At 71.2% G+C, this 111,704-nt stretch carries 116 protein-coding genes and 3 pseudogenes (2 of these 119 running past the window's edge); 65 read left to right on the forward strand and 54 right to left on the reverse strand.

What is annotated here, in order from left to right:
- The 6 genes from O7610_RS25810 to O7610_RS25835 form a co-directional block, all read right to left on the reverse strand.
- A protein-coding gene (locus tag O7610_RS25810) for a helix-turn-helix domain-containing protein (RefSeq protein WP_289212085.1) crosses the window boundary here: on the reverse strand, positions 1-654 show its 5' portion. It extends 561 nt beyond the left edge of the window; 654 of the gene's 1,215 nt are visible here — the first part of the coding sequence; it begins with the start codon at positions 652-654; its stop codon lies beyond the left edge, outside the window.
- Positions 624-890, reverse strand: coding sequence for a hypothetical protein (locus O7610_RS25815; protein WP_289212086.1), 267 nt, complete (start codon positions 888-890; stop codon positions 624-626). Before O7610_RS25815 ends, O7610_RS25810 begins: the two co-directional genes overlap by 31 nt.
- Complete coding sequence (locus O7610_RS25820) at positions 887-1,018, reverse strand: hypothetical protein (RefSeq protein ID WP_289212087.1); 132 nt, start codon at positions 1,016-1,018, stop codon at positions 887-889. The genes O7610_RS25815 and O7610_RS25820 overlap by 4 nt, the downstream gene beginning before the upstream one ends.
- A 272-nt stretch (positions 1,019-1,290) precedes the next feature.
- Complete coding sequence (locus tag O7610_RS25825) at positions 1,291-2,406, reverse strand: helix-turn-helix domain-containing protein (RefSeq protein ID WP_289212088.1); 1,116 nt, start codon at positions 2,404-2,406, stop codon at positions 1,291-1,293.
- A 309-nt stretch (positions 2,407-2,715) separates the two neighbouring features.
- Entirely contained in the window at positions 2,716-3,216 is a 501-nt protein-coding gene (locus O7610_RS25830) for a hypothetical protein (protein WP_289212089.1), read from the reverse strand.
- A 321-nt stretch (positions 3,217-3,537) separates the two neighbouring features.
- Positions 3,538-3,876 carry a GroES family chaperonin gene (locus O7610_RS25835; protein ID WP_123605868.1) on the reverse strand — a complete coding sequence of 113 codons (339 nt, stop codon included), beginning with the start codon at positions 3,874-3,876 and terminating at the stop codon, positions 3,538-3,540.
- A 237-nt stretch (positions 3,877-4,113) separates the two neighbouring features.
- Here O7610_RS25835 and O7610_RS25840 point away from each other — a divergent pair, with 237 nt between their 5' ends.
- Positions 4,114-5,391, forward strand: a complete 1,278-nt coding sequence (locus O7610_RS25840) for an AI-2E family transporter (RefSeq protein WP_281552983.1) — start codon at positions 4,114-4,116, stop codon at positions 5,389-5,391.
- 46 nt (positions 5,392-5,437) lie between these two features.
- Here the strand turns inward: O7610_RS25840 and O7610_RS25845 are convergent, their stop codons facing one another.
- The gene (locus tag O7610_RS25845) at positions 5,438-7,567 is read right to left on the reverse strand and encodes an ATP-dependent DNA helicase (RefSeq protein ID WP_353850299.1); all 2,130 of its coding nucleotides are present in this window, start codon (positions 7,565-7,567) and stop codon (positions 5,438-5,440) included.
- Positions 7,568-7,688: 121 nt separating this feature from the next.
- On the opposite strand from O7610_RS25845, the gene O7610_RS25850 reads away from it, so the two are divergent.
- The 4 genes from O7610_RS25850 (at position 7,689) to O7610_RS25865 (ending at position 10,968) form a co-directional block, all read left to right on the forward strand.
- Positions 7,689-8,195, forward strand: coding sequence for a DUF402 domain-containing protein (locus O7610_RS25850; RefSeq protein WP_281552984.1), 507 nt, complete (start codon positions 7,689-7,691; stop codon positions 8,193-8,195).
- 89 nt (positions 8,196-8,284) lie between these two features.
- The gene (locus O7610_RS25855) at positions 8,285-9,193 is read left to right on the forward strand and encodes a PPK2 family polyphosphate kinase (RefSeq protein WP_289212090.1); all 909 of its coding nucleotides are present in this window, start codon (positions 8,285-8,287) and stop codon (positions 9,191-9,193) included.
- A 138-nt stretch (positions 9,194-9,331) separates the two neighbouring features.
- Positions 9,332-9,958 (forward strand): DUF47 domain-containing protein, encoded by a 627-nt coding sequence (locus O7610_RS25860; protein WP_281552986.1) that lies wholly within the window; start codon positions 9,332-9,334, stop codon positions 9,956-9,958.
- Between the two features lie 5 nt (positions 9,959-9,963).
- Positions 9,964-10,968, forward strand: a complete 1,005-nt coding sequence (locus tag O7610_RS25865; protein WP_281552987.1) for an inorganic phosphate transporter — start codon at positions 9,964-9,966, stop codon at positions 10,966-10,968.
- On the opposite strand, the gene O7610_RS25870 is transcribed toward O7610_RS25865, so the two are convergent.
- The 5 genes from O7610_RS25870 to O7610_RS25890 form a co-directional block, all read right to left on the reverse strand.
- On the reverse strand, positions 10,961-11,320 hold the full coding sequence (locus O7610_RS25870) for an arsenate reductase ArsC (protein ID WP_289213693.1): 360 nt from the start codon (positions 11,318-11,320) through the stop codon (positions 10,961-10,963). The two genes, O7610_RS25865 and O7610_RS25870, sit on opposite strands and share 8 nt — an antisense overlap.
- Positions 11,321-11,406: 86 nt before the next feature.
- Positions 11,407-12,168 (reverse strand): aquaporin, encoded by a 762-nt coding sequence (locus O7610_RS25875; protein WP_281552988.1) that lies wholly within the window; start codon positions 12,166-12,168, stop codon positions 11,407-11,409.
- The gene (locus tag O7610_RS25880) at positions 12,165-12,827 is read right to left on the reverse strand and encodes an arsenate reductase ArsC (protein WP_289212091.1); all 663 of its coding nucleotides are present in this window, start codon (positions 12,825-12,827) and stop codon (positions 12,165-12,167) included. Before O7610_RS25880 ends, O7610_RS25875 begins: the two co-directional genes overlap by 4 nt.
- Positions 12,820-13,599, reverse strand: a complete 780-nt coding sequence (locus tag O7610_RS25885; protein WP_281552989.1) for an arsenate reductase/protein-tyrosine-phosphatase family protein — start codon at positions 13,597-13,599, stop codon at positions 12,820-12,822. The genes O7610_RS25880 and O7610_RS25885 overlap by 8 nt, the downstream gene beginning before the upstream one ends.
- A 93-nt stretch (positions 13,600-13,692) precedes the next feature.
- Positions 13,693-14,664 carry a Gfo/Idh/MocA family protein gene (locus O7610_RS25890; RefSeq protein WP_289212092.1) on the reverse strand — a complete coding sequence of 324 codons (972 nt, stop codon included), beginning with the start codon at positions 14,662-14,664 and terminating at the stop codon, positions 13,693-13,695.
- Positions 14,665-14,797: 133 nt separating this feature from the next.
- Between O7610_RS25890 and O7610_RS25895 the strand changes: the two genes are divergently transcribed.
- From O7610_RS25895 to pstB, 6 genes are all read left to right on the forward strand, one after another.
- Positions 14,798-15,652 carry an NUDIX hydrolase gene (locus tag O7610_RS25895; protein WP_475049848.1) on the forward strand — a complete coding sequence of 285 codons (855 nt, stop codon included), beginning with the start codon at positions 14,798-14,800 and terminating at the stop codon, positions 15,650-15,652.
- Positions 15,653-15,756: 104 nt separating this feature from the next.
- Complete coding sequence (locus tag O7610_RS25900) at positions 15,757-16,281, forward strand: hypothetical protein (RefSeq protein ID WP_281552991.1); 525 nt, start codon at positions 15,757-15,759, stop codon at positions 16,279-16,281.
- Between the two features lie 230 nt (positions 16,282-16,511).
- Positions 16,512-17,615 (forward strand): phosphate ABC transporter substrate-binding protein PstS, encoded by a 1,104-nt coding sequence (gene pstS / locus O7610_RS25905; RefSeq protein WP_281552992.1) that lies wholly within the window; start codon positions 16,512-16,514, stop codon positions 17,613-17,615.
- A gap of 116 nt (positions 17,616-17,731) precedes the next feature.
- The gene (gene pstC, locus O7610_RS25910; RefSeq protein WP_281552993.1) at positions 17,732-18,766 is read left to right on the forward strand and encodes a phosphate ABC transporter permease subunit PstC; all 1,035 of its coding nucleotides are present in this window, start codon (positions 17,732-17,734) and stop codon (positions 18,764-18,766) included.
- Positions 18,763-19,827 (forward strand): phosphate ABC transporter permease PstA, encoded by a 1,065-nt coding sequence (gene pstA / locus O7610_RS25915; protein WP_289212093.1) that lies wholly within the window; start codon positions 18,763-18,765, stop codon positions 19,825-19,827. The genes pstC and pstA overlap by 4 nt, the downstream gene beginning before the upstream one ends.
- A gap of 20 nt (positions 19,828-19,847) precedes the next feature.
- Positions 19,848-20,627, forward strand: a complete 780-nt coding sequence (gene pstB / locus O7610_RS25920; protein ID WP_281552995.1) for a phosphate ABC transporter ATP-binding protein PstB — start codon at positions 19,848-19,850, stop codon at positions 20,625-20,627.
- 58 nt (positions 20,628-20,685) lie between these two features.
- Here the strand turns inward: pstB and mshD are convergent, their stop codons facing one another.
- The 3 genes from mshD to O7610_RS25935 form a co-directional block, all read right to left on the reverse strand.
- A complete protein-coding gene (gene mshD, locus O7610_RS25925) occupies positions 20,686-21,585 on the reverse strand; it encodes a mycothiol synthase (RefSeq protein WP_281552996.1) in 900 nt (299 codons plus the stop codon).
- Positions 21,586-21,664: 79 nt separating this feature from the next.
- Positions 21,665-22,603 carry a polysaccharide deacetylase family protein gene (locus O7610_RS25930; protein WP_289212094.1) on the reverse strand — a complete coding sequence of 313 codons (939 nt, stop codon included), beginning with the start codon at positions 22,601-22,603 and terminating at the stop codon, positions 21,665-21,667.
- Between the two features lie 192 nt (positions 22,604-22,795).
- The gene (locus O7610_RS25935) at positions 22,796-23,512 is read right to left on the reverse strand and encodes a winged helix-turn-helix transcriptional regulator (protein WP_278171736.1); all 717 of its coding nucleotides are present in this window, start codon (positions 23,510-23,512) and stop codon (positions 22,796-22,798) included.
- A gap of 463 nt (positions 23,513-23,975) precedes the next feature.
- On the opposite strand from O7610_RS25935, the gene O7610_RS25940 reads away from it, so the two are divergent.
- From O7610_RS25940 to O7610_RS25955, 5 genes are all read left to right on the forward strand, one after another.
- The gene (locus O7610_RS25940; RefSeq protein ID WP_502959057.1) at positions 23,976-25,028 is read left to right on the forward strand and encodes a hypothetical protein; all 1,053 of its coding nucleotides are present in this window, start codon (positions 23,976-23,978) and stop codon (positions 25,026-25,028) included.
- A 129-nt stretch (positions 25,029-25,157) separates the two neighbouring features.
- On the forward strand, positions 25,158-25,970 hold the full coding sequence (locus O7610_RS25945) for an LmeA family phospholipid-binding protein (RefSeq protein WP_281553000.1): 813 nt from the start codon (positions 25,158-25,160) through the stop codon (positions 25,968-25,970).
- A 118-nt stretch (positions 25,971-26,088) separates the two neighbouring features.
- Entirely contained in the window at positions 26,089-26,184 is a 96-nt protein-coding gene (locus tag O7610_RS30785; RefSeq protein ID WP_416552081.1) for an Ms5788A family Cys-rich leader peptide, read from the forward strand.
- Between the two features lie 222 nt (positions 26,185-26,406).
- Positions 26,407-27,255, forward strand: coding sequence for a sulfurtransferase (locus O7610_RS25950; RefSeq protein ID WP_281553001.1), 849 nt, complete (start codon positions 26,407-26,409; stop codon positions 27,253-27,255).
- 2 nt (positions 27,256-27,257) lie between these two features.
- The gene (locus O7610_RS25955) at positions 27,258-27,599 is read left to right on the forward strand and encodes a DUF1416 domain-containing protein (protein WP_281553002.1); all 342 of its coding nucleotides are present in this window, start codon (positions 27,258-27,260) and stop codon (positions 27,597-27,599) included.
- 420 nt (positions 27,600-28,019) lie between these two features.
- Here the strand turns inward: O7610_RS25955 and O7610_RS25960 are convergent.
- Positions 28,020-29,203 (reverse strand): IS3 family transposase gene (locus O7610_RS25960; protein WP_289211211.1). Its coding sequence is split into 2 segments (ribosomal slippage): positions 28,020-28,936 and positions 28,936-29,203, totalling 1,185 coding nucleotides; the frame shifts between segments, so codons are not numbered across the junction.
- A gap of 90 nt (positions 29,204-29,293) precedes the next feature.
- On the opposite strand from O7610_RS25960, the gene O7610_RS25965 reads away from it, so the two are divergent.
- Positions 29,294-29,728, forward strand: coding sequence for a lamin tail domain-containing protein (locus O7610_RS25965; protein WP_289212096.1), 435 nt, complete (start codon positions 29,294-29,296; stop codon positions 29,726-29,728).
- A 105-nt stretch (positions 29,729-29,833) separates the two neighbouring features.
- On the opposite strand, the gene O7610_RS25970 is transcribed toward O7610_RS25965, so the two are convergent.
- Positions 29,834-34,276, reverse strand: a complete 4,443-nt coding sequence (locus O7610_RS25970) for a S8 family serine peptidase (protein WP_502959120.1) — start codon at positions 34,274-34,276, stop codon at positions 29,834-29,836.
- A 407-nt stretch (positions 34,277-34,683) separates the two neighbouring features.
- Between O7610_RS25970 and O7610_RS25975 the strand changes: the two are divergent.
- Positions 34,684-35,169, forward strand: a pseudogene (locus O7610_RS25975) (winged helix-turn-helix domain-containing protein); the annotation flags it as partial.
- Between the two features lie 267 nt (positions 35,170-35,436).
- Positions 35,437-36,417, forward strand: coding sequence for a hypothetical protein (locus tag O7610_RS25980; protein WP_281567138.1), 981 nt, complete (start codon positions 35,437-35,439; stop codon positions 36,415-36,417).
- A 58-nt stretch (positions 36,418-36,475) separates the two neighbouring features.
- Here the strand turns inward: O7610_RS25980 and O7610_RS25985 are convergent, their stop codons facing one another.
- Entirely contained in the window at positions 36,476-36,841 is a 366-nt protein-coding gene (locus O7610_RS25985) for a DsrE family protein (protein ID WP_281553005.1), read from the reverse strand.
- Between the two features lie 25 nt (positions 36,842-36,866).
- Here O7610_RS25985 and mtfM point away from each other — a divergent pair, with 25 nt between their 5' ends.
- The 5 genes from mtfM (at position 36,867) to O7610_RS26010 (ending at position 40,229) form a co-directional block, all read left to right on the forward strand.
- Complete coding sequence (gene mtfM / locus O7610_RS25990; protein ID WP_278171721.1) at positions 36,867-36,971, forward strand: small membrane protein MtfM; 105 nt, start codon at positions 36,867-36,869, stop codon at positions 36,969-36,971.
- 15 nt (positions 36,972-36,986) lie between these two features.
- Entirely contained in the window at positions 36,987-37,616 is a 630-nt protein-coding gene (locus O7610_RS25995; protein WP_281553006.1) for a heme-binding beta-barrel domain-containing protein, read from the forward strand.
- 92 nt (positions 37,617-37,708) lie between these two features.
- On the forward strand, positions 37,709-38,131 hold the full coding sequence (locus O7610_RS26000; RefSeq protein ID WP_281553007.1) for a Fur family transcriptional regulator: 423 nt from the start codon (positions 37,709-37,711) through the stop codon (positions 38,129-38,131).
- On the forward strand, positions 38,128-39,219 hold the full coding sequence (gene ygfZ / locus O7610_RS26005) for a CAF17-like 4Fe-4S cluster assembly/insertion protein YgfZ (protein ID WP_475051985.1): 1,092 nt from the start codon (positions 38,128-38,130) through the stop codon (positions 39,217-39,219). The genes O7610_RS26000 and ygfZ overlap by 4 nt, the downstream gene beginning before the upstream one ends.
- Before the next feature lie 53 nt (positions 39,220-39,272).
- Positions 39,273-40,229 carry an asparaginase gene (locus tag O7610_RS26010; RefSeq protein WP_281555400.1) on the forward strand — a complete coding sequence of 319 codons (957 nt, stop codon included), beginning with the start codon at positions 39,273-39,275 and terminating at the stop codon, positions 40,227-40,229.
- 61 nt (positions 40,230-40,290) lie between these two features.
- Here the strand turns inward: O7610_RS26010 and O7610_RS26015 are convergent, their stop codons facing one another.
- Positions 40,291-41,100, reverse strand: coding sequence for an alpha/beta fold hydrolase (locus tag O7610_RS26015; RefSeq protein ID WP_289212097.1), 810 nt, complete (start codon positions 41,098-41,100; stop codon positions 40,291-40,293).
- A 142-nt stretch (positions 41,101-41,242) separates the two neighbouring features.
- Here O7610_RS26015 and O7610_RS26020 point away from each other — a divergent pair, with 142 nt between their 5' ends.
- The 4 genes from O7610_RS26020 to O7610_RS26035 all read left to right on the forward strand — a co-directional run bounded on the left by O7610_RS26020 (position 41,243) and on the right by O7610_RS26035 (position 43,570).
- Entirely contained in the window at positions 41,243-41,836 is a 594-nt protein-coding gene (locus O7610_RS26020) for a helix-turn-helix domain-containing protein (protein ID WP_281553009.1), read from the forward strand.
- Entirely contained in the window at positions 41,833-42,294 is a 462-nt protein-coding gene (locus O7610_RS26025; protein WP_281553010.1) for a hypothetical protein, read from the forward strand. The genes O7610_RS26020 and O7610_RS26025 overlap by 4 nt, the downstream gene beginning before the upstream one ends.
- Before the next feature lie 77 nt (positions 42,295-42,371).
- Positions 42,372-42,680: a DUF2516 family protein gene (locus O7610_RS26030; protein WP_123605844.1), complete on the forward strand. Its 309-nt coding sequence runs from the start codon at positions 42,372-42,374 to the stop codon at positions 42,678-42,680.
- Positions 42,677-43,570 (forward strand): alpha/beta fold hydrolase, encoded by an 894-nt coding sequence (locus tag O7610_RS26035; RefSeq protein WP_289212098.1) that lies wholly within the window; start codon positions 42,677-42,679, stop codon positions 43,568-43,570. The genes O7610_RS26030 and O7610_RS26035 overlap by 4 nt, the downstream gene beginning before the upstream one ends.
- 47 nt (positions 43,571-43,617) lie before the next feature.
- Here the strand turns inward: O7610_RS26035 and O7610_RS26040 are convergent, their stop codons facing one another.
- Positions 43,618-44,904 carry an NAD(P)-binding domain-containing protein gene (locus O7610_RS26040; RefSeq protein WP_289212099.1) on the reverse strand — a complete coding sequence of 429 codons (1,287 nt, stop codon included), beginning with the start codon at positions 44,902-44,904 and terminating at the stop codon, positions 43,618-43,620.
- A gap of 265 nt (positions 44,905-45,169) precedes the next feature.
- Here O7610_RS26040 and O7610_RS26045 point away from each other — a divergent pair, with 265 nt between their 5' ends.
- Positions 45,170-45,946, forward strand: coding sequence for an EI24 domain-containing protein (locus O7610_RS26045; RefSeq protein WP_281553014.1), 777 nt, complete (start codon positions 45,170-45,172; stop codon positions 45,944-45,946).
- Positions 45,947-45,968: 22 nt separating this feature from the next.
- Here O7610_RS26045 and O7610_RS26050 read toward each other — a convergent pair whose 3' ends face one another.
- Both O7610_RS26050 and O7610_RS26055 read right to left on the reverse strand, forming a co-directional pair.
- The gene (locus O7610_RS26050) at positions 45,969-47,015 is read right to left on the reverse strand and encodes a hemolysin family protein (protein WP_281553015.1); all 1,047 of its coding nucleotides are present in this window, start codon (positions 47,013-47,015) and stop codon (positions 45,969-45,971) included.
- On the reverse strand, positions 47,012-48,427 hold the full coding sequence (locus O7610_RS26055) for a hemolysin family protein (RefSeq protein ID WP_289213695.1): 1,416 nt from the start codon (positions 48,425-48,427) through the stop codon (positions 47,012-47,014). Before O7610_RS26055 ends, O7610_RS26050 begins: the two co-directional genes overlap by 4 nt.
- A gap of 308 nt (positions 48,428-48,735) precedes the next feature.
- On the opposite strand from O7610_RS26055, the gene O7610_RS26060 reads away from it, so the two are divergent.
- The 5 genes from O7610_RS26060 (at position 48,736) to O7610_RS26080 (ending at position 53,050) form a co-directional block, all read left to right on the forward strand.
- The gene (locus O7610_RS26060; protein WP_281553016.1) at positions 48,736-49,722 is read left to right on the forward strand and encodes a sporulation protein; all 987 of its coding nucleotides are present in this window, start codon (positions 48,736-48,738) and stop codon (positions 49,720-49,722) included.
- 106 nt (positions 49,723-49,828) lie between these two features.
- The gene (locus tag O7610_RS26065) at positions 49,829-50,047 is read left to right on the forward strand and encodes a hypothetical protein (protein ID WP_278119086.1); all 219 of its coding nucleotides are present in this window, start codon (positions 49,829-49,831) and stop codon (positions 50,045-50,047) included.
- A gap of 200 nt (positions 50,048-50,247) precedes the next feature.
- Positions 50,248-51,711, forward strand: coding sequence for a family 43 glycosylhydrolase (locus O7610_RS26070; RefSeq protein ID WP_281553017.1), 1,464 nt, complete (start codon positions 50,248-50,250; stop codon positions 51,709-51,711).
- A gap of 62 nt (positions 51,712-51,773) precedes the next feature.
- A complete protein-coding gene (locus O7610_RS26075; RefSeq protein ID WP_281553018.1) occupies positions 51,774-52,337 on the forward strand; it encodes a 3'-5' exonuclease family protein in 564 nt (187 codons plus the stop codon).
- Positions 52,338-52,465: 128 nt separating this feature from the next.
- Positions 52,466-53,050 (forward strand): HAD domain-containing protein, encoded by a 585-nt coding sequence (locus O7610_RS26080; protein WP_281553019.1) that lies wholly within the window; start codon positions 52,466-52,468, stop codon positions 53,048-53,050.
- A gap of 7 nt (positions 53,051-53,057) precedes the next feature.
- Here O7610_RS26080 and O7610_RS26085 read toward each other — a convergent pair whose 3' ends face one another.
- Both O7610_RS26085 and O7610_RS26090 read right to left on the reverse strand, forming a co-directional pair.
- The gene (locus O7610_RS26085) at positions 53,058-53,660 is read right to left on the reverse strand and encodes a hypothetical protein (protein WP_281553020.1); all 603 of its coding nucleotides are present in this window, start codon (positions 53,658-53,660) and stop codon (positions 53,058-53,060) included.
- Positions 53,657-54,034, reverse strand: coding sequence for a DivIVA domain-containing protein (locus O7610_RS26090; protein ID WP_289212100.1), 378 nt, complete (start codon positions 54,032-54,034; stop codon positions 53,657-53,659). The genes O7610_RS26085 and O7610_RS26090 overlap by 4 nt, the downstream gene beginning before the upstream one ends.
- 454 nt (positions 54,035-54,488) lie before the next feature.
- Here O7610_RS26090 and O7610_RS26095 point away from each other — a divergent pair, with 454 nt between their 5' ends.
- From O7610_RS26095 to O7610_RS26105, 3 genes are read left to right on the forward strand one after another with little or no spacing between them, the layout of a single operon-like run.
- Positions 54,489-55,265: a helix-turn-helix domain-containing protein gene (locus tag O7610_RS26095; RefSeq protein ID WP_281553022.1), complete on the forward strand. Its 777-nt coding sequence runs from the start codon at positions 54,489-54,491 to the stop codon at positions 55,263-55,265.
- A complete protein-coding gene (locus tag O7610_RS26100; RefSeq protein WP_281553023.1) occupies positions 55,256-55,450 on the forward strand; it encodes a DUF397 domain-containing protein in 195 nt (64 codons plus the stop codon). Before O7610_RS26095 ends, O7610_RS26100 begins: the two co-directional genes overlap by 10 nt.
- 60 nt (positions 55,451-55,510) lie before the next feature.
- Positions 55,511-55,750, forward strand: coding sequence for a hypothetical protein (locus O7610_RS26105; RefSeq protein WP_281553024.1), 240 nt, complete (start codon positions 55,511-55,513; stop codon positions 55,748-55,750).
- A gap of 256 nt (positions 55,751-56,006) precedes the next feature.
- On the opposite strand, the gene O7610_RS26110 is transcribed toward O7610_RS26105, so the two are convergent.
- Genes O7610_RS26110 through O7610_RS26125 form a run of 4 tightly spaced genes read right to left on the reverse strand, consistent with a single transcriptional unit; the run spans position 56,007 to position 57,534 of the window.
- Entirely contained in the window at positions 56,007-56,336 is a 330-nt protein-coding gene (locus tag O7610_RS26110) for a helix-turn-helix domain-containing protein (RefSeq protein ID WP_281553025.1), read from the reverse strand.
- Positions 56,333-56,704 carry a type II toxin-antitoxin system RelE/ParE family toxin gene (locus O7610_RS26115; RefSeq protein ID WP_289212101.1) on the reverse strand — a complete coding sequence of 124 codons (372 nt, stop codon included), beginning with the start codon at positions 56,702-56,704 and terminating at the stop codon, positions 56,333-56,335. The genes O7610_RS26110 and O7610_RS26115 overlap by 4 nt, the downstream gene beginning before the upstream one ends.
- Before the next feature lie 21 nt (positions 56,705-56,725).
- Positions 56,726-56,941 carry a hypothetical protein gene (locus O7610_RS26120; protein ID WP_289212102.1) on the reverse strand — a complete coding sequence of 72 codons (216 nt, stop codon included), beginning with the start codon at positions 56,939-56,941 and terminating at the stop codon, positions 56,726-56,728.
- Positions 56,938-57,534 carry a saccharopine dehydrogenase family protein gene (locus O7610_RS26125; RefSeq protein ID WP_281553028.1) on the reverse strand — a complete coding sequence of 199 codons (597 nt, stop codon included), beginning with the start codon at positions 57,532-57,534 and terminating at the stop codon, positions 56,938-56,940. The genes O7610_RS26120 and O7610_RS26125 overlap by 4 nt, the downstream gene beginning before the upstream one ends.
- A gap of 9 nt (positions 57,535-57,543) precedes the next feature.
- Between O7610_RS26125 and O7610_RS26130 the strand changes: the two genes are divergently transcribed.
- Positions 57,544-57,879, forward strand: coding sequence for a hypothetical protein (locus O7610_RS26130; protein ID WP_289212103.1), 336 nt, complete (start codon positions 57,544-57,546; stop codon positions 57,877-57,879).
- A 365-nt stretch (positions 57,880-58,244) separates the two neighbouring features.
- Here the strand turns inward: O7610_RS26130 and O7610_RS26135 are convergent, their stop codons facing one another.
- The 7 genes from O7610_RS26135 to O7610_RS26165 form a co-directional block, all read right to left on the reverse strand.
- On the reverse strand, positions 58,245-58,571 hold the full coding sequence (locus tag O7610_RS26135) for a hypothetical protein (protein WP_281553030.1): 327 nt from the start codon (positions 58,569-58,571) through the stop codon (positions 58,245-58,247).
- Positions 58,572-58,850: 279 nt separating this feature from the next.
- Complete coding sequence (locus O7610_RS26140; protein ID WP_281553031.1) at positions 58,851-59,861, reverse strand: LacI family DNA-binding transcriptional regulator; 1,011 nt, start codon at positions 59,859-59,861, stop codon at positions 58,851-58,853.
- 61 nt (positions 59,862-59,922) lie between these two features.
- A complete protein-coding gene (locus tag O7610_RS26145) occupies positions 59,923-61,305 on the reverse strand; it encodes a GH1 family beta-glucosidase (RefSeq protein WP_289212104.1) in 1,383 nt (460 codons plus the stop codon).
- On the reverse strand, positions 61,302-62,075 hold the full coding sequence (locus O7610_RS26150; RefSeq protein ID WP_282234816.1) for a carbohydrate ABC transporter permease: 774 nt from the start codon (positions 62,073-62,075) through the stop codon (positions 61,302-61,304). The genes O7610_RS26145 and O7610_RS26150 overlap by 4 nt, the downstream gene beginning before the upstream one ends.
- Positions 62,076-62,149: 74 nt before the next feature.
- Positions 62,150-63,151: a carbohydrate ABC transporter permease gene (locus O7610_RS26155; RefSeq protein ID WP_502959058.1), complete on the reverse strand. Its 1,002-nt coding sequence runs from the start codon at positions 63,149-63,151 to the stop codon at positions 62,150-62,152.
- Between the two features lie 11 nt (positions 63,152-63,162).
- The gene (locus O7610_RS26160) at positions 63,163-64,467 is read right to left on the reverse strand and encodes an ABC transporter substrate-binding protein (protein ID WP_281553033.1); all 1,305 of its coding nucleotides are present in this window, start codon (positions 64,465-64,467) and stop codon (positions 63,163-63,165) included.
- A 224-nt stretch (positions 64,468-64,691) separates the two neighbouring features.
- Positions 64,692-65,453: a maleylpyruvate isomerase family mycothiol-dependent enzyme gene (locus tag O7610_RS26165; RefSeq protein WP_289213696.1), complete on the reverse strand. Its 762-nt coding sequence runs from the start codon at positions 65,451-65,453 to the stop codon at positions 64,692-64,694.
- Positions 65,454-65,522: 69 nt separating this feature from the next.
- Here O7610_RS26165 and O7610_RS26170 point away from each other — a divergent pair, with 69 nt between their 5' ends.
- Positions 65,523-66,644, forward strand: a complete 1,122-nt coding sequence (locus O7610_RS26170; protein WP_281553034.1) for a UDP-N-acetylmuramate dehydrogenase — start codon at positions 65,523-65,525, stop codon at positions 66,642-66,644.
- On the opposite strand, the gene O7610_RS26175 is transcribed toward O7610_RS26170, so the two are convergent.
- A complete protein-coding gene (locus O7610_RS26175; protein WP_289212105.1) occupies positions 66,641-67,522 on the reverse strand; it encodes a class I SAM-dependent methyltransferase in 882 nt (293 codons plus the stop codon). The genes O7610_RS26170 and O7610_RS26175 overlap by 4 nt on opposite strands.
- Entirely contained in the window at positions 67,519-68,307 is a 789-nt protein-coding gene (locus tag O7610_RS26180) for an SDR family oxidoreductase (RefSeq protein ID WP_281553037.1), read from the reverse strand. Before O7610_RS26180 ends, O7610_RS26175 begins: the two co-directional genes overlap by 4 nt.
- 189 nt (positions 68,308-68,496) lie before the next feature.
- Here O7610_RS26180 and mshA point away from each other — a divergent pair, with 189 nt between their 5' ends.
- The 3 genes from mshA to O7610_RS26195 all read left to right on the forward strand — a co-directional run bounded on the left by mshA (position 68,497) and on the right by O7610_RS26195 (position 71,402).
- Positions 68,497-69,861: a D-inositol-3-phosphate glycosyltransferase gene (gene mshA / locus O7610_RS26185; RefSeq protein WP_281567136.1), complete on the forward strand. Its 1,365-nt coding sequence runs from the start codon at positions 68,497-68,499 to the stop codon at positions 69,859-69,861.
- 11 nt (positions 69,862-69,872) lie between these two features.
- On the forward strand, positions 69,873-70,388 hold the full coding sequence (locus tag O7610_RS26190; protein ID WP_281553039.1) for a type III secretion system chaperone family protein: 516 nt from the start codon (positions 69,873-69,875) through the stop codon (positions 70,386-70,388).
- Between the two features lie 87 nt (positions 70,389-70,475).
- Entirely contained in the window at positions 70,476-71,402 is a 927-nt protein-coding gene (locus O7610_RS26195) for a hypothetical protein (protein ID WP_289212106.1), read from the forward strand.
- 320 nt (positions 71,403-71,722) lie between these two features.
- Here O7610_RS26195 and O7610_RS26200 read toward each other — a convergent pair whose 3' ends face one another.
- Complete coding sequence (locus O7610_RS26200) at positions 71,723-73,042, reverse strand: MDR family MFS transporter (RefSeq protein ID WP_281553041.1); 1,320 nt, start codon at positions 73,040-73,042, stop codon at positions 71,723-71,725.
- A 136-nt stretch (positions 73,043-73,178) separates the two neighbouring features.
- A complete protein-coding gene (gene valS / locus O7610_RS26205; RefSeq protein WP_281553042.1) occupies positions 73,179-75,737 on the reverse strand; it encodes a valine--tRNA ligase in 2,559 nt (852 codons plus the stop codon).
- Between the two features lie 249 nt (positions 75,738-75,986).
- On the opposite strand from valS, the gene O7610_RS26210 reads away from it, so the two are divergent.
- The 4 genes from O7610_RS26210 (at position 75,987) to O7610_RS26225 (ending at position 78,264) form a co-directional block, all read left to right on the forward strand.
- On the forward strand, positions 75,987-76,505 hold the full coding sequence (locus O7610_RS26210) for a transposase family protein (protein WP_289211540.1): 519 nt from the start codon (positions 75,987-75,989) through the stop codon (positions 76,503-76,505).
- Positions 76,424-76,759 (forward strand): transposase family protein, encoded by a 336-nt coding sequence (locus tag O7610_RS26215; RefSeq protein WP_289211539.1) that lies wholly within the window; start codon positions 76,424-76,426, stop codon positions 76,757-76,759. The genes O7610_RS26210 and O7610_RS26215 overlap by 82 nt, the downstream gene beginning before the upstream one ends.
- Before the next feature lie 91 nt (positions 76,760-76,850).
- Positions 76,851-77,390, forward strand: coding sequence for a hypothetical protein (locus tag O7610_RS26220; RefSeq protein ID WP_281553045.1), 540 nt, complete (start codon positions 76,851-76,853; stop codon positions 77,388-77,390).
- A 124-nt stretch (positions 77,391-77,514) separates the two neighbouring features.
- Positions 77,515-78,264 carry a phosphoglyceromutase gene (locus tag O7610_RS26225; RefSeq protein ID WP_233606528.1) on the forward strand — a complete coding sequence of 250 codons (750 nt, stop codon included), beginning with the start codon at positions 77,515-77,517 and terminating at the stop codon, positions 78,262-78,264.
- A gap of 63 nt (positions 78,265-78,327) precedes the next feature.
- On the opposite strand, the gene phoU is transcribed toward O7610_RS26225, so the two are convergent.
- Entirely contained in the window at positions 78,328-78,975 is a 648-nt protein-coding gene (phoU, locus tag O7610_RS26230) for a phosphate signaling complex protein PhoU (RefSeq protein ID WP_123605756.1), read from the reverse strand.
- A gap of 198 nt (positions 78,976-79,173) precedes the next feature.
- Here phoU and O7610_RS26235 point away from each other — a divergent pair, with 198 nt between their 5' ends.
- Together O7610_RS26235 and O7610_RS26240 are read left to right on the forward strand one after the other, a co-directional pair.
- The gene (locus O7610_RS26235; protein WP_289212107.1) at positions 79,174-80,496 is read left to right on the forward strand and encodes a sensor histidine kinase; all 1,323 of its coding nucleotides are present in this window, start codon (positions 79,174-79,176) and stop codon (positions 80,494-80,496) included.
- Positions 80,497-80,530: 34 nt separating this feature from the next.
- Complete coding sequence (locus O7610_RS26240) at positions 80,531-81,214, forward strand: response regulator (RefSeq protein WP_281553047.1); 684 nt, start codon at positions 80,531-80,533, stop codon at positions 81,212-81,214.
- 43 nt (positions 81,215-81,257) lie between these two features.
- On the opposite strand, the gene O7610_RS26245 is transcribed toward O7610_RS26240, so the two are convergent.
- Positions 81,258-82,073 carry a DUF3109 family protein gene (locus O7610_RS26245; RefSeq protein ID WP_475053850.1) on the reverse strand — a complete coding sequence of 272 codons (816 nt, stop codon included), beginning with the start codon at positions 82,071-82,073 and terminating at the stop codon, positions 81,258-81,260.
- A gap of 100 nt (positions 82,074-82,173) precedes the next feature.
- Here O7610_RS26245 and O7610_RS26250 point away from each other — a divergent pair, with 100 nt between their 5' ends.
- Positions 82,174-83,172, forward strand: a complete 999-nt coding sequence (locus tag O7610_RS26250) for a Ppx/GppA phosphatase family protein (protein ID WP_281553049.1) — start codon at positions 82,174-82,176, stop codon at positions 83,170-83,172.
- Between the two features lie 10 nt (positions 83,173-83,182).
- Positions 83,183-84,022: a sugar phosphate isomerase/epimerase family protein gene (locus O7610_RS26255; protein ID WP_281553050.1), complete on the forward strand. Its 840-nt coding sequence runs from the start codon at positions 83,183-83,185 to the stop codon at positions 84,020-84,022.
- Positions 84,023-84,083: 61 nt separating this feature from the next.
- Here the strand turns inward: O7610_RS26255 and O7610_RS26260 are convergent, their stop codons facing one another.
- From O7610_RS26260 to O7610_RS26270, 3 genes are read right to left on the reverse strand one after another with little or no spacing between them, the layout of a single operon-like run.
- Positions 84,084-84,635, reverse strand: coding sequence for a CGNR zinc finger domain-containing protein (locus O7610_RS26260; RefSeq protein ID WP_281553051.1), 552 nt, complete (start codon positions 84,633-84,635; stop codon positions 84,084-84,086).
- A gap of 18 nt (positions 84,636-84,653) precedes the next feature.
- Entirely contained in the window at positions 84,654-85,820 is a 1,167-nt protein-coding gene (locus O7610_RS26265) for a glutathionylspermidine synthase family protein (RefSeq protein WP_289212108.1), read from the reverse strand.
- A 2-nt stretch (positions 85,821-85,822) separates the two neighbouring features.
- The gene (locus tag O7610_RS26270; protein ID WP_281553053.1) at positions 85,823-86,128 is read right to left on the reverse strand and encodes a hypothetical protein; all 306 of its coding nucleotides are present in this window, start codon (positions 86,126-86,128) and stop codon (positions 85,823-85,825) included.
- Between the two features lie 74 nt (positions 86,129-86,202).
- Here O7610_RS26270 and O7610_RS26275 point away from each other — a divergent pair, with 74 nt between their 5' ends.
- From O7610_RS26275 to O7610_RS26300, 6 genes are all read left to right on the forward strand, one after another.
- Positions 86,203-87,123 (forward strand): proline dehydrogenase family protein, encoded by a 921-nt coding sequence (locus tag O7610_RS26275; RefSeq protein ID WP_281553054.1) that lies wholly within the window; start codon positions 86,203-86,205, stop codon positions 87,121-87,123.
- A gap of 71 nt (positions 87,124-87,194) precedes the next feature.
- Positions 87,195-88,889, forward strand: coding sequence for a hypothetical protein (locus tag O7610_RS26280; RefSeq protein WP_289212109.1), 1,695 nt, complete (start codon positions 87,195-87,197; stop codon positions 88,887-88,889).
- 194 nt (positions 88,890-89,083) lie between these two features.
- Positions 89,084-89,296 (forward strand): helix-turn-helix domain-containing protein, encoded by a 213-nt coding sequence (locus tag O7610_RS26285; RefSeq protein ID WP_123605749.1) that lies wholly within the window; start codon positions 89,084-89,086, stop codon positions 89,294-89,296.
- Positions 89,297-89,517: 221 nt separating this feature from the next.
- Positions 89,518-89,619 carry a 30S ribosomal protein bS22 gene (locus tag O7610_RS26290; RefSeq protein ID WP_007465623.1) on the forward strand — a complete coding sequence of 34 codons (102 nt, stop codon included), beginning with the start codon at positions 89,518-89,520 and terminating at the stop codon, positions 89,617-89,619.
- A 64-nt stretch (positions 89,620-89,683) separates the two neighbouring features.
- Entirely contained in the window at positions 89,684-90,751 is a 1,068-nt protein-coding gene (locus O7610_RS26295) for an NAD-dependent epimerase/dehydratase family protein (protein WP_289212110.1), read from the forward strand.
- A complete protein-coding gene (locus tag O7610_RS26300; protein WP_281553057.1) occupies positions 90,748-91,611 on the forward strand; it encodes a lysophospholipid acyltransferase family protein in 864 nt (287 codons plus the stop codon). Before O7610_RS26295 ends, O7610_RS26300 begins: the two co-directional genes overlap by 4 nt.
- Before the next feature lie 5 nt (positions 91,612-91,616).
- Here the strand turns inward: O7610_RS26300 and O7610_RS26305 are convergent, their stop codons facing one another.
- The 5 genes and pseudogenes from O7610_RS26305 to O7610_RS26325 form a co-directional block, all read right to left on the reverse strand.
- Entirely contained in the window at positions 91,617-92,786 is a 1,170-nt protein-coding gene (locus O7610_RS26305) for a hypothetical protein (protein WP_281553058.1), read from the reverse strand.
- A gap of 109 nt (positions 92,787-92,895) precedes the next feature.
- Complete coding sequence (locus tag O7610_RS26310) at positions 92,896-93,771, reverse strand: HAD family hydrolase (protein WP_281553059.1); 876 nt, start codon at positions 93,769-93,771, stop codon at positions 92,896-92,898.
- Positions 93,772-94,083: 312 nt separating this feature from the next.
- A pseudogene (locus O7610_RS26315) lies at positions 94,084-94,968 on the reverse strand (DUF5667 domain-containing protein); the annotation flags it as partial.
- Positions 94,969-95,211: 243 nt separating this feature from the next.
- On the reverse strand, positions 95,212-96,048 hold the full coding sequence (locus O7610_RS26320; protein WP_281555404.1) for an ECF subfamily RNA polymerase sigma factor, BldN family: 837 nt from the start codon (positions 96,046-96,048) through the stop codon (positions 95,212-95,214).
- 98 nt (positions 96,049-96,146) lie between these two features.
- Entirely contained in the window at positions 96,147-96,278 is a 132-nt protein-coding gene (locus O7610_RS26325) for a hypothetical protein (RefSeq protein WP_281567135.1), read from the reverse strand.
- 255 nt (positions 96,279-96,533) lie between these two features.
- Here O7610_RS26325 and O7610_RS26330 point away from each other — a divergent pair, with 255 nt between their 5' ends.
- Positions 96,534-96,791: a glutaredoxin family protein gene (locus O7610_RS26330; RefSeq protein WP_281553062.1), complete on the forward strand. Its 258-nt coding sequence runs from the start codon at positions 96,534-96,536 to the stop codon at positions 96,789-96,791.
- Positions 96,792-96,875: 84 nt separating this feature from the next.
- On the forward strand, positions 96,876-97,523 hold the full coding sequence (locus O7610_RS26335; protein ID WP_281553063.1) for an HAD family hydrolase: 648 nt from the start codon (positions 96,876-96,878) through the stop codon (positions 97,521-97,523).
- A gap of 52 nt (positions 97,524-97,575) precedes the next feature.
- Here O7610_RS26335 and O7610_RS26340 read toward each other — a convergent pair whose 3' ends face one another.
- Positions 97,576-98,220: a response regulator transcription factor gene (locus O7610_RS26340; RefSeq protein WP_281555405.1), complete on the reverse strand. Its 645-nt coding sequence runs from the start codon at positions 98,218-98,220 to the stop codon at positions 97,576-97,578.
- 24 nt (positions 98,221-98,244) lie between these two features.
- Entirely contained in the window at positions 98,245-99,543 is a 1,299-nt protein-coding gene (locus tag O7610_RS26345; protein ID WP_281553064.1) for a sensor histidine kinase, read from the reverse strand.
- Between the two features lie 338 nt (positions 99,544-99,881).
- On the opposite strand from O7610_RS26345, the gene O7610_RS26350 reads away from it, so the two are divergent.
- The 5 genes and pseudogenes from O7610_RS26350 to hemB all read left to right on the forward strand — a co-directional run bounded on the left by O7610_RS26350 (position 99,882) and on the right by hemB (position 105,665).
- Positions 99,882-100,697: a redox-sensing transcriptional repressor Rex gene (locus O7610_RS26350; RefSeq protein ID WP_281553065.1), complete on the forward strand. Its 816-nt coding sequence runs from the start codon at positions 99,882-99,884 to the stop codon at positions 100,695-100,697.
- Positions 100,694-102,013, forward strand: a complete 1,320-nt coding sequence (locus tag O7610_RS26355; protein WP_281553066.1) for a glutamyl-tRNA reductase — start codon at positions 100,694-100,696, stop codon at positions 102,011-102,013. Before O7610_RS26350 ends, O7610_RS26355 begins: the two co-directional genes overlap by 4 nt.
- Positions 102,010-102,972, forward strand: a pseudogene (gene hemC / locus O7610_RS26360) (hydroxymethylbilane synthase); the annotation flags it as partial. The gene O7610_RS26355 and the pseudogene hemC, both read left to right, overlap by 4 nt.
- A 64-nt stretch (positions 102,973-103,036) precedes the next feature.
- A complete protein-coding gene (locus O7610_RS26365; protein ID WP_281553067.1) occupies positions 103,037-104,617 on the forward strand; it encodes a bifunctional uroporphyrinogen-III C-methyltransferase/uroporphyrinogen-III synthase in 1,581 nt (526 codons plus the stop codon).
- A 76-nt stretch (positions 104,618-104,693) separates the two neighbouring features.
- The gene (gene hemB, locus O7610_RS26370) at positions 104,694-105,665 is read left to right on the forward strand and encodes a porphobilinogen synthase (RefSeq protein ID WP_289212111.1); all 972 of its coding nucleotides are present in this window, start codon (positions 104,694-104,696) and stop codon (positions 105,663-105,665) included.
- 60 nt (positions 105,666-105,725) lie between these two features.
- On the opposite strand, the gene O7610_RS26375 is transcribed toward hemB, so the two are convergent.
- Both O7610_RS26375 and O7610_RS26380 read right to left on the reverse strand, forming a co-directional pair.
- Complete coding sequence (locus O7610_RS26375; protein ID WP_281555406.1) at positions 105,726-106,745, reverse strand: GNAT family N-acetyltransferase; 1,020 nt, start codon at positions 106,743-106,745, stop codon at positions 105,726-105,728.
- A gap of 73 nt (positions 106,746-106,818) precedes the next feature.
- On the reverse strand, positions 106,819-108,165 hold the full coding sequence (locus O7610_RS26380) for a lytic transglycosylase domain-containing protein (protein WP_281553069.1): 1,347 nt from the start codon (positions 108,163-108,165) through the stop codon (positions 106,819-106,821).
- Between the two features lie 57 nt (positions 108,166-108,222).
- On the opposite strand from O7610_RS26380, the gene O7610_RS26385 reads away from it, so the two are divergent.
- Entirely contained in the window at positions 108,223-108,459 is a 237-nt protein-coding gene (locus O7610_RS26385; RefSeq protein WP_281553070.1) for an FmdB family zinc ribbon protein, read from the forward strand.
- Between the two features lie 92 nt (positions 108,460-108,551).
- On the forward strand, positions 108,552-111,335 hold the full coding sequence (locus tag O7610_RS26390; protein WP_281553071.1) for an ATP-binding protein: 2,784 nt from the start codon (positions 108,552-108,554) through the stop codon (positions 111,333-111,335).
- An 82-nt stretch (positions 111,336-111,417) separates the two neighbouring features.
- Here the strand turns inward: O7610_RS26390 and O7610_RS26395 are convergent, their stop codons facing one another.
- Positions 111,418-111,704: the 3' portion of a phospholipase gene (locus O7610_RS26395; protein WP_281553072.1), read on the reverse strand. It continues 244 nt past the right edge of the window; only the last 287 of its 531 coding nucleotides appear in the window; the start codon falls outside the window, past its right edge; it ends in the stop codon at positions 111,418-111,420.

Consider the following 111,704-nt stretch of genomic DNA (forward strand, 5'->3'; position numbering starts at 1 on the left):
CAGCCGGCCCTGGCCCAGCCCGCGCAGCGCCTGCGCGAGCGGCGCCGCCGCCGACCCGGCCAGTAGCGGATCGCTGCCCGCCGTGGCGAGTGCCCGGTCGGCGGTCAGCCAGGCCAGCTCCGCCTCGCCGACTTTGACCAGCACGAGCGCGGTGACCCGGTACGCCCGCACCAGCGGCTCCGTCCCGTGTCCCGGCCGTGCGGTGTGCAGCCGCCGTGCGGCGTCCAGCAGCTCCGGCACCGTCCGCAGCAGCCGGGGATGGTCCCCGTGCCGGTACGTCGACCAGGCATGCTCCACCCGCTGCGACACCTCCCCGGCATCGGGTGCCGGCCCGGCCGGGCCGGCAGCGAACACCTCATATCGCGCCAGGGCCGCCCGGACCGCGTCGACACCGGCCACCGGGCCGCCGGACTGCGGCTGGCCGGTGTCGCCCAGCAACTCCGTCGGGTCGACCCGCAGCACGTCGGCGACCTGCTGGATCAGCGAGAACCGGTCCAGGGTGCGGACCCCGCGCTCGACCTTCTCCACCCAGCTCTTCGACCGGCCGATCCGGTCGGCGAGCACCTGCTGGGTCATCCGCCGCCGTACCCGCCACAGGGCAACCCGCCGCCCGACCGCCACAGTCACCGAGGGCTGCCGTCGATCCACGTCCACGACACGAAGCGTTCGTACAACTCGGCCGGGTCGGTGATCCCGGCCTCCTCGGCGGCGACCGTCAGCAGGTCGCCTACGTCGATCGACAGCGCCAGCGGCTCACCGACGTACGCCTCCGCCAACTGCGTCCGGCCGGGTGGGCACGGCCACGGCGTCCCCTCCGGGCACACCGCGCAGCACCACGACGGACGCACCGGCTCGTGCACCGGCTCACCGCCGGCCCGGTGCTTCTTCACCGCAGGTAGTGCCGGCCGGCGTTACCGCCCCGCCGCTCGGCGCGGTCGGTCCGGGTCGCCGGCCGCCGGTCCGGCGGCGGCACCGTACGGTCGGCGTACCGCCGCCGACCCGGCACCGGATAAACCACATCGACCGGTATGTCCGCACGCTGAAACCACTTCCCGAACACAGGCGTCCCCCTCGACGAGTGTGGAGGGCGGCGACCCGAGGTGGCTCTCCGTGTCGACCCCGGGCCGCCGCCGTAGACGGGCCCGACGCGCGAAAGGGCGATCACGGGAAGACATCGGGCCCAGCTAAGCGAGGTCTCGCAGTCCTGCACATGCCGTTGGAAACTCGTGTATCAGGCGCCACTCAACCTCTACGAGTAGCCTGGCGGCAACGTGCGGTGAGGTCTACTGTTCAGCCGTTCGCTGGCCGCTTGCGAACAGCTCGCCGCAGCCGGGCCGATCCGGTGGCATCGGCAACCGTCTGGACCTCTTCGAGCGTCTGAGTGCTCGCGTTCTGATCCCCGACCGCCGCATGCACGTCGGCAAGCGCGAGAAGGTAGTCGCCGGCCCATTCGGCGTGCCGCTGCACATCGGGAAGGGCGGCAAGGCCAGCGGTCAGGTCGCTGATCGCGGCATCGGCTGCCCGGCGATCGGTGCTGGCGTGGATGGCGTGTACGAGTCCACGCTCCATCGTCAGGAAGGCGGCGGACCGGTAGTAGTGCCAGGGTGGAGGATTGCTGCCGATGGCATCGAACTCTGCGGCCAGTTGGTCAGCCTCGCGGATTGTTTCGGTCGCCGCCCGGCGATCATCCACATGGGCTACCGCGCGCGCTAACTGCAACGTGTCGTATACCCGCTCGCCGATGTAGACCTTGGAACCGCCGGCGAGCGCCGCTCGGGACAACTCCGCGGCCTCCGTCGGTCGCCCGCACAGCTCTGCAAGGTGCCCTCGGAAGCTGACCACGAGAGCAATCAGGTCCACATCGCCGGCCGCTCTAGCAGCCGCCTCCGCTCGGGCGAGGGTGCGGCGAGCAGCCCCGTACTGGCCGAGGGTCATCTGCAGCCACCCCACGAGCTGCGCCGACTGCCCGTAGAGGTGCTGCAGCTGAGCTTGCCCGGCCCCTGCGGCGGTAGCCACCAACCGCTCCATGGTGGCCAACTGCGCGGCAGCCGCATCGACTACCGCAGCTGATCCTACTGCGTCCTCGAGCCGGCGGTGCTGAGCCAGAATCACCGCGAGGGCGTCAACAGCAGCGCTGCTCGTGTCGCCGGTAGCGAGGCGAGAACGCTGATCACCATCAAGGCCGGCGGCATCATCGACAACGAGACCAGCGAGTTTGCCAGCTGCCCCCAACGCCGCGTCCAGATGCTCGGCTACCGAGACGGTCGGCGTCTTGCGACCCGCCTCAAGCTCACACAGATAGCTCGCCGAGTACGCGACCTGGCGGCCCAGCCCTCGGTAGGACAGCCCAGCGGCTTGCCGCAGCGACCGCAGAGTGGTCGGCCAACAGGGATCGACAATGATCATGATCACGGCTCCCATGCGGTGGATCTGGAGACGGCAGTCGGCTCGATGGCACCGCCTCCAACCGCACATAAGACGATACCCGCTCAGCGGGCTCAGGTCGTGCGCCTGGCTTGCGCTCGCCGATGATGTCCGTGAGATAGCACTTTCCTGTTGGCGGTCCGGGCGGCGCTGCGCCAGTGCGCCAATCCTGGTGTAGCGTAAAGCGGGCCGAGCTAGCCGGTAAGCGATTCCTCGGTCTGGAAAAGAATAGCTTGGCTGCGGTAAGGGTCAGTGATTCCGGCCGCGATTCTAGCGTTGGGGAAACAGTGATCAATGGATGTTGAGCTGCTCGCGCATCTTGGAGCGCAGTCGATCTCTTGGCTCCCTGGACTCTTCCTTTGTCTGCTCATATTCGGTGCGGTCGCCGGTGGATGCCGTCCTGCCAAGTGTCCATATGCTGCCCAAGCAATCTCTTGCGGCCTGCCGTACATCTGAATTTCCCGTGATGCATACAGCTAAGTATGAATGCTGAAGCTTTCGCATCTCCTCACCTGCATATTCCCACCAGAAAATGTCGGGGTCCTGCGTGGCACTTCTGCTTGCCGTCAGGGCGTATGTGGTCTTCATGAATGCTGCATCGTAAGATTCCAGGTACTTGATGAACTCCGCGCGCAGCTCCTCTCGGTGCTGACGTAGATCATTTCGGGCCAACTGTTCGCGCATTACGTCCCTTTGATTTCGTTGCAGCAGAAGTGCTGAGGCCAACGATGTCAAAGATGTAGCTATCACGCCTGCAAGAGTGCCTGCGACTGCGATAACTGCGGGGTCCATATTTTATATTCTAGCCCAAGGTTGCAACAGCTCGGCGCGTCGTCGGAATTCGTAGTGTGTCGCGGCGTAGATGATGTCGATGAATGCATGCAGTGGAGTAAGCCCCGATCAAGATCTCCTAGCGAACATCACAGGCGACGGTGACCGCGTACCATTCGGTGTTGACCATGCCGCTGGGCGTGCCTATATGTCGGACATATAGATCCCGTCGGCCCATTCGGTCAGCAAGTTTTTCGACCGTCGTGCTACAGGAACACGAGCACGTCGACCGGGAAGCGATGCGGGACCGGTTCGGTCATCGGTCCCGTCACATGACCTCAGCTAGAGGTACAGGCCGGTGGAGTCTTCCTCGACCCGCTGGGCGGCCACCGCGTGCACGTCGCGTTCGCGGAGCAGGACGTAGCCCCGGCCGTGCAGCTCGACCTCGGAGCGGTCCTCCGGGTCGAACAGCACCCGGTCGCCGGTGACGATCGAGCGTACGTTCGGTCCGACCCCGACCGTGGTCGCCCAGGACAGTCGCCGGCCCACCGACGCGGTGGCCGGGATCACGATGCCGGCGGTGGAGCGGCGCTCGCCCTCGCCGCCTTCGAGTTTGACCAGTACCCGGTCGTGCAGCAGGCGGATCGGCAAACCGTTGTCGTGCGGTGGGTCGGCGGTCACGACCGAACCGTACCGCGTGCGTGTGCCGGCTGGTCGCGGGTGGGTCGTCCGGCACCCGACACCGGCGGCAACCGGCCCACCCGGACGGCTGCCCCACCCGGATGGTTGCCCGATGCCCGTACGGGGCACTTCGGGGAGAGTTCAGGGAGGTAGCGGCAGCAACGACGCACATGTGCCCGATACCGTGTACGGACCGATTACTCGACTCCGGGGGTTCGCTTGAGCCGGCTGCAACAGATGAGAGGGCGGCTACGCCAGGCGTACGAGGCCGGGCGGGAGTCGGTGCGGGCCGCCCGGGAGCGGGAACGGTCCCGCCGGGCCGCCGCGGCCGGTGCCGCCGACGAGCTGGCCGGCGCGGGTGCCGACCCGGGCGCGGAGACCCCGCCGCCGGGCGACGGACATCTGTCGACCACGAGCCGCGACGACGCGGACGTGCCGCACGCGCTCCGGATCGCCGCCGCCTGGTCGTGGCGGCTGATCGTGATCGGCATCGTCGGTTGGGCGTTGCTGCGGGTCATCGGCAACGTCCGGATCGTCATCATCCCGGTGCTGGTGGCGTTGTTGCTCGCCGCGCTGCTCGCCCCGGCGGTCGGCTGGCTGCTGCGGGCCCATGTGCCCCGCACCCTGGCCACGGCGGTGGTGCTGATCACCGGGCTGGCCGGGGTGGTCGGCACGCTGACCCTGGTGGTCAACGAGTTCATCACCGGACTACCGGACCTGAGCGAGAAGGCGTCCAGCGGCATCGGGGAGATCCAGCAGTGGCTGCGCACCGGGCCGCTGAAGCTCGACGACGGCCAGCTCGACCAGTACGTCGAGGCCGGTCAGAACTGGATTACCGAGAACACCCAGACGTTGACCAGCGGCGCGGTCTCCACCGCCGGTACGGTCGTGGAGCTGTTCACCGGTGCGCTGCTGGTGCTGTTCTCGACGTTCTTCTTTCTCCGGGACGGGCAGCGGATCTGGCGGTTCATCGTCGGCATGTTCCCGGTCGCCGCGCGCTGGCGGGTGGACGACGCCGGTAGCGCGGCCTGGACGACCCTGGTCGCCTATGTCCGGGCGACCGTGCTGGTGGCGTTCATTGATGCCGTGGGCATCGGGATCTTCCTGGTGCTGTTCGACATCCCGTTCGCGTTCGCGTTGGCCGCGCTGGTGTTCCTGGGGGCGTTCATCCCGATCGTCGGCGCGACCCTCTCCGGCGCGGTGGCCATCCTGGTGGCCCTGGTGGACAGCGGCTGGGTCACCGCGTTGATCATCCTGGGTGCGGTGATCGCGGTTCAGCAGCTGGAGGGCAACGTCCTGCAGCCGTTGATCATGGGGCGGGCGGTGGCGATCCACCCGCTGGCCGTGGTGCTCGCGGTGACCTCCGGTGTGGTGCTGGCCGGCATCGTCGGCGCGCTGGTCGCCGTACCGCTGATCGCGGTGCTGAACACGGCGGTACGCCGGCTGGCCCGCCGCCGCCACGTCCCGCCGCCGCCACCGCCGGAGTCCGTGGTGATCGGCACCAGCCCACCGTGACCCGACCACAGCCGCCCGGCTGCTGACCCGCCCACCTCGCGGCGGGTCAGCTGGCGGCGAGTCGGCGCAGCGCGCCCTGCACCACCTCGGGCCGGGTGGTGTACCAGAACGGCGGCAGCGAGCGGCGCAGGAACGCACCGTAGCCACGGGCGGTCTCCAGCCGGGAGTCCAGTACCGCCACGACGCCCCGGTCACCGGTGGACCGGATCAGCCGCCCGGCGCCCTGCGCCAGGCGTACCGCCGCGATCGGCACGCTGACCGCCGAGAACCCGGAGCCGCCGGCGGCGTCCACAGCGGCGGCGCGGGCGGCGGCCAGCGGCTCGTCCGGCCGAGGGAACGGCAGCCGGTCGATCACCACCAGCTGGCAGGCGTCGCCGGGCACGTCCACCCCCTGCCACAGCGACATCACGCCGAACAGGCAACTCGCCTGGTCCTCCCGGAACCGGCGGACCAGCAGCGGCAACGCCTGCTCGCCCTGCACGTGCACGGTCAGCCCGGTCCGCGCCCGGACCAGCTCCGCGGCCTGCTGCGCGGCCCGTCGGGAGGAAAACAATCCGAGGGTACGGCCGCCGAGTGTGCCGATCAGCGACAGCAGCTCCTCGCCGGCCTGGGCGGGCAGCCCGGAGACGGTCGGCCGGGGCAGGTGCGCGGCGACGTACAGGATGCCCTGCTTGGGGTAGTCGAACGGGGAACCGACGTCGAGTGACCGCCAGCTGAGATCGTCGGCCGTGACCGCCTCGGTCTGCTCGGTGGCCGGGGTAGCGGTCTCCAGACCCAGCGACCGGGCCACCGTGTCGAACCGCCCGCCGAGGGTCAGGGTGGCGGAGGTGGCCACCACGGTCCGCTCCTCGTAGAGGTGGCTGGACAGGGTGCCGGCCACCGACAGCGGAGCCACCACCAGCGCCCGGCGGTTGGCGGCCGGGCCGTCCGGCTTCTCCACCCAGGCGACGTCGTGTTCGGCCTCGTCGAGCAGCCGTTGGGCGGTCGTGGAGAGCTCGTCCAGCACCGACTTGGCCTGCTGTTTGCGCACCGGGTCCGGGTCGTCGGCCTTGATGTCGCCGATCTTGTCCAGCGCGGCCCGGGTCGCCGACTCCAGCAGGGTGCACGCCTCGTGCAGTGCTGGCGGCAGACCGCTGGTCAGCCGCCCGGCCGGCGACTCGCCCAGCCCGACGGCGAGGGCGTCACCGGCCTCGGTGAGCTGCTCGGCGGTCTCCGGCGGCAGCAGCGGCCGGGCCCGCCGGGCGGCCCGGTCGATCACGTCCGGGGTGAGCTCGGCCTGGGCGGCCGACGAGACCCGGTCGGCCAGCTCGTGGGCCTCGTCGACGATCAGCAGCTTGTGCGGCGGCACGATGTGCCGGCCGGCGAGCATGTCGACGGCGAGCAGGCTGTGGTTGGTGACGACCACGTCGGCTTCGCGGGCCCGGAACCGGGACGCCTCGGCGAAGCATTCCTCGCCGTACGGGCAGCGGGCCGCCCCGACGCACTCCCGGGCCGGCATCGACACCTGCCGCCACACCTGGTCGTCGACGCCGGGATCCAGCTCGTCGCGGTCGCCGGTGTCGGTCTCCATCGCCCAGTCGCGCAACCGTTGCACCTGCTTGCCTAGCCGGTTCGCGGCACCCAACCAGCGGGTGCCGCCGCCAGCGTCGCCGCCGTTGTCGCCGGCGGCGTCGAACAGGTCGGTCGGCTCCTCCTCGGCCGAGTCCTCCAGCCGGGCCAGGCACAGGTAGTGGTGCCGGCCCTTGAGGACGGCGAAGGTGGGCCGGCGGCGCAGGATCGGCTCGACCGCGTCGGCGAGCCGGGGCAGGTCGTGCTCGACCAGCTGGGACTGCAGCGCCAGGGTGGCGGTGGAGACCACCACCGGGCCGTCGACGGTCAGCGCTGGTGCCAGGTAGGCCAGCGATTTGCCGGTGCCGGTGCCGGCCTGCACGAGCAGGTGGTGCCGGGTGCGGATGGCGTCGGCGATCGCCGCCGTCATCTCCTGCTGGCCGGGCCTAGCCGCGCCGCCGGGGACCGCGCCGACCGCGGCGGCGAGCAACTGGGCGGCGCTCGGCCGACCGGTGCCGGAGCGGCCGGCCGGGCGCGGCGGGGCCGCCGGAGCGGACGCGGTGCTGGTGGTCGTCGCAGGGGTCACCCGGTGACAGTACCGATCACCACCGTCGTCCTCGGCGGTCATCCACAGCGTGCCGGCCGGTGTTGCCCGGTGACGCCCGGTGACGCCCGGGCGCTGGCGCCGGCACTGGGGCGTCACCTGCACGTTGCCTTCCGGTGGGCGGCCATCCGTTAAGGTGCGACACATGTCCAGCGATGTCGTACGGGTGGTCTATCGCAAGTACGACGGTTCGGCCCACCGGGACTATCCGGCCCGCCGGTTGACTGAGGACGAGGTCGGCGTGTGGCTCGGCGTGCCCCGGGGCACCGAGTCGATCTACCACGGTCGCCCGTCGGTGGAGCAGATCCCGTTCGTCCTGCTGGTGCCGCGTGAGCAGTGGTGGACCTGCATGTTCAACCCGCCGCCGCGCACCAGTGAGGTCTACTGCGACATCGCCAGCCCGGCCCGCTGGGAGGACGAGTCCACCGTACACCTCATTGATCTTGATCTTGATGTGGTGCGGCGTCGGGCGACCGGCCTCGTGGAGCTGCGCGACGAGGACGAGTTCGCCGAGCACCGGGTGCGGTACGGCTACCCGGAGGACGTGGTGGAGTCGGCCTGGGCCGCCGCCCGCTGGTTGCAGGACGCGCTCGGCGACGGCACCGAGCCGTTCGCCTCGGCCTACCGGAAGTGGCTGGCGCTGGTCTGCTGACCCGACCGGCTGGTCGGCCGGCCGATCCGGTGGTCGGCCGGGTAGCGGTCGGCTGGTCGGCCGGGGGCCGGCTGGGCGATGATCGGCTGATGACTGCTGACCTGTACGAGCCACCTGTCCGGGAACTGCTACGGGTCGGCGCCGGCCGGCCGCTCGACCTGTCCGCGATCGACCCGAGGTCGACGCCGGGGCTGCCGGCGCTGTCGGTGACCGGGCCGGACCGCAAGTCGTGGGCCCGCGCCGAGGTCCGCCGCATCGGCGACGAACTGGCCGAGCAGCAGGAGATGCTGCACGCCCAGGCGGTCGCCGGCGACGCGGCCGGCCGGCGGGTGCTGCTGGTGCTGCAGGCGATGGACTGCGGCGGCAAGGGCGGCGCGGTGAAGCGGGTGGCCGGCGCGATGAACCCGCTCGGCCTGCGGATCCGGGCCTTCGGGCCGCCTACCGAGGAGGAGCTGGCGCACCACTTCCTGTGGCGGATCCGCCGGGCGTTGCCGGACGCCGGCCAGGTCGGGGTGTTCGATCGGTCACACTACGAGGACGTGCTGGTCGTACGGGTCGAGTCGCTGGTGCCGGAGGAGACCTGGCGGGCCCGCTACGACGAGATCAACGAATTCGAGGCCGGGCTGGTCGACGAGGGGTTCGTGCTGATCAAGGTGTTCCTGCACATCTCGTACGCGGAGCAGCGGGAGCGGCTGTTGTCCCGGTTGACCGATCCGACCAAGCACTGGAAGTACCACCCGGGCGATGTGGACGCGCGCAGCAAGTGGCCGGACTACCAGGCCGCGTACACGGAGGCGTTGAGCCGGTGCGCCACGGACGCCGCGCCCTGGTTCGTGGTGCCGGCCGACCGCAAGTGGTACCGGGACTGGGCGCTGGCGCACCTGCTCCGGGAGCACTTCGCGGATCTGGACCTGAGCTACCCGCCAGCTCGTTTCGACCTGCGCAAGGAGCACGCCCGGCTGCTCGCCGGGGACGGACTGAAAGTGAACGGTGGATGAACAAAGACTGACCTGTGGGTGTACAGGGGTGGGCCGCGAGCAGACGCGATTCGCTGTTACCTAGCATTCCCTGCAGAGCGCGCGGGCGTTTCCCGTGGCCAGCCCCTGTTCCCCACCGTCTCCGACGAGGTCTGCGCTGTGAAGTTCTCCTTCCGCCCGGTCGAGGGCGCCTTCTATGAACTGTTCACCAAGGCCGCGCAGAACCTCGTGCGGGGCACCGAGCTGCTCAACGAACTCGCCCTGCCCGGAGTCGACGTCCAGTCGGTCAGTGAGCGGCTCACCGAGGTCGAGCATGACAGCGACCAGATCACCCACGACCTCTACAAGAAGATCAACTCGGCGTTCATCACCCCGTTCGACCGGGAGGACATCTACCGGCTGGGCAGCCAGCTCGACGACGTGATGGACCACCTGGAGGCGGTCGGCAACCTGCTCTACCTCTACGGGCTGACCCAGCTGCCGTCGCTGCCCCGGGAGATGCACGAGCTGATCGCGGTGCTCGACCAGCAGGCCCGGGTGACCGCCGACGCGATGCCCCGGCTGCGGGCGATGAAGGACCTCGACGACTACTGGATCGAGTGCAACCGGCTGGAGAACGAGGGCGACCGGTCGTACCGGATGCTGCTGGTCCGCCTCTTCTCCGGCGAGTACGACGCGCTCACCGTGCTGAAGATGAAGGAGGTCGCCGACGAGCTGGAGGCCGCCTGCGACGCCTTCGAGCACGTGGCCAACACAGTCGAGACCATCGCGGTCAAGGAGTCCTGAGCCGGGTGAGCGCCGAACTCATCGCCGTCCTCGCGGTGATCACCGTTGCCATGGTCTTCGACTACACCAACGGGTTCCACGACGCGGCAAACGCCATCGCCACCAGCATCTCCACCCGGGCACTCACCCCACGGGTCGCCCTGATCATGGCCGCGGTCGGCAACTTCATCGGCGCCCACTTCGGCGCCGAGGTGGCCAAGACCGTCGGCAGCGGCCTGGTCGAGCTGCCGGCCGGCGTCTCCAGCCTCGGAATCGTCTTCGCCGGCGTGGTCGGCGCGATCACCTGGAACCTGATCACCTGGTACTTCGGGCTGCCCTCGTCGTCGTCCCATGCGCTGATCGGCGGCCTGGTCGGCGCCACCATCGCCGCCTCCGGCACCGTGCTGTGGGGCGGCATCGCCGGCGACGTGGTACTGCCGATGGTGCTCTCCCCGCTGGTCGGCTTCGGCCTCGGCTTCCTGGTCATGCTCGCCGTGCAGTGGATCTTCCGCAACGGGCAGCCCGGCAAGCTGAACCGGGGCTTCCGGATCGCCCAGTCGGTCTCGGCGGCGGCGATGTCGGTCGGGCACGGCATGCAGGACGCCGCGAAGACCATCGGCATCGTGGTGCTGGCGCTGTTCGTCGGCGGGTTCCAGTCGGACGCCGAGACCATCCCGGAATGGGTCTTCTGGACCTCGGCGACCGTGCTGGCGCTGGGCACCTACGCCGGTGGCTGGCGGATCATCCGTACCCTCGGTCGCAAGATCATCGACCTGCGGCCGCCGGAGGGGTTCGCCGCCGAGACCGTCGCCAGCTCGGTGCTCTACTTCAACGCCCTGGTGCTCGGCGCGCCGATCTCCACTACCCACACCATCACCTCGGCCATCATGGGCGTCGGGGTGACCAAGCGGCTGTCCGCCGTACGGTGGAACGTCGCCGGCAACATCGTCGGCGCCTGGATTCTGACCTTCCCCGCCGCCGGCAGCATCGGCGCGGTGATGTACTTCGTCGTCCGCCCGCTGTTCAGCTGACCCGGGTCGTTGGGACCAGGTCGGCGAGCAGCGCCTCGATCCGACGGCGGATCTCGTCGCGGATCGGCCGGACCGCCTCGACGCCCTTACCGGCCGGGTCGGGCAACTGCCAGTCCTCGTACCGCTTGCCGGGGAAGACCGGGCAGGCGTCGCCGCAGCCCATCGTGACGATAACGTCGGAGGACTCGGCGGTGGACCACTCCAGCCGCTTCGGGGTCTGGTCGGTGATGTCGATGCCGACCTCACGCATCGCCTCGACCGCCGCCGGGTTGACCGTCTCGGCCGGCGCGGAGCCGGCCGAGCGGACCTCGACCGCGTCGCCGCCGAGGTGACGCAGCCAGCCGGCGGCCATCTGGGACCGGCCCGCATTGTGTACGCAGACGAACAGCACACTGGGCTTGCTCACGGTGTCTCCTTCGAGGGGTGTGGGGCAACGGGTCAGCGTCGGGTGGTCGCCAGAGCGGGATCTGTCGGCTGGGCGGGCTCGGCCGGCACCACGACCTGGTCGGCGGCGTGCCCCACCCCCGGGTAGAGCGCCAGCAGCAGGGCGACTCCGATGGCGAGCCCGACGACCTGGGCGACCAGGAACGCCGGGATCGAGGCGGGCTGGATGCCGGCGAAGGTGTCGGTGAAGCCCCGGCCGATCGTCACCGCCGGGTTGGCGAACGACGTCGACGAGGTGAACCAGTAGGCGGCACCGATGTAGGCACCGACCGCAGCCGGTGCTGCGCCGGCCCGGCCCGACCGGGCCAGCGCGAAGACCAGCAGGACCAGGCCGGCGGTGGCGACCACCTCGCCGAGCCACAGGTTGCCCGCCGACCGCTCCTTGGTGGACCAGGTCACCGCCGGCAGGGCGAACATCAGGTTGGCCAGGATCGCCCCGGCGATGCCGCCGGTCACCTGCGCGGCGACGTAGCCGGTCAGATCCGGCAGGGTCAGACCGGTGCGGCTGCGTCGTCCGAGGAACCAGTCGGCGGTCGAGACGACCGGGTTGAAGTGCCCGCCGGAGACCGGCCCGAAGATCAGGATCAGCGCGCCGAGCGCGAAGGCGGTGGCGATCGAGTTCTGCAGCAGCTGCAGCCCGACGTCGTCCGGCGACAACGTCTGGGCCATCACCCCGGAACCGACCACCGAGGTGACCAGCAGGGCGGTGCCGGCGAACTCGGCCAGCAGCCGTCGCCAGAGTGCGATCGGGTTCACGCGTTCTCCACTTTCTGTAGGTCGTCCAGCAGCCGGCGGACCCGGCGCTCGATCTCGTCGCGGATCGGCCGTACGCCGTCGACGTCCTGCCCGGCCGGGTCGTCCAGCTCCCAGTTCTCGTACCGGGTGCCGGGGAAGACCGGGCAGGCGTCACCGCAGCCCATGGTGACCACCACGTCGGCGGCGCGGACCACCTCGTCGGTCCACGGCTTCGGGTACTCGCCGGAGATGTCGATGCCGCGTTCGGCCATCGCCGCGATCGCCGCCCGGTTGACCTCGTGGCCCGGCTCGCTGCCGCCGGACCAGGCGACCACCGTGTCCCCGGCCAGGTGGGTGAGGAACCCGAGCGCCATCTGGCTGCGGCCGGCGTTGTGGGTGCACAGGAAGAGCACCACCGGGCGGCCGTCGGAGTGCAGGCCCTCGACCCGGGCCAGGGCCTGCAGCCGTTGCCGGGCGAACCGCTCGGCGAGCAGCGGCAGATAGTTGGGGATGGTGCTGCCGGTGGCGAACTGGTCGTAGCTGGACGCCAGGAACCGTTCGATCGTCTCGGTGTTGTAGGTGCCGTCGAACTCCCGGGCCAGCCGGGTCGCTGCGGTACGCAGCGCCACCTGCTGGTCGATGGACAGGTCGGGGCGGACGGCATCGGTGACGTCAGACATGGTGGGCTCCGGTGGACGTGGGGGCGGTGGCCCGGCTGGTGATGGCGGGTGCCAGCCGGTGGACCCGGCCGGCGAGGTCGGCGTACGCGGCTTCGAAGGCGGCGTCGGTGTCCACCCGGACCGGGTCCGGCACCGACCAGTGCAGGTCGGGCGCGCCGGCCCCGGTGAGCTCCTCGTGGGCGTTGTCGCAGACGGCGACGACCAGGTCGCCGTCGCCGATGACGGCCGACACGTGTGCGGTGCGGGCCGGGTCGAGGTCGAGCTCGAGCCGGCGGGCCAGCGCCACCGCCCGGGGGTGCACCCGGGTCGCCGGTCGGGTGCCGGCCGAGGCGGCCGGGGTCGGGCCGGTGCGCTGCCAGAGTGCTGCGGCGAGCTGGGAACGGGCCGAGTTGTGGGTGCAGACGAAGACCACCCGGTCGACGCCGGCCAGCGGCGGTGGGGCCAGCCCGGCGAGGACGTCCGGCACCAGTTGCAGGTAGCTGCGGCGGCGGTCGCCCTCGGACCGGGCGCGGCGCAGCAGGCCTGCTTCCTGCAGGACCTTGACGTGGTGGGCGACCAGGTTGCTCGGCAGCCCGAGCCGTCGGCCCAGCTCGCCGGGGGCGGCGTCGCCGAGGTGCAGCAGGTCGACCATGGCCAGCCGGGCCGGGTCGCCGAGCGCGGCGTGCACCCGGGCGCGCCGCTCCAACTGCCCGGCGTGCACCCGGGCGCGCCGCTCCAGCGGGCGGGCGGGTGGCGGCCGGTCATCGGCACGGTGACTTGCCTCAGCGTTCATTGACTCAATGATTGCTGAGGTATTCGGCGGAGTCAAGCCGGGCGAGCGTTGTGACCCGGCCGGCAGACCGGATCAGCCAACTACCGACCGGAATCAGTCGTAGCTGACGCCGATCTGGCCACGGATCGTGTCCAGCAGCTCCATGACCTCGAGGGACACCGCGTGCGGCACCAGCGGACTCTCCCGCAGACCGGCGGCCAGGCAGCGGTGCACCTCGGCCGCCTCGTACTGGTAGCCGTTGCCGGCCGGCTCGACCACCCGCACCACCTCGGGGTCGCCGGTGCCCCGGCGGAGCGTGAACTCGCTCGGGCAGATGAACGGGTCGGGCAGCGAGATCCGGCCGGTGCTACCGGTGATCGTCGCCGTCACCGGGGTAGCCCCGACGATGCCGCAGGTCAACGCGGCCACCGCGCCCGACTCGTAGCCCAGCAGCACGCCGGTGTTCTGGTCCACGCCCTCCGGGGTGAGTTTCGCCCAGGAGCGCACCGAGTCCGGTCGGCCGAGCACCAGATGCGCCAGGCTCACCGGGTAGATGCCCAGGTCGAGCAGGGCGCCGCCGCCGAGCGCGCGGTCGCGCATCCGGCTCTCCGGCGCGAACGGCCCGGCCAGGCCGAAGTCGGCGTGCACCGAGACGACCTCACCGATCGCGCCGTCGTCGATTAGCTCGCACACCCGGCGTACGGTCGGGTTGCACCGCATCCACATGGCCTCCATCAGGAAAACGTCCCGGGCCCGGGCGGTCTCCACCAGCTCGGTGCTGCTGGCCAGGTCGAGGGTGAACGGCTTCTCGCACAGCACCGCCCGGCCGGCAGCCAGGCAGGTCATGGTCGCGGCGTAGTGCGCCGAGTGCGGCGTCGCCACGTAGACGACGTCGACGTCACCGTCCGCGGCGAGCTCGTCCCAGGATCCGTACGCCCGGGCAATGCCGTAGCGGTCGGCGAACGCCTGCGCGCTGGCCACCGAGCGGGAACCGACTGCCAGCACCTCGGCGTCGGGCAGCAACTGCAGGTCTTCGACGAAGCGGGCGGCGATGCCGCCGGTGGCGAGGATTCCCCAACGAGTCATGCCAGGCACGCTAGCCAGCGAGTCCGTGCGCGGCGACGGCGGGGCGTGCTGGCCGGTCTGCCGGGCGACGACCTACGCTCGGCGCGTGCCCACCGACGACGATGTCACGGCTTTCGCCGCGCCACCCGATCCGATGCTGTTCGCCGTACCCGAGGCGATGGTCGAGCAGGCCAGCCGGTTCTACGCGGCCGGCCGGGAACCGGTACGACCGCGGGTCGCCGCGACCGTGCTGCTGCTGCGCCCGACAACGGATCCGGGGCCGACGGGGGCGCCCGGCGGCCCCGGGTTCGAGGTCTACCTGATCCGGCGGGTGGCGGCTGTCGCCTTCGGCGGGGTGTACGCGTTCCCCGGCGGCGGGGTGGATCCCTCCGACGCCGCAGGCGAGCTGGACTGGGCCGGGCCGGACCCGGAGCACTGGGCGGCGCGGCTGGGGTGTCCACCGGACCAGGCGCAGGCGGTGGTCTGCGCCGCCGCCCGGGAGGTGTTCGAGGAGTCCGGGGTGCTGCTGGCCGGCCCGGACGAGACCACTGTGGTCGACGCGGTGGACGGTCCGGAGTGGGAGGTCGACCGGCAGGCCCTGCTCGCCCGGACGTTGAGCTTCGCGGAGCTGCTGCGCCGTCGGCGGCTGACCCTGCGGTCGGACCTGCTGGCCGCGTGGAGCAGGTGGATCACCCCGGACTTCGAGCCACGCCGGTTCGACGCCCACTTCTTCGTGGCCCGGCTGCCGGTCGGGCAGGCGACCCGGGACGTGTCCGGTGAGGCGGATGAGACGCTGTGGGTCCGGCCGAGGCTCGCCCTGGACCGGGCGGAGACCGGCGACTGGCAGCTGCTGCCACCCACCCGGGTGACGCTCGACGAGGTCGCCGGCTGCGCCGACCCGGGTGCCGTCTTCGCGGCCGCCGCCAGCCGGGATCCGGCCGTACCGGTCACCCCTCAGCTGTACGTCGATCCGGACGGGACGGTCAGTTTCGCGGTTGTCAAGCCCTGATCCGGATAGATGATCTTGCGTTACCAAGCGGTGATACTTTGGCGCGCACGAACGCGACTGGGTGCCGGGCGGTCCTCGCCCGCCACCGCTACCGGACGGGACAGATGGCTCCACGACCAGGGACCTCAGCCGCGCGGGGTGCGCCGACGGACGCCGACGACCTCGTGCATCTTGCCGTGCCCGCCGAGTACGTCTCGCACATCGCCCGGCTGATCGAGGAGCTCGACCGGCGACCCAGGCCGATCCCGAAGCCAGCCCGGCGGGCCCGGTCCACCGCCCGCGCCGCCAAGGAGTGGCCGGTCGAGGAGTTGCGCCGGTTCGCCCAGGGTCGGTCCCGGACGCACCAGACCGTGTTCGCGATCCTCGACCTGCTCGCCGAGCACCCCGGCGAGACCATGTCGGTCGGTGACCTCGCGGCGCGGCTCGGCAGCCCGGTCGACAAGGTGATCGGCGCGCTCGGTGGGCTGACCAGGATCGTCAAGGCGTACCACGACTATCCGAAGTGGGGGCTGCCGTTGCAGCGGATGGCCCGGACCGGTACCGGCAGGTCCAACGCGGTCGGCTACCAGCTTCCCGCCGAGCAGGCCCGCCGCTGGCGGCTGGTGCGGCGCGGTCGGCCTGGGAGCTGATCACCGACGCAGGCCGGTGAAATGCGTCGGCCGAGATGCGACGTCGGTCACAGTCGAGCGTGGGCTTGGCTCGGACGGCGACCATACAACCCCCGTTCACCTTCTGTTCACCATGGTCCGGTCGGCAGTTTAGCCACGGCTCGTACCGTCCTCGGCGTTCGAGACGGTGAACTCGCCCCCGCGACCCCTGGGCGGCGACTCGCCACCCGACCTCAGAGAGGCAACGCACCGTGAATCGTAAGTCCCTCCGGCTGGCCGCCCTGCCGGCCGCCGTCATGCTTACCCTCGGCGTGGCCGCGTGCGGCGACGACGGCGACAACGGCTCGGAGTCTGGCAACGGCTCCGACACCTCGGTCAGCGGGAACCTCGCTGGCGCCGGCGCCTCATCCCAGGGCGCCGCGATGGAGGCGTGGATCGCCGGATTCACCTCCGTCGCTCCGGACGCGACCGTCACCTACGACCCGATCGGCTCCGGCGGTGGCCGCGAGCAGTTCACCAGCGGCGGCACCCAGTTCGGCGGCACCGACGCGTACCTCGACGAGGAAGAGATCGCCGCCGCCCTGGAGACCTGCGGCGAGCAGGGCTTCATCGAGTTCCCCGGCTACATCAGCCCGATCGCCGTGGCGTACAACCTGCCGGGCGTCGAGACGCTGAACCTGTCGCCGTCGGTGATGGCCCGGATCTTCGACGTCAAGATCACCAACTGGAACGACCCGGCGATCGCCGAGCTCAACCCGGACGCCGCGCTGCCCGACCTGGCGATCACCACGGTGCACCGCTCGGACGAGTCGGGCACCACCGAGAACTTCGTCGACTACCTGGCCAAGGCCGCGCCGGCCGACTGGCCGTACGAGGTTGACGGCAACTGGCCCGCAGCGGGCGGCGAGGCCGCCCCGCAGAACCAGGGCGTCGCCGCCGCGCTGCGCGGTGGCGAGGGCACCATCGGCTACATTGACGCCTCTCTCGCCGGCGATCTCGGCGTCGCCGCGGTCCAGGTGGGCGAGGACTTCGTCGAGTACTCGGCCGAGGCGGCCGCCGCCGTCGTCGACGCCGCCGAGACCGTTCCTGGTCGTCCGGAGTTCAGCTTCGCCATCGACCTGCCCCGGGACACCGCCGAGGCCGGCGTCTACCCGATCGTGCTGGTTTCCTACCAGCTGGCCTGCGTCACCTACGACAGCCAGGAGACGGTTGACCTGGTGAAGGCCTTCTACTCGTACGTGATCAGCGAGGAAGGCCAGCAGGCCGCCGCCGAGAACGCCGGCTCCGCGCCGATCTCCGACGAGCTGCGCAGCCAGGCGCAGTCCGCGCTGGACGCGATCACTGTCGCCGGCTGAGTCGAGCACCACGTCCAGCCCCTGCGACCCAGGTCCGGACGGTCACCCGGTGGCCGTCCGGACCTGCGGCGTATCCCGTACCGCCCGTCACGACACGGCCTGAGGAGGCGTAATCCGTGACAAAGCCCGCCACCGCGCAGAGCGGTACCCCATCGAGTGATCCGCCGCCCGGCGGCGACTCGCCGCGCGGCACGTCAACGGGCGAGCCGCCGGACGCGGAGACGCGTCGCCGGGGCCGGTCCGGCAAGCGGATCGGTGACCAGATCTTCTCCGGCACCGCCGTCGGCGCCGGTGTGCTCATCCTGGTCACCCTCGCCGCGGTCGCGGCCTTCCTGCTCTACGAGGGCCTCCCCGCCCTGGTCGCCGACCCCGAGGAGCTGCCCGGCGGCGAAGGATTCATCGCGTACGTCACCCCGCTGCTGTTCGGCACGGTCCTCGCCGCGGTGATCGCGCTGGTGGTCGCCACCCCGCTGGCGATCGGCATCGCGCTGTTCATCTCGCACTACGCGCCGCGCAGGATCGCCGCCGGTCTGGGCTACCTGGTCGACCTGCTGGCCGCCGTGCCCAGCGTCGTGTACGGACTGTGGGGCATCTTCTTCCTCGCCCCGAACATCGTCCCGGTCTACCGCTGGCTGGAGGAGCACCTCGGCTTCATCCCGTTCTTCGCCGGCCCTGCCTCAGCCACCGGCCGGACCATGCTGACCGCCGGTCTGGTGCTGGCGGTGATGATCCTGCCGATCATGACCGCGGTGAACCGGGAGGTCTTCCTGCAGACCCCCCGGCTGCAGGAGGAAGCCTCCCTGGCGCTCGGCGCCACCCGCTGGGAGATGATCCGGATGACCGTGCTGCCGTTCGGCCGGTCCGGGATCATCAGCGGCAGCATGCTCGGGCTGGGCCGGGCGCTCGGTGAGACGCTGGCCGTCGCGATGGTGCTCTCCGCCTCCGACGTGATCACCATCAACCTGATCGACTCGGTCAACAGCAGCACCATCGCCGCCAACATCGCGTTGGACTTCCCCGAGTCCAGCGGGCTCGCGGTGAACGCGCTGATCGCCACCGGCCTGGTGCTGTTCGCGCTGACCTTCGTCGTCAACTTCGCCGCCCGGGCCGTCGTCGCCCGTCGGCGCGACTTCTCGGGAGCGAACGCATGACCACCATCACCCCGCCCCGGGTACCCGTCACCAGCACGCTGACCAGCGGCGTACTGCCGAAGTGGGCACCGTGGGCGGTGGTCAGCGGCAGCCTGTCGGTAGGCCTGGTCGGCGGCCTCAGCCTCGGGCTGGCCATCCCGCTCTCGTTGGCCATCGGTGTACTGCTCGTCATGGTGGCCCTGCCGGCGGTCTCCTGGCAGGTCGAAGGCGGCCGCCGGGCCAAGGACCGGTTCGTCACCGTACTGGTCAGCCTCGCCTTCGCCCTCGCGATGCTGCCGCTGCTGTCGTTGATGATCACCGTCACCCAGAACGGCATCCACCGGTTCGACGGGACCTTCCTCAGCAGCGACATGCGGGGCGTGCTGGGTGAAGGCGGCGGGGCGCTGCACGCCATCGTCGGCACCCTGATGATCACCGGCGCGGCCACCCTGATCTCGGTCCCGATCGGCGTGATGTGCGCCGTCTACCTGGTCGAGTACGGCAAGGGCCGGCTGGCCCGGTGGGTCACCCTGCTGGTCGACGTGATGACCGGTATCCCGTCCATCGTGGCAGGTCTGTTCGCGTTCGCCTTCTTCGCGATCTTCTTCGGCCCGAGCATCCGGTTCGGCCTCGGCGGTGCCGTCGCCCTGTCGGTGCTGATGGTGCCGGTGGTGGTCCGTTCGGTCGAGGAGATGCTCAAGCTGGTGCCGAACGAGCTGCGCGAAGCGTCGTACGCGCTAGGCGTGCCGAAGTGGCGCACTGTGCTACGGGTGGTGCTGCGGACCGCCGCTCCGGGCATCGCCACCGGCGTGACCATCGCCATCGCCCGGGTGATCGGCGAGACCGCCCCGCTGCTGATCATCACCGGCAGCACCACGGCAACCAACTGGAACCTGTTCGACGGCCGGATGTCCTCGCTGCCGATCTTCACCTACTACTCGTACAGCATCCCCGGCGCCCGGCCGGAGTTCGGTGTGGAGCGCGCGTGGGCGGCGGCGCTCACCCTGTTCGTCATCGTCATGGGCCTCAACCTGGTGGCCCGGCTGATCTCCCGCTTCTTCTCCCTGCCGACCAGCCGCTGACCGCGGAAAGGACCCCTCAAGTGGCCAAGCGCATCGAAGTCTCCGACCTCGACATCTTCTACGGCAACTTCAAGGCCGTGGAGCAGGTCGACATGACCATCGAGCCGCGTTCCGTGACGGCGTTGATCGGCCCGTCCGGCTGCGGCAAGTCGACCTTCCTCCGCTCGCTGAATCGGATGCACGAAGTGGTGCCCGGTGGACGGGTGACCGGCAAGGTCGCCATGGACGGCGACGACCTGTACGGCATCGGCGTCGACCCGGTCGCGGTACGGCGGCAGGTCGGCATGGTGTTCCAGCGTCCCAACCCGTTCCCGACGATGTCGATCTACGACAACGTGGCGGCCGGGGTGAAGCTCAACGGCGGTCGGATGCGCAAGGCCGACCTCGACGAACTGGTCGAGCAGACGCTGCGCGGCGCCAACCTGTGGGAGGAGGTCAAGGACCGGCTGGGCCGGCCCGGCTCCAGCCTCTCCGGCGGGCAGCAGCAGCGGCTGTGCATCGCCCGGGCAATCGCCGTCAAGCCGGCGGTGCTGCTGATGGACGAGCCGTGCTCCGCGCTGGACCCGATCTCCACCCTCGCCATCGAGGACCTGATGCACCAGCTGAAGACCGAGTTCACCATCGTCATCGTCACGCACAACATGCAGCAGGCGGCCCGGGTCAGCGACCGGACCGGCTTTTTCAACATCGCCGGCACCGGCCACCCCGGCAAGCTGATCGAGATGGACGACACGCAGCGGATCTTCAGCAACCCGAAGGTCAAGGCGACCGAGGACTACATCACCGGCCGGTTCGGCTGACCGCGGTCGGTGCCGGCACCGACCGGCCGGCCGGTGCCGGTCGGCCGAGGCCGGCCGGTCAGCGCCGGCGGTAGCTCACGTCGGCCGACCAGCGCAGGAAGCCGAGCCGGGTGTAGAGCCGTACCGCGGCGGTGTTCGACTCGTCGACGTAGAGCATCGCCCGGTGCAGCCCGGCGGCGGCCAGATGCCGCAGCCCGGCGAGGGTGAGCGCGCGGCCGAGACCGCCGCCGTGGGCGGTCGGATCGACCCCGAGTACGTAGACCTCGCCGACCGCCGCGTCGGCGTGCACCTTGGTCCAGTGGAAGCCGAGCAGCCGGCCGGTCGGATCCTCGGCGAGCAGGAAACCGGCTGGGTCGAACCACGGCTGCGTGATCCGGGCATGCAGTTGCGGCAGCTCCCAGCGGCCCTGCTCGGGGTGGTCGGCGAACGCCTTCGCGTTGAGCGCCACCCAGGCGGCGTCGTCCTGACCCGGTACGAATGACCTCATCCGTACCCCGGCTGGCAGGGCCGGCTCGGGCAGCGGCTCGGGCAGCGGGTCGGTCAGCTTGCGGCGCAGCTGCAACAGCACCCGGTCGCGGACGAAGTCGTGGTCGAGGGCGAGGGCTGCGGCCGACGGGTGGTCGCCGTGCGCCCAGACGCGCAATGCGGCCGTCGGACCGGCGGCGTCGAGCAGCCCGGCGAGCAGTCGACGACCGTACCCGCGTCGCCGGTGTGCCGGGTGGACCACCAGCTCGGCGACCGGGCCGGCCGGATCGGTCGGGTCGAGATGCGCGTAGCCGATGGTCTCGCCGGCCGGGTCGGCGAGCGTGAGGTGCCGGGCGGAGGCCGCCTCCCGCAGTCCGATGACGACCTGCTCCGGCAGCGGGTCGGCACCGTCGGTGTCGGCGGCGACCGCCGCCAGCTTCAGCACCCGGTCGACCTGGGCAGGGTCGAGCTGGTCGAACCGAACGACGGTCATGCTCGCTTGGGTCGCCGACTCAGCCACGTGCCCCACCGTATCTCCCGTCCGGTCCGCCCGTCGCGGCGGATCGTCGCGGTCAGATCTGGCCGGTGCGCAGGTGCAGCCGGCGGCTGCGCTGGTCGGCCGGTTCGGCCATCGGCGGCAGCGCGTCGACCAGGAAACGTTGCCGCAGGTTCGGCAGGATCGTACGCAGTGCCAGCACCGTGCCGGACCGGTTGCCGCCGGCATCGTGCAGCAGTACGACCGACCCGGGTACGGCCTGCGCGGTCACCGTCGCGGTGATGCTGCCCGCACCGGGCTGGAAGTAGTCGGCCGGGTCGATGGTCCAGTGGATCGAGGTCATGCCCAGTTCCCGCGCCACCTCGACCACAGCGGGAGTCCAAAAGCCACCGGGTTGGCGGTAGTAGGAGACCGGGTGGCCGGGGGCGGCGGCCCGGATCGCCTCGGAGGTCCGGGTCAGATCGGTGCGGATCGCGGCCGGCGGGTAGCTGCCGAGGCCGAAGTCATGGCTCCACGAGTGGTTGCACAGGGTGTGCCCGTCTGCGGCAATGGCCCGGACCAGCTCCGGATGGGCGACCACGTTCCGGCCGACCAGGCAGAAGGTCGCCTTCACCCCGAACTGGCGGAGCACGTCGAGGGTCTGCTCGGTGTGCACCGGGTGCGGGCCGTCGTCGAAGGTGAGGGCGACCGCGGCGCTGCCGCTGGTCTGCCGGGTGCCGTGCGGTCCGCTGCGGTCGGGGGCAAGTGGGGCGTACGCCGGCAGCCGGGCCGCCGAACGGTCCGGGTCCGGTGCCCCGGTGGGTGACGGCGGCGACGCCGTGGACCGGGCCGGTGGTGGCACCAGGTCGGGGTCGGGTCCGCTGCGGGTCGGGCCCGGTGCCGGCGCGGGCGTGGGGTCGGGGTCGGCCCGGTCGGCCGGTGCACTGCTGGAACCGAGAAGGTACGCGCCGGTCAGGACGGCCGTCACGGCCACGGCGGCGACGGTCAGCCCGCGTAGACCCGCCAGCACCGTCACTGCAGCCCTCCCGCCGTCGGTTCGGTCGTCGGCCCGACGCTAGGAGGTTGCAGCTGGCTGATTTAGATGAAACGGTGAATAACCGATATAGACGGTCTATTCGGACGAAAATCTGAGGCGCCATCCGGACAGATCCGGATGGCGCCTCAGCTGATGTTTCGGCGTTGCGCCACCGTGAGGTGGCGGAATCCGCTAGACCGGCAGCGGTGCGGGCTCGGTGTCCGGCAGCGACGAGCGGCTCGGCGGCACCACGAACTTGTAGCCGACCTGGCGGACCGTGCCGATCATCGACTCGTACTCCGAGCCGAGCTTGGCCCGCAGCCGCCGCACGTGCACGTCGACCGTACGCGTACCGCCGAAGTAGTCGTAGCCCCAGACCTCGCGCAGCAGCTGGTCGCGGGTGAAGACCCGCCCCGGGTGCTGGGCGAGGAACTTGAGCAGCTCGAACTCCTTGTAGGTCAGGTCGAGCGGGCGGCCCTTGAGCTTGGCGGCGTAGGTGTCCGGGTCGATGGTCAGCTCGCCGGCCCGGATCAGCCCGCCCGCGCCTGACGTGGCGTTGGTCAGCCGACCTACCGCCAACCGCAGCCGCGCCTCCACCTCGGCCGGGCCGGCGCTGGCCAGGATGACGTCGTCGACGCCCCAGTCGGCGTTCAGCGCGATCAGGCCGGCCTCGGTGACCACCGCGACCAGCGGGACGCCCAGACCAGTGGCATGCAGCATCCGGCAGGTCGCACGGGCCTCGGACAGCTCCGACCGGGCGTCGACCAGGACCGCGTCCGGGCTCGGCCCGGAAACCAGGGTGCGGACATCGCGGGGCGCGGTCCGCACCGAGTGGGGGAGCAGGTCGAGTGCGGGCAGTACGGCCGACGGCTCGCCCGCACGGGCCGTTACCAGCAGCAGGATCTCCACACATCACCTCCGTCCTCGCGGCCTGTCCCGGCCGCGCGTGGTGACCGCGGACGCCGGCCACGTGGCCGTCACCGCAGACAGTGGCGTCGAACCCCGGCTTCGCTGACGGGTGGTTAAGCCATGAGCTTAACCGATTAGGTGCCGGAAACAGCGGGGCGGTGAGCTGTTCATCTGTGCAGTCGGCCATAGCGCCCCGCGCCGTCGCCAGCGGGCCACCCGCCGCGTCTGGCACCATCAGGGCGTGCATCCCTCCACGCCATCCGAGACCGGTCGCGGACAGTGGCCTGACGGTAGCCGGGAGTCACCGCCCGGGCCACCGCCCGGCGGGCGGCCCGGCGGCATGCGGGGCGGCCCTGGTCGCGCCGTCGTCCCAGGGCCGCCGGAGCCCGGCCCACCGGTGCCGGGTCGAGCACCGGCCCCGGGCCGGGTACCCGCGCCCGGTCCCGGTCGAGCCGCCGCGCCGGTGCCGGGTCGAGCCGCCGCGCCGGTGCCGGGTCGGGCGCCCGCTCCCGGCCCTGCCCCGGGTCCGGGTCCGGCCCCGGGTCACGCGCCCGCTCCCGGTGGTGCGGCCGCTGTGGGTGGCGAGGCCACCGGCCCGTCGGGCGCGGCGGACAGCCGGCCGGCGGACCGGCCGGACCGCACCGGGGAGCAGGAAACCGTCAGCAGCCGGTCCACGTCGGCGCCGGTGCCGGTCAGCCGGACCATCTCGCTCACCGTGGCCGGGTTCTCCGTGCTGCTGGCCCTGGGGCTGATCTTCGGTGGGCAGACCGCCGGGCCAGGGCTGGCCCGGACCCCGTTCACCATCGTCGTCTTCGGCGTACAACTGCTCTTCGTGATCTCCTGGACGTTGGCGATCCGGCCACCGGCGATGCCGGTCATCGGCGGGGTGAGCCTGCTGGCCGCGGCCGCCGCCGACATCGGAGCGTTGCTGCCGACCGTCGCCTCGCTGGCCCCGGTCGGGTACGCGGCGGCAGGCGGCTTCGTCGTCGCGGTCCTCGCCCAGCTGATCCGGCCGGCCGACCGCACCAGGGTCACCGAGTCGCTCGGCGCCACGTTGCAGATCGTCGTCGGAGTGGTCGCCTTCGCCACGCTGATCGTGCTCAGCCGGCTGCAGCTCGGTGGCACCCAGACCATCGTGGTGGCGCTGGCCGGCACCGGCATCGCGCTGATGACCGCCCGGCTCACCGACGCGGTGGTGTCCCGGCCGCGGCTCGCCCCGCAGGTGCCCCGGGGCGCCACCGGCGTGGTGCTCGGTGCCATGGTGGGCACGCTGGCCAGCGCAGTGCTCGGCATCTACGTGGTCGGCTTCACCCCGGTCACTGCGGCCCTGGTCGGCCTGGTCGCCGCCAGTGCGGCGGTCCTGGTCGACCTCGCCACCGGCTACGCCGAGGCCAGCCGGCAGATGGCCGGGGATCCGCCGACGATGTGGGTGGCCCGGCACATGCAGGGTCCGCTCGGCGGGTTCGCCCTCGCCGCGCCGCTGTCCTACGCCCTCGGTGTGCTGATCTTCAACTGAGTCACCGGGTCGGTCAGGTCACCGGGTCGGTCAGGTGAGGTACCTGACCGGTCGGGCCGGTGCCGGATGAGCCGTACTCAGGTTGGGTAGATACGGTACGGCGCATCCGTCCGCAGCCGAGGAGGCACCGTGTCGACCTATCCGGCGTACCAGGAGGAACCGGTCCACCGGTCGCGTTCCCAGCGGCAACCAGGCCGACGAGCCCGCCGGCTACTGACCGTCGTCGCCGTGCTGCTGCTCGTCCTGGCGCTGGTCCTGGTCGTCGCCGACCGGGTCGCCGTCGCGTACGCCGAACGGGCGGTCGCCGACCAGATCCGCCAGCAGGTGGCCGGTCAGAACATCGAGTCCTCCGAGCCGGAGGTCTCGATCGGCGGGTTCCCGTTCCTCAGCCAGGTCGCGACCGGCCGCTACCAGTCAGTCTCGATCGTGCTGCGCGACGTGTCGGCGGCGGTCAACGGCAACAGCGTGCGGCTGCCCACCCTCGACGTCGACGCGCGGGGCGTACAGGCGCCGTTGGAGACGCTGCGCACCGGCCAGGGTGAGGTCATCGCGGAGACCGTGCAGGGGACCGCCACGGTCTCCTACGACAGCATCGTGCAGCTGATCGACCAGCCCGGCGTGGAGTTGTCCGAACAGGATGGACGGCTCGGCGTCACCGCCCCGGTGGACATCCTCGGTCAGCAGGTCACCCTGACCGGCACCGCGGACCTGGAGGTCGCTCCGGGCGAGGTGCTGCTGCGCTTCGACGAACTCGCCGCCGAAGGGCTGCCCGGCGACGAGGCGGCCCGCGGGTTCGTTGAGGCCTACGCCCAGCAGTTGTCCATCGCGGTGCCGCTGCCCGCCCTGCCGTTCCAGCTCGACCTGCAGGAGGTGGCCGTGACCCCGGCCGGCCTGGCCGTCACCGCCACCGCCACCGACGTGCCGCTGAGCGCACTCGGCTGACTATCTCCGGCGGACCGGCGTTGCGGACCGGCGTGGCGGACCCGGCTGCAGGGTGGCGCAGGTCTCAGCGCCCGGATGTCCCATTGCGTGGTCGGATCGGTGACCGTCCGGAAACAGGCTGGTAAGCTTCGGCCCCATGGGGAAGTTCCTCACTAAGCGGCGCGCGGTCGACCTGTGCCGTGTGGCCACCTGCCTGTGTCGCCCGGTCCTCTGACGGCGGGCTGACCCGGCGGGCTGTCGTCGACCCTTTCTGTGGTCGGTGACCAGCGCCGAAGAATTCTCACCATCGCCCGGCAGCGGCGCCGTCGCACGTCCGTGATCCGTCCTCCAGGGTCCCGCACAGGTGCGACACCTGCGGCGTGGACTCGCCACCGATCCGCTTCCTCCGCACCGGCGGCCCGCCGGGCCAGGGGGAGACCAACCAGGGAGTGATCTGATGAGTCGCGACACCGCACTCGTTTCGGCCGACTGGGCCGAGAAGAACCTCGACGCCCCGGGCGTCGTCTTCGTCGAGGTCGACGAGGACACCTCCGCGTACGACGGTGGGCACATCGCCGGCGCGGTCAAGATCGACTGGAAGACCGACCTGCAGGACCCGGTACGCCGCGACTTCATCAACAAGTCGCAGTTCGAGGCGCTGCTGTCCGAGCGGGGCATCGGCAACGACGACGTCGTGGTCCTCTACGGCGGCAACAACAACTGGTTCGCGGCGTACGCGTACTGGTACTTCAAGCTGTACGGCCACCGCGACGTCAAGCTGCTCGACGGCGGCCGCAAGAAGTGGGAGCTGGACGCCCGCCCGATGACCACCGAGGTGGTCGCCCGCCCGGCCACCCAGTACGTCGCCCAGGAGCCGGACAGCTCCATCCGGGCATTCCGTGACGAGGTGGTGGCCGCGATCGGCACCCAGAACCTGGTCGACGTCCGCTCGCCCGACGAGTTCGCCGGCCGGCTGCTCGCCCCCGCCCACCTGCCGCAGGAGCAGGCGCAGCGGGCCGGGCACATTCCGACCGCGGTCAACGTGCCGTGGTCCAAGGCGGCCAACGAGGACGGCACCTTCAAGTCCGACGACGAGCTGCGCGCCCTGTACGCCGAGGCCGGCCTCGAGGACGGCAAGGACACCATCGCGTACTGCCGGATCGGCGAGCGTTCCTCGCACACCTGGTTCGTGCTCAAGGAGCTGCTCGGGCACTCCAACGTGAAGAACTACGACGGGTCCTGGACCGAGTACGGCTCGCTGATCGGCGTGCCGGTTGTGCTCGGCGACGAGCCCGGAAAGGCGTGACGATGACCGCTGCGACCACACCGAACGCCCCGACCGCGGCGGGCTGCGCCGCCCCGGACCAGGCGGCACCGCTGCCGGCCAGCGTCGACCTGGCCAAGGAGACCGTGATCACCGGGACCGTGCGGTCCGCCGGCGGCGAGGCCGTGGCCGGCGCGTACGTGCGGCTGCTGGACGCCACCGGCGAGTTCACCGCCGAGGTGGTCACCTCGCCGGCCGGCCAGTTCCGGTTCTTCGCCGCACCGGGCAGCTGGACCCTGCGGGCCCTGTCCCGGCACGGCAACGGCGACACCCCGGTGACCGCCGCCCAGGGAGTCAACGAGGTCTCGGTGACCGTCGGCAGCTGACGCCCGGCCCGACCCGACGACAGGCCGCCGCCCCGGAGTTTTCCCGGGGCGGCGGCCTGTCGGCTTCGTGACCGACATTGGCGGCGGATCACCCGTCGCCGGTTCCCGCTGTCGCCCTGTGGACAGCGGAAACGGCCGACCGACGGCGTCACCCTGGTCGCTCCGGCCGGTGGCCACACCGACAAGGCACCAGCGCCCGACGGGACGGCGCGGCAGTACGAACTGACTTGATGACGTCACTCTCTGGTGAATTGGGCGGCCCGTCACCCACAATTCTTCGTGGCGGTAGCGGGCGTACGGCGAATCGGGTTTCGGTTCTTCCGATGCCTGCGAAAATTGCTCATCCCATGGGGGAATCATGCGAAAGACTGTCGGTGTGAGGGGCCTCGCGTTTTCCGGACAGTGGTTCGGCCGGTTCTTTCACGCCGCGATTTGAAGGTTCTCGAACTCTGCGTGGACTTCCCGGGGAGGTCGGTAGCCCACCGCTGAATGCAGACGCTGACGATTGTACCAGAATTCGATGTAGGCAGTAACGTCCCGGCGTGCCGCCTCACGAGTGGGATACTTCACACGCGACACGCGTTCGTTCTTCAGCGCACCGAAGAACGATTCCGCCATCGCATTGTCGAAACAAATTCCGGTCCGGCCAGCAGATCGCCGCAACCTCAGATCCCGAAGCGTTCTGCCGTAGTCGTCCGACATGTAGTTGCTGCCCCGGTCCGAATGAAAGATGGCGTTCTTCCTGAGTTCGCGATTCCGGGCGGCGTTACGGATGGCGCGGGATATCAACGGCGTCTGGTAGTGGTCGTCCATCGCGTATCCGATGACTTCCTTCGTGCAGCAGTCGATGACGGTCGCCAGATACAGCCACCCCTCGCCGGTCGGGATGTACGTGATGTCGCCGACGAGCTTCTCGCCAGGCGCGTCGGCGGTGAACTCCCGGCCGACGAGGTCAGGCACCGTGCCGGACGACGACTGGGTGAGACCCCACCGCCTCGGGCGGGGCTGGCACGGCACGAGCCCGAGCTCGCGCATCAGCTGGCGGACGAGTTCCGGCCCGGCGGACACGCCCTGGCGCCGCAGTTGCGCGTGGACACGTCGATGCCCGTAGGTGCCGTCGGACGCGGCGAACACCTCCTCGATGGTCGATCGAAGGTGGGCGCGGCGGGTGGCGGTCGCGGAGTCGGGGCGGGTTCGCCATTCGTAGTATCCGGACCTGGACACGCCGAGTTGTTCGCACATGAAGTCGACGGGGTAGGCGTACTTCGCGGTGTCGAGTCGCATCGTCTCGATGAACTCGTACAAGCTCGTTACCGAGGGTCCTTCGCGAAGTACGCCGCGGCTTTTTTCAGGAAGCTGTTCTCCATTTCGAGTTCCCGGTTGCGACGTTCGAGTTCCTTCAGTCGAGCGCGCTCGTCGACGCCGATCGGTGGGCTGTCCTGGGCGCCGCTGTTTTCCCGCCGGTACTGGCGGACCCAGGAACGGAGCGTCTCCGGGTGAACGTCGATCTCCCGGGCAACCTGCGACACTGGCTTGTTCGACTGTAGAACGAGTTGCACTGCTTCTTCACGGAACTCTGGGGTGTATGAGCTTATGCGTGCCATCGCGCTTCTTCCCTCGATTTTCCTTACAGGGTAACCTTATTGGCTCCCTGTCCGGAATCCTCGGGGCACCTCAGTGTCCTGACTGCGGCGATGCTCGGGCTGGTCACCTCGATGACCATCGCCGCACCTGCGAGTGCTGCACCCAGCCTGCGGGTGCACAGCGTCCAGTACCACCCGAACGGCGTCAACGACGGCAGTGGGACGTTCGCCAACCGGGAATGGCTGCAACTGGTCAACCGGGGTAAGGAAGCGGTCAACCTGCGGGGCTACACGGTGCACAACAAGAATGGCCGGACTTACCGGTTCGGCGACGTCGTCATTCCTGGAAAAGGCGGCCGGGTATGGCTGCGTTCCGGTGCCGGCGACGACACCGCACGGACCGTGTACTGGAACACGGCTGGTTTCGTGTGGGATGTCGAAGGTGACAAGGCATTCCTGCGGAACCGCAAGGGCCACGCCGTGCACACCTGCTCGTGGTCGTATGTGAAGGGCCGGGACTGGGTGCGATGCCCGGTCAACCCGTGACGATTCCGGGTTGACCGCCGGCGGGTGCCGGGCCAGAGCTGGGCTGGCCCGGCACCCGTTCTCACCATCGGTCAGACACGCCGTCGGTCGACCCGGTCACCCGGGTCAGATCCCGCCGAGGCGGGCCGGGCAGGGATCGACCGGTTCGAGCACGCTGTCGACCGTGGTGACGATCCCGGCCGGCAGCCGTTCCTGCCGGGCCTGCGGCACCCAGCCGTCCTTCGCGGAGATGATCTCGTACTGCCCGCGTGGCAGCCAGTACGCGTACCCGCCATCGGCACCGGTGCGCAGCGTGTAGCCGGTGCCCGGATCGGTCAGCGAGTTCAGCCGGATCGTCGCCCCGGCTACTCCGACCTCGACCCCGGCGCAGCTGACCCCGGTGACGGTGCCCTGTACCTTCGCCCAGGAGGCCGGCGGCGAGACGTTCATCTGCACGTCCACCTGGCCGACCGGGTACGGGGTGTCGGACCGCAACCCGAGGGTCGCCGCGTACCGGCCGGGCTGGTCCACGCCGGCCTCGGCGGTCGCCGCCAGCGTGACGGTGACCGTCCGGGAGGCACCAGGGGCAAGGGTGAAGCTGCCAGGGTCGGTGACCAGCCACGGCAGGTCGGCCGCGGCGTCGCACAGCTCCAGCCCGGCGAGCACCTCCACCTGCGCCGAACCGACGAACGAGCTCGGCGATCCGCCGACCTTGTACGCCCCGCAGGCACCGGCGCCCCGGTACCGGGCGAACTCGGTGTTCGGCAGGTCACGCCAGACCCCGGCGGCCGGGTCGAAGCCGACCGTACGGTTCGTCACCGTGGTGGACGCCCCGGTCACCCCGCCGGCGATCACCAGCAGGCCACCGGCCGCCGCGTACTGCCCGCCCCACAGGTCCAACGGCAGGTCCGGCAACGGGCTCCAGGCGTCGGTGGCCGGGTCGTAGGCGTACGTCGACCGGTACTCGACGGCGCCGGCGCCGCCGGCGCAGTACGCCAGCTCACCGATCCCGCCACAGGCCAACCAGGACGCGGCAACCGGATAGTCGGCCCGGGACCGGAACGTGCCGGTGCCGGTGTCGAACGCCAGCACCGTACGCGAGTCGGTGCAGGTGCCGTCGGTGCAGCCGCCGATCAGGTAGATCGTGCCGCCGATGACGGCGGACCCGGCTGCGGCCCGCGGCGCGGGGCTGGTCACCCCGGACAGCGTGGCCCACGTCCCGGTCGCCGGGTCGAACACGTCGACGCTCGCCACCGGAGTCCCACCGGCACCCCATCCGCCGAACAGGTACAGCTTGCCGCCGGCCGCGGTGAGCACCGGCTTGCTGCGGGCCGTCGGCAGGTCGGGCAGGGCGCTCCAGACGTCGGTGACCGGGTCGTAGACCCAGGCGTCCCGCTCGGTGCCGGTGGTGCTGCCCCCGCCGACCGAGTAGACCTTGCCGTCGAGCGTGGCGGCCGCGTTGTCGAAGACCGCCGTCGGGTGGTCCGGGGCCCGCGTCCAGGCATCGGCGGCCGTCCCGGCCGCGGCTCCGGCCGCCTCCGTCGCGGCGGTGATCCGGGTCGGCGCGGCACCGGCCGGGGCGCCGTACGCCGGACCCTGCCAGGCCCTGCTGATTCCCTTGACCTTGTGTTCGGCCAGCGGGGCACCGTCGCCGGCCAGCAGGCTGAACCCACCGTCGCCGGTCAGCATCTCGACTTCGGCCGGCGCGCTGCCGGTGTTGGTCACCGTCACCTTGGCCTTGCGGGTGCTGCCGTACGGCTGGTGGGACACGACCGGGCTGGTCGGGCTGATCGCCAACCGGCCGGCCTTGACCGAGAAGTCGGCCCGGCGGGCCCGGTCGGCGACCACCGTCACCGTCCGGCTCCGCACCTGGTACGGCGCTCGCGTCGCGGTGAACTCCTGCTCGCCGACCAGTGGCGAGAAGAGCTGGTAGAAGCCGTCGGGCAGGGCCGGGTCGTCCGGCGTGGCGGCGGAGACCGCCCGTACCGTCGGGTCGGTGGCGCTGGCCACCGTGACGCCGTTCAGCGCGGCCCCGGTGTTGTGGTCGGTGGTGTTGCCGACCAGCAGGCCACCGGGCAGCGGAGTGCAGCTGCGGTCGACCACCTCGACGTCGTCGACCTGCCACCACCAGGCGTAGCTGCCCTGGAAGTGGAACCGGATCAGCACTTCGTCGGCACCGGCCACCGAGGTCAGCGGGATCTCCTCGGTGCGCGGCCCGCGTCGGCTGGTGGTGTGCCGCCACACGTTGGTCCAGCTGGCGCCGCCGTCGACCGAGACACCGATCTCGGCGCTGTCGCTGAGCCCCACCGCCCGCCAGTCGCTGGCGAACCGCAGGTACGGCGCGTCCGCTCCGGACAGGTCCAGCATCGGGGTGACCAGGTCGGTGTCCTGGACCTCACCGACGCCGAGCGCGTCACTGTCGATGTTGGCGAAGCCGCCGTCGCCACCGGTCAGGTTGCCCCGGGAGCCGATGTCGGAGAACTCCCAACCGCCGCCGTCGGCGCGGTTCACCACCGACCAGCCGTCCGGGGTGTCGGCGGTCGGGAAGCTCTCGGCGAGCAGCGGGTCGCCGAAGCTGGCCACGTATCCGGGTGCGATGCACTCGGCGGTGACCGGCACCGCCAGGTGCACGGTGCGGTCGGTGTCGCCGGCCGGCACCTCCACCCGGGCCGGCTGGTACCCGGCGAGCGTCGCCGTGGCGACCAGCGTCACGGCGGTGCCGCCGGGCACGGTCAGCGTGTAGCGGCCGGACGCCGGGTCGGTGTAGGTGACCGTCTCCGGCCGTCCGTCGACCTCGACCCGGGCGTAGAGCGGCCAGCCGTGGCCGGACGCGTCGGTGACCCGGCCGCTGAGCGTGACCAGGGTGGTGGCGGCCAGGTCGAAGTCCTGCTCGACGGTGCCGTCCTCGGCGACCGTGACCGTGGCGCTGTCCGGCTGGTAGCCGAACGCGCTGGCGGTGACGGTGTACTCACCGGTCGGCAGGGTCAGCGAGTAGTCGCCGTCGGTGCCGGTGGTGACGCTGCGGTCGCCGGTGGAGACGGTGGCACCGGGCAGCGGGTCGCCGTCGCTGGTGACCACGCCGGTCACCCGGCCGGCGGGTCCGCGCGGGGCGGCCTCGACGGCGGCGTACGCGTCGAGCCGGCCCTCACCGAAGTTGTTGTTGTTGGCTGCGGTCCCGCCGCAGCTGGTGTCGTCGGTGTCGATCGCGGTGCCGTCCAGCAGGGCCCGGGTGGCGGCGATGTCGCCGTGCAGGGTCGGTGCCGCCGACCAGGCCAGCGCGACTGTGGCGGCGACGTGCGGGGAGGCCATCGAGGTGCCGCTGTACGCCGCGTACCCGCCACCGGGGACGCTGGAGCGGACCGCGGTGCCGGGCGCGGCGATGTTCGGCTTGACCGATCCGTCGACCAGCGAGGCGCCCCGGCTGGACCGGGCGGCGATCCGGTGGTTGACGTCGTAGTTGCCGGTTGCGTACGCCTGCGGGTAGTCGCCGGGGGAGCTGGCGGTGCCGCAGCCCGGTCCCTCATTGCCGATGGCGAAGGCCGGGAAGATGCCGGCGGCGATCCAGGCGTCGACGGTCTGCCGGTACCACGGGTCGGCCTGTCCGCCGCCCCACGAGTTGTTGACCACGTCGGGGCGCAGCTCCGGCCGGGGGTTCGCGCCCGAGGTGTCGGTCGGGGCGAGCACCCACTGGCCGGCGGCCAGCAGCGACGCGTCGGAGCAGTTGGTGACCTCGCAGCCCTTGGCAGCGATCCAGCGGGCACCGGGTGCCACCCCGGTCTGGTTGTCGCCGCCGTCGTCGCCGGTCATGGTGCCGGTGACGTGGGTGCCGTGACCGTTGTTGTCACAGGGGGTCCCGGTCGGGCAGATGCCGGTCGGGTCGAACCAGTTGTAGTCGTGGTCGTAGCCGCCGGCGCCGGCTCCCCGGTAGCTGGCGGCCAGGGCCGGGTGGTCGAACTCGACGCCGCTGTCGATGGTGGCCACGACGATTCCGTCGCCGCTGGTGCCGAATTCGGACCAGACCTGTGGCGCCCGGACGTCGTCGATGTTCCACTCGACGGCGGTGGTGCCGGCGTCGTCGCCGACCGGCGGCACCGGTTCGGCTGGTTCCGGGGTGAGCAGCGGGTAGCTGCGAGCTGGTTCGAGCTGCTGCACCTCGGGCAGGGCGGCGATCCGGTCGGCCAGGTCCCGGTCGCCGGTGACCCGGACCGCGTTGGCGATCCAGTACGCAGTGTAGTCAGCCTTCCGCCCGTCGAGCAGTTTGCGCAGGCTCTGCTGGCTGCGCCGGGCGGTGGTGGTCAGCTCGTGGTGTACGGCCTCGGCCCGGGCGTCGGCGCGCCGGTCACCGGTCGGCAGCCCGGCGCTGGCGGCGTCGGCCGCACCGGACAGGTCGGCGCGGTCGCGCAGGTAGACCATGAAGTCGATGGTGCCGTCGCGGTCCAGTTCGGCGGCGAGCTCGGCGCTGATCGGCGCGGTGGCCGACCCGTCGGCCGGGCCGGCACCGGGTGCGGCGGTCGCGGCGGCGGGTTGGGCGGTCACCGCGAGCAGGGTGATCAGCCCGGCGGTGAATATCCGGTGCAGCAGCCGGCCCTGGCCGCCGTGGACGCGGCGGCGGGCGGTGCTGCGGTCACTATGGTGTCGTCCGGTTCGGCGGCGGGGCAGGTCGACCACGCGGTCCCCCCATGCTCGTAGGCGGTCCGTACTCGCCGGACCGCGGGATCAGCGGACCGGAAAGCCCGAAATCCGCCCAAGTCGCGTGCGGGCAGTGCTCTACGGATAGTTTTCGCACGGCGGCTACGAGTCATGCTTTAGTGGGCGACGTTGGTGATCAATGGGGTCTGTTGGGCAGTTTTCAGGCAGTACCCGGGCAACATGTGGTCGAGCGTCGGGCCGCAGTGGTATCGGTGACTGTCGCTGTTGACTCCGGCGACTAAACGGCGTTGTCTGATGACACGCAGCAACCTGGGGAGGAGCGCGCGGTGGTCAACGGTGAGGTGCCACTGGTCGTGTGTGTCACCGCTGACGTAGCCGTCCGTGAGCGCGTCGTGAGACGCCTCGACGACTGCGGCACGGTAGTCATCTGTACTGATCTGGCCGAGTTACGGGCGATGCTGTTTCCGCCCGCACCGGCGGAAGAACCGGAACCGGCGGCGCCGGTCGTGCTCGGCGACCTCGTCGTCGACGTGCCCGGCCATCTCGTCACCTGGCGGGGTGAGCCGTTGGCGCTGACCCGGCTGGAGCGGGAGTTGCTGGCCCGGCTGGCCACCCCACCGGTGGTGGTCTGGACCTACGAACGGCTCTTCGGCTCGGTCTGGGGCGGGGCCTATCTCGGCGACACGGCCATCCTGCACTCGGCCGTGAAACGGCTGCGCCGCAAGTTGCGCGGCGCCGGCGGCGGCCTGGAGATCCAGACCGTACGGGGCGTCGGCTACCGGCTCGCGTCGAGCGCGCCGGACAACTTCGGCGCTCTGGCGGCGACGGGACCGGACCGGGTCGGGTACCAGCGGGACGACGTGGCCGGCGACGGCGCGGTCCGTGACTATGTGGCGGTCCGTGACGACGTGGCGGCTCGCGACGAACTGGTCCACGAGGATGCGGTACCGGACGAGCCCGGCTGGGACGGGTCGGATCGGGAGCTGCCGGAGCAGCGGATCGGCAGGCCGGTCGAGGTCGGCTGCTGACGGCTGCCGGGCCGGCCGGCCGCCCTGGCCGGTACCTGGCACCATGGCCGGGTGACTGACGACCCGCCCGCGACCCCGGCCGTCCCGCCGGCACACCCGGCAGCAGCAGCCCCGCCGCCGTCGTCGTCGGGACCGTCATCTGCCGAGGTGCCGTCATCTGCCGCCATGCCGCCGAGCGCCGCTGGTCAGGGCCCGGTGCGTCGGTGGTGGCGGTGGTCGCTGGCGGCCGCCGCAGTCGCCTGGAGCGTGCTGCTGTTCGGCCTGGCCGTGCAGTCCCAGCGGGACGACAGCCCGACCGTCCGCGAGCAGCGCGACATTGGACAGGCGCGGCCAGTCGCCGACCGGGCGGCGATCGACCTGACCGCTGCGGTCGGCGACGCCGGCGTGGTGGTGCTGGCCGAGGAACAGATCAGCGCCGGCTGCCGGATCACGCCGATGCGCCCCGGCGCCGAACTGACCCGGGTGCTCACCGCCTACACGGCGCCCGACTCCGGCCCGGCGTTGCTCGACCGGATCGCCCACCGGCTCCCGGCCAGCTACGCCGCGATAGCCCGGCACGACGCCGCCACCGGCCGGTCGCGGCTAGGTGCCGACGCCGGTGATTTCGTCGCGGTCCGCGGCGAACTGATCCGCGCCGGCGTGGTGCAGTTGCGGATCAGCACCGGCTGCCGACCGGCCTCCGACGGGTCCCGGCCCGCGCCCGCCGACCCCCGGCCGGGCGCCATCGTCGGCCCGACCCCGCGCAGCCACGCCGAAGTGCTGACGGGCGCCTTCGGGGTGGCCGACGTACGGGCCGCATCGTCGGTGGAACTGCCCTGTCCCGACGGAGACGGACAGCTCAGCAGCTACGCGCTGACTGCGGCCAGCACCGCGGAGTCCGACGAGTGGGCGTCGCTCGGCTTCACCATGCCGCGCGCCACCGTGGTCTCCGATCAGGCACCGCTGTTCATCCACCGGTACGGCAGCAAGGGCACCGTGGTGCGGCTCGACGGCGACGACGTCTGGATCGCCGCCACAGACTTCACCTGCTGATCCCGTCGTCCAACCGCTGATCCGTCGTCGGCTGCCGACCCGGCCGCTAGACACCCGGTCAGTAGACGAGGGCCTGGACGCCGTCGGCCATGATCTCTTCGACAAAGACCGCCGCCCCGGCGATCCGTACCCCCGGCAGCACATCGTCCGGGCCGAACCCACGGCGGGCCGCGCACTGCGTACAGACCGTCACCCGACCACCACCGGCCAGCACCGCGTCCAGCAGGTCGGGCAGCGGAGCCGAATGCGGCAGGTCGAACTCGGCTGCCCGGCCGGGCAGCCCGAGCCACGCCGACTCACCGGTCAGCCAGAGGGAGACCTCGACGCCGGCCGCGGCGGCGGTGCCCGCTACGGTGAACGCCTGGGCGCACCGCTCCGGCTCGTCCGAGCCGGCGGTCGCCTTCACGACGAGAGTGCGAGCCATGCGGCCAGCATAGGATGGCCTTGTCATGGTTACCGAGATCGGGTTCGTCAGCCTGCTGGTGGCAGGCTTCGGCGCGCTCGCCGGTGGCCTGGTCTACCTCGCGGTCCGCATCTGCCGTGGACGCTGGTGAGAAAGCGGAGGATCGATGAGCGCGAGCAGCGCGTCCGGAGCGGGACAGCCGAGCACCGAGGAGAACCCGGTCCGGCCGCCATGGCTGGACGCCCCGCCGGTCGACCCGTACCCGTTCGAGGAGAGCCACGACCTGCGGGTCGGCCCGAAGCTGCACCCGGCGTTGAACGCGCTGCTGCCGTACATCGGGGTGTGGCGTGGGCGGGGGCGCGGCGGCTACCCGACGATTGAGGACTTCGACTACGCGCAGGAGATCCAGATCAGCCACGACGGCCGGCCGTTCCTGCGGTACGAGTCGCGGGCCTGGCTGCTCGACGAGCAGTCCCGCCCGGTGCGCCCGGCCGGCCGTGAACTCGGCTGGTGGCGGGCGGTGACCGACGCCGACGGCCGGGCCACCGGTGAGCTGGAGGCGACGATGATGACCCCGACCGGGGTGATGGAGCTCTACCTGGGTCGGGTCACCGGGGTGCAGGTCGAGTTGGCCACCGACGCTGTGGTGCGTACCGGTACCGCCAAGGAGGTCACCGGTGGCCACCGGCTGTTCGGCATCGTGGAGGGGGCGCTGCTGTACGCCCAGGAAATGGCCGCCGTCGGTCAGCCGCTGTCCCCGCACCTGTCCGCCCGGCTGATCCGGGTCGGCGGCTGATCCAGATCGGCTCCGGAGACAGGTCGGTCACGGAGACAGGTCGGTCACGGAGACAGGTCGGCCACGGAGACGGCGGCGATAGGATGGCGACGGTGGCTGAATCTTCCCTGGCAGAAATGCTGCGCTCGCGCGGGCTACGGCTGACCGCGCAGCGTCAGCTGATCCTGGAAGCGGTGCACGAGTTGGGACACGCCACCCCGGAGCAGGTGCTCAACGCGGTGCGCGAGGTCGCCGCCGGGGTCAACATCACCACCATCTACCGCACTCTGGAGCTGTTCGAAGAGCTGGGCCTGGTCACCCACACCCACCTGTCGCACGGTTCGCCGACGTTCCACTCCGTCGGCGAGGACCAGCACGTCCACCTGGTCTGCCGGTCCTGCAAGTCGGTCTCGGAGATGGACCCGGCGCTGGCCGAGCCGCTGATCACCGCGCTCGCCGAACAGCGCGGCTTCCAGGTGGACATCGGCCACATGGCGTTGTTCGGCACCTGCGAGCGGTGCGGAGGAAGACAGTGATCGACATACCCGGCGCGGTGGACATCGCCGACGTGGCCACCGGATCCCCCGACGCCGGGGTCGCCGCCCACTACGGCGACCCGATGCGCGAGCAGCGCCGGCTCGCCACCGAGGTCGGCCTGGTCGACCGGAGCAACCGGGGAGTGCTGGCGGTGCCCGGGGCCGAACGGATCGGCTGGCTGCACACCCTGACCACCCAGCATCTGGCGACGCTGCGCGCCGGTCAGGGCACCGAGCTGCTGGTGCTCTCCCCACACGGCCACGTGGAGCAGCACGCGATGGTCGCCGAGGACGGCACCACCACCTGGCTGGACACCGAGCCGCAGATGGCCGGCGAGCTGCTGACGTACCTGCTGAAAATGCGGTTCTTCACCCAGGTCGACCCAGCGGAGGTGACCGCCGACTGGGCGGTGCTGTCGCTGGTCGGCCCGGCCGCGGTCGACGCGGCGGCGGCGCTGGGCGTGACCGGGCTGGCCGACCCGGACCTGCTGCCGGTGCCCGCGTCGAAGTTCGCCGCCGGGTCGATCCCCGACCGGCCCACCGTGCTCTACCCGGTGGCCGCGCTGCCGACCGACGGGCCGTACCGGGGTGGCTGGGCCCGCCGGGTGCCACTCGGCGTCGACCTGCTGGTACCCCGGGCCGCGACGGCACAACTGGTGGCCGAGGCGAGTGCGGCCGGTGCAGCCCCGGCCGGGCTGTGGGCGTACGAGGCAATGCGGGTCGCCTCGCGTACCCCCCGGGTCGGTCTGGAGACCGACCACCGGGCGATCCCCGCGGAGGTCGGCCTGCTCGGACCGGCGGTCCACCTCGACAAGGGCTGCTACCGGGGGCAGGAGACGGTGGCCCGGGTGCACAACCTGGGCCGGCCACCGCGCCGGCTGGTGCTGCTGCACCTCGACGGGGTGACCAGCGATACCCCGCCGGACGCCGGCACCCCGCTGACCCTGGAGGGCCGGACGGTCGGCTTCGTCGGCACCGCGCTGCGCCACCACGAGCTCGGCATGGTCGCTCTGGCGGTGGTGAAACGCAACGTGCCGGACGACGCCGATCTGCGTGCCGGTGAGTTCACCGCCGCGATCGAGCCCTGAGCCGGGATGTCGCAGAGTTGACCAGGTACGCCGGCGGGGTGCCGCTGGTCGAGATGGCCCGCTCCGGTTTCGTGGAGAGCCGGCATCACGGCTCACTGGTGGTGCTGGCCGCTGACGGCGGACTGCGGGAGCGGTTCGGCGACGTGGAGTCGCCGGTGTTCCCCCGGTCGGCGAACAAGCCGTTGCAGGCGATCGGCATGCTGTGGGCCGGGCTGCGGCTGGCCGATCCAGCCGACCTGGCGCTGGTCTGTGCCAGCCACAGTGGCGAAGACTTCCACCTGGCCCGGGTGGCCGCGCTGCTGCGTACCGCCGGGCTCACCGAGGCGGCGCTGCGCTGCCCGCCGGAGCTGCCGGTCGGCGCGGCCGCCGCAGCCGACGTGCTGCGAGCCGGTGGCGGGCCGAGTCGGCTGCAGATGAACTGCTCCGGCAAGCACGCCGGGATGCTGCTGACCTGCCGGGCGGCCGGTTGGCCGGTGGAGGAGTACTGGCATCCGGAGCATCCGTTGCAGGAACGGATCCGGGCCGCCGTCGAGGAGTACGCCGGTGAGCCGGCCGCCGCCGTCGGGGTGGACGGCTGCGGTGCGCCGGTGCTGGCGCTGTCGCTGACCGCGGTGGCGCGGGCGTTCCTGCGGCTGGTGCACGGCCTCGCCGGGTCGGTGGAGCGGACCGTGGCGGACGCGATGCGGGCGTACCCGGAGCTGGTGGCCGGCACCGGACGGGCCGACACCCGACTGATGCGGGCCGTGCCCGGGCTGCTGGCCAAGGTCGGTGCGGAGGGTGTGCTGGCGGTGGCGGTGCCCGGCGTCGGGGCGATCGCGGTGAAGATCGACGACGGCGCGCAGCGGGCGACGGTGCCGCCGGTGGTCGCCGCGCTGCGTCGGCTCGGCGTCGGCACTGGCGCCGACGCCGAAGGCCTGGATCCGACGGCTCTGGCCGAACTCGGTGAGCCGCCGGTGCTCGGTGGCGGCCAGCCGGTCGGCACGCTGCGCGCCCTGTGCCGGCCCTCCTGACGAGACTGGCCGGCGGACGAGTTGGCTATCGCACGGTGATCGGCTATCGCACGGTGATCGGCTATCGCACGGTGTCGGCGAGGAACTCACGCAGCGCGGCGTCGACCGGCCCGGGGCACTCCAGCGGCAGCAGGTGGGCCGCGTCGGGCACGTCCGGCAGCCGCCGGGCGGTCGGGATGCCGGTGCTGATCAGGTCGGCCAGGGCAAGGATGTCCGGCACGTCGAGCGCACCGGCGCCGACCAGCACCGGCACGCCGATCTCACCGAGCCGGCGGGCCGCCGGTGGATCGAGTTCGCGGTGGGTGACGTCGCCGAGCGCGGCTTCGGCGGCGAGCGCCCGACGGTCCATTTCGCGGGCGAAGGCGATCAGCTCCGGGTCGACGTCGGCGGGCTGCCGGTGCGGGCCGACGACCCAGAACCGCACCTCGGCGTCGGCCATCGCGTCCAGATCCTCCGGGTCCACCGCGCCGACCAGGTCGTCCCAGAGCTGTTCGGTGGCGTCGGACCAGTCGTGGCCGCCCAGGGCGGACCCGAACAGGGCGAGGGCGGTGACCCGGTCGGGGTGGGCGATGGCGACGTCGATGGCGACCGCGCCGCCGAACGAACAGCCGACCAGCGCGGCGCGGGCGACTCCGAGCGCGTCCAGTAGGCCGATCACGTCGTCGTGGTGGGCGAACGCGGTGGCCGGCAGGTCGGACTCGCCGTACCCGCGCAGATCCATGGCGATCACCCGGTGCCGGTCACGAAGCGCGGCGACCTGCGCCCGCCACATCCGGCGGTCGGCGATGCCGGCGTGGATCAGCAGTACGGGTGGCCCGGTGCCGACGTCGTCGTAGCTGATCGTTGCGTTGCTTACCCGGATCGTCGTCATCGGCGGGCAGCCTAGCGACACGGGGCGGGTGGCCGCCAACGACTTTCTCGGCTGCTCCTGCGACGGTTCTTCCGGGTGACTCCGCTAACTTTCGTTAGCGTTTCGCTAGCAGTTGCAAGCAGATCGGGGCTACCGTCGAGACATGGCCACACCGAAGGACCTGCCCCGCGACATCGGGGGCTTCATCCGGGACCTGCGGCACAACGCCCGCATCTCGCTGCGGCAGCTCGCCGAGCAGGCCGGCGTCAGCAACCCGTACCTCAGTCAGGTGGAGCGCGGCCTGCGCAAACCGAGCGCGGAGGTGCTCCAGCAGTTGGCCAGCGCGCTGCGGGTCTCCACGCCGGTGATGTACCTGCGGGCCGGGCTGCTCGACGACAAGGACGGCCAGGGCGTGCTTGCCGCGATCGCTTCGGACCCCGACCTCACCATGGCGCAGAAGCAGTCGCTGAGCCAGATCTACGAGACGTTCCGCCGGGAGAACGCCCGGCACGCCGGACCGGACACCGACGCGGACACAGCTACCGCCGCCGAAGCCGCCGAAGAAGTTGAGGAGCAGACCCTGCAGTCGGTCGCCGTCACCGAGGCCGGGGCCGCACCTGGCCCGGCGGGCGAGGACCCGCCGCCGACCGCGCCGACCAGGACCACTTCCCGGCAGAAGACCACCCCCCGGCGTCGTACGCCCCGGGCCGGGGAAACCGAGCAGGCCGCCGCAGCGGCCGAGGAGGAGCAACGATGAGCCAGCCGAAGACCAAGCGGATCCCAGCACCTCTGTACGCCGTCGCCGGCGCCGGTGACCTGGCCTACCAGCAGCTGCGCAAGCTACCGGTGGCCGTCACCCAGCTGACCGGCAAGGCCACCCTCGGCACCGTCGGCCTGCGGGAGAAGGCTGCCCAGGGCACGGCCGAGCTGCGTGAGCGGGCCAACACCGGTGCCGACCTGGAGCGCCTGCGAGCGATCGCGGTGCGCAACCGCGACGCGGTGCTCGCCGGTGCCCAGTCGGCCGGGCAGCGGGCCGTGGCGATCTACGGCACGCTGGTGGCGCACGGCGAGCGGGTCGTCGGCACCGGGGTGGTCCGGGCCGCCGACACCGTCAATGCCGACATGGCGACCACCGAGGCTCCAGCCCAGGTCACCGCGGCACCGGAAGCCGACTCGACCGAGCCGGCCAAGCCCACCCAGGCCAAGGCCGAGTAGTTCCGGCGGGTCCGGGTGATCCGCGGGCCCCGGATGCAGGTGGCACCCGTCCGGGGCCCGCGGCATAAGCTTTGGGCATGGACTCTGCCGCGCCGCTGTTCTATGCCGACGTCCGGTACATCCTCGACCTGGCGCTGTTCGTGTTCGCCCTCGTCGTGCAGGCGGTCGCGCTGGTGCACTGCGTCACCCAGAAAGGCGAGGCGTTCCCGGCGATCGGCACCCTGCCGAAAGGCGCGTGGCTGGCCATCCTCGGCGTCTGCCTGCTGCTCACCCTGCTGTTCCAGGTCAGCCTGTTCGGTCTGATCGGGATCGCCGCCGGGCTGATCTACCTGCTCGACGTGCGGGTCGGGCTGCGGGACATCGCCGACGGCCGAGGCTCCTGGTGAGAGATTTTCGTTGGCCACCGCCGCCGGACGGCGGGCCGCGGACCTACGGGCCCGGCCCGTCCGGTCCCCGTACCGGCCGACCCGCGCTGCCCGAACCGGAGACCGAGGTGATCACCACGCCGCACGGCGTGGAGCTGGAACGGCTGGTCACCGGGTCCGGTGAGCCGACCACCGTCTTCGCACACGGTATAGCGCACGGGATCGCCACCACCCGGCCGTTGGGCAGCGGAGTCGTCGGGCGCAAGGTGTTCTTCCAGTTCCGGGGGCACGGCCGGTCCGCCGCGCCGGCCGGCCCATGGGGCTACCCCGATCTGGCCCGGGACCTGCGGGCCGTGGCCGATCTGACCGGTGCCGGCCGAGCGGTCGGGATGAGCCTCGGTGCCGGGGCGCTGGCCCGGTTGCTGACCGACAGCCCGCAGCGGTTCGACCGGGCGGTGTTCTTCCTACCGTCGGCCTTCGACACGGCCCGGCCGGCCTCGGCCCGCCAGCGGGTCGCCGAGCTGGTCACCGCGGTCAACGACAGCGACGTCTCCGGGGTGGCGGAGCTGATCGCGGCGGAGACCCCGGTGCCGGTACGCAACACCCCGGCCGCGTGGGCGTACCTGCGTACCAGGATCGACCAGCTGCTGCGCGACGGCCTCGCAGCCGAACTGGTCGACCTGGCCGACGCAGTGCCGGTGCCCGACCCGGCGGCGCTCGCCGCGGTCACCGCCCGGGTCCTGGTGATCGGCTGCGTCGGCGACGACCTGCACCCGGCCGAGACCGCCGAGCGGCTGGCCGCCGCCATCCCGGGCGCCGCCCTGCACGTCTACGACCGCCCCGGCGTGCTCTGGAACCAGCGCACCGATCTGCGGCAGCGGGTCTCCGGCTTTCTCAACGAGCCGACCTGATCAGCGACGGGCGCCACGGCGCCCGTCGCTGATCAGGTCGACCACGGTCAACCGCAGCAGCCGCCGGAGGCGGCGGACGGCGTGGTGGACTGGTCGCTGGGCGTCACCGAGCAGACGCCGGTCTCCGGCAGATCCAGCTGTACGTCCCGGGCGGCGGTCCAGTCACCGGCCAGCGCCGCCGTGACCGAGCGGACCTGCTCGTAGCCGGTGGCCAGCAGGAACGTCGGTGCCCGGCCGTAGCTTTTCATGCCGACGACGTAGTACCCCGGCTCCGGCTGGGTGAGCTCGTCCACCCCGTGCGGCGGGACGGTGCCACAGGAATGCTCGTTCGGGTCGATCAGCGGGGCCAGCATCCGGGCGCAGCCCAGCGCCGGGTCCAGGTCCAGTCGTAGCTCGTCGGCGATCCGGTGGTCGGGGCGGAACCCGGTGGCCGACACGATCCGGTCGGCGGCCAGCGTCCGGCCGTCGGTTGCGATCAGTTCGGCCCGGCCGCTGGCGGTGGCGCGTACGGTGTGCACGCCGAATCCGCTGACCAGCTCGACTCGGCCGGAGTCGAGCAGCAACCGCAGTCCGGTGCCCAACTTGCCGCGGCCAGGCAGAGCGTCGGCATCGCCGCCGCCCAACGCCCGGTCGATGGTCGCGCCCCGGGTGACCCAGCTGACCTGGGTGCCCGGCTCCTGAGCAGCCAGCTCGGCGAGGGCCAGCAGGGTGTTGGCGGCGGAGTGGCCGGCACCGACGACCACGGTGTGCCGGCCGGTGTGGTCGGCCCGGTGGGCACCGAGCACGTCCGGCAGAGCGGTGCTGATCAAGTGGGCTGCCTGCGGCTCGCCGTGGGCGGGCAGCCCGTTGACGCCCAGGACGTTCGGCGTACCCCAGGTGCCGGAGGCGTCGATGACGGCACCGGCGCTGAGCTCCGTACCGTCGGCGAGCCGGACCACGAACGGTGCCTGCTCGCGGCCGTCGGTGCGGACCCGGTCGATGCCGGTGCGGCCCAGTGCGACGACCCGCGCGCCGTACCGGATCCGACCGGCCAAGTCGGGCAGCTTGGCCAGCGGTTCGAGGTAGTCGCCGACCAACTCGGCGCCGGTCGGCAGGTGCTCGGGATCGGGGGCGGCCCAGCCGGCGGCGTCGAGCAGCCGGCGGGCGGCGGTGTCGATGTTGTAACGCCAGGGGGAGAAGAGCTGAACGTGCCCCCACCTGCCGACCGCCGCGCCAGCGTTGCCACCAGCCTCCAGCAGGACCCAGGGCAGGCCGCGTTCGTGCAGGTGGGCGGCGGCGGCCAGGCCGACCGGTCCGGCCCCGATGACGACGGCCGGTTGCTCTTCGTTGATCATGGATCCCTCCGTGCTGGCGAGCGTTTGCAGTCTTGATGATCGTCGAATCAACCATACGATGCCCGCTGTTTCGACGATGGTCAAGTTTGACACTCGTCAAATCAGCTGGCTGGGTGATTCCATCTGGTCAGCGGTAACCTGCCACCCGTGGGTGTCACCAGTCACGGCCGTACCGACCGACTCGACCTGCACGACCCGACCCTGCGTGAGTGGCAGAGCAAAGGTCGGGCCAACCGCCGGGTACGGCTGCGCCTGGCCGGCTGAGATGATCCGCGCCTTCCTCGACGGTGTCCGGCTGTTCCTGCGGGGCTTCGGCACCTACGCCCGCAACCCGAAGATGGTGCTGCTCGGGCTGATCCCGGCGGTGATCGCCGGGGTGCTGTTCGTGGCCGCGTTCGTCGGTTGGACAGCCGTCGTGGTCGACGTCGCCGGCTGGCTCACCCCGTTCGCCGACGACTGGTCGGCGGGCACCCGGGACGCGGTACGCGGTGCGGTCGCCGTCGCGTTGCTGGCCCTCGGTGGGCTGATCGGTGTACTCACCTTCACCGCCGTGACCCTGTTCATCGGGGATCCGTTCTACGAGAAGATTTCCGAACGGGTGGAGGAGCAGCATGGCGGGGTGCCGAACGGGGTCGACGTACCGTGGTGGCGGTCGCTGTGGCACAGCCTGCTCGACTCGGCCCGGCTGATCGCGTTTGGCATCGTCATCGGGATACCGCTGTTCCTCTGCGGGTTCATCCCGGTCGTCGGGCAGACCGTGGTGCCGGTGGTCGCCGCCCTGTTCGGCGGCTGGCGGCTCGCACTTGAGCTGGTCGGTTCCGCGTTCTACCGCCGTGGGCTGCGGCTGCCGGACCGGCGGGTGGCACTGCGCAGCAACCGGCCGAAGGCGCTCGGCTTCGGGGTGGCGGTCTTCTGCTGCTGCCTGATCCCGTTCGGCGCGGTACTGGTCATGCCGGCGGCGGTGGCCGGCGCGACGCTGCTCGCCCGCCAGTCGCTCGACCAGCCCACCGACGGGCCACCGCAGCTTGCTCCGCCCGCTTAGTGGCTGGCGGCCTGTGCGGCGTTTAGCGGCTGGCGGCCTGGGCGGCGTCGCGGACCTCACCGACCAGCTCCTCGATCACGTCCTCCAACGCGGCCAGGCCGGTCAACCGGCCGTCGGCGTCCACCACCCGGGCCAGGTGGGCGCCCCGTTGCTGCATGACCGTCAGGGTGTCCCGCATCGGCTGGGTGGCCCGAACCGTGACCAGTGGCCGGATCAGCCGGGAGTCGACCGCCCGGTCCCGGTCCTGCGCCGAGGCCCCGAGCACGTCCTTGACGTGCAGGTAGCCGGTGACCTGTGCGGCGCCGTCGACGACCGGGAAGCGGGAGTAGCCGGTGTCGGCGCAGCGCTTCTCCAGCTCGACCGGCGTGCTGGTGGCGGAGACCGTGACCAGCGAATCCAGCGGGATCGCCACCCGGGCGGTCGGCTGGTCGCTGAACGCCAGCGCCCCGGTCAGCAGCCGGTGCTCGTGCTCGTCGATCAGGCCCTCACGGCGGGACTGGGCGATGAAGCCGGAGACCTCCTCCCGGGTGAAGGTGGAGGTCACCTCGTCCTTCGGCTGCACCCGCAGCAGGCGCAGGACGATGTTGGCGAGCTGGTTGAGCAGCCAGATCAGTGGCCGCAGCACGGTGACGACGCCGTACAGGACCGGGCCCAGGACCATCGCGGACCGCTCCGGACCGGCGAGGGCGATGTTCTTCGGCACCATCTCGCCAATCACCATGTGCAGGAAGACCACGATTGCCAGGGCGATGGCGAACGCGATCGGGTGCACCAGCGCGTCCGGCACCCCGGCGGCGGCGAAGGCCGGCTCCATCAGGTGCGCCACGGCCGGCTCGCCGATGGCACCCAGGCCGAGCGAACAGACGGTGATGCCGAGCTGGGCACCGGCCATCATCAGTGACACGCTCTCCATGGCCCGTAGGGTGACCCGGGCCAGCCGGGACCCGTCGGCGGCTCGTGGCTCGATCTGCGTCCGCCGGGCCGAGATCAGTGCGAACTCGGCACCGACGAAGAACGCGTTGCCGGCGAGCAGCAGCACCCCGATGAGGATCGCCAACCAGTCACTCATGACGCGGTCTCCTCCGGGTGCCCGGCTGAGTGGCCGTTCCGGCGTCCGTCAGGAGACCCGGCTGCCGCGGTGGGGTCGGCGCGGCGCAGCAGCAGCCGGTCGGCGCGGCGGCCGTCGACCCGGGTCACGGTCAGTTCCACCGGTACGGACGTGGGCAGCCCGTCCGGGTCCGGGTGTTCGCGGTCGTCGGCGACGACCGTGACAGTGTCACCGACCCGGGGCAGCCGGCCGAGCTCCTCGATGATCACCCCACCGAGGGTGTCGGAGATCCGGCCCTCCGGCAGGTCGAGCCCGGTCAGCCGGGCCGCCTCGTCGGGCCGCAGCAGGCCGGAGAGCTGCCACGAACCGTCGGCGGCGCGCTGGTGCCGGCCGGTCGGCCGGTCCTGCTCGTCGGCGATCTCCCCGACGATCTCCTCGACCAGGTCCTCCAGGGTGACGATGCCGGCGGTGCCGCCGTACTCGTCGACCACCACCGCCATCTGCAGTCCCCGGCTGCGCAGCGTGCCGAGCAGCGGGTCCAGCTCGGCGGTCTCCGGGACCTCGGGCAGCTCGACCATCACGGACCGCACGGGCCGGTCGTCGCGCTCCCCGGCCGGTACGGCGAGGGCATGCTTGAAATGGACGGCGCCGAGCACCTCGTCGACTCCGGTGCCGGTGACCGGGAAGCGGGCGTGTCCGGTGGCTGCGGCCAGCCGCAGCACCTCGGCCACCGGTGCGTCGGCGGTGACGAACCGGACCCGGGGCCGGGGGGTCATCACGTCGGCGGCGGTCCGCTCGCCGAAGTCGATCGACCGGGAGACCAGCTCGGCGGTCTCCGCATCCAGGGTCCCTTCCTCGCCGGATCGGCTGACCAGCGACGCCAGCTCCTGAGGCGTACGGGCGGACGCCAGTTCCTCGGTTGGCTCGATGCCGAAGGCCCGCAGGATCCGGTTGGCCGTACCATTGAGGAACCGGATCAGGGGCCCGGTGGCGGCGGTGAAGCCGCGCTGCGCGCCGGCGACCGCCCGGCCGACCCGCAGCGGTTCGGCGATTGCCCAGTTCTTCGGCACCAGCTCGCCGAAGGTCATCTGGAAACCGGTGGCCAGGACCAGCGCCAGCGTCAGCGCAAGTGCGGTGGTCGCGCCGTCCGGCAGGCCGGTGAGCCCGAGCGGGCCGCGTAGCAGGGTGGCCAGTGACGGCTCGGCGAGGAAGCCGACGACCAGGCTGGTCACGGTGATGCCGAGCTGGGCGCCGGACAGCTGGGTGGACAGCGTCCGCAGGCCGCGCAGCAGGCCCGCCGAGCGGCGGTCACCGGCGGCGGCCTGCCGCTCCACGGTCGCCCGGTCGACCGTCACGAAGGCGAACTCGGCGGCGACGAACACGGCGTTGGCGGCGACCAGCAGCACCGCGGCGCCCAGCAGCGCCCACTCCATCACCGCCCGGTCACTCCTTCGACGGTGACGGGGCGGCCGGGACTGGGAGGGTCGCTGGTGGTGGGCATGGTTCTCAGCATAGACAGGCGGACGCTGCGCCAACCTTCGAGTTCACTGAGAACAGTAGCGAGAAGTACTCGTACAATTACTTTGCGTACCTGATATCTGCTGTTCAGCAACCTCTCAGGCTGCCCAGCTAGCATCTTCGGCAACCCCGGTTCCAAAATAGACACATCTGATCATGTTGTGCGGCAACGAGCGGCGCGTCCGGGGATCGCGCCAGCGTACCGCCAGGGAGAGATAGCCACGTGGTCTTCAAACGGATGCTCCGAGCCTTCGGAGTCGGTGGACCGACTGTCGACACCGTCCTGTCCAACGCCAGCACCCGCCCCGGCCTGACCCTGGCCGGCCAGGTCGACATCACCGGCGGCGACCACGAGGTGGAGATCGACCAGATCACCGTCGCGCTGGTCACCCGGGTCGAGATGGAGACCGACGACGAGGAGTACGACGGTACGGTCGAGTTCCATCGGGTTCCGGTCTGCGGCGAGCTGCGTCTTGCCGCCGGGCAGCAGTTGTCGCTGCCGTTCGAGATCGACGTGCCGTGGGAGACGCCGGTCACCGACATGTACGGTCAGCGGCTGCCCGGCATGACCATGGGCCTGCGTACCAAGATCTGGGTCCGCGGTGCCATCGACCCGGGTGACCTCGACGACGTGCACGTCTATCCGCTGCCGGTGCAGGAGCGGATCCTGGAGGCGTTCGCTGCGCTCGGACTGCCGTTCACCGGTGCCGACCTGGAACACGGCCAGCTGGCCGGCCTGCCCCAGACCATGCCGTTCTACCAGGAGATCGAGTACGCGTCGGCACCGCAGTACCCGGGGGTCAGCCAGGTTGAGCTGACGTTCGTCGCCGACCCGTACGGAGTGACCGTGGTCCTGGAGTTCGACAAGAAGTCCGGGTTGTTCACCCCCGGCCACGACGCGTACGGCCACTACCGGATCGAGCACGCGGCCGCCGAGAGCATCGACTGGATCAGCCTGGTCGACTCCTGGCTGCGGCAGTCGCTGGAGCAGCGACACGCGCTGCTCGGCGGCTACGGGGGTGGTCACGCCCATGGCGGGTACCACGGTGGACACGAGGACAGTGGCTCTGGGATGGGTGGCGTACTCGCCGGTGCGGCCGGCGGCGCCGTTGCCGGTTTCGCCGCCGGCATGGTCGCCGAGGAGGTCTTCGACGTCATCGGCGGCGACGACGAGGAAGACGAACCCGAGGAAGAAGAGTCCGAGGAGTAGCCGCCGGCCCGCGTACCCCCGAGTCAGTGCTGCAGACAGCTGGACTCGTCGGCTCGGCCCGCCGTGGGCCGGGTCATACCCCCACCGAGTAAGGAGAACAAACAGGATGCCGGTCACCGCTGACCTGACCACGCTGGTCGACAAGGCCTACCAGGACAAGTCCCTGACCGAGATCGTCGCCGCGCCGGTCGCCGCGCTGAAGGGCGTCAGTGAGAGCGACGCCAAGCTGCTCAAGGATGCCTTCGGCATCGTCACCGTCGGCGACCTCGGGCGGAACCCGTACTTCCGGACCGCGCAGGCGCTGGTGAATCTCGGCGGCGAGTAGCCGTAGCGGCCGGCCTCGGCCGAGTCTCCAGCGACGGGCGTTGCTGGGGCGAGTTCGGACGGTATCCGGCGGGGCGGTGGGAGATTTCCGCCGACTGCCCCGCCGGATTGTTTCGTATAGATGACGAACCCTCTTGACCCTGGCTGTGTGAGCGCTAACACTGTTCGTATCGAAGAGGATGATTGCGAAGGGTGTCGGTTATGAGGCGATCGCGATCCACGGTCAACTGGCTGGCGGCGACAACCGCCGCCCTGGTGACTGCGGCCACCACCACCGCCGTGGTCGCCGCCGCCCCGGCTGCTGTCACGGCGGCGGTCCCGCCCGCCGTCCAGTTCACCAACCCGATCGTCGAACAGCGGGCCGACCCGCACGTGCACCGGCACACCGACGGGTACTACTACTTCGTCGCCACCGTCCCCGAGTACGACCGGATCGTCATGCGCCGGGCCACCACCCTGCAGGGCCTGGCCGCCGCCACCGAGCGGGTGATCTGGCGCAAGCACTCGACCGGCGAGATGGGCGCGCACATCTGGGCACCCGAGCTGCACTTCATCGACGGCAGGTGGTACATCCACTTCGCCGCCGGCCGGGCCGAGGACATCTGGGCCATCCGCCCGTACGTGCTGGAGTCCTCTGCCGCCAACCCGCTCGACGGACCGTGGACCGAACGCGGCCAGATCCAGCCCTCGCGCCCCGGCTTCTCACTGGACGCCACCACGTTCGTCCACAACGGAGTGCGCTACCTGGCCTGGGCCGAGTACGCCGGCAGCAACTCCAACATCTACCTGGCGCGGATGGTCAACCCGTGGACGTACACCGGCACCCCGGTCATGATCAGCACCCCGACGTACGCGTGGGAGACCCGCGGCTACCGGGTCAACGAAGGCCCGGCGGTGATCATCCGCAACGGCCGGGTCTTCATGACCTACTCGGCCAGCGCCACCGACGCCAACTACGCCGTCGGGCTGCTCACCGCGTCGGCGAGCAGCAACCTGCTGAACGCGTCATCGTGGACCAAGAGCCCGAACCCGGTGCTGGCCAGCAACAGCCGGACCGGCCAGTGGGGGCCGGGGCACAACTCGTTCACCGTCGCCGAGGACGGCAGCGACGTGATCGTCTACCACTCCCGCAACTACGAGCGGTACCTCGGCAACGGCTACGACCCGCTGAGTGACCCCAACCGGCGTACCCGGGTGCAGAAGGTCTACTGGAACGCCGACGGCACACCGAACTTTGGCGTACCGGTGCCGGACGGTGCCACCCCGGTCCGGCTCAGCGCCCACGACCAGCCGGACCGCTACCTGCGGCACTGGGAGTACCGGGTCCGCCTTGAGGCGAATGTAACGAATTTGGCCGATTCGCAGTTCCGGGTCGTCCCCGGGCTGGCCAACTCGGCCGGTGTCTCGCTGGAGTCGACCAACTTCCCCGGCTACTACCTGCGGCACCGCAACCACCAGATCTGGGTGGAGGCCAACGACGGGTCGAGCCTGTTCCGGCAGGACGCCACCTTCATGGCGCGAGCCGGGCTGGCCGACGCCGGCAAACTGTCGCTGGAGTCGGTCAACTTCCCCGGCCAGTACGTCCGCCACCGCGACGGCCTGTTCTACCTGGAAGCCGTACCGGACGCCGCCGGCCGCGCCTCGGCCACCTTCACCGTCAGCTGACCCGACCGCCAACACCCGGCACCGTACGACAGCGCGCCACCAGCTGGGCGTACGGTGCGGGGGTGGCACAAGCGGAGATCTACGTCAGCACGGACGTCGAGGCGGACGGGCCGATCCCCGGCCCGCACTCGATGTTGAGCTTCGCCTCGGCGGCGTACACGGCAGGCAAGGAACTGGTCGGCACGTTCAGCGCCAACCTGGTCACACTGCCCGGTGCCAGCGGTGCGCCGCAGACGATGGCGTGGTGGGAGACACAGCCGGAGGCGTGGGCGGCGTGCCGGGCAGACCAGGAGGAGCCAGCGGCGGCGATGGCCCGCTACACCGAATGGCTCGCCCAGCTGCCGGGGCGGCCGGTGTTCATCGGTTACCCGGCGGCGTACGACTTCATGTTCGTCTACTGGTACCTGATCCGCTTCACCGGATCGAGCCCGTTCTCCCACTCGGCGCTGGACATAAAGACGTACGCCATGGCGCTGCTGGGCACGGGCTACCGGACGACGTCGAAGCGGACCATGCCCCGCGAGTGGTTCGGCGAGCACGACCATGAGCATGTCGCCCTGGACGACGCGATCGAGCAGGGCGCGCTGTTCTGCGCCATGCTCGCCGCCAACCCTGCGACCCGCTGACGCGGCAACCCGCTTCTGCACTGATGTGAGGCTGAGATACCTATCGCCGCCAAGTTAGGGTGTCTCAGCCTCACATCGTGTGCCGGCGATACCGTCACACCCGCGCGACGCGCCAAGAAGGTGACGCGATGCGACAAGCTGTCTGGCTGCTCGACGTCGACGGAGTCGTCAACGTGACCCGCCCCGGCTGGGGCGCGGCACCGTGCAACGGCACCGCACATGTCGGCGCGGTGGAGTATCGGCTGCGGTGGGCACCGGCGCTCATCGACCGGATCCGGGCGATGCACCGGGCCGGCGCGGTCGAGATCCGCTGGTGCAGCACCTGGTGCGTCGAGGCGGACCAGGTGGAACGTCTCTTCGGCCTGCCTCGACTCGGACGCAGCTGGACCCACGAGATGTCCACGTCGACCGCTGCGGGGGCGAAGCTTGGCGCCGCACGTGAGGTCGTCGCGCAGGGACGGCCGCTGATCTGGACCGACGACGCCGAGACGCCGACCGGTGGCCCCGTGTACGAAGAACTCACCGCCAGCGGGCGGGCGCTCCTGATCGCTCCGCTGCCGAATCGTGGACTTCAGCCAGCGCACCTGGATCAGATCGAAGCCTTCGTTGCGAGCGCTGCCGCCAGTGCTGAGGTGGACGAAACTGCTGCCCTGCATACAGCGCGGCGGCTACTCGGTGAGCCCGCAGAGTCATCCGCCGACCTGATCGGCTGACCTGTCCCTACCGTCCATCGACGTCGAGGATTCCGCTCCAGTCGCGGCTGATCGACATCAGCTCGTTGACGTCGGCAGCTGAGTGCCGCCGGCCGTGGCGCGGAAGCCGACGCTCGAACGGTACGGGGATGGGGGTGTCCGGCTCCGCGGGGATCAGATCGCCGAGAGCGTCGGGCAGCGAGCTCAGCAAGTCGGCGACCGCCTGTTCGACGGTGTCCTGGGTGAGCACGCCGGTGGGGCGACCGCCGACGGTGACCGTCAGGCCGAGGCGGAGCGCCACAGCGATTGCTGTCGCCGGCGACGGTGGGTGGGTGCTGTCCGGTGGACCCGTTGTCCGGCCGAGCCACAACCGCCACGGGTCGATCGACTCGGCAGCGATCGCCTCGGCTTCCAGGGCGTACCGCTGGTCGGCCGGCAGGTCGGGCCGCCACTGCCTGGGGAGTTGCAGCCAGGTGGCGAGAACCGGCTCGTCCGGGGCCTCCGGGTCGTAGAGGTGGGCGACGCCGGCCGAGACGACCGCACCGGTGTCGACGTTGGCGACCGTGAGCACCAACTGGGCGCGCCGTGCTCCGTCGCCGGCCGAGCCCGGCCCGGTGTGTCGCTCGGTCACCGGTAGCCGGACGGGGAGGCCGTCGGGGCATGGCCACTCTGCCAGCGGCGCAGCGCGTCCTTGATCCGGTCGTTCTGTTCGTACGTGCGGTCGAGCTCGGCGTAGAGGACACCGAGGTCGTAGGCGACCCGTTCGAGGAACGCGGCGACGTCGCCCGGGTCGAGGCCGCGCCCGTGGGCGCGCCGGCTGGCGGCGGGGAAGTGCTGGCTGCGGACCTGCCACGGCCGGATCGGTCGGTACGCGGTCGGTCGCTGGTTGCGGCTGTTTCCGGGTACGCGGTACACGCCGTTGCCGCCGGGCCAGTCGCGCGGTGGCAGGGACACCATCCGACGCCGTTGCCGTCGCATCCGCCACCGTCGCCACAGTTCTCGCATCGCGCTTTCCTCCCCTTGCGTGTCAGGTGTGTGGAAGGGGTGGCCCGGCCGCATTGCCGAACCGGCCGGGTCACCCCGCCCCAATCGCCGCAGCCCTCCTGGGCAGTACGGCAACCAGGGCAGTCTTCGATTCACGGCGGATCGATCGGATAAGGGCCCGGGGCGCGTGCGTACTCCATTTCGGTGTTACTTGCGGGAACGCGGTGTCGGCCGCGTCGTGGCCACGGACCAGCACCGGAGCGGCCATGGCACGGGGGTTCCTGGCTGTTCCGGTGTTGACGGACGTGGCCGTGAAATGGTTTTCTTGCACGCGCCCCGGGGGCTCGGTCCTCCGTGGATCTTGCTTTCTCAACTTCCTACCCCTCTACCCTGGACTATCCACCCCATGCAATGGAAGATGTGGGAGTCGGAGGGTTCTCGGAGAGATCCTACGAATCTGATAAGGGGGCCGATAATGATCGACTTGCAGGAGGCCATCCGCAAGGAGCGGACCGCGCGAGGGCTGTCGCAGGAGCAGCTCGGCGCGCTGGTCGGGGTGAGTGGGTCGTCGATCGGCAGCTACGAGGCGGGGCGGCTCATCCCGGTGCCGGCGATCGCCAAGGCACTCGACGGCGTCTTCGAGACCGGCGACCGGATTCAGCGGCTGGCGGCCCATGCGCGCGGGCAGTCGATCGCGCCGTTCCTGCGCTCGTGGGCCGAGAACGAGGCGCAGGCGAGCATCCTGCGCTACTTCGAACTCTCCGTCGTGCCGGGGCTGTTGCAGACCGAGGCGTACGCCCGACAGTTGCTCACCGACGTCGGCCCGGTCGACGATGTCGAGACGGCGCTGGCCAACCGACTGGCCCGGCAGGAGATCATCACCCGGGCGGATAATCCGGCGCACTTCGTCGCGGTGCTCGACCGGTCGGTGCTGCATCGGCAGGTCGGCTCGCCCGACGTGATGGTGGAGCAGTTGACCGCGCTGGCCGCCGCCTGTGACCGGCCCAACGTGCGGGTGCACGTCGTGCCGGCGACCGCCGGGGCGTACGCCGGGCTCAACGGTCCGTTCGTGCTGGGAACGGTGCACGACCGGAGAGTGGGCTACCTGGACACCCACTTCGGCGGCGAGCCCATCGACGATCCGCAACGGGTGCGTCGGCTCGAACAGGTGTGGGAGGATGTCCGCAGCCACGCCCTGCCCATCGCGGAGTCCCGCGAGATGATCGAGAAAGCGGCGCTGACATGGAGCTGACCGGCACCCCGCGCTTCCGCAAGTCGACCAGGTCCAACGGTGCCGGCGGCGCGTGTGTCGAGGTCGCCGACAACCTGCCCGGCGCGGTGCTGGTACGCGACAGCAAGGACCAGACCGGCCCGGTACTCACCTTCGCCCCCGCCGCCTGGTCCACCTTCGTCACCCACCTCGCCACCCACCCCTGACCTCAGTTCCGCGGCTCGGCAACTGGCTGACGATGGCGTGACCGGATCTGAGGAGGCGATGTGGCTCCGGCGGTTCGGTTTCTGCTGATCACGACGGAGCAGATCGTTGTCGTCGTGGTCGCGTTCGCCTTCGTGATGACACTGCTGTTCGACCGGGCGGGCTGGTGGGAGTTCGGTTGGCTCGTTGACCTGCTGCCGCTGCTCACCACGATCGTCGTCATGGCCGTCCGGCGCACGTGCTGCCGACGTTCGAGGACCATCAGCGGTCGACCGGAGACCAAGGGAACATCGTCGACCTGATCGGGCTGTTCCCGGGCGAGGCCGACATCGAGCTTGTGGCCACGCGGTCACGTGATCTCGTCCGGCTGGCGGACCTGTGATGATGTGGTCGCCTGGGGCGGCCAGCTCAGCCTCGACACCGACTCGACCGTTTCCGTGGCAGCGCCTGTTGACTCGCTGCCAGGCTTGGCCGGGGCGCGGTAAAGAGCCTCCGCGTCACGCATCAGCAGGTCTGTAGCGGCTCGGTGCCTACTCTGCTCCGGGTCTCGTGGGCTGGTCAGGCAACCCGCAGGGTGAGCGGACCACGGGACACTACGATCGAAACCTCGGCACCCAGCGCCTCGGCGTACGCGCGCAGTGTGTCCAGGCTGTCGACCTGGCCATGCTCGATCTGGGAGATCCTGGCCTGACTCACCCCGAGTGCCACAGCTACTTCGGCCTGGGTGAGCCCGGCAGACTTACGCATCTCGGCCAACTCGTGTCCCCGGATGCGGCCGATATTCTCGCCGCGAATCGCGGCCCGCTGCGCCTGTGCTTCCTCACTGGCGAGCCACGGCTGTCGGGTGACCGCCTCAGCCTTCACATCGCTCCACCGACGGGCCGTCATGACCCCTCCCCACTCTTGCGCTCGACCAGATACTCCTCGTACCGCGCCTCCGCGACCGGGACGTTCTCCCGGTACCACTGGTTCCATCGGCCCGCCTTGTCGCCAGCGACCAGGATCACCGCGTCCCGTTCGACATCGAAGGCGAACAGCAGACGTATCTCCGAGCGCCCGGCAGAGCCCGGCCGCAGCTCCTTCAGATTGTGCAACCGACTGCCGTGGATCCGGTCGACCATCGGCCGGCCAAGCCCAGGGCCTTCCTCCGCCAGGTGGTCGATCGCCTCCATGACCCGGTTGGCGGAGGTCGGGTCCGACTCGCACAGCCTGAGGTACCACTCCTCAACCGGGGCGACCAGCACGACGTCCCACATGCCCCGAGTATAAACCATGCCTTATATCAGGTGGTCAGCCCGCAGCTGCTGAAGTGCGCCTTCCAGTCTATGGTTCACCGCCAGCGGACGGTACGACCTGACTGCGGTCGTGGTGGCGCGGGCGAGCCGCCGGGCGGCGTAGCCGGCCAGGCCGGACAGCCGCAGCAGGCCACCGACCGCCGACATCGCCGCCCTGGCGGCCGGGGTGGCGGGGGCGAGAGCCGAGGCGTCGATCACCGACGGGGCGCCGCTGGCCTGCCAGGCCGCGAAGAGTTCGCCGCTGCCATGGCGGCGGTGGTGACCACGTCGCCGTCGGGGGTGGTCAACCGCTCGGCGGCACCACCGGCCCGGGTGCGTACCAATCGGTCCTGCCGCACCTTGCGGCCGCCGTCGAGCACCCCGTGCACGATGGTGGCGGCGAGGGCTTTGCCGAGGGCACCCGGTTTGACCTCGACCGACGCGACTGCGTCGACGCGTACCCGGGAAGGTTTCTCCTCGGCCGCCAGCAGATGCAGCAGGATGCTCTCGGTCGCGAGCACGCCGAAGCCCGCGCCGTAGACCAGCGTGCGACCGGTCGCCGCCGCCTCCCGGTGCATGGCGTGCAGCGACTCGAACGCGCTCAGTTCGTTGCCGACGTCGACGTAGTGGGTGCCGGCCGGGCAGGCCCGCGCGACCAGCGGCGCGGTGGCCGCGAACGGGCCCACCGTGTTGATCACGACGGCCGGCGCCTCACTGGCCAGCCGGGCACAGACCTCGTCGAGTGAGCCGGTCACCGCCCGGGGGTCCGGAACCGTCCGGGTCGGCCGCTCCCGGTCGCGGCCGACCGCCACCACACCTCGGTGCCTGCCTGCCGCAGTCTCGACTACCTGTTACGCCGACGGGCCGTGATCGACGCCGAACCGGCTCTGCACGAGCGCGAGCTACGCAAGTTTGCGCTGCTGTCGGCGGCACTGGAGCAGGGCTTCCGCGATCGCGGCATCGACGATCTGACCGCCCGGCTGGCCGCCGAGATCGCGGTGACCACGTTCCGGACCGCGGTGACCCGCTGGCTCGACCAGCACGGCGACCCCGACCAGCACGGCGACCCCGACCAGCACGGCGACCCCGACCTCCCCGCCACCATCGACCAGACCCTGGCAGCGATGAGACACCTGGTCGGTACGCCGTCGGCGTGAGGCCGGAACCTCGGATGTTGCCCGCCGTAGCGGCCGCTGAGGGGCGAGCCTGGTCGGCCCAGCCAGTTGGCCAGGTTGACGATGGCCTTTTGTAACGACATGCGTGCGAGATGTCACGCTTGCGGGGTCGGGAATGCCGGTTGAGCTGATGCCACAGGTGCATCAAGATGCACCTGTGGCATCAGGTCGTCGGAGGCACCATGAGGTACCGGAAGTTTGCCGACCCGCCCGACCCGCCGACCCGAAGCCCCAAGCAGGAAGCAGGAAGCACGAGGCCCGGGGCGCGAGGTCCGGGGCCGGGAAGGGCGCGCCGGCCCACTGCCAGGTGGGCCGGCGCAATTGTTCCGATCTTCAAGAATTGCTGGTCAGTAGCAGAGCAGGGTGACGTTGGCGGTGTAGTAGTAGTCGCTGATCTGGGTCACGTACGAGTTGACGACAAAGCAGTCGATGAAGGGGTTGTAGCCGTCAATCTGCGCCCAGATCTCGGCCTGGTACCTGGCGTTGTACACTGCGCTGCTCGCGCTGCTTCCGCTGCCGTAGCCGTAGTAGTAGCCGACCGCAGCCGTGCTGGCGGACGTGGTGCTGGCCTGGGCGTTGGACGACGACTCGGCGGCGACCGCGGCGGTCCCGGTGGCGGCCATCGCGCCCACGACCATCGCCGCGGTGACGGCGACTCTTGCGAGAGTACGCACGGATGTCCCCTTCCTGTTGCGGATTTGATTTCACGGTAACAGTGGCATTCGTGCTCGGCAATGCCTTGTCGTTATTCGGCTCGCGGCGGCGGGGCTGGGGTGACCTGCGACAACTACGAAAAGTCGAAATTGAATTGCGGTTGACCAGTGGTTTTGTGAACTGCGTTTATCTGCATGATCTCGCAAACCGCGCGTACCCAGTCAGGCGAGGGCAGGCGAGGTCAGTCAGGGTCAGAGCGGGACCGGGGCGCGGACCGGGAGCGGACCGGGAGCCGGACCTCAGGCGGAGTCGCGCCGGACGAGTTCGGTGGGCAGCACCACAGCCGGCCCGACGGCCTCGCCGTCGGCCAGCCGCAGTAGCAGCCGGGCCAGCGTCCGGCCGATCTCCTGGATCGGCTGGCGGACGGTGGTCAGCGCCGGGTCCAGGTAGCCGGCCATCTCGATGTCGTCGAAACCGATGATCGCGACGTCGTCGGGCACCCGGCGGCCGGCTTCCCGCAGCGTACGGATGGCACCGTGGGCCATCAGGTCGGAGGCGACGAAGACGGCGTCCAACGCCGGGTCGTCCTCGAGGAGCTGACGCATCGCGACCGCACCCGACTCGCGGGTGAAGTCGCCGGCGGCGACCAGCGACCGGCCACCGGTCTCCCGGATCACCGTCCGGTAGCCGGCGAGCCGGTCCACCCCGGCGATCATGTCCTGCGGGCCGGCGATCGTCGCCACCCGCCGCCGGCCGGATTCGAGCAGGTATCGGACCGCCCGCTCGGCACCGGCCTCGTTCTCCACGTCCACGTACGGCACTCCGGCGCTGACCTGGCCCATCGGTCGGCCGCTGCACACCACCGGCAGGCCGCTGCGGGCCAGGGTGCCGGGCATCGGGTCGACGCCGTGGATCGAGGCGAACATGACTCCGTCGACGTGTCGGCCCAGGGCGTAGCGCTCGACCCGGTCGTGGCTGCCGACCGAGCCGGACATCATCAGCACCAGCTGCTTGTCGGCCGCCTCCAGCTCCTGGCTGACGCCGTGGATGATGCCGGGGAAGACCTGGTCGTCGGAGAAGACCCGGGTGGCGGTCTCCGGCAGGATCAGCCCCATCGAGTCGGTGCGCTGGGTGACCAGGCTGCGGGCGGCCAGGTTGGGGACGTACCCCAGCTCCTGGACCGCCCGTCGAACCGCGTCCTGAATCGGTTCGGCAACTGTGGTGGAGCCGTTCACCACGCGCGACACGGTGGCCCGGGACACGCCGGCCCGGCGGGCCACTGCCTCCAGCGTCGGACGTTCCCTGGCCATGCTCACACCTGTGCTCCCCGTCTGTGAAAGGTGCCACCCCACCTCGGTGAACGCCAGCGGCTCAGCCGATGCCGTTGCGGCGGATCACCTCTTGGTACCACCGTGCGCTGGCCTTTGGCACCCGCCGCTGGGTCAGGTAGTCCACGTACACGATGCCGAATCGCTTGGCGTAGCCGTACGACCACTCAAAGTTGTCCAGTAGGGACCACACGAGGTAACCGCGCAGATCGACCCCGGCGGCGATCGCGGCGTGCGCGGCCCGCAGATGCCCGTCCAGGTAGGCGACCCGGTCGCTGTCGTCGACCCGGTCGCCGTCGGGGTGCAGCTGGTCGGGGAACGCGGCGCCGTTCTCCGTGATGATCATCGGTACGCCCGGGTAGTCCCGCCCCAGTTTACTCAGCAGCGCGGTCAGCCCGGACGGCTGGATCTGCCAGCCCATGTCGGTCAGCGGCGGCTCCGGGGCGATGAACTCGATGCCCTCGGTGCCGGGGAACGCCCCGCCACCACCGGGTGCGCCGTCGCGGGCGGCCAGGTAGGTGGGGGAGTAGTAGTTGATACCGAGCAGGTCGATCGGCGCACTGATGATCTTCTCGTCGCCGTCGCGGATGTGGTCCAGACTGGTGAACCGGCTGACGTGGTCGAGGATGCGCCGTGGATAGCCGCCGCCCAGGATCGGATCGAGAAAGATCCGGTTCTGCAGGTCCTCGACCAGCTCGACCGCCTTGGCGTCGGCTTCGCTTGCCGGGTCGGCGGGGAACGCCGAGGTCGGATTGACCGTGATCCCGACGGTGGACGCGCCGGCGGCGCGCAGCGCCTGGTTGGCCAGCCCGTGGCCGAGCAGCAGGTGGTGCACGGTCTGGAAGGTGGCGGCCGGGTCGGTACGGCCCGGTGCGTGCAGTCCGGCGCCGTAACCGAGGTACGCCGAGCACCACGGTTCGTTGAGCGTGGTCCAGGTCTGGACCCGGTCGCCGAGCCGGGCGTGCACGGCCCGCGCGTACTCGGCGAAGGCCTCGGCCGTCTCCCGGTTGGTCCAGCCGCCCCGGTCCTCCAGGGTCTGCGGCAGGTCCCAGTGGTAGAGGGTGACGATCGGCTCGATGCCGCGCCCGCGCAGTTCGTCGACGAGCCGGTCGTAGAAGTCCAGCCCGTGCGGGTTGACCGGGCCGGTGCCGTCCGGCTGTACGCGCGGCCAGGCGATGGAGAACCGGTAGGTGTGCAGCCCCAGTTCGGCCATCAACGCTACGTCGTCGCGGTAGCGGTGGTAGTGGTCGCAGGCCACGTCCCCGGTGTGCCCGGCGTGCACCTTGCCCGGCGTACGGCTGAACGTGTCCCAGATCGACGGGCCGCGACCGGCTTCCCGGGCGGCGCCTTCGATCTGGTACGACGCGGTCGCCGCGCCCCAGATGAACGAGTCGGGGAACCGTACGGGCTGGTTGGAGTTCGTCACGCCTTGACAGCACCTTCCATGATGCCGCCGATGATCTGACGGCCGAAAATGATGAACACGATCAGTAGTGGCAGCGTAGCGAGCGCCGTACCGGTGAAGACCTGCGACATGTCGTTGTAGTAGCCGTTCGACAGCGCCCGCAGCGACAACTGCACGGTGGGGTTCTCCGGGTCGTTGAGCACCGCGTACGGCCAGAGGAAGTCGTTCCACATGGTCATGAAGGTGAGCAGGCCGAGCACGGCGGCGGCGGGGCGCAGCGCCGGCAGCACCACGTTCCAGTAGATCCGTAGCGTGGAGCAGCCGTCGACCCGGGCTGCCTCGATCAGTTCGGTGCTGACCGCCTGGCTGGCGTACTGCCGCATCAGGAACACCCCGAAGCCGGTGACCAGCGCCGGCACGATGACCGCGGCGAGCCGGTCGTTCCAGTCCAGCTGGCTCATCAGCATGTACAGCGGGATGACGCCGAGCTGGGTCGGCACCATCATCGTCGCGATGATCACCAGCAGCAGGGCGTTGGAGCCCTTGAACCGCAGTTTGGCGAAGGCGAACCCGGCCAGCGACGAGAACAGCACCACGGAGAAGGTGACGGTGCCGGCGACGATCGCCGAGTTGATCATGCCGGTGAGGAAGTACGCGTCCGGATTGTCGAACAGCCGCTCGATGTTGCCCGGCAGGTTGCCGCCCGGGGTCAGCGGCGGCGGGATCTGCCCCATCGCGTCGCTGGACCGGGTGGCGACCACGAACATCCAGTAGATCGGGAAGATCGACATCAGCCCGGCGACGATCAGCGTCGCGTACGTCAGTTTGCTGGCGCTCCACAGGTGCTGACTGGCTTTCACGGTGCTCACCCCTGCTTCCGGGTGCTGTTGCCGAGCCGGCGGATCACCAGCACGTTGATCAGCGAGATGACGACGATCAGGGCGAACAGCATCCAGGCGATCGCCGAGCCGTAGCCGAAGTTGAAGTGCGGCGCGAACGCGTTCTCGAACATGTACATGGTCATGGTCTGCGACTCGCGCAGCGGCCCACCCCGGATCGGGTTGGGGCCGGAGTTGAACAGCAGCGGCTCGGTGAACAACTGCAGCCCGCCGATGGTGGAGATGATGACGCAGAAGACGATCGTCGGCCGCAGCATCGGCACGGTGATCGACCAGAACTGCCGGGCGGGTCGCGCGCCGTCGATCGCCGCCGACTCGTACAGGTCCTTCGGAATGGACTGCATCGCGGCCAGGAAGATCAGCGCGTTGTAGCCGGTCCACCGCCAGTCGACCATCGTCGAGATCGCCACCCAGGCGCCGAACCGGGTGTTACGCCAGTCGACGGCGTCGACGCCGACCAGGTCCAGCGCCCAGTTGATCATGCCGAACTCGCGGCTGAACAGCTGGCCGAAGACGATCGCGACGGCCGCCGTCGAGGTGATGTTCGGGATCAGGATGCTCATCCGGAACGAGGTGCGGGCCCGCAGCTGCCGGTTCAACAGGTGTGCCAGCCAGAGCGCCAGCAGCAGCTGCGGCACGGTGGAGATGACGAAGATGCCCAACGTGTTGAGCACCGAGTTCCAGAAGTCGCCGTCGCCGAGCAGCCGGCTGTAGTTGTCGAAGCCGACGAACGGGTGCTCGGCGGCGAGCAGGTCCCAGTCGTGCAGCGACACCCAGAACGTGTAGCCCAGCGGGTAGGCGCCGAAGATCGCGAACAGCACGAAGAACGGCGCGATGTACAGGTACGGGGATGCTTTGGTGTCCAGCCGGGCCAGCCACAGCCGGGGCCGCCGGTGCGGCGGCTCGGGCTGTCGCCGGGCCGGCCGGGTGGCGTCGGCGGCCGGCTGCCCCGGCTCGACCTGCGCCACCCGGCCCGCGGTCACTTCTCGGCCGCCGTCTTGGCGTTGTTCACCGCGTCGGTCCAGCCCTCGTCGGGCGTACGCTGACCCAGCTCGACCGTACGGACGGCGTTCTCCACCTCGGTGCGGACCGCCTGGTTCTTCGGTCCCATGTAGACCGGCTTGAGGTTCTTGGCGCCCTCACCGAAGATCTGCCCGATCGGGGCGTCGTTGAAGTACTCGCTGGTCGCCTCCAGGATCGCCGGATCGTCGAGCGCCTGCGGCGACGACGGCAGCGGGCCCTTGGCCTTGAACGCCCCGATGTGCCCCTCCGGGCTGGTCAGGAACTTGACCAGCTTGACGGCTTCCTCCTGGTGCTCGCTCTGCGCCGGCACCGCCAGGTGCGATCCGCCCCAGTTGCCGCCGTCACCGGGCACCTTGGCGATGTCCCATTTGCCGGCCGCCTCCGGGCCGGCGTTGCCCTCGATGACCCCGGTCATCCAGGCGGGGCAGGCGATGGTGGCGAACTTGGCCTGCTTGAACGCGGCCACCCACTCGTCGGACCAGGCACCGTACTTGCCGCTCAGATCGGAGTCGATGATGTCCATGGTGATGTCCCAGGCCTGCTTGACGGCCGGGTTGGTGTCGACGACGAGGTTGTCGTCGAGGTCGTAGTAGTGGTAACCCTCGGCGGCACCGGCGGTCTGCAGCACGATCGTGTTGAATGTCTGGGTCGCCGCGTCCAGGAACGACGCGCCGGTGTCGGCCTCGATGAACCGCCCGCCGACGGAGATGTAGTCCTGCCAGGTCGGCCAGAGCGCGGAGACCTCGTCGCGGTCGGTCGGCAGCCCGGCGGCCTCGAACAGGTCGGTGCGGTAGCACATCGCCATGCCGCCGACATCGGTGCCGAGCCCGATCAACTGGCTGCCGTCGGCGGTCAGCGCCTGGTCCCACTTCCACGGCATGAAGTTGCCTTCGAGCTCGGCGGCGCCGTGGTCGAGCAGGTTCACGAAGTTCTGCGGATTGGCCTTGTACTCGATGAGCAGGCCCTCCTCGATGGCGACGACGTCGCCTGCACCCTTGCCGGCGGCCAGCCACTGGGTCAGCTTGGGGGAGTACTCGTCAAGGTTGGTACCGGTGCCCCGTTCGACGATCTTGATCCCGGGGTTCTCGGCCTCGTACTGCTTGTACAGCTCCTCATAGCCGAACTGGCCGAAGACGTCGACGGTCAGGGTGATGGTGCCGTCGTCGGCGGCTTCGTCGCCGCCGCAGCCGGTAGCTGCGGCGAGCACGGTGACCGCGGCGGCGGTCGCGGTGACCAGTCGGCGGCGTGAATCGGTGCCCATGGATTGACCCCTCTCGGATCCAGGCATGGTGGGGTGCGGAAACTGCGTGTTTGCTGGCTGGCTCTCTGTCGACCCTGGCGGCCTGACCGACTGGCCGGGCGTGGTCGGTGAGAGCGCTCTCACGAGAGTGGGAGGTCAATCACTGCCTGTCAAGAGAGCGTTCTCAGAACGTTGCCGGCGCGTTACCTACCCCGGAGCCGACGGACGGAAGAGCGGGCAGTGGGTCAGCCGACCCGCAGCGCGTCCAGCAGCGCTGCGTCGCCGGAGACGTCCAGCACGTCGAACTGCACCCGACCCCAGAGTGCGAGGAGCAGGTCACTCGCGGTGCCGGTGGCCAGGGTCCGGGTGTGGTGATCATCGGAGTCGAGGATCGTGTCGGTGTCCAGCAGCGCCATACCCTCGCCCCGCAACCGGACGTACCACTCCTGTTCGGCGTCGGTCGCCACCAGATGCGCCACTCCGTACGCTGGCTGGCGCCTGCGCCGCCGGCCCGCCGGCAGCCAGGAGTCCAGCACCTCGCTGATCCCGTCGGCGGCCAGCTTCGCCTCCACCGGCTCCACCCCGGCGATCGCCGTCTGCGCGTCCCAGCGGTGCACCGCGGTCTCGTGCGCCATCCGCCGGACCCAGAAGCCCACCTTCTTGGCTTGCGGCGCCCAGTTCCATGCCGGTATCTCCGGGTCGAGCCCGTCCAGCAGGGTGACCAGCGCGTCGAACTCCTGCTGCCACCAGCCGACCGCCTCGGCCCCGTCGGGTTTGGCAACCACCGGCGGCCGCTCCTCCCGCGGATCGGCGACACCGCGCGACACGGTCTCCCGCACCCACACGTACACGACGCCGAGATGGTGCACCAGGTCGACGACCGTCCAGTCCGGGCAGGACGGCACCGGCGCGTCCAGCGGCACCTGGGCGACCGCGGCCCGGAACGCCGGACCGTCCGCCCGTAGTGCGCCGAGCCAGAAGTCCTTGGAGCCGTGCAGCCTGCTCATCATGATCCTCCGGGTCGAGCCGACAGCCAGTGGCGTGGCGCGGGTGGAATCCAGCCTAGGGTGAGGGGTGTGCCTGACGTTAGTGCCCACGCGCCATCTGCTGAAGACCCGACGGCCCTTGCGCCGTTGGCACGCTATACCACGCTCGCCCTCGGCGGCCCGGCCGACCGGCTGGTCACCGCGACCACCGCCGACGAGTTGACCGAGGCGGTCCGTGACGCCGGCCGGCGCGGGGAGCAGATCTTGCTGCTCAGCGGCGGCAGCAACGTGGTCATCGGCGACGACGGCTTCCCCGGCACGGTGATCCTGGTCCGCTCCACCGGGTTCCAGGTGGTCACCGAGGAACCGGCGAGGGCTGGTGGTCCGGCCACCGTCACCATTCGGGTCGAGGCTGGCGAGCCGTGGGACGACCTGGTCGCGGCGACCGTCGCCGCCGGCTGGTCCGGGGTGGAGTGCCTGTCCGGCATCCCGGGCGCTGCCGGCGCCACCCCGATCCAGAACGTCGGCGCCTACGGTCAGGAGGTCGCCGAGACCGTGCAGGCCGTGCACGTGCACGACCGGCTCACCGACGAGCGGTACGCGTTGCCTGCCGCCGACTGCCGGTTCGCCTACCGCGACAGCCTGTTCAAACGCAACGACCGCTACCTGGTGCTGGCGGTGGACTTCCAACTGGCCCGCAGCGAACTGTCCACCCCGGTGCGCTACGCCGAGCTTGCCCGCAGCCTCGGCGTCGCCGTCGGTGACCGGGTGCCGCTGGCCGACGCCCGTGCCGCCGTGCTGCGGCTACGGGCCGGCAAGGGGATGGTGCTCGACGCCACCGACCCGGACACCCGCTCGGTGGGCTCGTTCTTCACCAACCCGGTGCTGGACGCCGCCGCCGCGCGGCGGTTCCACGCCCGGGTCGCCGCCGCCGGGACGGGCGAGCCGGCGACCTGGCCGGTCGCCGGTGGCGACGCGGTCAAGGTCAGCGCGGCGTGGCTGATCGACAAGGCCGGGTACGGCAAGGGCTACCCGGGTGGCGACGCGCCGGTCGCCATCTCCAGCAAGCACACCCTGGCACTCACCCACCGGGGCGGCGGCAGCACCGCCGCGCTGCTCGACCTGGCCGGCACCATCAGGGACGGGGTCCGCGACCGGTTCGGCGTCGCACTGCACCCGGAGCCGGTCCTGATCAACTGCTCGTTCGACTAGCTGACCCGCCGGCCGGATTCGACCGTTGCGCCGTCGGTCGGGGCCACCGCCGACCAGGGCACGGTCAACTCGCCGAGCCGCCACCGCGCCGGTCGGTCCAGCACCGGCCAGCCGCCGTCCCGCAGCGCCGACACCGTGTGCAGCCAGCGCTGCCGTGGCCCGTACGGCCTATAGCCGGCCGCCGCCCGCCAACTCTCGTCGAGCGCCCGCAGCAGCGCGTGCACCCGCTCGCCCGGCACGTTGCGGTGGATCAGCGCCTTCGGTAGCCGTTCGGCGAGCACCGCCGGCCCGCCGCCGGCCGGGCCGGCCAGGGTGGCCAACCGGCCGGCCAGGGTCAGCGAGACCGGCCCGGTGGCGTCGAGCAGCACCCAGGAGCAGACCCGGCCCGGCTCGTCGCAGGTCCCCTCGACCAGCAACCCGCCGGGGGCCAGCGCGGCGCGCATCGTCGCCCACGCCGTTGCGACGTCGGACTCGGCGTACTGGCGCAGCACGTTGAACGCGCGGACCAGCACCGGCCGAAGTCCGGCCAGCTCGAATCCACCCCGGCCGAAGATCAGTTCTGGTGGCGTGGCAGCCGGAGCCGCCGCCGTGACCCGGTCCGGGTCGATCTCCAGCCCGACCACCCGCACGTCCGGCCGCACCGCCCGCAGCCGGGCGGCCAGTTCGACGGTGGTCACCGGATGGGCACCGAAACCCAGGTCGACAACCAGCGGTGGACCGGCCGAGTCCGTCAGCGCCGGCCCGCAGCGGTACGCGATCCACCGGTCGGCCCGGCGCAGTCGGTTCGGTGCGGTGGTGCCCCGGGTGACCTCGCCGACCGGCCGTGCCGGGTCGGTCGCGCGGGCTCCGCCCGGCCGGGCCGCCCGCCCCCCGCTCACCCGGGCAGCACCCGATGCACCTTGTGCTGCGCTGCCTGGGCCAACGGGCGGACCACCAGCCGGTCCACGTTGACGTGCGGCGGGCGGGTGACGCACCAGGCGACGCAGTCCGCGATGTCGTCGGCGACCAGCGGCTCGGCCACCCCGGCGTAGACCGCGTCGGCCCGCGCGGTGTCCCCGCCAAACCGGTTCACGCTGAACTCGTCGGTACGCACCATGCCCGGATCGATCTCGACCACCCGGACCGGCCGGCCGCACAGCTCCAGCCGTAGCGTCTCGGTAAGCGCGGTCTGGCCGTGCTTGGCTGCGGTGTAGCCGCCACCGCCCTCGTAGACGACCTGCCCGGCGGTGGAGCCGATCACCACGACGGTGCCGGCCCCGCTGGCGGTCAGCGCCGGTAGCAGAGCCTGGGTGACCCGCAGCGTGCCGAGCACGTTCACCTCGTACATCCACCGCCAGTCGGCCACCGGTGCGGACTCGACCGGGTCCAGCCCGCGCGCCCCGCCGGCGTTGTTCACCAGCAGGGTGACCCGCCCGGGCGGGTCACCCTGCTGGGCCAACCCGCTGACCGCCTGCGCCAGCCCGGCCACCGACCCGTCGTCGGTGACGTCGCAGGTCACCGCAGTGGCGGCCCCGCCGTTGTCGCGAATCGAGTCGACCAGGTCGGCGAGCCGGTCGCCGCGGCGGGCGGCGGCGACCACGTGGAAGCCCTCGGCGGCCAGCCGGCGGGCGGTGGCCGCGCCGATCCCGCTGGACGCTCCGGTGACGATGGCGATCGGTGTCATCCCGCCATTGTCGCCGCTCGGCGGCTCGGGACGATCGCCGCCGGTCGGCCCCGGGCGTCGCCGCCGGCGAGAGGTGGATCACCTCCACCCGCTGTAGTGCGGCATGTCGCTGCCAGTACCGGGAAGATGTGACGGGTCGTCCTGGTTGGTGGCGTTGGCTGCGATCAGGCGAGCGGAGGGAGCGACGTGGTGCAGGTGGGTCAGGCCGGGCAGGGTGACAACCAGCCGCCGCCGCGTCCCCGTCGGGTCGCGACACTGTCGGTGCACACCTCTCCGCTGGACTCGCCGGGCACCGGCGACGCCGGCGGCATGAACGTCTACATCGTCGAGGTGTCCCGGCGGCTGGCCGAGGCCGGCGTGGAGGTCGAGATCTTCACCCGGGCGACGGCGGGCGGCGTACCGCCGGTGGTGGAGATGGCACCCGGCGTACGGGTGCGGCAGGTGATCTCCGGCCCGCTGGAACCGCTGCCGAAGGAGGACCTGCCGGCGCAGCTCTGCGCGTTCACCGCCGGGGTGCTGCGGGCGGAAGCCGCCCGGGCACCCGGCTACTACGACCTGATCCACTCGCACTACTGGCTCTCCGGGCAGGTCGGGTGGCTGGCGAAGGAGCGCTGGGGGGTGCCGCTGGTGCACACCGCGCACACTCTCGCCAAGGTCAAGAACGCCCGGCTGGCAGCCGGTGACCGGCCTGAACCGGCCTGCCGGATCATCGGCGAGGAACAGGTGGTCAGCGAGGCGGACCATCTGGTGGCCAACACCAGGACCGAGGCCGGCGAGTTGATCGACTGGTACGGCGCCGGGGCGGACCGGGTGTCCGTGGTCGAACCGGGCGTCGACCTGGACCGGTTCCGGCCCGGCCCACCCGGACGGGAACAGGCCACCAGGGCGGCCGCCCGACGGCGGTTCGGCCTGCCGGTCCGCGGCCATCTGGTGGCGTTCGTCGGCCGAATCCAGCCGCTGAAGGCACCCGACGTACTGCTGCGCGCGGTGGCTGCACTACGTCGGCGGGATCCGGGCGCGGTCGCCGATCTCACGGTGGTGGTCGCCGGTGGCCCCAGCGGAACCGGTCTGGACCAGCCGCGGGCTCTGATCGACCTGGCGAGATCGCTGGGAGTGGACGATCTGGTGCAGTTCATGCCGCCGCTGGCCCGTACCGACCTGCCGGCCCTGTTCCGGGCCGCCGACCTGGTCGCGGTGCCGTCGTACAACGAATCGTTCGGTCTGGTCGCCCTGGAGGCTCAGGCCTGCGGCACGCCGGTGCTGGCCGCCTCCGTCGGTGGACTGGTCACCGCGGTCCGCGACGGGCGCAGCGGAGTGCTGGTCGCCGGGCACCGCCCGGAGGACTGGGGCCGGGCGATCGGCGATCTGCTGGCCGCCCCGGCGTTGCGGGACCGGCTCGGGCGGGGCGCGGTGGAACACGCCCGGCAGTTCTCCTGGGCACGCACTGCGGCCGGGCTGCTCGACGTCTACGGTGGGGCGGTGCGGGCGTACCGCGCGGCGACCGCCGCCGGGATGTCCCGGGACGCCGACGCCCTGTCGGCGAGCGTGGGCTGACCAGGAGTGCGATGAGCGGACGAGCCGAGGTGGCGGCGCTGATCGAGGCGGTCTGCGCCGAGCGCGAGCTGAGCTGGGAACCGACCGGTGACCTGTCGTACGCGGTGACGTTGCCGGGCACCCACAAGCTGAAGACGGTGTGCAATCTGATCGTCGGCGAGCAGGCGCTGCGAATAGAAGCATTCGTGATGCGGCAGCCCGATGAACGGCGTACCGAGTTGTGGACCTGGCTGCTGCGACGCAACGCCCGGATGTACGGTGTCGCCTTTTCGATCGACGCGGTCGGCGACATCTACCTCACCGGTCGTGTCGGGCTGGCCGGTATCACCGAAGACGAACTGGACCGGATACTCGGCTCGGTGCTCACCTATGCCGACGAGTCATTCGACGCGATGCTGGAGATCGGCTTCGGTTCGGCGATCCGCCGCGAGTGGGAATGGCGGGTCAAGAGAGGTGAATCGCTGGCGAACCTGCGCGCCTTCGCGCACCTTTTCGACGACAAGACGCCGGAGGATCCAGGTTTGTAGGGAGCCAGCAGGGTACTGCTCGCATGGTGGCGTAATCGTCGCCCACTGCCCCCCCGCAGGGACACTGTCAAAGGGAGTGAGCAGACCATGCCTCAACAGACCAGCACCCGGCGCCGCAGCCCGGCGTCGGACGGACGGTCCAAGGCCGGCCGTAGCTCCACCTCGGCCCGTAGCTCCACCTCGGCCCGTAGCTCCACCTCGGCCCGTAGCTCCACCTCGGCCCGTAAGGCCAGCCCGGCCCGCAAGGCCAGCCCGGCGACCATCGGCCGGGCCGGCGGCGCGGTACGGGAGAGCGACCTTGCCGACCTTCGCGTCGACGAACTGCGAGACCAGCTGCGCAAGCGTGGGGTGACCGGGACGTCCAACCTGCGCAAGCCCGATCTGATCAAGTCGTTGGCGCGAGCGATGCGCCGTGGCACGCCAGCGCGGGCGCAGCAGGCGTCTCGGCCGAAGGCGGGTTCGCCGACTGCCCGACGTTCCGCACCAGCCGGCAAGAGCACCAGTTCGGCCCGTAAGAGCACCAGTTCGGCCCGTAAGAGCACCAGTTCGGCCCGTAAGAGCAGCAGTTCGGCCCGTAAGAGCAGCAGTTCGGCGGGTAGGAACACCGCTGGCGCGGGCGGCGGTGACCGGTCCGGCGGGGGTGCTGCCAAGATCCGGTCTGGAGCCAAGTCGTCCAGTTCACTGAAGTACGCCCAGCGTATCGACGATCCGCAGCAGCACGCCGAACGTGCCGGGCGTAGCCTGGTCACCACCGATCACCGGACCATCCGGCAGTGGGCCGATGCCCGGGGCGGCGCACCGGCGACCGTCAGCGCCCCTCGTGACGGCCGGCCGAGCGTGCTGCGGATCGACTTCCCCGGCTACGGCGGCGGTAATCTACGAAAGATCTCCTGGGATGAGTGGTTTGGGACGTTTGATCAGCGTCGGTTGAACTTCATCTACCAGGAACAGCGCACGGACGGTACGCAGAGCAATTTCTTCCGGCTCGAATCTCCCGACCGCGAGGATGCCTGAGTGTGTATTCGCCATCACTCGCCGGTGTTGTCGCGGCTTAAACCCACCCGGCACGTCCGATGGTGTGATTGGGGGTACAACCGAATCGCCTTGTCCACCGGAAGTGGCAGGAACTACGGTTGAGCCACGCTCCGAGCCCGGGATCGGCTGGGGGCCGTCGGACCGGTTCGGTCCGAACTGCCGGGCTGGGTGCCGGGGGACCGGTGGCATTGGGCCGTTGGGGGACGGCGCCACCCGAAACCGGCGGCGAGGGGGAGCGACGCTTACGGGGGTGAGTGTCGCTCCCCGCCGCCGGTTATTTGTTTCTGCCGGCCTGGCAACTACTGCGGATGGGCCGGTGCCAGCGGCTGCTGGGATCGTTCCGGCGTCGTGAGCTGGGACTGGGTCGGCCGGGTCACGGCCGACGCGCCCGTCCGCAGCTCGGCGGCCCGCCGCTCGCGCGCCGGTCCGGCGATCAGCTGACCCACCGCGACCACCCCGCCGATAGCGGCGCAGCCGAGCCACAGCGCGGTGTTTCCCGCGTACTGCCAGACGAAGCCGCCGGTGATCGGCGCGGCGAAGGCGGCAACCGACCAGGACAGCGAGAAGACGCCCTGGTACCGGCCGCGCAGCGCGGCCGGGGTCAGCTCGGCGATCAGCGTCGCGTTCGATGGCGAGTTGAGCATTTCGCCAGCGGTCCAGATCAGCACTGTCACCGCGTACAACCAGGCGACGTCGGCGACGGCGGTCAGGCCGAAGCCGACCCCGACGATCACCGCCGCCAGAGCCAGCACGTGCGAGCGGTTGCGGCCGGTGATCAGCCGGGGGACGAAGAGCTGCCCGATCACGATGAGTACGCCGTTGAGCGCCATCACCGCGCCGAACGTGGTGGGCGACAGCCCGTCGTCGGCCATCGCGATCGGCAACATCGAGCCGTGCTGCATGAACACCATGGCCAGCAGCACGTTCAGCCCGACGAAGCCGAGGAAGACCCGGTCGGTGACGACAACCAGCAACCCGGCCGGTCGGGCCGCGACCACGGCCGCGCCGAGCGGTGCCGCCGCCTGGGTCGCCGGCCGGGTCTCACCGACCTTGACGAAGACCAGCGCGGCGGTGGCCAGGGTGGTGCTCGCGTTCACCGCGAACAGCAGGAAGTAGTCGACCTGCGCGGCGAGTCCGGCGAGCACCGCTGCGAACGCGTACCCCAGGTTGATGGCCCAGTAGTTGAGCGAGAAGGCCCGCAGCCGGTCGGCGGCCGGGACCACGTCGATCATCATCGCCCCGTACGCCGGCCGCGCGCCCTCGTTGAACAGGCCGAGCAGTGCGGCGCCCACCAGGAGCAGCCACCACCGGTCGGCCAACCCGAGGACGATCAGCATGGTGGCAGCGCCCAGGTGCGCGGTGAGCAGCGTCGGGCGTCGCCCCCAGCGGTCGGCGAGCGTCCCGCCGAGCAGGGTGCCGACGGCTCCGCCGGCGCCCCAGGCGCCGAGCACCAGGCCGGCCTGGGAGCCGGACAGGCCGCGCCCGGCGGTCAGGTAGATGGCCAGGAAGATCACGACGAACGAGCCGAGCCGGTTGATCAGACTGCCGGTCCACAGGTACCAGAAGGCCCGGGGCAGGCCGCTGGTGGTCTGCTGTAGCCATCCCCGCGCACGCGACATCGGTTACCCCCGTGCAGTAATGAGCAGTGCAGGGTCTGTGCCTTACACATTAAGCGGCGGGCGGTGTACCGGGCATGCGAGTTTCCGCGTGGTGATCGTCACCCGGCTGGCCTGGATCGTCCATCGTCACCCGGCCCTATTGGAGCGTCACCTGCGTGGTCAGCCCTGAGCCGTCGGCCTTCTCGGTATCCAGCCAACCCACCCGGCCGGCGGCCTGCACGTCCTCGGCGATGGTGTCCAGCACGGCCAGCAGGTCGGCACTGCCGCATACAAGCACCTTCGACACCTCGGCCCGCATCGACAATCGTGCCTCCGACTTGGCCTTGCGGATCGTGGCGATGACGTCGCCGGCGACGGCGAGCGCCGTGCCGTCGGCGTCACCGGTCAGCATCCGCAGTTCCTCGCTCGACGGCCAGGAGGCTCGGTGGACGCTGCCCACCTGCCACCAGGACCACACTTCCTCGGTGACGTACGGCAGGAACGGCGCGAACAACCGCAGCAGCACGCTCAACGCCGTGGTGAGCGCGGCTCGTGCCGACTCGGCCGCGGCTGTGCCGCGTTCACCGTAGGCCCTGGTCTTGGCCAACTCGACGTAGTCGTCGCAGAACCGCCAGAAGAAGTGCTCCGTGCGTTCCAACGCCCGGGTGTAGTCGTAACCGTCGAGTGCCGCGGTGGCGTCGTCGACCACGACGGCCAACTCGGCCAGCGTGGCCCGGTCCAACGCCTGCGCCACCACCGCGTGCGGCGCTGGTGCTCCCAGGCCGAGGACGAACCGGGACGCGTTGAGGATCTTCGTTGCCAGCCGGCGGCCGACCTTCATCTGTCCGGTGTCGAACGCCGTGTCGGTGCCCGGACGGCCGCTGACCGCCCAGTAGCGGGCCGCGTCCGAGCCGTACTGTTCCAGCAGGGCCATCGGGGTCACCGCATTGCCCTTGGATTTGGACATCTTCTTGCGGTCCGGGTCCAGCACCCAGCCGGAGATCGCCGCATGCGCCCAGGGCAGGCTGCCGTGCTCCAGATGGGCGCGGACGACCGTGGAGAACAGCCAGGTACGGATGATCTCGTGCGCCTGGGGGCGTACATCCATCGGGAAGACCCGGTCGAACAGGTCGTCGTCGGTGCCCCACCGGCCGGCGATCTGTGGCGTCAGCGACGACGTCGCCCAGGTGTCCAGCACGTCCGGATCCCCGACGAACCCACCGGCCTGGCCGCGGCGGTCGGCGGTGTAGCCAGGTGGGGCGTCGGTACTCGGATCCACCGGCAGGGATGCCTCGTCCGGCAGGATCGGCTGGTCGTAGACCGGCTCGCCATGGGCGTCCAGCGGATACCACACCGGGACCGGGACGCCGAAGAACCGCTGCCGACTGACCAGCCAGTCGCCGGTCAGTCCGGTCGCCCAGCTGTCGTAGCGGGCCTGCATGTACTCCGGATGCCAGACGAGCCCTCGGCCGGCGGCCCGCAGCGTCTCGCGGATGTCCAGGTCGCGACCGCCGTTGCGGATGTACCACTGCCGGGTGGTGACGATTTCCAGCGGCTTGTCGCCCTTCTCGTAGAACTTCACCGGATGGACGATTTTCTCCGGTTCGCCGTCGAGGTCACCGGAGACCCGCAGCATCTCCACCACCCGCTCCCGGGCGGTATGGACGGTGGCCCCCACCAACCGCGCGTAGGCGTCGCGACCCTCGGGGCCGTCCAGACCCGGCGGCGGGTCGGCCAGCACTCGGCCGTCACGGCCGATGACGGGGCGAGTCGCCAATTGCATCTCCCGCCACCACAGCACGTCCATCAGGTCACCGAACGTGCAGATCATCGCCAGCCCGGTGCCCTTGTCCGGCACGGCCAGCCGGTGCGCCTTCACCGGCACCTCGACGCCGAACAGCGGCGTGCGCACCGTCGTGCCGAACAGCGGCTGGTACCGCTCGTCGTCCGGATGCGCTACCAGCGCCACACACGCCGGTAGCAACTCGGGCCGCGAGGTCATGATGTAGACCGGGGAGCCGCCCGGTCGGTGGAACGCCACCCGGTGGTACGCGCCGGGCCGTTGCCGGTCCTCCAGCTCTGCCTGCGCGACCGCCGTCTGAAAGCTCACGTCCCACAGCGTCGGCGCCTCCGACAGGTACGCCTCCCCGCGCGCCACGTTGCGTAGGAACGCCCGCTGCGACACCCGCCGCGCGGCGGCGTCGATGGTCTGGTAGGTCATCGACCAGTCCACCGACAGGCCCAGCCGCCGCCACAGCGCCTCGAACGCCTGCTCGTCGGTGACGGTCAGTCGCTCGCACAGCTCGATGAAGTTGCGCCGCGACACCGGGACTTCAGACTTGCCTGGCTGCTCCGGCGGCGTGAAATCCGGGTCGTACGGCAGCGACGGGTCGCACCGTACACCGAAATAGTTCTGCACCCGCCGCTCGGTCGGCAGGCCGTTGTCGTCCCACCCCATCGGATAGAACACCGCCCGGCCCTGCATTCGCTGATACCGAGCGATCGTGTCGGTGTGCGTGTACGAGAAGACGTGCCCTACGTGCAACGACCCGCTCACGGTGGGCGGTGGGGTGTCGATCGAGAACACGTCGTTCCGGGTCGCGGTCCGGTCGAACCGGTATACGCCCAGTTCTTCCCATCGGCCTACCCACTTGTCCTCCAGGCCGTCAAGAGACGGAGCCGGCGGCACGACGAAGTCCGACGAGGTGTCAGTCATAGCCCGCCATGTTACCCACCTACGATCGCCGGCTCATGTGCAGTTTGCCTATCTTTGACTCCCACCAGGAGGACTTCCCGAAAGGGGTCCGCCGATCCGGAACCGAGCCCTGTCGATGTGACGTGGCGTGACGGCCCGGGTGTGATCAACTCGGGCGTGTCGCTTGTGGAGACGGCGGCCGGCATCGTCTAGATCATTCGGGTTATGTGGACTCAAACGATCAACGGCCGGCCGCCGCGTTGTGAGCGTATGACCGGGTTGGACTCCGATCAAGTCGACTGGTTGGTCGAGCAGGTGGACGCGCTGCTGGACTGGGACCTGCCGGTGGGACGGCCGCGGGCGTTGCCGCTGGACACGGCGCTGGTGATGGTGCTGTTCGGGCTGCGGCACAACCTCGCGCCGGACGTGCTCGGTGAGGTGTTCGGCTGCGGCTCGACGACCGTGGAGCGCTACCAGGACGAGTTGGAACCGTTGGTGGACGAGGTGTTGACCCCGTTGTACGAGCGGGTCCGTGACCAGGCCCGCCGGGACGCGGTCCTGGTCGATGGTCTGGTCGCGCCGGTCGGGGAACGCGACGACGTCGACGGGTTGTTCTCCGAGAAGAAGGGTTTCTGCGGGCAGAACGTGCAGGTGGTCGCCAACCTCGCGGGACGGGTGGTCGACGTGGGTGATCCGTGTCCGGGGGCATGCACGACCGGAAGGCCTTCGACGTGTCCGGGATCGCCGCCCGGTGGGCAGGCCACTACGCACCCGGCGGGCCCGGGATGATCGGTGACAAGGGCTACCAGGGTGCCGGCATCGCGAGTCCGTACAAGAAGCCCCGGGGTCGGGAGTTGACCGAGGTCCGACGTGCGTGCAACACCGCGCTCAACCGGCTCCGCGCCGCCGTTGAACGCGCGATCGCCCACCTGAAGTGTTGGAAGGTTCTCAAGACCGGATTCCGCAGATCGCTGGAACAGTTCCCCGCCACATTACTTACGGTAACCAAGTTGGAGATCTTTCGCGTTTACGGATTGCGTTGAACCGACCTGGAAATAGTTTTGGGAAGTCCTCCAGGTCGGGCCGCAAGATCAGCAGAGCTACGACGTTCTGCGCCGGGTGGCGGCAGAGGCCGTGGACCAGCTGCAGATGGGCACCGGCATGGCCCATGTCGAGCTTCGGCTGGATCCGGAACGAGGGGCGGTACTGATGGAACTGACCGCTCGGGGCGGTGGGGACGCCATCCCAACCCTGTGGGAGCTGGCGATGGGTGTCTCCTTGGAGAAGGTGCTCATCGACGCGATCGTCACCGACGCGACGCCGGCCAGCCCAGTCGCCTCAATCCGTCGGTGGACCGGGCAGCGCTTCCTGGCGCAGCGCGCCGGGCATCTCAAGGCCGTCCATTGCGACGTCGAGGGCCTGACGCCGCACTGGTGGGGAAGTACGCTGATCCGACGCCCAGTGGAGCCGGTGGCGCTGGACGCGCCGGCTGCGGTGCACGAGACGATGATCGATGTGGAGCCGGGTGCCTACCTGGACGACGTGCGTTCCTCCAACGACCGGGTCGGTTCCATCATCGCGCATGCGCCAAGTGAGACCGAATTGCACGGTATGTTCGAACTTTGCCAGCAGGCCATCCGCCTCGAGATCGAGGCAACTCCGGAGTCCGCGTGACGGCCGAACCGCCTTTGCACCTACCTGTCGAGGCAGGCCCGACCGACCGACGGGTGAGTTCCACGTGGTGGTCGTCACCGCAGGCCGGTGAGTTCGCGACGGCCGGTTCCGGCAGGATGAGGTCATGACTGTGGGGACACTGGTGCTGCTCCGGCATGGCGAGAGCGAGTGGAACGCGAAGAACCTCTTCACCGGTTGGGTCGACGTGGATCTGACTGCCAAGGGCGAGGCCGAGGCGCGGCGTGGCGGTGAGCTGCTGGCGCAGCACAACCTGCTGCCGGACGTCGTGCACACCAGCGTGCTGCGGCGGGCCATCCGGACCAGCGAACTGGCGCTGCACACCGCGGACCGGGGCTGGATCCCGGTGCGCCGGTCGTGGCGGCTCAACGAGCGGCACTACGGTGCGCTGCAGGGCAAGAACAAGAAGCAGACCCTGGAGGAGTACGGCGAGGAGCAGTTCATGCTCTGGCGTCGCTCCTACGACACCCCGCCGCCGCCGATCGCCGACGACGACGACTGGTCGCAGGTCGGCGAGCCGCGGTACCGGGAGCTGCCGCCCGAGTTGATGCCCCGGACCGAATGCCTGGCCGACGTGGTGCGGCGGATGCTGCCGTACTGGTACGACGCGATCGTGCCGGACCTGCTCGCCGGCAAGCAGGTGCTGGTCGCGGCGCACGGCAACTCGCTGCGGGCGCTGGTGAAGCACCTCGACGGGATCTCCGACGAGGCGATCGCCAAGCTGAACATCCCGACCGGCATCCCGCTGCGCTACGACCTGGACGGCGCGCTGCGGCCGGTCAACGTCGGCGGTGACTACCTGGACCCGGACGCCGCCGCTGCCGCGGCCGCCGCGGTCGCCAACCAGGGCCGCTGAGCCGTCGGACCAGGGGTACGGGACGTTGCCCGCCCCGTACCCCTGGCCCCGGCGCCCTGGTGCTCAGTCGTTCGGGTTCACCCCGGTCACGTGGTAGACGACCCGCCGGCCGGCATTGACCGCGTGGTCGGCGTACCGCTCGTAGAACCGGCCCAGCAGCGCGCCGTCGATGGCGGTCTCCGCACCGTACGGCCAGTCCTTGCCCAGCAGCACCCGGAACAGCTTGCGGTGCAGCTCGTCCATCGCGTCGTCGTCGCTGTCGAGCTCGGCGGCGGTCTTCGCGTCCGGGGTACGCAGCACCCCGACCACCTTCGCGATCATGCGGTCGGCGACCTCGGCCATCTCCGAGAACACTCCGCGTAGCTCGGCCGGGACCGCTGGTGACGGGTGCCGCCGCAGGGCGGTCTTGGCCACGTGGTCGGCGAGGTCGCCCATCCGCTCCAACCCGGAGGCCACGTGCAGCGCGGTGATCGCCATCCGCAGGTCGGAGGCGACCGGCGCCTGCCGGGCCAGTAGATCGCTGACCCGTTCCTCCACCGTGCGGTAGAGGGCATCGATCTCGGCATCGTTGACCAGCACCAGCTCGCCGGCCTCGCGGTCGGCGGTGAGCAGCGCGCCGGTCGCCCGGCGCAGCGCCGTCTGAGCGGCTTCCGCCATCGATACCAGCAGTTCGCTGATTTCCTGCAGCTCGGCCTGGAACTCCTCGCGCATGGTGGCCTTCCGTCGTCGTGGTGGGAGGTCTCCGGTCCTGGTCCCGCCCGGTGTCGCCCACACCGTATGGCGGCTTGCCGGCACCCAGATGAACAGGGGTGAACAGAGCGGGGCGGCAGTATGAACATCTGACGATTGCGGTGAGATATGTCCTGTTCGGGTGGCTGACCAGGTTAACAATGACCCTACGATCGCCCCGTGGATTGGGCGGTTCTGGCCGGCGGTGCGGCCGTCGGCACTGGCGGCGGGCTCGTCGCCGGTCTGCTCCTGGCGCGAGCCCGGGCACGACAACTGGCATCCGCCCCGGTTGAACACCGGGGCGGGCAGCGTACGTCCAGCAACGGGAGGCCGCCGATCGTCGCGAACGACGCCGCTGCGGCACCCCCGACCCCGGACCGCAGCCTGATCGACTCGCTGGCCCGCCGGAGCCTGGACTCACTACGGGTCGGTGTGGTGGTGCTCGACGGCGCCGACCGACCGGTGCTGGTCAACCCGGCGGCCCGGGCGATGGGCATGCTCCGGGCCGGACCCACGCCGGGCAGCGTCACCGCGCACCCGATCATCCGTACCCTGGCCGGGCAGGTCCGCCGCACCGGCGTGCGCCGCGAGGTGGAGCTCGACCTGCCCCGGGGCCGCGAAGGCGGCACCCAGGACCCGCTCGGGGTGCACCTGCGGGCCGTCGGCCTGCGCGACAACCACGTGGCGGTCGAAGCCGCCGACGTCACCGAGTCGCACCGGGTGGCCAGGGTCCGCCGGGACTTCGTCGCCAACGTCAGCCATGAGCTGAAGACCCCGATCGGTGCCCTGCAGTTGCTCGCCGAGGCGTTGCTGGACGCCACCGATCCGGACAGCGCGGTCACCGACCCGACCGATGACGTGGCCGCCGCCCGCCGGTTCGCCGAACGGATTCAGCACGAGTCGACCCGGCTCGGCCGGCTGGTCAACGAGCTGCTCGAACTCACCCGGCTGCAGGGGGCCGAGCCGCTGCCGGCGCCCGACCCGATCGCCGTCGACTGGGTGCTCGCCGAGGTCGTGGACCGGACCCGTACCCCGGCTGCGGCCCGCCGGGTCGAGGTGGCGGTGGCGGGCGAACGCGGGCTGACCGTGTACGGTCGTGACAGCCAGATCGCCACCGCGTTGGCGAACCTGGTGGAGAACGCGATCGCCTACTCCGGTGAGGACACCCGGGTCACGGTGACCGTCACCCGGGTCGATGGCTTCGTCGACATCGCCGTCGCGGACCAGGGCATCGGCATCGCCCCCGACGAGGTCGACCGGATCTTCGAACGGTTCTACCGGGCCGACCAGGCGCGCTCACGCAGCACCGGCGGCACCGGGCTGGGCCTGGCCATCGTCAAGCACATCGTCACCAACCATGGCGGTCGGGTCGAGGTGTCCAGCACGCTGGGTGGAGGGTCGACGTTCACGCTGCGGCTGCCTGCCAGCCCGCCGGACGCCGCACTGCCGCTACCCGAATCGGTTGAGATCGACACCGGTCCGGCCGCGCACGAGCAGGTCTGAGCGGATCAGGCCGGACACAGGGAAGGAACGACAAGTGGCCCGGGTACTCGTGGTGGAGGACGAGGAGTCCTTCTCCGACGCGCTCTCCTACATGCTGCGCAAAGAGGGGTTCGAGGTGTCGGTGGCGCCAACCGGCACCGACGCGCTCACCGAATTCGACCGCACCGGAGCGGACATCGTGCTGCTCGACCTGATGCTGCCCGAGATGTCCGGCACCGAGGTCTGCCGTGAACTGCGGCAACGCTCGCGGGTGCCGATCATCATGGTGACTGCCCGGGACAGCGAGATCGACAAGGTGGTGGGCCTGGAGATCGGCGCCGACGACTACGTCACCAAGCCGTACTCGCCCCGGGAACTGGTCGCCCGGATCCGGGCGGTGCTGCGCCGACAGAGCACCGAGGTGATCGAGCCGTCCACCGCGACGCTGACCGCCGGACCGGTCCGGATGGATGTCGAGCGGCACGTGGTGACCGTCGGCGGGGACTCGGTCCAGCTGCCGCTGAAGGAGTTCGAGCTGCTCGAGCTGCTGCTGCGCAACGCCGGCCGGGTGCTCACCCGGGGGCAGCTGATCGACCGGGTGTGGGGTGCCGACTACGTCGGTGACACCAAGACCCTCGATGTGCACGTCAAGCGGCTGCGTTCCAAGATCGAACCGGAGCCGTCGGCGCCGCGCTTCATCGTCACCGTGCGCGGGCTGGGCTACAAGTTCGAGTCCTGACCAGATGTTGGGGCCTGTGCCGGTGCCGCCGGTCGCGTCGGTGTCACTCCGACCGGCGGGCGTTCGGCGTCCGCCGACGCGGCGTGGCCGGGTGCGCTGCCACCAGGCCGCGCCGGGCCCGTGCCGCGCACAGCTCGGCCAGGCGGGCGTACGCCGCCTTGCCGACCAGCGCGGTCAGCTCCGGCTCGTACGACCGGTACATTGGCTCGCCCCCGACGTGCGCCTCCGGCGACGAGGTGCACCACCAGTCCAGGTCGTGCCCACCGGCACCCCAGCCCCGCCGGTCGAACTCGGTCAGCGTGGAGACCAGCACCTTGCTGCCGTCCGGACGCTTGGTCCACTCCTGGTCCCGGCGGATCGGCAACTGCCAGCAGACGTCCGGCTTGTACTCCAGCGGATGCACCCCGTCGCGCAGCGCCTGGGCGTGCAGCGCGCAGCCCCCGCCGCCGGGGAAGTCGGCGTCGTTGTGGAACACGCACGGCCCGTCGGCGCTGCGGGTGGCGGTCCGCCGCGCCGGATTCCTACCGTCGACGGTGTCCATCTCGGTGTAGTTCTTGAACCCGCGCCGGTAGTGCTGCCAGGTCTGCGGGGTGAGCCGCTTCGCAGCCGACTTGACCCGGTTCTCGTCGTCGCTGTCGGTGAAGAAGGCACCGTGCGAACAGCAGCCGTCCCCGGCCCGCCCGGCGATGATGCCGTGGCAGGACCCACCGAACACACAGGTCCAGCGGGACAGCAACCAGGTCAGGTCGGCCCGGACCAGATGCGCGGCGTCGGCCGGGTCGACGAACTCGATCCACTCACGGGGAAAGTCCAGCTCGACCTCCCGACTGCGGGGGTCGGCCGGGGTCTCGACCAGGATCCGGAGCTCGTCACGGGGTGCCACCCGGCCAGCGTACGCCTGCCACCTGCGGCGGAACGGGCAAGCGGGTCGGTACGCCGGGTTGGCCTAGGGTGATCACATGCGACTGGGTGTGCTCGACGTCGGTTCCAACACCGTGCATCTGCTCGTGGTGGACGCACACCCCGGCGCCCACCCGTGGCCGGCACACTCGGAGAAGTCGCTGCTGCGGCTCGCCGAACAGATCGGACCGGACGGCGCGCTCACCCCGGCCGGGGCGGACGCCCTGGTCGAAGCGGTGGCCGCCGCGCGGGCCGCAGCCGACCACTGGCAGACCAGCGACCTGATCGCGTTCGCCACCTCGGCGGTGCGCGACGCCACCAATTCGGCGGCGGTGCTGGCCCGGGTCCGCGCCGAGACCGGCGTGCACCTGCAGGTGCTCTCCGGCGCCGACGAGGCCCGGATGACCTTCCTCGCGGTCCGCCGCTGGTTCGGCTGGTCCGCCGGCCGGCTGCTGGTGCTGGACATCGGCGGCGGCTCCCTGGAACTGGCCGCCGGGGTCGACGAGGAGCCGCACCTGGCCCAGTCGCTGCCGCTCGGGGCCGGCCGGTTGACCCGGGAACGACTCGGGGTCACCCCGTTCACTGTCAGCCCACCGGCCGCACAGTTCGTCACCGACCTGCGGGAGTACGTCGACGCCCAGGTGCAGACGATGGTTCCGCTGCTGCAGGCGCAGGGCTGGGACCGGGCGGTCGGCACCTCCAAGACGTTCCGCACCCTGGCCCGGCTGACCGGGGCCGCGCCGTCCAGCGCCGGGCTGTGGGCACCCCGGCGGCTGACCCGTACCGGGCTGCGTCAGGTGACCGGGTTCATCCGCCACATCCCGCCCGCCGAGTTGCACGAACTCGAAGGGGTCAGCGCCAGCCGGGGGCATCAGTTGCTGGCGGGGGCGGTGGTGGCCGAGTCGGTCATGCGGCAGTTGGGCATCGAGTCGCTGGACATCTGTCCGTGGGCGCTGCGGGAAGGGGTGATCCTGCGCCGGATGGCTCAGTTGGAGCTGATCTCTGCCGGTGACCTTGGCATGGTCACCGATCCGGCAGGTCTGCGCCGGCCGGGCTAGGCTGGGCGACGTGACCTCCGCGGTACCCGTGCTGCTCTCCAGCTCATCGGTGTTTCCCGAGCCGACGGCGGCCGCCTTCGAGCTGGCCGCCGCGCTCGGCTACGACGGCATCGAGGTGATGGTCTGGACCGATGCGGTCAGCCAGGACGCTGGCGCGCTGCGTGGGCTCGCCGCGCACTACGGTGTGCCGGTACTCGCTGTGCATGCCCCCTGCCTGCTGGTCACCCAGCGGGTCTGGAGCTCCGACCCGTGGGAACGACTGCGCCGCTCGGCCGTACTGGCCGAGACGCTCGGCGCGCCGACCGTCGTGGTGCATCCACCGTTCAGCTGGCAACGCGACTACGCCCGTACCTTCGCCGACGGGCTGCGTACCCTGCGCGACGCCCACCCACAGGTGCGGTTCGCGGTGGAGAACATGTTCCCGGTCCGGATGGCCGGCCGTGAGTTCGTCCCGTATCAGCCCGGCTGGGATCCGACCGAGGTCGGCTACGACGCGTACACCCTCGACCTGTCGCACTGCGCCGCGTCGCGGGCCGACGCACTGGCCCTCGCCGCCGCGATGGGCGACCGCCTGGAGCACGTGCACCTCGGCGACGGCAGCGGCCTCGGCCGCGACGAGCATCTGGTCCCCGGCCGGGGCAACCAGCCGTGCGGCGAGCTGCTCAGCTCGCTGGCCGGCAACGGCTTCCGGGGCGCGGTGGCGGTCGAGGTCGCCACCCGCGGCGCCCGCAGCCGTACGGTGCGCGAGGCCGACCTGCGCGAGTCGTTGGCGTTCGCCCGCCGGCACCTGGCCACCATCGACGGCGGCAGCCCCGGCTGGTCGGCGACCGTCGACCAGCCGGCCGGCTGAGCCGGAAAGACTGGCCGGCTGGGCCGGAGGAAACTGGCCGGCTGGAGTCGGGGAACACCGGTCAGCTGACCGGCAGCAGCGGCTTGTCCTCGACGGCGGCGCGCTTGCGGGCCCGGTGCGCGGCCACGTGCGAACGGGTGGCGCAGCGCTCCGAGCAGAACCGCCGGCAGCAGTTCGACGACGTGTCCAGGTAGACGTTGCCGCAGCGGGCGTCAGCGCAGACGCCGAAGCGGGCACTGCCGTACTCGCACAGCCAGACCGACAGCCCCCACACCGCCCCGGCCAGATACTCGGCGCTGACCGAGGCTCCCCGGCCGGTCACGTGCATGTGCCAGTCGTTGGAGTCGTGGCCGGAGATTCGCGGCTGCACCGGAAACGCCGCGAGCAGCGAGTTGAGCTCGGCGACCGCGTCGGCATCGCGTCCGGTGGTGCCGTACTCGAAGACATCCCGCAGGCGTCTAGCGGCCCGCCGGAACACCGTCAGGTCGCGGTCACAGACCTCGTCGCACATCCAGACGTGGTCGCCGTGGAACAGCGCCCTCAGGTCGTCGAGGTCAGCCAACGGGGAGTTGACCAGATCAACTGCGGTCCGCGCGTAGGCGTCGAAGTCCACCTGACAACCGTAGACGATTCAGATCGCCCGGTGGGCGGCCACGTAGTGCGGCAGAAACCGGGCGTACCCGTCGGTTATCAATCCGGAACTCTCCCGCAACCCGGCACCGGCGGACTCGCCGTCCACCACCCAGCTGCCCAGCACCAGATGGTTGTCGTCGAACGCCGGCAGCGCCCGGAACTCCTGGTAGCACCAGCCTTCGGCGCCGTAGTCGCCCGGATTCCCGATCTCGCCGCCTGCGGTCACGATCCGTACCCCCGCGCCTTCCCGGCCGAGCAGCGGCTTGGCGACGTACTCCGACATCCCGCGCGGTCCGTCCAGGTACGCCGGCAGTAGGTACGGGTGGTCCGGAAACAGCTCCCAGAGCACCGCCAGTAGTGCCTTGTTCGACAGCAGCAGCTTCCAGGCCGGCTCGATCCAGGTGGTCGGGGTGCCCGGTTCGAGCGCCAACCGACCGTACGGCTCGGCCAGCATCCACTCCCACGGGTAGAGCTTGAAGCAGGTGGTGATCGGCCGGTCGGCGGCGTCAACGAAGCGCCGGCCGTCCCAGCCGACGTCCAGCATCGGCAGCAGCTCGGCGGTCAGCCCGGCCTGCCGGGCGGTCTCGGCGAGGTAGCCGGCGGTCATCAGATCCTCGCCGGTCTCCTCCTCGCTCGACCAGGTGACGTGCAGCGTCGGGTGGTACATCCCGGCCTTGATCTGCGCCCAGCCCGCCACCAGCCGTTCGTGCAGGCTGTTCCACTGGTCGAGCTGCGGTCGGGTGTCCTCCAGCCAGTACCACTGCACGATCGCGGCTTCGACCAGGGCGGTGGGGGTGTCGGCGTTGTACTCCAGCAGCTTCGGCGGCCAGGAGCCGTCGTACCAGAGGTCGAATCGGCCGTACAGACTCGGTGGCCGCTCGCGCAACGACCGGGCGACGGCGTCGGCGGCCCACGCCGGAATGCCGAAGTCGGCGTACAGCCGGTGCGTCACCACGTGCTCGGCCGCCGTCGCCGCCATCCGGTGCAGCTCCTCGGTCGCCTCCTCCAGTCGCAGCACCTCCGGCAGGTCGAAGGCGTAGCAGGCGGATTCGTCCCAGTAGGACATCACCGAGCCGTTGGGCAGTTCGGTGTCGGCGTAGACCAGGCCCTGCTGCCGTACCGTCGCGTCCCAGTCCGGCCGGGGCCGGCAGGTTTCGCGCCGCACGCTCAGCCGCCGCAGGAGGCGAGGTGGGTGCCGAACCCGCCTCGGTCGGGGACAGCCGCGGCGGTCCCGGCCGCAGCTTCCGGCGCGGTACGGGCGACGACCACCCCGGCACCGCCCGCGGCCATCGCCAGCACCGTCGTGCCGTCGCCGGAGCCGGAACCCATCGACCGGTCGTCGTCGCAGTCGTCGTCCGGGACCAGGTTGCAGCCGGAGAGGGAGAGCGCCAGCGCGGTCAGCGCGCCGAGTTGGACGCTGGTCGACCGGAGCCGGCGCGGGGAGATCTTGTCCACAGCACTGTTGTAGCTCACCGATGCACGCCCTGCGTCGCCGGACCTCGGCCACTGACCGGGCCGGTCGTCGTCAAGGGCGATACCCTCGCCCTATGCTTCGCTCGGTCATCCTCGCCGCGTCCCGGTCGACCACGATCGAACGGCTGGTCGCCGCCGCCCCGTTCAGCCGTGACGTGGTACGCCGATTTGTCGGCGGCACCACGATCGACGCGGCGTTGACCGCCGCGGCCGAGCTGACTGGTGCCGGCCTGGTTATCAGCATCGACCACCTCGGCGAGGACACCACCACCGCTGAGCAGGCCAGCGCGGTGCGGGCGGAGTACCTGGCCCTGCTCGACGCGCTGGACCGGGCCGGTCTCGCTGCTGGTGCCGACGTCAGCGTGAAACTCTCCGCGCTCGGACAGCGGTTCGACGAGCCGGCGGCGACCGAGCACGCCCGCGCGATCTGCGCGGCGGCGGCCGCCGCCGGTGGCACCGTCACCCTCGACATGGAGGACCACACCACCACCGACTCGACGCTGGACATCCTGCAGAGGCTGCGTGCCGACCATCCATCCACCGGTGCGGTGCTGCAGGCGTACCTGCGGCGTACCGAGGCGGACTGCCGGGAGTTGGCCACCGCCGGTTCCCGGGTGCGGCTGTGCAAGGGTGCGTACGCGGAGCCGGAGTCGGTCGCCTACCAGTCGGCGATCGACGTCGACAAGTCCTTCGTACGGTGCCTCAACATCCTGTTCTCCGGTGCCGGCTACCCGATGCTGGCCACCCACGACCCGCGCCTGATCGCGATCGCCGAGGACCGGGCCCGCTGGTTCGACCGGGCGCCGGAGGAGTTCGAGTTCCAGATGCTGTACGGGGTTCGACCGGCCGAACAGGCCCGGCTCGCGGGGGAGGGCTACACCATGCGGGTCTACCTGCCCTACGGCACCGACTGGTACGGCTACCTGATGCGCAGGCTGGCCGAACGCCCGGCCAACGTGGCGTTTCTCGGCCGGGCGCTGCGCTCCCGCGACTGACGTCGGCACCCTGTGTCGCCGCTCAACCCGGGCTGGACCGGGATGGTTCCCGTCCCCGTATCATTCGGCGGGTGACCGACCGGCAGGACTCCGTACCGACCGACCAGCCGGACCCGGACGGATCGGCGGATCAGCGAGAGCCGGACAGTTCGGCGCAGCGGCCGGAGCCCGATCAGCGAGAGCCGGACGGATTGACGCAGCGGCCGGAGTCCGATGGATCGGACGAACCGGACTCGTCGCCGACGGACCAGCCGGACCAGCCGGAGCAGCCGGATCCCACGCCAGTCCCGGTGACCCCGCCGCCGGAGCGGCGCTGGTCGCTCTGGCCGGTGCTCGGCATCGTCGCGACGGTGTTGTTCTGCGCCGTGCCGGTGGTCGGTGCGGTGGCGCTGATCGACCGGTTGCCCAGCCCGGAACCACCGGTGATCGAACCGACGGTCACCCCGCAGACCGGGCCGCCGGCCAGCCCTGCGCCGGGCGATCCGCCGGCCGCCACCCAGGCCTGGCTGCGTACTCAGATCAACGCCCTGCTCGACCAGCAGGCCGCCGCGCTGATCGCCGGCGACGAACGGGGGTTCCTCGCGGTCGCCGAACCCGGCTCGGCCGCCCACGACGATCTGGCCCGCCAGTTCCAGACCCTGCGCGCGATGCAGGTGACGGCGTGGCGCCCGTCGGTCAGTACGCTGCCGGTCGAATTCGCCCCGACCGCCGCCACGCCCACGCCAGCGGCCACCGGGTCGGCCACCCCCACACTCGCGACGACGACGACCGCCACGACCGCCACGCCCACTGCCGCGCCGACGACAACGGTCACTGCGGGCCCGTCACCGGCACCGGCCACCCCGGCGCCGACCGGCCCGGCGGCGCTCGGCACCGAGTGGCGGCTGCTGGTCAGCTACCAGCACTGCTTCGTGGTGCCGTCCTGCGAGACCAGCGAGGTGGTGGTCGGTCAGCGCTGGAGCACCAAGGGTGGACGGCTGCGCCTCGTCGCGGTCGAGCCGTCGCTGACCCTGCAGGACGGGCCCCGGCCCTGGGAGGTCAGTGAACTGGTCGTCGCGACCGGCAACCGGACCCTGGTGGCAACCACCCCACAGCACCGGGATCTGCTGCCCGACCTGCTGCGTGACGCCGAGGAGGCAGCGGCGGTCGCGGACCGGTACGCGGTCTCCGGCACCGCCCCGGACCGGTACCGGGTCTTCTACGCCGGCTCCGACGAATGGGGCAGCTGGTACGGCGGGGACCGTCCGGACTGGACCGCCGGGTACGCGGTGGCGGTCGGCGGCGGACACTACGAGATCGTGCTCAACGGCACGAACCTACGCGACGTGCTCCGGCCGGACCTGCTGCGTCACGAGTTGACCCACGCCGCGTCTCTGCCGGACGGCGGGAACCGGGAGCGGGCCGCCTGGTGGTTGATCGAAGGACTGGCGGAGCACGCCGCAGCCGGCGGCCGGCCGGTGGTCCGCTACGAAGGGCTGGACGACGTCCGCCGGCTGGTCCTGGAACAGGACTGGCAGGGGCCGCTGAGCAGCGTCGAGCCGACTGCGGACGCCGAGGACTGGCAAGTCGGTGCCGGGTACGGGGTGGGCTACCTGGCGGTCCGGCACCTGGTCGACCGGTTCGGCGAGGAGCGGACGTTGGCGTTCTTCCGCGCCGTGGTGCACGACGGCGTGGGTCTCGACGAGGCCGCCCGGACCCAGTTCGGTGAGTCCTGGGAGGGCCTGCAGGAGGCGTGCGTCGACTACGTCCGGCGGGCGGTCGGCTGAGCCGTCACCCGTCGCGTCGTGCCGGTAGCCCGTACGGGTGTTGGCCGCCCTGCCGCAGGCATCAAATGACGGAACGGATCGCGCCGGTCACAGTGACCCCGTTACCGTACTGGTAACACGTGCGTTGTCCGTCGCGGCGCGGAAGGGTCCCGCTGGGCGGCACGCGCCGGGGAAATGGGATGGATTGGTGAACCATGGCAGGATCACCACAGTCCGAGGACAGGCTGTCGGAGGTCAAGTTCCTGACCGTCGCCGAGGTGGCGAGGGTGATGCGGGTGTCCAAGATGACCGTCTATCGACTCGTGCACTCCGGTGAACTCTCCGCGGTACGGGTCGGCCGGTCGTTCCGGGTGCCGGAACACGCGGTGCACGAGTACCTGCGAGGGGCTTTCCGGGAAACCGCCTAGCGGGTATCCGGAGACGCCCGGCACCGACGCGTCCCCCGGCTGGCGCCGGGGCCGCGTTGGTGCTGATGACACGCGCGGGCTAGGCTTGACGCCGGCCGTGCCGTCGCATGCGCGGGTGAGTCCGCCCGCCGGCCCGGCCGGTTGTCCAGTTCGGCCCACGCGTCAGCCACACCGCACGCTGCGCACGGGCCGACCCGAACGTTCGTTGGAAAGGCTTTCGTATGGGCTCGGTGGTCAAGAAGCGCCGCAAGCGTATGGCCAAGAAGAAGCACCGCAAGCTGCTGCGCAAGACCCGCGTCCAGCGTCGACGTCTCGGCAAGTGACCGTGGCCGGGCCCAGGCCCGGCTTAGCGACGCTCCGGTCACCCGCCAGCACTTGGAAGGCCGTATGGTGAGGTCCCCGACCGTGGTGGTAACCGGGACGAGCCGATTCATCGGCGCCCGGGTCGCCGGTCGACTCGCCGCCGACCCCCGGGTCGGCCGGGTCGTCGGGCTGGACACTGCCACACCGGCGCCGGATTTCGCGGACCTGTTGCGCGACGTCGACCAGGTCCGCGCCGACGCTGGCGCGGCCAGCGGCATCATCGCGGACCTCAATGCGTCAGCCGTCGTGCACCTGGCCGTCGTCAGTGGACCGGACCAGCAGTACGGCGGCCGCGCCGCGATGAAGGAACAGAACGTCATCGGCACCATGCAGCTGCTCGCCGCCTGCCAGCGGGCCTCCGGTCTGCGCAAGCTGGTGGTGCGGTCGTCGACGGCGGCCTACGGTGCCTCGTTCCGCGATCCGGCGGTCTTCACGGAGGAGACTGAGCCCCGCGAGGTGCCGCGCGGCGGGTTCGCCCGCGACATTCTGGATATCGAGGCGTACGTGCGAGGCTTCCGCCGCCGCCGGCCCGACGTCACCGCCACGGTGCTGCGCTTCGCCCCGTTCATCGGCTCGACCGCCGAGACCAGTCTGACCCGCTACTTCGCCCAGCCGCTGGTGCCGACCGTCTTCGGCCGGGACCCCCGGCTGCAGTTCGTGCACGTCGACGACGCACTCGAGGTGCTGCACCGGGCGGTGGTGGAGGACCGGCCCGGCACGTTCAACGTCGCCGGGCCGGGCGTGCTCACCCTCTCCCAGGCGATCCGGCGGGCCGGCCGGGTCGCCGTACCGGTGCTGGAGCCGGGACTGTCCGGTGCCGCCGGCGTCACCCGGGCCTTCGGTGTCGGGCGCTACGGGTTCGACCAGATCGACCTGTTCGTCCACGGCCGGGTGGTCGACACCTCCCGGTTGATCCGCGAGTTCGGTTTCGAACCGCGGTCGACGCAGGCCGCCTTCGACGATTTCCTGCGCGCCCACCCGGACGGTGCGCTGCTCGCCGGCGACCGGCTGGCCGCCGCCGAGCAGGCGATCCTGGACGGCATCCGCCGGGTCCGCGCCGCCCACGCCGGCGATCAGCGGGAACTGGCATGACCGTGCCGGACCGACCCGGCGACGTCTGGGATCAGCGGGTGGCCGCCGGCCTGGCGTTTCTGCGCCGCCGGTTGGCCGGCGAGTACGAGGTGGACGAGTTCGGCTTCGATCCCGATCTCACCGAAGGCGTGTTCCTGCCGGTGCTGCGGGCGCTCTACCGCGAGTGGTTCCGCACCGAGGTGTCCGGGGTCGAACACCTGCCGGTGGACGGTGCCGGGCTCGTGGTCGGCAACCACTCCGGCACGGTCGCGCTGGACGCGGCCGTGCTCACCGCGATCCTGCACGACGAGCATCCGCGGCACCGGCACCTGCGGCTGCTCAGCGCCGACCTGGTCTTCCGGTTGCCGTTCCTGTCCGAACTGACCCGCAAGTTCGGCGGCACCGTGGCCTGCAACCCGGACGCCGAGCGGTTGCTCGGTGGCGGGGAACTGGTCGGGGTCTTCCCGGAGGGTTTCAAGGGAGTCGGTAAGCCGTACTCGCAGCGTTACAAACTGCAACGGTTCGGTCGGGGTGGGTTCGTCTCGGCGGCTATCCGTACCGGATCGCCGATCGTTCCGGTGGCGATCGTCGGCGCCGAGGAGACCTATCCGATGCTGGCGAACATCGCCCCGCTCGCCCGGATTCTCGGCCTGCCGTACTTCCCGGTGACGCCGACGTTCCCGTGGCTGGGGCCGCTCGGCCTGGTGCCGTTGCCGAGCAAGTGGCTGATCGAGTTCTGCCCGCCGATCCCGACCACCCGGTTCGCCGACCACGCCGATGACCCGCTGGTCGTGTTCAACCTGGCCGACCAGGTGCGGGAGACGATCCAGCAGGCCCTGCACCGGCTGTTGGACCGCCGGCCGGACCCGTTCGGCCGGTGAGCCGGTCAGTCCGTCAAGCTTCGCAGATCCAGCACCTGCCAGGAGGCGGCGCTGTCGTCGCCGACCGACCACCACAGCACACCACCCCGGCAGAGCACCATGCCCACGTCGTCGCTCACCACGACTGCCTCGTCGCGCTGCAGGTCGTAGATGATCAACTGCTGCGAGTTGGTCAGTGAGGTGGGTGCCGACGACAGCGACAGCACCTCGAACCGGTCCAGCACGGCGACGTCGATGGTGCTGGCGGTCACCGTGCCGTCGCCGATGCGCCGACGGTCCGTACCGTCCGGGCGCATCAGGTCGATGCGGCCCGGACCGTCCGCCGCCAGCACCAGCACCCGGCACCAGGTGGGTCCGCAGGTGACCAGCTCGGTCGGGCCGGCGGGAACGTCGGTGATCCGGCGTTCGACCACATCACGGACCCGGATCGGGCCGGTCTCGCCGCTGCCGGCGCTGACCATCGTCGGCCATCTGGACAACGCCCAGGCACCCGGATCGGTGCGAACGGTCACTTCGCCGCCGGCCAGCGGGACCGACCGCAACTCGGTCGCCGGCTCGGTGCCGGGTGCGACGGCGACCCAGTACAGACTGCCTTCGTTGATCACCATGTCGTACTGGGAGTTGAAGAAGACCACGTCGCCGGTGTCGGTGCTGAGCCGGCGTGGCTCGCCGTCGTCGGCCAGGCTGGCGGCCCACATCTCGGTCCGCCCCCGGCCGTCCTCGTCCGCGACCGACTCGGACCAGGCGAGCGTGTCCCCGTTGGTGGTGAACCCACCGAACTGCGGGGTAGCGCCGAGCGGGAGCCGGCGCAGTTCCCGTACCGATCCGTCGGCGGCCCGCACGACCAGCCGCAGCGCGGTGCCGTCCGGGCTCGGCGCGGTGCCGACCGAGGTGCCGCCGTCGAGGAACAGCACCGGGCTGTACGCCGGCCCGTCGGCGAGGTTGGCGGGTACCTCGGTGATCTCGGCCGCCGGCCAGACCTCGGCGACGGTACGCAGGCGGCCCGGCTCGTCCGCGCTGGTCGTCGGGCCGGCCTGTGGCAACACGACCAGCAGGACCGCAGCTGCCAGCGCGCCGGCCAGTCCGGCCAGATGCCACGGACGGTGGCGGCGGTGCCGGCCTGGCGGGTGGCTGGGCGCCCCGGTCGACTCGACCGGGCGTGCGGTGACCGTCACACCGATGCCTTCCTGATCCGATGCCGGCGTCGCCAGCCCGGGTGGGCCGATCGCCGCCCCCGGGTGGGCGCTAGGTCCGGCCCGGGTGGGCCGGTTGCCGCTGTCCTGGTCAGCCGGTTGCCCGGCGGCGACGGATGGCCAGGCCGGCCGTCACCGCGCCGACCAGGAAACCGGCGGCGACCGTCGACGGTACCGCGATCCGCGCCGCCCTGCGACCGGTCCGGAAGTCCCGGACCTGCCAGCCCAGGTCCCGTGCCTGGCGGCGCAGTGCGGTGTCCGGGTTGACCGCGACCGGGTGTCCGACGGCGGTGAGCATCGGCAGGTCGTTGGCGGAGTCGCTGTACGCGCTGCAGCGGGCGAGGTCGAGCCCTTCGACTGCGGCGAGCTGCAGGACCGCCTCGGCCTTCGCCGGGCCGTGCATCAGTTCGCCGGCCAGCCGACCGGTGTACGCACCGTTGACGACCTCGGCGACCGTACCGAGCGCACCGGTCAACCCGAGACGCTGGGCGATCACCCGGCCGACCTCGACCGGAGTCGCGCTGACCAGCCACACCCGTTGTCCGGCGTCGAGGTGCAGCTGCGCCAGGGCCCGGCTGCCGGGCCAGATCCGCGACGCCATCAACTCGTCGAAGATCTCCTCGGTGAGGCGTTCCACGTCGCTGACCCGCCAGCCGGCGACGAACGCCAGGGCCGCCTCCCGGGCATGCGACATGTCCCCGGCGTGTTCCGCGGCGAGCAGCCGGAACCGCGCCTGCCGCCAGGCGAACTGGGCGAGGTCGGCGGTGGTGAAGTAGTTGCGGGCGGCCAGGCCACGCGCCAGCCAGTAGATCGACGCACCACGCAGCATGGTGTTGTCGACGTCGAAGAACGCCGCTGCCTGGTGGTCAGGGGCCACCGGTGTCGTGGCTGCCAGCCCGGTGGTCGCCCAACCCGTGGTGTGACCGGCAGCGTCCGTACTGATGGTCACCTTGCGGGTGCGGGGCACGCCGGCATCACTCTCCCGTCGGGCGGCGCCACCGGCCCGGTCAGGTCACCGGTCAGCGGCCGGGTTGTCCTTGACCGCCGGGCGCGGGCCCGGCAGATCCGGCTCGGTGGCCTCGCCGAGCTGCGGCTCGGCGAGGCTCGACTGCTGCGGACTGGTCGACGGCCGGACGTCGGGCTCCGGGTCGACCGGCGATTCGGCACCTGCGGCGGGGGCGGGGGCCACGTCGGCGCGTCTCTCGTCGACCGACGACCCGGCAGGCGACCCGACCAGGCCGCCCGGGACACGAATGCTACCGGCCGGCTCGGCCGATACACAGCGGGCCGGCAGCGGGCCGAGTTCGTCGCTGTCGCTGGTCGCCGAGGCCGAGCAGGTCAGCTCGTCGCGCAACGCCGTGGTCCGGGCACGGACCCGGTCGAGGAGGGTGAGTGATTTGCCGACCCGGTCCCGGTTCGCCGCCGACCCGTCGGCGAGTTGCCGCAACGTGGGACGCTGCGTGGCCACGAAAGAGTCGATCACGTCGAGCGGGGTCCCGTCACCGCCGATGGTGGCGGCGGAGGTGAGCAGCCGGACACCTTCCCGGGTCTGGCCGTCCATGTCGTCCAGCACCGCGCTGAACTCGGCGGGCTCGTCGTAGACGATGAGCGCCTCGCCCATTCGTACCTCGGCGAAGCTGAGGAACAGCTGTCCGCGGGAGGAGTCAGACTGGGCCAGGGCGAGCTGGGCGCGCTCGGTGGACCGTTTCATCCCGTACAGGGTGTCGCCCGGCACCGCCTGCTCGGTGGCGGCGGACATGCCGGAGACGGTGATCGCCCCGAACGCGACGGTGGCGATGATGACCGCGCGGGTCCGGGCCCGGCCGGCGGTCGTCGCCGCGCGGGCGCCCGTCGCCCGGGTGGCGAACCAGCGGGACCGGGGCCGTGCCGGAAGGCGGCGGTACGGAGCCGTCGGTGCGCCGGCGCCGATGCCTTCGCGTTCGGCGGTGGCGATCAGCACGGCGCGCAGGTGCGCCCGGTAGTCCGGGTCCACGCCGCTCTCCGGCGACCTCGGCATCTCGGACATCCGGCGCCCGAGTGTCGTGAGCCCGGCCAGCTCGTCGTCCAGCGGATCGCGGACATGGTGCCGCCCACCGGCCTCGGCGCGGTCGAGAAGTTGTGCGAATCGTTCGGCGCGTCGGCGGAAGAGATTGAGCTTGCTCATCGCGGACACCTCCCTTCGCAGGTCACGGCTTCAGCGGCGGGTGTCGCCACTATCCGGTGCGACCACGGCCAGGGTCGCTGGGGAGGTGACCCGTTGCGGGTCCTGGCACGCTGCCTGATGGCTGGCGAGGTGCTGGCACCATCGGTCGCACCCCAAGAAACGCCTGAGTGGTCAGTTGGGTTACGGGCCGGTGGCGAACTTCATCACTACGCGTGACCGTGATCGCTGTCTGTATGGGGGCGATCACGGTTGGAAACCATCGGGCAGGAGTCGGGCCAACGCCCGTACTGCCCGGTACTGCAGGGCCTTGATCGCGCCCTCGTTCTTGCCCATCGCCCGAGCGGTCTCGGCGACCGAGAAGCCTTGCAGGAAGCGGAGAACGATGCACTCCTGCTGCTCCGGGTTGAGCTGCTTGACGGCGGTCAGTAGGGCGACGTTGGTGATGTGGTCGACGACCGCTGCCTCGGGGCTCCCTTCCGGGCCGCGATCCTCGCGCTCTGCATCCATTACGTCACCCGTAGTTACCTCCAGTCGGTAACGTCCCGACTTGAAGTGGTCCGCGACCAGGTTGCGAGCGATGGTCACCAGCCAGGCCCCGAGGTCACGGCCCTGCCAGGTGAAGCTGCCGATCCGCTTCAGGGCGCGCAGGAAGGTGTCCGAGGTGAGGTCCTCGGCGAGTTGCCGGTTGCCCACCCGGAAATAGACGAACCGGAAGACGGTGTCCACGTACCGGTCGTAGATCAGACCGAACGCCTCGGTCTCGCCAGCCTGGGCCCGTTCCACCAGCGCCCAGACCTCGCGGGCGGGATCGGACGGGTCCGGCCGGTCCGGATAGCCGCCCGGCGGTGCGCCGGATCGGCTGCCCTGATCGGGGATCACCGGCAGCACGGTGGTCTCCGCCTCGTTGCCGCCCGGCTGGGTCGGCATGGTCGGCCGGGCCGGGGTGGCCACCGCACCGCCCATCGGCTTGGTGTTGGTACCGGCGTGACGTCGGCTCGGCCCCTCGTTGGGCTGGGTGCGAGGCCTGGTCCCTTGGGTGCCGCCGTCGCCGCGCATCGTGATGCTGAGCATCTCGTGCATCGACGTACGTAGCAGAGCTAACCCTTCAGCGAGGGCGATCCGGGCGGCAACTACCTCGCGGCTGGCCGACGGGAGAACGATCTGCGGGGAGTAGACACTCATTGGGCGTCCTCCGTTCGTGCCTGCGGCGACCCGGCTCGTTGCTGGGCCCGGGCACCTGGGTCGGTGAGTTGGGTGCTGGTACCGGCGCTGATGCCGGTGCGGTCCGGCAGATCGGTGGTGAGCGCCATGGACCGGCGCACCCTCCTGAGGTGCTGGTGCGGTGCGACAACGGGCACGGCGGCCTCCTCGGGCTGAGGGGTGGCGACTCACGGCAAAACGGGTGAGTCGACCCAAGGCGATGATAGGGCCAACGTCACCCACGCGTGTGGAGTCCGTTACACAACGACGAAGTATTTCCGCAGGGCGGCGTGCCCATGTCGCACTGGCTGTCCGCTGTCGGTTACCCGACGCATTGGTTGTCGGGAAGCGGTAAGCTCCCCGGCGTGTCGCGCCGCCAGCCCAGAATCACCTTGATCACCCGCCCCGGCTGTCACCTTTGCGACGACGCCCGCGCGGCGATCGCCCGGGTGACGGGGCAGACCGGCGACGAATGGGTGGAGCAGGACGTCACCGCTGACATCGAGTTGGAGCGCGACTATGGCGAACGGCTCCCGGTGGTGCTGCTCGACGGGCGGGAACACGGGTACTGGCGGGTCGAGGAGCATCGGCTGCTCGACGATCTGCGCCGGTCGGTCAGCTGACCTGGTGACCGGCCGACCGGCCGCCGGCCGGTCGGTGGGCTGACCTGCTGGCCCGGTGGTGCCGGTGGCCGGTATCGTGCCGCCGTGGCCCCGCTTGACACCCATCTGGTCTGGGACTGGAACGGCACCCTGCTCAATGACCTGGCGCTGGTGGTCACCTCGACCAATCACGCGATCGCCACCGTCGACGGCCCGGTGCTCACCCCCGAGCAACACCGGGTGGCCTTCCGTCGGCCGGTCGCGGACTACTACGCCGACGTTCTCGGTCGGGCGGTCGATGCTGAGGAGTTCGGCCGGCTGGACCAGATCTTCCACGCCGCGTACCGGGCCGGTCTGACCACCTGCGCACTCGCCGAGGACGCCGAACGGGCGCTGCTCAGCTGGCCGGGTAGTCAGTCGCTGCTTTCGATGTGGTTCCACGACGAACTGGTCCCGCTGGTCGACACGTACGGCCTGACCCGGACCTTCCGGCGCATCGACGGGCTGCGGACGGCGGTCGGCGGCGACCGCAAGGCCGGCCACCTCGACCGGCACCTGACCGCGCTGGAGGTCGACCCGGCCCGGACCGTGCTGATCGGCGACTCGATCGACGACGCGGACGCCGCCGAGGCGGTCGGCGCAAGTTGCATCCTGTACACCGGCGGCTTCACCGATCCGGACCGGCTCCGGGCCCGCGGCGTGCCGGTCGTGGAATCCCTCACCGAGGCGGTACGGCTGGCCGCCGACCACTGACCGGCGGCAGGAAAGCCAACTCGGCCCGGTCAACCTCGCAGATAGGGCCCGGTCAACCTCGCAGGTAGGTCAGTACGGCGAGCACCCGACGGTGCTGTTCGGTGTCCGGCGCGAGTTGGAGCTTGCTGAAGATGTTGTGGATGTGCTTCTCGACGGCACCGTCGGTGACCACCAGCAGCCGGGCGATGGCGGTGTTCGAACGCCCCTCGGCCATCAGCCCGAGCACCTCCCGTTCCCGCGGGGTGAGCTGGCGCAGCGGGTCGTCGCGGCGGCGCCGGACCAGCAGTTGACCGACCACCTCCGGGTCGAGCACCGTACCGCCGCCGGCCACCCGGGCGAGGGCGTCGAGGAACTCGGCGATCGCGGCGACCCGGTCCTTGAGCAGGTATCCGACGGCGCCGGCCCGGTCGGCGAGCAGATCGTCGGCGTACGACACCTCGACGTACTGGGACAGCACCAGCACCGGCGCCCCCGGGACCAGTTCGCGGATCCGCACCGCCGCCCGCAACCCTTCGTCGGTGTGCGTCGGCGGCATGCGTACGTCGACGATCGAGACGTCCGGACGGTGTTCGGTGACCGCCTCGACCAGGGCCGGGCCGTCGCCGACGGCCGACACCACCCGGTGACCGTGCTCGCTCAGCAGTCGGACCAGGCCCTCCCGCAGCAGTACGGCGTCGTCGGCGATCACCACTCGCATGGGTGCCATGTCTACCATCTGGGCTCAGCCGGGCAGCTCGGCGCGGATCTCGGTGGGCCCGCCCGGCGGGCTGTGCACCGCGAGGGTGCCGCCGTGCGCCCGCACCCGGTCGGCGAGTCCGGCCAGTCCGTGCCCCTTGGCGAGGTGGGCGCCGCCGGTCCCGTCGTCGGCGACCACGATGGTCAACCCGCCGTCGTGGCGGTGCACCCCGACGCTGCAGGCGGTCGCCCCGCTGTGCTTGGCGACGTTGGTCAGCGCCTCGGCCACCACGAAGTAGGCGCTGGTCTCCACCGCCGGGTCGGGTCGCGTCGTGGCGGCGGCGAGCCGGGTGTCGACCGACAGGTCGACCGGTACCACGCCGCGTGCGGCCAGGGCGGCGAGCGCGCTGGGCAGCCCCCGGTCGACCAGGATCGGCGGGGCGATGCCACGGGACAGGGCGCGGAGCTCGGCCAACGTCTCGCGGGTCTGGTCCAGCGCCTCGTCCAGGGTGCGCCGGGCGGCGTCCGGGTCGGCCGCCAACTGCTCGCGGGCCCGTCCCAGGTCCATGGCGAGCCGGACGAGTCGCTGCTGCGGCCCGTCGTGGATGTCGCGTTCCAGCCGGCGCAGCGCGGTCGCCTCCGCGCTGACTGCGGCCTGCCGCTGCTCCTCCAGGTCGGTGATCCGGTCGCGCATCTGGGCCACCCCGGTGAGCAGGCCGCGGGCGAAGCCGGCCTGCAGCAACGCACAGCCGCGGACCACGATCGGCAGGGTGACCAGGAAGAACAGTCCGATCGCGGTGTACAAGGCGATCCGGGTGCCCGGTGCGTCGCCCAGGCCGAGCAACGGCGCCAGACCGCCGTCCGGATCAGCGGGCAGCAACCAGTCGTACGTCCAGTAGAGCGAGCCGGTCAGCGCCCCGGTCCACCAGGTGACGGTGACCGGCACGGCGATCAGGGCCACCGGTAGGCGCAGCACACCGAACGCCAGATCGAGCCAGGACTGAGGGTCGGTGAGCGGGGCGAGGATCCGTCGCCAGGTGCCGGCGTCCGGCCCCGGCGCCACGTACCGCGGCTGCACCCGGGCGGCGGCCAGGACCCCGGCCATCCGGTGTCGTTCGAGCTGGGCGAACGCGCGGACGGTGGCCAGCGTGCCGCTGAGCACCGGCAGGCCGACGACGGTGACCACCAGGCCGACGCCGAGTGCGAAACCGACGACGCCGACGACGAAGTTCGCCAGCGCGAGCGGCAGGCTGGTGAGTACGTACAGGGAGTCGCTGGCGAGCCGGCGCAACGTCGTCTGCCGGCTGGGCCGTGCGAGGGCGGGCGGAATGCCGACTGCGGTCATGGGAGTGACGCTAGGTGCCAGGTGGCGGGCCGGTCACTCCCGCCGCCCCGCCGATCGCGGTGGGGTTGTCCCCCCTGTCGGAGCGGCGCATGGCAAAAAGCCGGAAATTGGTAATAATGATGCTGCTGTCGCCGGATGAAACCGGTGTGACGGGTAGCGTGGATCCAGCGGCTAGTCCATCACCGTCGATCAAGATCGCGATTTGTGCACGCGTTCACAAGCGCCTACGCTGTAATCCTGACGAGCCCTGATAGCACAACAGGTGACGGCGGTTGCCACAGGGGCACCGGACTGACCGGCCGGGCCGGCGGGTCAATGATCGCATCGCACGGAGACACATGAGTCAGCACCGCCAGCCAGGCGCGTCCGGCCGGGTCGACGCCGTTCCGGCGCTGCCGGACCTCCCCGAGGCGACGGTCGCGCGACTCCCGGAGTATCTCCGTGCCCTGCATACCCTCGCCGACGCCGGTCACGAGACCGTTTCCAGCGAAGGGCTGGCCAGCGCGGCCGGCGTAAACTCCGCCAAGCTCCGCAAGGACCTGTCCCAACTCGGCTCATACGGCACCCGCGGTGTCGGCTACGACATCGCGCTGCTGATCGAGCAGATCGAGTACGTGCTCGGGCTCACCCACCGGCGGGCCGTCGCGCTCGTCGGGGTCGGTAACCTCGGCCACGCGCTGGCCGGCTACGCCGGCTTCGCCAGTCGGGGGTTCCGCATCGCCGCGCTCTTCGACGCCGACACCGACCGGGTCGGTGAACAGATCAACGGGTTGGTGGTCCGGCACATCGACGACCTGCCGGCGGTCGCCGCCGAGGAGTCGATCGCCATCGGGGTGATCGCCACCCCGGCCGCCGCCGCGCAACAGGTCGCCGACCAGCTGGTTGCCGCCGGGGTCACCAGTATCCTCAACTTCGCGCCATGCGTACTGGTGGTGCCCGCCGGAGTCGACGTGCGCAAGGTCGACCTGGCGATCGAGCTGCAGATCCTCTCCTTCCACGAGCACCGCAAGTCGGCCTCCGGCCACGACCACGGCGTGCCGGGGCTCACCGCGTTGCCGGGTGGGCTGGGCGGCGGGCCTGCCGCTGCGGCCACCTTCGACGCCTCGGCGGCCACCTTCGACGGGTCCGGTCCGGCGGAAGCGGTCGGCTCATGAACCTTCTCGTCGTCGGCGCGTCCTACCGGACCACGCCGGTCGCCACCCTGGAGCAGCTGGCCGTCGCCCCCACCGACGTGCCCGACACGCTGCGTCGGCTGCTCGCCCAACCGTACGTCGACGCCGCTGTGGTGCTCTCCACCTGCAACCGGGTCGAGGTATACGCGGCGGTCACCGGATTCCACGGCGGTCTCGCCGACATCTGCGGCGTGCTGGGCGCGCGGGTCGGTAGCGCCCCCGGCGAGCTGGCCGACCACCTGTACGTGCACTACGGCCAGGCCGCCGTCGAACACGCCTTCCGGGTGGCGGCCGGGCTCGACTCGATGGTGGTCGGCGAGGCGCAGATCCTCGGCCAGTTGCGCGACGCCTACCACGTCGCCAACGAGGCCGACGCCACCGGCCGGCTGCTGCACGAGCTCATGCAGCAGGCGCTGCGGGTCGGCAAGCGGGCACACGCCGAGACCGGGATCGACCGGGCCGGCCAGAGCGTGGTCAGCGCGGCCCTGCGGGTCGGCGGCGAACTGCTGCCCGGTGGGCTGCCCGGCCGGCCGGTGCTGGTCCTCGGCGCGGGCGCGATGGGCGCCCTGGCGGTCGCCACCCTGGCCCGGCTGGGAGTCGAGTCGATCCGGGTGGTCAACCGTCGGGACGACCGGGCGGTCCGGCTGGCCGGTGCGTACGGTGCCACCGCGGTGCCGTACGACCAGTTGCCGGCCGCGCTCAGCCAGGTCGACCTGGTGATCAGCGCCACCGCCTCGGCCGAGCCGGTGCTCACCCGCGACGCCGTCACCGGGGTGCTGGCCGCCCGCCCGGCCGACCGGGCCGGCCCGCTGGTCCTGCTCGACCTCGCCGTACCCCGGGACGTGGAGCCCGCCGCCGCGGCGCTGCCCGGTGTCGCGGTGATCGACATCGACGGCCTGGCCGGTTCGCTCACCGACGCGCCCGCCGCGATGGACACGGCGGCCGTCACCCGGATCGTCGACACCGAGGTGGAGTCGTTCCTCAGCTGGATGCGCGGCGCGGACGTGGCACCCACCGTGGCCGCGCTGCGCGGCCGCGCCGACGACGTGGTCGGCGCCGAGCTGCGGCGGCTCGCGCAGCGTCGGCCGGACCTCACCGACGACCAGCGTGCCGAGGTCGCGCACACCGTGCACCGGGTGGTCCAGCGGCTGCTGCACTCGCCGACCGTACGGGTGCGTCAGCTCGCTGCCGAGCCCGGTGGTGACCAGTACGCCGCGCTGCTGCGCCAACTGTTCGACCTGGAGGTGCCGGGCACCTCCGCCGCCGGCGACGTGCCGGACCTGGAGGCCGACCGATGAGTGTGTTGCGCCTGGGCACCCGGGGCAGCGCCCTGGCCACCGCCCAGTCCGGTCGGGTCGCCGCCGCACTGCGCGCCGCCACCGGCCGCGACGTCGAACTGGTGGAGATCGTCACCGCCGGGGACCGGTCCACCGCGCCGGTCGCCGCGCTCGGCGTCGGCGTGTTCGTCTCCGCGCTACGCGACGCGCTGCTGGCCAAGGAGATCGACTTCGCGGTCCACTCGTACAAGGACCTGCCCACCGCCGGCCAGGCGGAGTTGCTGGTCGCGGCGGTGCCGCCCCGGGAGGATCCACGGGACGCGTTGATCAGCCGGGACGGCCGGATGCTCGCCGAGCTCGCGCCGGGGGCCACCGTCGGCACCGGGGCACTGCGCCGGATCGCCCAGCTGAACGCCCTCGGCCGTCAGCTCGTGGTCACCCCGATCCGGGGCAACGTCGACACCCGGATCGGCCGGGTGCGCGGCCCGCAGCCCGATCTCGACGCGATCGTGCTGGCCCGGGCCGGCCTGGCCCGGCTCGGCCGAACCGCCGAGATCACCGAGACTCTCGACCCGATGCTGATGCTGCCGGCGCCCGCCCAGGGCGCCCTGGCCGTCGAATGCCGGGCCGACGACACCGACCTGGTCGAGCTGCTCAGCACGCTCGACCATGCACCGACCCGGGCCGCGGTCGCCGCGGAACGGTCGTTGCTCGCGACGCTGGAGGCCGGCTGCAGCGCACCGGTCGCGGCGTACGCGGAAGTCGCCGAGGGGGATGACGGCGACGAGATCTACCTGCGCGGGGCGGTGATCAGCCCGGACGGACTCCGGGAGATCAGACTGTCGCGCACCGGTCCCCCGGCCACCGCCGTCGAGATCGGCGCGGCGCTCGCCGCCGAGCTGCTCGACGCCGGAGCCGACACGATCCTTCCGGGGGCCACGCCCGGCGGTCCCTCCAGGACCGCGGATGGCGACGGCGTGGTACCCCAGCGACCTTCAGCGCCCAATCCGTCCGGCGCGACGACCCAGAACATGGGGAGCATAAATGACCCGCACCCGTAAGCTCGCCGGCCACATCGCGTTCGTGGGCGCCGGCCCCGGCGACCCGGGCCTGCTGACCCGCCGGGCGCACGACGCCCTGGCCGAGGCGGACCAGGTCGTCTACGACCGGGGCGTCCCGGAGACGCTGCTCGCCGCGGTCCGCGCCAGCGCCAAAACGGACACCCAGCTCAGTCCGGCCGAGGGCGCGCCAGGTGACGTGGCCAAGGTGCTGATCTCCGCCGCCCGGTCCGGGCAGGCCGCGGTCCGGTTGGTCTGCGGCGACCCGTTCGGTCACCACGCGGTGGTGACCGAGGTGCAGGCTGTCGCGCGTACCGCGGTGCCGTTCGAGGTGGTCCCCGGGGTCAGCCAGGCCGAAGGGGTGGCCGGCTACGCCGGGGTCCCGCTGCCCGGCATCCGTACGGTGGCCGACGTCGACGACACCGCCGGCCTCGACTTCGAGGCCCTCGCCGCGGCGGTCGGCCGGGGCTCGCTCGCCCTCGCGGTCGACGCCGGGGAGCTCGCCGCGGTCCGCGACGGACTGCTCGCCGCCGGCGTCGACGGTGCCACCTCGGTCGCGGTGACCGGGGACGGGACCGGCGAGACCCAGTACACCACCACCTCGACGGTGGACAGCTTCGTCGCCGCCGCGCTCGGCTTCACCGGTCGGGTGGTGCTCACCCTCGGTGCCGGGGTCGCCGAGCGGGACAAGCTGAGCTGGTGGGAGAACCGGCCGCTGTACGGCTGGAAGGTGCTCGTGCCGCGGACCAAGGAGCAGGCCGGCGTGATGAGCGCCCAGCTGCGCGCCTACGGCGCCATCCCGTGCGAGGTGCCGACCATCGCGGTCGAGCCGCCGCGTACCCCGGCGCAGATGGAGCGGGCGGTCAAGGGCCTGGTCGACGGCCGGTACGCCTGGGTCGTCTTCACCTCGGTCAACGCCGTACGGGCGGTGTGGGAGAAGTTCGCCGAGCACGGGCTGGACGCCCGGCACTTCGGCGGGGTCAAGATCGCGTGCATCGGGGAGGCGACCGCGGACGCGGTCCGCGCCTTCGGGATCCAGCCCGAGCTGGTGCCGGCCGGTGAGCAGTCCTCCGAAGGGCTGCTGGCCGAGTTCTCGCCGCACGACGAGATCCTCGACCCGGTCGGCCGGGTGCTGCTGCCCCGGGCGGACATCGCCACCGAGACCCTCGCCGCCGGGCTGACCGAACGTGGCTGGGAGGTCGACGACGTCACCGCGTACCGGACGGTGCGGGCCGCGCCGCCGCCGGCCGAGATCCGCGACGCGATCAAGTCCGGCGGCTTCGACGCGGTGCTGTTCACCTCCTCGTCCACCGTGCGCAACCTGGTCGGCATCGCCGGCAAGCCGCACGCCCGGACCGTGGTCGCGGTGATCGGCCCGAAGACCGCCGAGACCGCCACCGAGTTCGGCCTGCGGGTGGACGTGCAGCCGACGCACGCGTCGGTCCCGGAGCTGGTCGAGGCGCTGGCCGGCTACGCGGTCGAGCTTCGGGAGAAGCTGGTGGCGATGCCGGCCAAGCAGCGGCGCGGCTCCAAGGTGCAGGGTCCGACGGCGCTACGGTTCCGCTGAGCCGGCGACCACCGAGTCGGCTGACCGCTCGGCGACCACCGAGCCGGCGAACGCCTGAGCCAGGAGACGATGGGCGATGACGTATCCGCAGAGCCGGCCACGCCGGCTGCGCCGCACCGCCGCCGTGCGGCGGCTGGTCGAGGAGACCCGGCTGTCCCCGGCCGAGCTGGTGCTGCCGATGTTCGTCAAGGAAGGGCTCACCGAGCCGCGACCGATCCCGTCACTGCCCGGAGTGGTCCAGCACAGCCGGGACTCGTTGCGCAGGGCCGCCGCCGAGGCGGTGGCGGCCGGGGTCGGCGGGGTCATGCTGTTCGGCGTGCCGCAGTGCCGGGACGCGACCGGTTCAGCCGGTGTCGACCCGGCCGGCGTGCTGAACGTCGCGATCCGGGACGTGGTCGCCGAGGTCGGTGACGCGACCGTGGTGATGAGCGACCTCTGCCTCGACGAGTTCACCTCGCACGGGCACTGTGGTCTGCTCGCCGCCGACGGGACGGTGGACAACGACGCGACGCTCGCCGCGTACGCACAGCTGGCTGTCGCGCAGGCCGAAGCGGGTGCGGACATGCTCGGACCGTCCGGGATGATGGACGGCCAGGTCGGGGTGGTGCGCCGGGCGTTGGACGCGGCCGGGCACACCGACACCGCGCTGCTCGCGTACGCGGCGAAGTACGCCTCGGCGTTCTACGGGCCGTTCCGCGAGGCGGTGGAGTCGGCGCTGGTCGGTGACCGGCGGACCTACCAGCAGGATCCGGCGAATCTGCGGGAGTCGCTGCGCGAGGTCGAGCTGGACGTCGCCGAAGGTGCCGACCTGGTGATGGTCAAGCCGGCGCTGCCGTACCTGGACGTGATCGCGGCGGTCCGCCAGCGGGTGCACGTCCCGGTCGCCGCCTACCAGGTCTCCGGCGAGTACGCGATGGTCGAGGCGGCCGCCGCGAACGGCTGGATCGACCGGGACCGGGTGATCCTGGAAACGTTGACGTCGATCCGGCGGGCCGGCGCGCAGATCATCCTCACCTACTGGGCGACGGAGGTCGCGAACGCCCTCTGACCGGGGGTGTCGACGGCACCCGCCAGCCCGGGTCGATGGCGCATCCACCGACCCGGTCGTTCAGCTGCGCACGCCGAGCCGGTGCATCAGGGTGGCGATGTCGGCTCCGTAGTCCCACCAGTCCCGGTCGGGCTGGTAGCCGAGTTCCGCGTTGATCGCGATCAGATCCTCGTCGCCCTCGGCGTTCCAGGTCTGCACCTCGGCCAGCCGCGGCTCGACGGTACGCAGCTCCAGCAGCATCCGTGCCTTGATCGCCCGGTCGATGCCGTGTCCCAGGTGTGCCTGGGCGACGATGGTGTCGTACTGGTCGGCCCGGGTCGGGTGCTGCGCCGGCACCACCACCTCGGTCAGCCCGGCCACCGCGCCGCTGGCCAGGTGCCGGGCCAGCACGATGTACGGCGTCATGCCGCGGCGACGTAGGCAGTCGAGGCTGTCCCGGAGCCGGTCCGGGTCGTAGGAGCTGGGCCGCAGGTCCAGGTCGCCGTCCTCCGGCACGCTCTGCTCGGCCTTGGTCCGGGCGTACGCATCGACCAGGCCCTCCGGCGGCCCGCCCGGGTGAAACTCGATCTGGTACCCGGGGACCGGGTCCTGTGCCGTCTTCTCGATCGCGGTCCAGTCGACCGCCGGCAGTCGGAGCACGCTGCGGATCTCCCGGAACTGGCGGGCGAACCCCAGTGACTCGTAGAAGTCGACGGCGCAGGTGCCCCCGATGACCTCGACACCGACCGAGCTGAACCCCTCGTGGTAGGCGCGGCGTACGGCGAGCGCCAGCAGTTCCCGGCCCAGGCCGTTGCGCCGGGCGTCGGGCCGGACCAGGACCTCTAGCACTCCGATGTCGCCGAGGAGCAGCACGTTGACGTGCCCGTTGACCGGCCCCGGCCGGCCGTCGTCGGTGGCCTCCTCGGCCAGCCAGCAGATTCGTCGGACCCCGGGCATGGTTTCGGTCAGGTACTCCCGGAGGAAGTCTGGCCGCCAGTACGGATCACCTGGCAGGTCAGCCTCGAATACCCGGTTGAGACAGTCCAGCAGAGATGAGATCTCGGCGGACGACGCGGTTCGGGGGTCCCACTCGCGCACCATCACGCGTCTAGCTTGCCGCCAAGTCGCCGGTTGCGAAAGTGGCCGGGCGGGAAATTGTGGCTATCTGATTGCACTAAGTACGGCTACGGGCACCGTAGTCGTTGGCGGTGTCGAAGACCGCCTGGGCGTACGGCTGCACGTTGTTGTACGACAGGATCGCGCTCCACCAATCAGAAGGTGTGGACAGATCGCGCCCGTTCCGACACAAGTAGTTAGCGGCAGCGAGGCTGGCGTCATCGATATCCTGCGGATCGATGACACCGTCGTTGTCCGCGTCCACCGCGAACTCCGCCCAGGTGGTCGGGATGAACTGCATCGGGCCGACCGCCCGGTCGTACACCGGGTCGTTGTCCAACTCGCCGTTGTCGGTGTCGGTGATCCGCTGACGTCCGCCGGCACCGTCCAACGGCAGCCCGGTGATCGGCGGTACGGCGCGGCCGTCGGCGTCCAACCGTGATCCGTTCGCCCGGCCGTGAGTCGACTCGATCATGCCGATCGCGGCCAGCGTGGTCCACGACAGCCGGCAGTCCGGCGTGGTGGTGGCCAGCACCAACTCGGCGTAGCCGTACGCCTCCATCGCCACCACCGGTATGTCGACCCGGCTGGCCGTGCGGGTCGCCCAGGCGGCGAGGACCGTGGCCGGCCGGGTCGGGGCACCCGGGTTCAGCCCGCCGTCGAGCGGGGGATCCGCCGGTGGCTCGAGCAGGTCGGGGTCCGTGGTCTCAGGCAACTGCGGTACGGCGGTGGTGCCGAGCGCCGTGGGCGAGGGGGCCGGAGGCCGGTCGCCGGCGGCCGCTGGGACCAGCACGGCACCGGCGGTGCCGCTGCCGGCGACCAGCGCCAGCAGGAGCAGACCGGGCAGGGCCAACCGGCCGGCCGGCTGGCGACTCCAGGCGCCGGCCGCCCGGGCCGCTCGGCGCAGGCCGCGCCGGACCGGTCGCAGCCGTGCCGGGTGCAGCCAGCCGATCCGGGTGCCGAACGGCGCGTCCTCCCGGCGGTGTCGGCCGACCACGGCCAGCGTGGTGGCCGGTGCCGGTGCCGGTGCCGGTACGGGTGCCGGTACGGGTGGGTCGGTCGCCGGCCGCGCCTGCTCGTCTGCGGAAGCACCGATCGGCCGGGTGCCGCCGGATTTGCTGTCGGCGTGTCTGCTGTCGGCGGGTTTGCTGTCGCCGGGGTCGCTGTCGGCGGTCCGCCGGGTGTCGTCGCCGCCACCTGCGCCGGACCCGGTGTCGCTGCGTGGTCGGAGTTCGCTGGTCGGTCCGGTGTCGCTGCCTGGTCCGGTGTCGCCGGTCGACGCGGTGCCGGTCGACCGGATGGTGTCCGGGTCCGGGGCGCTTTCCTGCCGCGGCGGCCGGGCAGGCGCCGGCACCGCCGGACGCAACCGGTGCGGTGCTGGCGTACCCGATCCGTCCTCGACCATGTCGTCGAGTATCACCCATCCGGCCGGGAGCGTCAGTTCCCGCCGTACCCTATCCACATGCCCCGGTACGAGTTCCGCTGTCGCGCGTGCGGCGACACCTTCGAGGTCAACCGTCCGATGACCCAGGCAGGCGATCCGGCGTCCTGCCCGCAGGGACATCCCGACACGGTCAAGCTGCTGTCCACCGTCGCGATCACCGGCCGTGGCGCCGGGGCCTCCGGTGGGCTGCCGGCAATGCCGCCAGCCCAGGCCGGCGGAGGTGGCGGCTGCTGCGGGGGCGGGTGCGGATGCTAGTTGACCCACGGCGCTGACCGGTTCGCGATGAGCTGGGTTGCCTGACTGCGGCAGCATGAACGCGACTTCCCAGCGGGGCGGAGGTTCCACGGGTGTCGGCACCGATCGCACTGCCGAGCGGACTGGTCACCTTCATGTTCACCGACATCGAAGGATCGACGAGGCTGGCCCGACTACTCGGCCGCGACTACCGCCCGGTGCTCAGCGAACACCGACGGTTGGTCCGGCGTACCTTGTCGGCCAGCGACGGCACCGAGTTGTTCACCGAAGGGGATTCGTTCTTCGTGGCGTTCGCGGACGCGTCCGCCGCACTGGACGCCTGCCTGCGCGCGCAGCGGGCGCTGGCCGCGCACGAGTGGCCGACCCCGGATGTCGCACCCCGGGTACGAATGGGGCTGCACACCGGGCAGGCCGAGCCGGTCGGGGGCGAGTACGCCAGTCCAGAGGTACACCGTGCGGCGCGCATCGCGGCGGCGGCGCACGGTGGCCAGGTCCTCTGTTCCGCTGCGACCGCCCAGGCCGCCGACCCGTTGCCGGTCGGCGTCTCGCTGCTCGATCTCGGCCTGCACCGGCTGCGCGGGTTCGACGACCGGGAGCGGCTGTTCCAGCTGATCGCCGCCGGGCTGGAGCGGCAGTTCCCCAGACCGCGTACGGCCGACTCGGCCAGCCACAACCTGCCCAATCAGGTCAGTTCCTTCGTCGGTCGCCGGACCGAACGCCACGAGCTGCGCCAGCTGGTCGCCGAACACCGGCTGGTCACCGTGGTGGGTGCCGGCGGCGCCGGCAAGACCCGGCTGGCAATCGAGGTCGCGGCCGACGCCAGCGGCGGTGCCGCCGCCGAATCACCGGCTGCGGACCCGGCTCCGGCCGGCCATCCGGACGGGGTGTGGTTCGTCGACGTCGCGACGGTCACCGATCCCGGGCTGGTCGCGTTTGCTGTCGCCGCGGTGTTCGGCCTGCGGCCGGAGCCGGGCCGGCCGATCCTGGACACCGTCGTCGAGTACGCGGCCGCCCGCCGGCTGCTGCTGGTGCTCGACACCTGTGACGCTCAGCCGGCGGCGTGTGCCGAGGTGATCGCCCGGCTGCTCGGCGGTGGCCGGCAGGTCCGGGTGCTGACGACCAGCCGGGAGCCGTTGGGGGTGCCCGGCGAGGTGGTGTGGCGGATTCCGCCGATGTCGGCCGAACCAGGGCCGGCCGGTGGCCCCAGCGATGCCGTGGCGCTGTTGCTGGACCGCACGGCGGCGGCCCGTGGCGGGCACCCGCCGGGTCCGACCGAGTCCGCCCAGCTGCACCGGGTGGCGGCCCGGCTGGACGGGTTGCCGCTGGCGATCGAGCTCGCCGCCGCCCGGTTGCGGGTGCTCTCCGTCGGGCAGCTCGTGGACCGCCTCGACGATGTCCTGGGGGTGCTGGACGCGGGGCAGGAGGAGCCGGTCGACGCGCAGCGCTCCGCCGGACGGCGGCACGGCACGCTACAGGCGACGGTCACCTGGTCCTACCGGACGCTGGCCCCCCGGGCGGCCCGGCTGCTGCGCTGGATGTCGGTCTTCGCCGGACCGATCGATCTGGCCACCGTGGAGTGGCTGCTCGACGACGATCCGCTGGGGCCGTTGGCGGTGCTGGTCGACAAATCGATGATCCAGGCCGAGCCGGCCGCCGGCGGCACCAGCTACCGGATGCTCGACCCGATCCGGGCATACGCGGCACGGCGGCTGGTCGAAGCGGGCGAGGAGCAGGTTGCCCGGGACCGGCACGTGGCCTGGGCGCTGCACGCGTTGCAGCGTGCCTACCTCGGTCCGGACGGCAAGCCGGTCACCCTTTCGCTGTACACCCTCGACCCGCTGGCCGACGAGCTGCGGGCCGCGCTGCGGTGGAGCACCACCGGTGGCAGCGCCCGGCGCGGCCTGCAGCTCGCCAGCGGGCTCGACCAGTGGTGGCGCGAACGCGGCCTGGCCAGGGAAGGCAGGCTGTGGCTGTTCCGGCTGTACGGGCGGATCGCCGAGACCGGCGAGGCGATTCCCGAGGCGGAGCTGGCCGCCGCGTACCACATGCATTCGCAGCACGCGGGCGCGGACGGCGAGTTCGGCGAGGAGATGCGGTTCTCGCACCGGGCGGAGGCCGCCGCCCGGCAGGCCGGCGACGCGGGTCTGCTGGCCCGGGTGCTGGCCGGTCGGGGTGCCTCGCTCATCGATCTCGGACAGTTCGTCGAGGCCGAGCAGGTGTGCCGGCGGGTGATCGACTGGGCGGCGGCGAACGGCGCGGTCGGCGACGCGCTGTTCGCCGTGTACAGCCTGGCCGAGCTGCTCTGCCGGCGGGGGGCGTTGGACGAGGCCGCCGAGGTGCTGGCCACCGCCCGGCCGGCGGAGGCCGCCCGGCCGGCGGAACGCGGCCGGCGGACCGTGGACATGCTGCTCGGGCTGGTGGCGTTGGGCCGCCGGGACCTGGTCGCCGCGCACGACCACCTGGTGGTGGCGCTGCGGTCCCGAATGCGGTACGGGTTCCACCGGCGGGCCTGCGACACGCTGAACGCGATGGCGGTCCGGTGCGCGCTGGGCGGTGACCCGTCGACCGCTGCCCGCCTGTTCGGTGCCGCTCAGGCGACCCGCTCGGCGCTGCGCAGCACGGCCGGCATGTTCGGCGGCTACTGGGCGCAGGAGCAGGCCAAGGTACGGTCGGCGATCGGCGACAGCGCGTTCGATGCCGGGTACGCGCAGGGTAGCCGGATGAGTCTGGTCGAGGCGGCGGCGTTGGCGCTCGCGGTGGAGCATCCGGATCTGACGACCGGCGCCCGGTGGTTCGCCGACGAATCCGCCGACGCGGTCGGTGACGGTGGCCCGCTCGGCGGCCGTGGTGACCGGCGGCCGGCACGGCCGTGGTGACCGGCGGCTCGTGCCGCAGCTGTGCTGACCAGCGGCCGGCCCGGACCCGGGGGAGAGGGAGGGCCGGCCGGTGCGGTGCCGGTCAGTCGGTCCCGGCCAGCCGCGGCCCGGCGGCCTGCAGCTGCCGGGCCCGCTCCAGGTCGGCGGCGTTCACGACCGGCACGCCGAAGATGCGCACCGCCTGGTAGTACGTCCAGGCGAGGCTCAGGCAGGCCGGCCGGACGAAGCTGCTGTAGCGGGCACACGCCCGCTTGAGGTCTTCGTAGAAGGCGCTGTCCACCCGTGCCTTGTTGGCGGAGAACTGGCCGATCGCCTTGTAGTTGCGGTAGCCGAAGTCGTGCCGGTGGCAGGAGAGCCGGAAGTCGAACC

Origin of the sequence: Solwaraspora sp. WMMA2065, from assembly GCF_030345075.1 — a bacterium.
In the GTDB taxonomy this organism is placed as follows: Bacteria; Actinomycetota; Actinomycetes; order Mycobacteriales; family Micromonosporaceae; genus Micromonospora_E.

Coding starts and splice junctions, on each gene's coding strand:
- O7610_RS25825 (WP_289212088.1), bottom strand. CDS start 2,406: ATGATCATTGTCGATCCCTGTTGGCCGACCACTCTGCGGTCGCTGCGG.
- O7610_RS25830 (WP_289212089.1), bottom strand. CDS start 3,216: ATGGACCCCGCAGTTATCGCAGTCGCAGGCACTCTTGCAGGCGTGATA.
- O7610_RS25840 (WP_281552983.1), top strand. CDS start 4,114: ATGAGAGGGCGGCTACGCCAGGCGTACGAGGCCGGGCGGGAGTCGGTG.
- O7610_RS25845 (WP_353850299.1), bottom strand. CDS start 7,567: ATGACCGCCGAGGACGACGGTGGTGATCGGTACTGTCACCGGGTGACC.
- O7610_RS25850 (WP_281552984.1), top strand. CDS start 7,689: ATGTCCAGCGATGTCGTACGGGTGGTCTATCGCAAGTACGACGGTTCG.
- O7610_RS25855 (WP_289212090.1), top strand. CDS start 8,285: ATGACTGCTGACCTGTACGAGCCACCTGTCCGGGAACTGCTACGGGTC.
- O7610_RS25870 (WP_289213693.1), bottom strand. CDS start 11,320: ATGGCCGCCGGCTGGCTGCGTCACCTCGGCGGCGACGCGGTCGAGGTC.
- O7610_RS25880 (WP_289212091.1), bottom strand. CDS start 12,827: ATGTCTGACGTCACCGATGCCGTCCGCCCCGACCTGTCCATCGACCAG.
- O7610_RS25885 (WP_281552989.1), bottom strand. CDS start 13,599: ATGAACGCTGAGGCAAGTCACCGTGCCGATGACCGGCCGCCACCCGCC.
- O7610_RS25890 (WP_289212092.1), bottom strand. CDS start 14,664: ATGACTCGTTGGGGAATCCTCGCCACCGGCGGCATCGCCGCCCGCTTC.
- O7610_RS25895 (WP_475049848.1), top strand. CDS start 14,798: ATGCTGTTCGCCGTACCCGAGGCGATGGTCGAGCAGGCCAGCCGGTTC.
- O7610_RS25900 (WP_281552991.1), top strand. CDS start 15,757: ATGGCTCCACGACCAGGGACCTCAGCCGCGCGGGGTGCGCCGACGGAC.
- pstA (WP_289212093.1), top strand. CDS start 18,763: ATGACCACCATCACCCCGCCCCGGGTACCCGTCACCAGCACGCTGACC.
- mshD (WP_281552996.1), bottom strand. CDS start 21,585: ATGACCGTCGTTCGGTTCGACCAGCTCGACCCTGCCCAGGTCGACCGG.
- O7610_RS25950 (WP_281553001.1), top strand. CDS start 26,407: ATGAGTCGCGACACCGCACTCGTTTCGGCCGACTGGGCCGAGAAGAAC.
- O7610_RS25955 (WP_281553002.1), top strand. CDS start 27,258: ATGACCGCTGCGACCACACCGAACGCCCCGACCGCGGCGGGCTGCGCC.
- O7610_RS25965 (WP_289212096.1), top strand. CDS start 29,294: ATGCTCGGGCTGGTCACCTCGATGACCATCGCCGCACCTGCGAGTGCT.
- O7610_RS25985 (WP_281553005.1), bottom strand. CDS start 36,841: ATGGCTCGCACTCTCGTCGTGAAGGCGACCGCCGGCTCGGACGAGCCG.
- mtfM (WP_278171721.1), top strand. CDS start 36,867: ATGGTTACCGAGATCGGGTTCGTCAGCCTGCTGGTGGCAGGCTTCGGC.
- O7610_RS25995 (WP_281553006.1), top strand. CDS start 36,987: ATGAGCGCGAGCAGCGCGTCCGGAGCGGGACAGCCGAGCACCGAGGAG.
- O7610_RS26010 (WP_281555400.1), top strand. CDS start 39,273: ATGGCCCGCTCCGGTTTCGTGGAGAGCCGGCATCACGGCTCACTGGTG.
- O7610_RS26015 (WP_289212097.1), bottom strand. CDS start 41,100: ATGACGACGATCCGGGTAAGCAACGCAACGATCAGCTACGACGACGTC.
- O7610_RS26020 (WP_281553009.1), top strand. CDS start 41,243: ATGGCCACACCGAAGGACCTGCCCCGCGACATCGGGGGCTTCATCCGG.
- O7610_RS26025 (WP_281553010.1), top strand. CDS start 41,833: ATGAGCCAGCCGAAGACCAAGCGGATCCCAGCACCTCTGTACGCCGTC.
- O7610_RS26030 (WP_123605844.1), top strand. CDS start 42,372: ATGGACTCTGCCGCGCCGCTGTTCTATGCCGACGTCCGGTACATCCTC.
- O7610_RS26040 (WP_289212099.1), bottom strand. CDS start 44,904: ATGATCAACGAAGAGCAACCGGCCGTCGTCATCGGGGCCGGACCGGTC.
- O7610_RS26045 (WP_281553014.1), top strand. CDS start 45,170: ATGATCCGCGCCTTCCTCGACGGTGTCCGGCTGTTCCTGCGGGGCTTC.
- O7610_RS26050 (WP_281553015.1), bottom strand. CDS start 47,015: ATGAGTGACTGGTTGGCGATCCTCATCGGGGTGCTGCTGCTCGCCGGC.
- O7610_RS26055 (WP_289213695.1), bottom strand. CDS start 48,427: ATGGAGTGGGCGCTGCTGGGCGCCGCGGTGCTGCTGGTCGCCGCCAAC.
- O7610_RS26065 (WP_278119086.1), top strand. CDS start 49,829: ATGCCGGTCACCGCTGACCTGACCACGCTGGTCGACAAGGCCTACCAG.
- O7610_RS26070 (WP_281553017.1), top strand. CDS start 50,248: ATGAGGCGATCGCGATCCACGGTCAACTGGCTGGCGGCGACAACCGCC.
- O7610_RS26080 (WP_281553019.1), top strand. CDS start 52,466: ATGCGACAAGCTGTCTGGCTGCTCGACGTCGACGGAGTCGTCAACGTG.
- O7610_RS26090 (WP_289212100.1), bottom strand. CDS start 54,034: ATGCGAGAACTGTGGCGACGGTGGCGGATGCGACGGCAACGGCGTCGG.
- O7610_RS26095 (WP_281553022.1), top strand. CDS start 54,489: ATGATCGACTTGCAGGAGGCCATCCGCAAGGAGCGGACCGCGCGAGGG.
- O7610_RS26100 (WP_281553023.1), top strand. CDS start 55,256: ATGGAGCTGACCGGCACCCCGCGCTTCCGCAAGTCGACCAGGTCCAAC.
- O7610_RS26110 (WP_281553025.1), bottom strand. CDS start 56,336: ATGACGGCCCGTCGGTGGAGCGATGTGAAGGCTGAGGCGGTCACCCGA.
- O7610_RS26115 (WP_289212101.1), bottom strand. CDS start 56,704: ATGTGGGACGTCGTGCTGGTCGCCCCGGTTGAGGAGTGGTACCTCAGG.
- O7610_RS26140 (WP_281553031.1), bottom strand. CDS start 59,861: ATGGCCAGGGAACGTCCGACGCTGGAGGCAGTGGCCCGCCGGGCCGGC.
- O7610_RS26150 (WP_282234816.1), bottom strand. CDS start 62,075: ATGTCGATCTTCCCGATCTACTGGATGTTCGTGGTCGCCACCCGGTCC.
- O7610_RS26160 (WP_281553033.1), bottom strand. CDS start 64,467: ATGGGCACCGATTCACGCCGCCGACTGGTCACCGCGACCGCCGCCGCG.
- O7610_RS26165 (WP_289213696.1), bottom strand. CDS start 65,453: ATGAGCAGGCTGCACGGCTCCAAGGACTTCTGGCTCGGCGCACTACGG.
- O7610_RS26180 (WP_281553037.1), bottom strand. CDS start 68,307: ATGACACCGATCGCCATCGTCACCGGAGCGTCCAGCGGGATCGGCGCG.
- O7610_RS26190 (WP_281553039.1), top strand. CDS start 69,873: ATGAGCGGACGAGCCGAGGTGGCGGCGCTGATCGAGGCGGTCTGCGCC.
- O7610_RS26195 (WP_289212106.1), top strand. CDS start 70,476: ATGCCTCAACAGACCAGCACCCGGCGCCGCAGCCCGGCGTCGGACGGA.
- O7610_RS26200 (WP_281553041.1), bottom strand. CDS start 73,042: ATGTCGCGTGCGCGGGGATGGCTACAGCAGACCACCAGCGGCCTGCCC.
- valS (WP_281553042.1), bottom strand. CDS start 75,737: ATGACTGACACCTCGTCGGACTTCGTCGTGCCGCCGGCTCCGTCTCTT.
- O7610_RS26210 (WP_289211540.1), top strand. CDS start 75,987: ATGACCGGGTTGGACTCCGATCAAGTCGACTGGTTGGTCGAGCAGGTG.
- O7610_RS26215 (WP_289211539.1), top strand. CDS start 76,424: ATGCACGACCGGAAGGCCTTCGACGTGTCCGGGATCGCCGCCCGGTGG.
- O7610_RS26225 (WP_233606528.1), top strand. CDS start 77,515: ATGACTGTGGGGACACTGGTGCTGCTCCGGCATGGCGAGAGCGAGTGG.
- phoU (WP_123605756.1), bottom strand. CDS start 78,975: ATGCGCGAGGAGTTCCAGGCCGAGCTGCAGGAAATCAGCGAACTGCTG.
- O7610_RS26250 (WP_281553049.1), top strand. CDS start 82,174: ATGCGACTGGGTGTGCTCGACGTCGGTTCCAACACCGTGCATCTGCTC.
- O7610_RS26275 (WP_281553054.1), top strand. CDS start 86,203: ATGCTTCGCTCGGTCATCCTCGCCGCGTCCCGGTCGACCACGATCGAA.
- O7610_RS26285 (WP_123605749.1), top strand. CDS start 89,084: ATGGCAGGATCACCACAGTCCGAGGACAGGCTGTCGGAGGTCAAGTTC.
- O7610_RS26290 (WP_007465623.1), top strand. CDS start 89,518: ATGGGCTCGGTGGTCAAGAAGCGCCGCAAGCGTATGGCCAAGAAGAAG.
- O7610_RS26295 (WP_289212110.1), top strand. CDS start 89,684: ATGGTGAGGTCCCCGACCGTGGTGGTAACCGGGACGAGCCGATTCATC.
- O7610_RS26300 (WP_281553057.1), top strand. CDS start 90,748: ATGACCGTGCCGGACCGACCCGGCGACGTCTGGGATCAGCGGGTGGCC.
- O7610_RS26320 (WP_281555404.1), bottom strand. CDS start 96,048: ATGCACGAGATGCTCAGCATCACGATGCGCGGCGACGGCGGCACCCAA.
- O7610_RS26325 (WP_281567135.1), bottom strand. CDS start 96,278: ATGGCGCTCACCACCGATCTGCCGGACCGCACCGGCATCAGCGCCGGT.
- O7610_RS26340 (WP_281555405.1), bottom strand. CDS start 98,220: ATGCGAGTGGTGATCGCCGACGACGCCGTACTGCTGCGGGAGGGCCTG.
- O7610_RS26345 (WP_281553064.1), bottom strand. CDS start 99,543: ATGACCGCAGTCGGCATTCCGCCCGCCCTCGCACGGCCCAGCCGGCAG.
- O7610_RS26350 (WP_281553065.1), top strand. CDS start 99,882: ATGAGTCAGCACCGCCAGCCAGGCGCGTCCGGCCGGGTCGACGCCGTT.
- O7610_RS26355 (WP_281553066.1), top strand. CDS start 100,694: ATGAACCTTCTCGTCGTCGGCGCGTCCTACCGGACCACGCCGGTCGCC.
- O7610_RS26365 (WP_281553067.1), top strand. CDS start 103,037: ATGACCCGCACCCGTAAGCTCGCCGGCCACATCGCGTTCGTGGGCGCC.
- hemB (WP_289212111.1), top strand. CDS start 104,694: ATGACGTATCCGCAGAGCCGGCCACGCCGGCTGCGCCGCACCGCCGCC.
- O7610_RS26375 (WP_281555406.1), bottom strand. CDS start 106,745: ATGGTGCGCGAGTGGGACCCCCGAACCGCGTCGTCCGCCGAGATCTCA.
- O7610_RS26380 (WP_281553069.1), bottom strand. CDS start 108,165: ATGGTCGAGGACGGATCGGGTACGCCAGCACCGCACCGGTTGCGTCCG.
- O7610_RS26385 (WP_281553070.1), top strand. CDS start 108,223: ATGCCCCGGTACGAGTTCCGCTGTCGCGCGTGCGGCGACACCTTCGAG.